This window comes from Afipia dichlorophenoxyacetatis (genome assembly GCF_055386385.1).
The window spans coordinates 3,280,585-3,394,666 of sequence record NZ_AP029250.1; the positions used below are offsets into that span (position 1 = coordinate 3,280,585).

Annotated in this window: 102 protein-coding genes, 2 tRNA genes and 1 riboswitch (2 of these 105 running past the window's edge); of the genes, 62 read left to right on the forward strand and 42 right to left on the reverse strand. The window is 59.6% G+C overall.

Annotation, left to right across the window (positions count from 1 at the left end):
* From ACZ5C3_RS15490 to ACZ5C3_RS15540, 11 genes are all read left to right on the forward strand, one after another.
* Window positions 1-1,181, forward strand: partial view of an ABC transporter substrate-binding protein gene (locus tag ACZ5C3_RS15490; protein ID WP_464031035.1) — the 3' portion only. The gene continues 97 nt to the left of window position 1, outside the view; only the last 1,181 of its 1,278 coding nucleotides appear in the window; its start codon lies beyond the left edge, outside the window; the stop codon is at window positions 1,179-1,181.
* Window positions 1,182-1,231: 50 nt separating this feature from the next.
* Window positions 1,232-2,152, forward strand: a complete 921-nt coding sequence (locus ACZ5C3_RS15495; protein WP_464031037.1) for a carbohydrate ABC transporter permease — start codon at window positions 1,232-1,234, stop codon at window positions 2,150-2,152.
* Window positions 2,149-2,958, forward strand: coding sequence for a carbohydrate ABC transporter permease (locus ACZ5C3_RS15500; RefSeq protein ID WP_464031039.1), 810 nt, complete (start codon window positions 2,149-2,151; stop codon window positions 2,956-2,958). Before ACZ5C3_RS15495 ends, ACZ5C3_RS15500 begins: the two co-directional genes overlap by 4 nt.
* Window positions 2,958-3,797: an endonuclease/exonuclease/phosphatase family protein gene (locus ACZ5C3_RS15505; RefSeq protein WP_464031041.1), complete on the forward strand. Its 840-nt coding sequence runs from the start codon at window positions 2,958-2,960 to the stop codon at window positions 3,795-3,797. Before ACZ5C3_RS15500 ends, ACZ5C3_RS15505 begins: the two co-directional genes overlap by 1 nt.
* A 163-nt stretch (window positions 3,798-3,960) precedes the next feature.
* A complete protein-coding gene (locus tag ACZ5C3_RS15510; RefSeq protein WP_464031042.1) occupies window positions 3,961-5,226 on the forward strand; it encodes a hypothetical protein in 1,266 nt (421 codons plus the stop codon).
* 6 nt (window positions 5,227-5,232) lie between these two features.
* Window positions 5,233-5,487 (forward strand): hypothetical protein, encoded by a 255-nt coding sequence (locus tag ACZ5C3_RS15515; protein WP_464044137.1) that lies wholly within the window; start codon window positions 5,233-5,235, stop codon window positions 5,485-5,487.
* On the forward strand, window positions 5,484-6,074 hold the full coding sequence (locus ACZ5C3_RS15520; RefSeq protein ID WP_464044138.1) for a hypothetical protein: 591 nt from the start codon (window positions 5,484-5,486) through the stop codon (window positions 6,072-6,074). The genes ACZ5C3_RS15515 and ACZ5C3_RS15520 overlap by 4 nt, the downstream gene beginning before the upstream one ends.
* Window positions 6,071-6,265: a hypothetical protein gene (locus ACZ5C3_RS15525; protein ID WP_464044139.1), complete on the forward strand. Its 195-nt coding sequence runs from the start codon at window positions 6,071-6,073 to the stop codon at window positions 6,263-6,265. Before ACZ5C3_RS15520 ends, ACZ5C3_RS15525 begins: the two co-directional genes overlap by 4 nt.
* Before the next feature lie 241 nt (window positions 6,266-6,506).
* Complete coding sequence (locus ACZ5C3_RS15530) at window positions 6,507-6,695, forward strand: hypothetical protein (protein ID WP_464038349.1); 189 nt, start codon at window positions 6,507-6,509, stop codon at window positions 6,693-6,695.
* Window positions 6,696-6,968: 273 nt separating this feature from the next.
* On the forward strand, window positions 6,969-7,388 hold the full coding sequence (locus ACZ5C3_RS15535; RefSeq protein ID WP_464031045.1) for a DUF5413 family protein: 420 nt from the start codon (window positions 6,969-6,971) through the stop codon (window positions 7,386-7,388).
* 140 nt (window positions 7,389-7,528) lie between these two features.
* Window positions 7,529-7,834: a hypothetical protein gene (locus ACZ5C3_RS15540; protein WP_464044140.1), complete on the forward strand. Its 306-nt coding sequence runs from the start codon at window positions 7,529-7,531 to the stop codon at window positions 7,832-7,834.
* Window positions 7,835-8,144: 310 nt separating this feature from the next.
* Here ACZ5C3_RS15540 and ACZ5C3_RS15545 read toward each other — a convergent pair.
* A tRNA-Lys gene (locus tag ACZ5C3_RS15545) sits at window positions 8,145-8,220 on the reverse strand.
* 119 nt (window positions 8,221-8,339) lie between these two features.
* Window positions 8,340-8,738, reverse strand: coding sequence for a hypothetical protein (locus tag ACZ5C3_RS15550; RefSeq protein ID WP_464044141.1), 399 nt, complete (start codon window positions 8,736-8,738; stop codon window positions 8,340-8,342).
* A gap of 221 nt (window positions 8,739-8,959) precedes the next feature.
* Between ACZ5C3_RS15550 and ACZ5C3_RS15555 the strand changes: the two genes are divergently transcribed.
* Window positions 8,960-9,256, forward strand: coding sequence for a hypothetical protein (locus tag ACZ5C3_RS15555; RefSeq protein ID WP_464044142.1), 297 nt, complete (start codon window positions 8,960-8,962; stop codon window positions 9,254-9,256).
* A gap of 431 nt (window positions 9,257-9,687) precedes the next feature.
* Complete coding sequence (locus ACZ5C3_RS15560) at window positions 9,688-10,116, forward strand: hypothetical protein (RefSeq protein WP_464031050.1); 429 nt, start codon at window positions 9,688-9,690, stop codon at window positions 10,114-10,116.
* Between the two features lie 188 nt (window positions 10,117-10,304).
* Here the strand turns inward: ACZ5C3_RS15560 and ACZ5C3_RS15565 are convergent, their stop codons facing one another.
* Together ACZ5C3_RS15565 and ACZ5C3_RS15570 are read right to left on the reverse strand one after the other, a co-directional pair.
* Window positions 10,305-12,986, reverse strand: coding sequence for a glycosyltransferase (locus tag ACZ5C3_RS15565; RefSeq protein ID WP_464031051.1), 2,682 nt, complete (start codon window positions 12,984-12,986; stop codon window positions 10,305-10,307).
* 194 nt (window positions 12,987-13,180) lie between these two features.
* Window positions 13,181-13,738 carry a beta-1-3, beta-1-6-glucan biosynthesis protein gene (locus tag ACZ5C3_RS15570; RefSeq protein ID WP_464031053.1) on the reverse strand — a complete coding sequence of 186 codons (558 nt, stop codon included), beginning with the start codon at window positions 13,736-13,738 and terminating at the stop codon, window positions 13,181-13,183.
* A 452-nt stretch (window positions 13,739-14,190) separates the two neighbouring features.
* On the opposite strand from ACZ5C3_RS15570, the gene ACZ5C3_RS15575 reads away from it, so the two are divergent.
* Window positions 14,191-15,684, forward strand: coding sequence for a glycoside hydrolase family 17 protein (locus ACZ5C3_RS15575; RefSeq protein ID WP_464038350.1), 1,494 nt, complete (start codon window positions 14,191-14,193; stop codon window positions 15,682-15,684).
* On the opposite strand, the gene ACZ5C3_RS15580 is transcribed toward ACZ5C3_RS15575, so the two are convergent.
* Together ACZ5C3_RS15580 and ACZ5C3_RS15585 are read right to left on the reverse strand one after the other, a co-directional pair.
* Window positions 15,644-16,024 (reverse strand): hypothetical protein, encoded by a 381-nt coding sequence (locus tag ACZ5C3_RS15580; RefSeq protein ID WP_464031055.1) that lies wholly within the window; start codon window positions 16,022-16,024, stop codon window positions 15,644-15,646. The two genes, ACZ5C3_RS15575 and ACZ5C3_RS15580, sit on opposite strands and share 41 nt — an antisense overlap.
* 53 nt (window positions 16,025-16,077) lie before the next feature.
* Entirely contained in the window at window positions 16,078-17,550 is a 1,473-nt protein-coding gene (locus ACZ5C3_RS15585) for a hypothetical protein (RefSeq protein WP_464031057.1), read from the reverse strand.
* A 333-nt stretch (window positions 17,551-17,883) separates the two neighbouring features.
* On the opposite strand from ACZ5C3_RS15585, the gene glmU reads away from it, so the two are divergent.
* From glmU to ACZ5C3_RS15600, 3 genes are all read left to right on the forward strand, one after another.
* A complete protein-coding gene (glmU, locus tag ACZ5C3_RS15590; protein WP_464044143.1) occupies window positions 17,884-19,239 on the forward strand; it encodes a bifunctional UDP-N-acetylglucosamine diphosphorylase/glucosamine-1-phosphate N-acetyltransferase GlmU in 1,356 nt (451 codons plus the stop codon).
* A gap of 136 nt (window positions 19,240-19,375) precedes the next feature.
* Window positions 19,376-21,202: a glutamine--fructose-6-phosphate transaminase (isomerizing) gene (glmS, locus tag ACZ5C3_RS15595; protein WP_464031059.1), complete on the forward strand. Its 1,827-nt coding sequence runs from the start codon at window positions 19,376-19,378 to the stop codon at window positions 21,200-21,202.
* Between the two features lie 112 nt (window positions 21,203-21,314).
* On the forward strand, window positions 21,315-22,094 hold the full coding sequence (locus ACZ5C3_RS15600) for a DUF502 domain-containing protein (protein WP_464031060.1): 780 nt from the start codon (window positions 21,315-21,317) through the stop codon (window positions 22,092-22,094).
* 2 nt (window positions 22,095-22,096) lie between these two features.
* Here the strand turns inward: ACZ5C3_RS15600 and recG are convergent, their stop codons facing one another.
* Window positions 22,097-24,205, reverse strand: coding sequence for an ATP-dependent DNA helicase RecG (gene recG / locus ACZ5C3_RS15605; protein WP_464031062.1), 2,109 nt, complete (start codon window positions 24,203-24,205; stop codon window positions 22,097-22,099).
* Window positions 24,206-24,338: 133 nt separating this feature from the next.
* On the opposite strand from recG, the gene ACZ5C3_RS15610 reads away from it, so the two are divergent.
* Both ACZ5C3_RS15610 and mfd read left to right on the forward strand, forming a co-directional pair.
* Window positions 24,339-24,629 carry an FAD assembly factor SdhE gene (locus ACZ5C3_RS15610; protein ID WP_464038351.1) on the forward strand — a complete coding sequence of 97 codons (291 nt, stop codon included), beginning with the start codon at window positions 24,339-24,341 and terminating at the stop codon, window positions 24,627-24,629.
* The gene (mfd, locus tag ACZ5C3_RS15615) at window positions 24,626-28,144 is read left to right on the forward strand and encodes a transcription-repair coupling factor (RefSeq protein ID WP_464031064.1); all 3,519 of its coding nucleotides are present in this window, start codon (window positions 24,626-24,628) and stop codon (window positions 28,142-28,144) included. The genes ACZ5C3_RS15610 and mfd overlap by 4 nt, the downstream gene beginning before the upstream one ends.
* A gap of 73 nt (window positions 28,145-28,217) precedes the next feature.
* Here the strand turns inward: mfd and ACZ5C3_RS15620 are convergent, their stop codons facing one another.
* From ACZ5C3_RS15620 to ACZ5C3_RS15630, 3 genes are all read right to left on the reverse strand, one after another.
* Window positions 28,218-29,465 (reverse strand): GGDEF domain-containing protein, encoded by a 1,248-nt coding sequence (locus ACZ5C3_RS15620; RefSeq protein ID WP_464031065.1) that lies wholly within the window; start codon window positions 29,463-29,465, stop codon window positions 28,218-28,220.
* Between the two features lie 101 nt (window positions 29,466-29,566).
* Window positions 29,567-31,087, reverse strand: a complete 1,521-nt coding sequence (locus tag ACZ5C3_RS15625; protein WP_464031067.1) for an AMP-binding protein — start codon at window positions 31,085-31,087, stop codon at window positions 29,567-29,569.
* A 2-nt stretch (window positions 31,088-31,089) separates the two neighbouring features.
* Window positions 31,090-32,805, reverse strand: a complete 1,716-nt coding sequence (locus ACZ5C3_RS15630; protein WP_464044787.1) for an extracellular solute-binding protein — start codon at window positions 32,803-32,805, stop codon at window positions 31,090-31,092.
* Between the two features lie 393 nt (window positions 32,806-33,198).
* On the opposite strand from ACZ5C3_RS15630, the gene ACZ5C3_RS15635 reads away from it, so the two are divergent.
* Window positions 33,199-33,975 (forward strand): invasion associated locus B family protein, encoded by a 777-nt coding sequence (locus ACZ5C3_RS15635; protein WP_464031069.1) that lies wholly within the window; start codon window positions 33,199-33,201, stop codon window positions 33,973-33,975.
* 101 nt (window positions 33,976-34,076) lie between these two features.
* Here ACZ5C3_RS15635 and hspQ read toward each other — a convergent pair whose 3' ends face one another.
* Window positions 34,077-34,409 (reverse strand): heat shock protein HspQ, encoded by a 333-nt coding sequence (gene hspQ, locus ACZ5C3_RS15640; protein ID WP_458760979.1) that lies wholly within the window; start codon window positions 34,407-34,409, stop codon window positions 34,077-34,079.
* 120 nt (window positions 34,410-34,529) lie between these two features.
* On the opposite strand from hspQ, the gene ACZ5C3_RS15645 reads away from it, so the two are divergent.
* A complete protein-coding gene (locus tag ACZ5C3_RS15645; RefSeq protein WP_464031071.1) occupies window positions 34,530-35,483 on the forward strand; it encodes an AEC family transporter in 954 nt (317 codons plus the stop codon).
* 41 nt (window positions 35,484-35,524) lie between these two features.
* Here the strand turns inward: ACZ5C3_RS15645 and ACZ5C3_RS15650 are convergent, their stop codons facing one another.
* The gene (locus ACZ5C3_RS15650; RefSeq protein ID WP_464031073.1) at window positions 35,525-36,721 is read right to left on the reverse strand and encodes a UbiH/UbiF family hydroxylase; all 1,197 of its coding nucleotides are present in this window, start codon (window positions 36,719-36,721) and stop codon (window positions 35,525-35,527) included.
* Between the two features lie 189 nt (window positions 36,722-36,910).
* Here ACZ5C3_RS15650 and ACZ5C3_RS15655 point away from each other — a divergent pair, with 189 nt between their 5' ends.
* From ACZ5C3_RS15655 to ACZ5C3_RS15665, 3 genes are all read left to right on the forward strand, one after another.
* Window positions 36,911-37,645, forward strand: coding sequence for a CDP-alcohol phosphatidyltransferase family protein (locus ACZ5C3_RS15655; protein ID WP_464031074.1), 735 nt, complete (start codon window positions 36,911-36,913; stop codon window positions 37,643-37,645).
* Window positions 37,642-38,385 carry a TerC family protein gene (locus tag ACZ5C3_RS15660; protein ID WP_464031076.1) on the forward strand — a complete coding sequence of 248 codons (744 nt, stop codon included), beginning with the start codon at window positions 37,642-37,644 and terminating at the stop codon, window positions 38,383-38,385. Before ACZ5C3_RS15655 ends, ACZ5C3_RS15660 begins: the two co-directional genes overlap by 4 nt.
* Window positions 38,386-38,473: 88 nt before the next feature.
* Entirely contained in the window at window positions 38,474-39,448 is a 975-nt protein-coding gene (locus tag ACZ5C3_RS15665; RefSeq protein ID WP_464031077.1) for a quinone oxidoreductase family protein, read from the forward strand.
* 92 nt (window positions 39,449-39,540) lie between these two features.
* On the opposite strand, the gene rimO is transcribed toward ACZ5C3_RS15665, so the two are convergent.
* Window positions 39,541-40,866, reverse strand: a complete 1,326-nt coding sequence (gene rimO / locus ACZ5C3_RS15670) for a 30S ribosomal protein S12 methylthiotransferase RimO (RefSeq protein WP_464031079.1) — start codon at window positions 40,864-40,866, stop codon at window positions 39,541-39,543.
* A gap of 399 nt (window positions 40,867-41,265) precedes the next feature.
* Between rimO and ACZ5C3_RS15675 the strand changes: the two genes are divergently transcribed.
* From ACZ5C3_RS15675 to ACZ5C3_RS15730, 12 genes are all read left to right on the forward strand, one after another.
* A complete protein-coding gene (locus ACZ5C3_RS15675) occupies window positions 41,266-41,829 on the forward strand; it encodes a hypothetical protein (RefSeq protein ID WP_464031081.1) in 564 nt (187 codons plus the stop codon).
* Window positions 41,830-42,194: 365 nt separating this feature from the next.
* On the forward strand, window positions 42,195-42,785 hold the full coding sequence (locus ACZ5C3_RS15680; RefSeq protein ID WP_464044144.1) for an ANTAR domain-containing response regulator: 591 nt from the start codon (window positions 42,195-42,197) through the stop codon (window positions 42,783-42,785).
* On the forward strand, window positions 42,782-43,954 hold the full coding sequence (locus tag ACZ5C3_RS15685; RefSeq protein WP_464044145.1) for a CmpA/NrtA family ABC transporter substrate-binding protein: 1,173 nt from the start codon (window positions 42,782-42,784) through the stop codon (window positions 43,952-43,954). The genes ACZ5C3_RS15680 and ACZ5C3_RS15685 overlap by 4 nt, the downstream gene beginning before the upstream one ends.
* Before the next feature lie 341 nt (window positions 43,955-44,295).
* Complete coding sequence (locus ACZ5C3_RS15690; RefSeq protein ID WP_464031086.1) at window positions 44,296-45,615, forward strand: CmpA/NrtA family ABC transporter substrate-binding protein; 1,320 nt, start codon at window positions 44,296-44,298, stop codon at window positions 45,613-45,615.
* Window positions 45,616-45,672: 57 nt separating this feature from the next.
* A complete protein-coding gene (gene ntrB / locus ACZ5C3_RS15695) occupies window positions 45,673-46,575 on the forward strand; it encodes a nitrate ABC transporter permease (protein WP_464031088.1) in 903 nt (300 codons plus the stop codon).
* A 13-nt stretch (window positions 46,576-46,588) separates the two neighbouring features.
* Window positions 46,589-47,380, forward strand: a complete 792-nt coding sequence (locus ACZ5C3_RS15700) for an ABC transporter ATP-binding protein (RefSeq protein ID WP_464031090.1) — start codon at window positions 46,589-46,591, stop codon at window positions 47,378-47,380.
* Window positions 47,381-47,391: 11 nt separating this feature from the next.
* The gene (locus tag ACZ5C3_RS15705; RefSeq protein WP_464031092.1) at window positions 47,392-48,606 is read left to right on the forward strand and encodes an NAD(P)/FAD-dependent oxidoreductase; all 1,215 of its coding nucleotides are present in this window, start codon (window positions 47,392-47,394) and stop codon (window positions 48,604-48,606) included.
* 1 nt (window position 48,607) lies between these two features.
* Window positions 48,608-50,368 carry a NirA family protein gene (locus ACZ5C3_RS15710; RefSeq protein WP_464031094.1) on the forward strand — a complete coding sequence of 587 codons (1,761 nt, stop codon included), beginning with the start codon at window positions 48,608-48,610 and terminating at the stop codon, window positions 50,366-50,368.
* On the forward strand, window positions 50,365-51,972 hold the full coding sequence (locus ACZ5C3_RS15715; RefSeq protein WP_464031096.1) for a sulfite reductase subunit alpha: 1,608 nt from the start codon (window positions 50,365-50,367) through the stop codon (window positions 51,970-51,972). Before ACZ5C3_RS15710 ends, ACZ5C3_RS15715 begins: the two co-directional genes overlap by 4 nt.
* A gap of 177 nt (window positions 51,973-52,149) precedes the next feature.
* On the forward strand, window positions 52,150-52,299 hold the full coding sequence (locus tag ACZ5C3_RS15720; RefSeq protein WP_464031098.1) for a hypothetical protein: 150 nt from the start codon (window positions 52,150-52,152) through the stop codon (window positions 52,297-52,299).
* A 31-nt stretch (window positions 52,300-52,330) separates the two neighbouring features.
* Entirely contained in the window at window positions 52,331-55,045 is a 2,715-nt protein-coding gene (locus ACZ5C3_RS15725; RefSeq protein WP_464031100.1) for a nitrate reductase, read from the forward strand.
* A gap of 125 nt (window positions 55,046-55,170) precedes the next feature.
* A complete protein-coding gene (locus ACZ5C3_RS15730; protein WP_464031101.1) occupies window positions 55,171-55,875 on the forward strand; it encodes a ribonuclease activity regulator RraA in 705 nt (234 codons plus the stop codon).
* 16 nt (window positions 55,876-55,891) lie between these two features.
* Here ACZ5C3_RS15730 and ACZ5C3_RS15735 read toward each other — a convergent pair whose 3' ends face one another.
* Window positions 55,892-56,098 carry a hypothetical protein gene (locus ACZ5C3_RS15735; protein ID WP_424631378.1) on the reverse strand — a complete coding sequence of 69 codons (207 nt, stop codon included), beginning with the start codon at window positions 56,096-56,098 and terminating at the stop codon, window positions 55,892-55,894.
* A 233-nt stretch (window positions 56,099-56,331) separates the two neighbouring features.
* On the opposite strand from ACZ5C3_RS15735, the gene ACZ5C3_RS15740 reads away from it, so the two are divergent.
* Window positions 56,332-56,529 (forward strand): hypothetical protein, encoded by a 198-nt coding sequence (locus tag ACZ5C3_RS15740; protein WP_464031105.1) that lies wholly within the window; start codon window positions 56,332-56,334, stop codon window positions 56,527-56,529.
* A 33-nt stretch (window positions 56,530-56,562) separates the two neighbouring features.
* On the opposite strand, the gene ACZ5C3_RS15745 is transcribed toward ACZ5C3_RS15740, so the two are convergent.
* Complete coding sequence (locus tag ACZ5C3_RS15745; protein ID WP_464031107.1) at window positions 56,563-57,420, reverse strand: transglutaminase-like cysteine peptidase; 858 nt, start codon at window positions 57,418-57,420, stop codon at window positions 56,563-56,565.
* Between the two features lie 552 nt (window positions 57,421-57,972).
* On the opposite strand from ACZ5C3_RS15745, the gene ACZ5C3_RS15750 reads away from it, so the two are divergent.
* The 5 genes from ACZ5C3_RS15750 (at window position 57,973) to ACZ5C3_RS15770 (ending at window position 69,102) form a co-directional block, all read left to right on the forward strand.
* Window positions 57,973-62,580, forward strand: a complete 4,608-nt coding sequence (locus tag ACZ5C3_RS15750; protein WP_464044146.1) for a VCBS domain-containing protein — start codon at window positions 57,973-57,975, stop codon at window positions 62,578-62,580.
* Window positions 62,581-62,727: 147 nt separating this feature from the next.
* Window positions 62,728-64,491: a type I secretion system permease/ATPase gene (locus ACZ5C3_RS15755; RefSeq protein ID WP_464031112.1), complete on the forward strand. Its 1,764-nt coding sequence runs from the start codon at window positions 62,728-62,730 to the stop codon at window positions 64,489-64,491.
* A complete protein-coding gene (locus ACZ5C3_RS15760) occupies window positions 64,488-65,885 on the forward strand; it encodes an HlyD family type I secretion periplasmic adaptor subunit (protein WP_464031114.1) in 1,398 nt (465 codons plus the stop codon). The genes ACZ5C3_RS15755 and ACZ5C3_RS15760 overlap by 4 nt, the downstream gene beginning before the upstream one ends.
* A gap of 35 nt (window positions 65,886-65,920) precedes the next feature.
* Window positions 65,921-68,137 (forward strand): CHASE2 domain-containing protein, encoded by a 2,217-nt coding sequence (locus tag ACZ5C3_RS15765; protein WP_464031116.1) that lies wholly within the window; start codon window positions 65,921-65,923, stop codon window positions 68,135-68,137.
* 134 nt (window positions 68,138-68,271) lie between these two features.
* Window positions 68,272-69,102: an MBL fold metallo-hydrolase gene (locus ACZ5C3_RS15770; RefSeq protein ID WP_464031118.1), complete on the forward strand. Its 831-nt coding sequence runs from the start codon at window positions 68,272-68,274 to the stop codon at window positions 69,100-69,102.
* Between the two features lie 67 nt (window positions 69,103-69,169).
* Here the strand turns inward: ACZ5C3_RS15770 and ACZ5C3_RS15775 are convergent, their stop codons facing one another.
* On the reverse strand, window positions 69,170-69,982 hold the full coding sequence (locus tag ACZ5C3_RS15775) for an MBL fold metallo-hydrolase (protein WP_464031120.1): 813 nt from the start codon (window positions 69,980-69,982) through the stop codon (window positions 69,170-69,172).
* Between the two features lie 7 nt (window positions 69,983-69,989).
* On the reverse strand, window positions 69,990-70,364 hold the full coding sequence (locus ACZ5C3_RS15780; protein ID WP_464031121.1) for a Crp/Fnr family transcriptional regulator: 375 nt from the start codon (window positions 70,362-70,364) through the stop codon (window positions 69,990-69,992).
* A 551-nt stretch (window positions 70,365-70,915) separates the two neighbouring features.
* Here ACZ5C3_RS15780 and ACZ5C3_RS15785 point away from each other — a divergent pair.
* The 3 genes from ACZ5C3_RS15785 to ACZ5C3_RS15795 all read left to right on the forward strand — a co-directional run bounded on the left by ACZ5C3_RS15785 (window position 70,916) and on the right by ACZ5C3_RS15795 (window position 73,098).
* The gene (locus ACZ5C3_RS15785) at window positions 70,916-71,560 is read left to right on the forward strand and encodes a Crp/Fnr family transcriptional regulator (protein ID WP_464031123.1); all 645 of its coding nucleotides are present in this window, start codon (window positions 70,916-70,918) and stop codon (window positions 71,558-71,560) included.
* On the forward strand, window positions 71,557-72,474 hold the full coding sequence (locus ACZ5C3_RS15790; RefSeq protein ID WP_464044147.1) for a DUF6537 domain-containing protein: 918 nt from the start codon (window positions 71,557-71,559) through the stop codon (window positions 72,472-72,474). Before ACZ5C3_RS15785 ends, ACZ5C3_RS15790 begins: the two co-directional genes overlap by 4 nt.
* A 138-nt stretch (window positions 72,475-72,612) precedes the next feature.
* Window positions 72,613-73,098 carry a hypothetical protein gene (locus tag ACZ5C3_RS15795; RefSeq protein ID WP_464031125.1) on the forward strand — a complete coding sequence of 162 codons (486 nt, stop codon included), beginning with the start codon at window positions 72,613-72,615 and terminating at the stop codon, window positions 73,096-73,098.
* A gap of 39 nt (window positions 73,099-73,137) precedes the next feature.
* Here ACZ5C3_RS15795 and ACZ5C3_RS15800 read toward each other — a convergent pair whose 3' ends face one another.
* Complete coding sequence (locus tag ACZ5C3_RS15800) at window positions 73,138-73,299, reverse strand: hypothetical protein (protein WP_464031127.1); 162 nt, start codon at window positions 73,297-73,299, stop codon at window positions 73,138-73,140.
* A gap of 329 nt (window positions 73,300-73,628) precedes the next feature.
* Between ACZ5C3_RS15800 and ACZ5C3_RS15805 the strand changes: the two genes are divergently transcribed.
* Window positions 73,629-73,913 (forward strand): DUF3551 domain-containing protein, encoded by a 285-nt coding sequence (locus ACZ5C3_RS15805; protein WP_464031129.1) that lies wholly within the window; start codon window positions 73,629-73,631, stop codon window positions 73,911-73,913.
* Window positions 73,914-74,093: 180 nt separating this feature from the next.
* Here ACZ5C3_RS15805 and ACZ5C3_RS15810 read toward each other — a convergent pair whose 3' ends face one another.
* Window positions 74,094-74,360 (reverse strand): PilZ domain-containing protein, encoded by a 267-nt coding sequence (locus ACZ5C3_RS15810; RefSeq protein WP_464031131.1) that lies wholly within the window; start codon window positions 74,358-74,360, stop codon window positions 74,094-74,096.
* 355 nt (window positions 74,361-74,715) lie between these two features.
* On the opposite strand from ACZ5C3_RS15810, the gene ACZ5C3_RS15815 reads away from it, so the two are divergent.
* Window positions 74,716-75,732, forward strand: coding sequence for a hypothetical protein (locus ACZ5C3_RS15815; RefSeq protein ID WP_464031133.1), 1,017 nt, complete (start codon window positions 74,716-74,718; stop codon window positions 75,730-75,732).
* Window positions 75,733-75,895: 163 nt separating this feature from the next.
* Window positions 75,896-75,985, forward strand: a tRNA-Ser gene (locus ACZ5C3_RS15820).
* A 69-nt stretch (window positions 75,986-76,054) separates the two neighbouring features.
* On the opposite strand, the gene ACZ5C3_RS15825 is transcribed toward ACZ5C3_RS15820, so the two are convergent.
* Window positions 76,055-76,258: a cold-shock protein gene (locus tag ACZ5C3_RS15825; protein WP_464031135.1), complete on the reverse strand. Its 204-nt coding sequence runs from the start codon at window positions 76,256-76,258 to the stop codon at window positions 76,055-76,057.
* 278 nt (window positions 76,259-76,536) lie between these two features.
* Between ACZ5C3_RS15825 and ACZ5C3_RS15830 the strand changes: the two genes are divergently transcribed.
* Window positions 76,537-77,103 carry a hypothetical protein gene (locus ACZ5C3_RS15830; RefSeq protein WP_464031137.1) on the forward strand — a complete coding sequence of 189 codons (567 nt, stop codon included), beginning with the start codon at window positions 76,537-76,539 and terminating at the stop codon, window positions 77,101-77,103.
* A gap of 385 nt (window positions 77,104-77,488) precedes the next feature.
* On the opposite strand, the gene ACZ5C3_RS15835 is transcribed toward ACZ5C3_RS15830, so the two are convergent.
* Complete coding sequence (locus ACZ5C3_RS15835; protein WP_464031139.1) at window positions 77,489-77,713, reverse strand: hypothetical protein; 225 nt, start codon at window positions 77,711-77,713, stop codon at window positions 77,489-77,491.
* 118 nt (window positions 77,714-77,831) lie between these two features.
* Window positions 77,832-78,056, reverse strand: coding sequence for a hypothetical protein (locus ACZ5C3_RS15840; protein WP_464044148.1), 225 nt, complete (start codon window positions 78,054-78,056; stop codon window positions 77,832-77,834).
* Between the two features lie 468 nt (window positions 78,057-78,524).
* Here ACZ5C3_RS15840 and ACZ5C3_RS15845 point away from each other — a divergent pair, with 468 nt between their 5' ends.
* Window positions 78,525-79,466, forward strand: a complete 942-nt coding sequence (locus ACZ5C3_RS15845) for a septal ring lytic transglycosylase RlpA family protein (RefSeq protein WP_464031143.1) — start codon at window positions 78,525-78,527, stop codon at window positions 79,464-79,466.
* Window positions 79,467-79,498: 32 nt separating this feature from the next.
* Here ACZ5C3_RS15845 and ACZ5C3_RS15850 read toward each other — a convergent pair whose 3' ends face one another.
* On the reverse strand, window positions 79,499-80,434 hold the full coding sequence (locus ACZ5C3_RS15850) for an alpha/beta fold hydrolase (RefSeq protein ID WP_464031145.1): 936 nt from the start codon (window positions 80,432-80,434) through the stop codon (window positions 79,499-79,501).
* Between the two features lie 128 nt (window positions 80,435-80,562).
* Here ACZ5C3_RS15850 and ACZ5C3_RS15855 point away from each other — a divergent pair, with 128 nt between their 5' ends.
* The 6 genes from ACZ5C3_RS15855 to ACZ5C3_RS15880 all read left to right on the forward strand — a co-directional run bounded on the left by ACZ5C3_RS15855 (window position 80,563) and on the right by ACZ5C3_RS15880 (window position 87,239).
* Window positions 80,563-81,819 carry a D-alanyl-D-alanine carboxypeptidase family protein gene (locus ACZ5C3_RS15855; RefSeq protein ID WP_464031147.1) on the forward strand — a complete coding sequence of 419 codons (1,257 nt, stop codon included), beginning with the start codon at window positions 80,563-80,565 and terminating at the stop codon, window positions 81,817-81,819.
* A 2-nt stretch (window positions 81,820-81,821) separates the two neighbouring features.
* Entirely contained in the window at window positions 81,822-82,511 is a 690-nt protein-coding gene (gene tmk / locus ACZ5C3_RS15860; RefSeq protein WP_464031149.1) for a dTMP kinase, read from the forward strand.
* On the forward strand, window positions 82,508-83,569 hold the full coding sequence (locus tag ACZ5C3_RS15865; RefSeq protein WP_464031151.1) for a DNA polymerase III subunit delta': 1,062 nt from the start codon (window positions 82,508-82,510) through the stop codon (window positions 83,567-83,569). Before tmk ends, ACZ5C3_RS15865 begins: the two co-directional genes overlap by 4 nt.
* 81 nt (window positions 83,570-83,650) lie before the next feature.
* Window positions 83,651-85,636 (forward strand): methionine--tRNA ligase, encoded by a 1,986-nt coding sequence (gene metG / locus ACZ5C3_RS15870; protein WP_464031152.1) that lies wholly within the window; start codon window positions 83,651-83,653, stop codon window positions 85,634-85,636.
* Window positions 85,636-86,430 (forward strand): TatD family hydrolase, encoded by a 795-nt coding sequence (locus ACZ5C3_RS15875; RefSeq protein WP_464031154.1) that lies wholly within the window; start codon window positions 85,636-85,638, stop codon window positions 86,428-86,430. The genes metG and ACZ5C3_RS15875 overlap by 1 nt, the downstream gene beginning before the upstream one ends.
* Window positions 86,427-87,239, forward strand: coding sequence for an MBL fold metallo-hydrolase (locus ACZ5C3_RS15880; protein ID WP_464031156.1), 813 nt, complete (start codon window positions 86,427-86,429; stop codon window positions 87,237-87,239). Before ACZ5C3_RS15875 ends, ACZ5C3_RS15880 begins: the two co-directional genes overlap by 4 nt.
* On the opposite strand, the gene ACZ5C3_RS15885 is transcribed toward ACZ5C3_RS15880, so the two are convergent.
* Window positions 87,231-88,880, reverse strand: coding sequence for an acyl-CoA synthetase (locus tag ACZ5C3_RS15885; protein WP_464031157.1), 1,650 nt, complete (start codon window positions 88,878-88,880; stop codon window positions 87,231-87,233). The two genes, ACZ5C3_RS15880 and ACZ5C3_RS15885, sit on opposite strands and share 9 nt — an antisense overlap.
* 416 nt (window positions 88,881-89,296) lie before the next feature.
* Between ACZ5C3_RS15885 and ACZ5C3_RS15890 the strand changes: the two genes are divergently transcribed.
* On the forward strand, window positions 89,297-90,073 hold the full coding sequence (locus ACZ5C3_RS15890) for an MOSC domain-containing protein (RefSeq protein ID WP_464031159.1): 777 nt from the start codon (window positions 89,297-89,299) through the stop codon (window positions 90,071-90,073).
* Window positions 90,074-90,195: 122 nt separating this feature from the next.
* Here ACZ5C3_RS15890 and ACZ5C3_RS15895 read toward each other — a convergent pair whose 3' ends face one another.
* The 4 genes from ACZ5C3_RS15895 to ACZ5C3_RS15910 all read right to left on the reverse strand — a co-directional run bounded on the left by ACZ5C3_RS15895 (window position 90,196) and on the right by ACZ5C3_RS15910 (window position 93,930).
* On the reverse strand, window positions 90,196-90,969 hold the full coding sequence (locus ACZ5C3_RS15895) for an SDR family NAD(P)-dependent oxidoreductase (protein WP_464031161.1): 774 nt from the start codon (window positions 90,967-90,969) through the stop codon (window positions 90,196-90,198).
* Window positions 90,970-91,043: 74 nt separating this feature from the next.
* Window positions 91,044-92,495 (reverse strand): MFS transporter, encoded by a 1,452-nt coding sequence (locus ACZ5C3_RS15900; RefSeq protein WP_464031162.1) that lies wholly within the window; start codon window positions 92,493-92,495, stop codon window positions 91,044-91,046.
* A gap of 232 nt (window positions 92,496-92,727) precedes the next feature.
* The gene (locus ACZ5C3_RS15905; protein WP_464031164.1) at window positions 92,728-92,817 is read right to left on the reverse strand and encodes a DUF1330 domain-containing protein; all 90 of its coding nucleotides are present in this window, start codon (window positions 92,815-92,817) and stop codon (window positions 92,728-92,730) included.
* 57 nt (window positions 92,818-92,874) lie between these two features.
* Complete coding sequence (locus ACZ5C3_RS15910) at window positions 92,875-93,930, reverse strand: ABC transporter substrate-binding protein (protein WP_464031166.1); 1,056 nt, start codon at window positions 93,928-93,930, stop codon at window positions 92,875-92,877.
* A gap of 895 nt (window positions 93,931-94,825) precedes the next feature.
* Here ACZ5C3_RS15910 and ACZ5C3_RS15915 point away from each other — a divergent pair.
* On the forward strand, window positions 94,826-96,091 hold the full coding sequence (locus tag ACZ5C3_RS15915) for an aminopeptidase (RefSeq protein ID WP_464031167.1): 1,266 nt from the start codon (window positions 94,826-94,828) through the stop codon (window positions 96,089-96,091).
* Between the two features lie 114 nt (window positions 96,092-96,205).
* On the forward strand, window positions 96,206-96,778 hold the full coding sequence (locus ACZ5C3_RS15920) for a histidine phosphatase family protein (RefSeq protein WP_464031169.1): 573 nt from the start codon (window positions 96,206-96,208) through the stop codon (window positions 96,776-96,778).
* A 6-nt stretch (window positions 96,779-96,784) separates the two neighbouring features.
* Here ACZ5C3_RS15920 and cobT read toward each other — a convergent pair whose 3' ends face one another.
* From cobT to cbiE, 7 genes are read right to left on the reverse strand one after another with little or no spacing between them, the layout of a single operon-like run.
* The gene (cobT, locus tag ACZ5C3_RS15925; protein WP_464031170.1) at window positions 96,785-97,846 is read right to left on the reverse strand and encodes a nicotinate-nucleotide--dimethylbenzimidazole phosphoribosyltransferase; all 1,062 of its coding nucleotides are present in this window, start codon (window positions 97,844-97,846) and stop codon (window positions 96,785-96,787) included.
* 36 nt (window positions 97,847-97,882) lie between these two features.
* Complete coding sequence (gene cobF / locus ACZ5C3_RS15930) at window positions 97,883-98,632, reverse strand: precorrin-6A synthase (deacetylating) (protein ID WP_464038353.1); 750 nt, start codon at window positions 98,630-98,632, stop codon at window positions 97,883-97,885.
* Window positions 98,633-98,664: 32 nt separating this feature from the next.
* Complete coding sequence (gene cobA / locus ACZ5C3_RS15935) at window positions 98,665-99,390, reverse strand: uroporphyrinogen-III C-methyltransferase (RefSeq protein ID WP_464031171.1); 726 nt, start codon at window positions 99,388-99,390, stop codon at window positions 98,665-98,667.
* Entirely contained in the window at window positions 99,387-100,697 is a 1,311-nt protein-coding gene (locus tag ACZ5C3_RS15940) for a cobyrinate a,c-diamide synthase (RefSeq protein WP_464031173.1), read from the reverse strand. The genes cobA and ACZ5C3_RS15940 overlap by 4 nt, the downstream gene beginning before the upstream one ends.
* Window positions 100,697-101,479 (reverse strand): precorrin-4 C(11)-methyltransferase, encoded by a 783-nt coding sequence (gene cobM, locus ACZ5C3_RS15945; protein WP_464031175.1) that lies wholly within the window; start codon window positions 101,477-101,479, stop codon window positions 100,697-100,699. The genes ACZ5C3_RS15940 and cobM overlap by 1 nt, the downstream gene beginning before the upstream one ends.
* Window positions 101,476-101,841 (reverse strand): cobalamin biosynthesis protein, encoded by a 366-nt coding sequence (locus tag ACZ5C3_RS15950; protein WP_464031177.1) that lies wholly within the window; start codon window positions 101,839-101,841, stop codon window positions 101,476-101,478. The genes cobM and ACZ5C3_RS15950 overlap by 4 nt, the downstream gene beginning before the upstream one ends.
* Window positions 101,838-103,019: a precorrin-6y C5,15-methyltransferase (decarboxylating) subunit CbiE gene (gene cbiE, locus ACZ5C3_RS15955; RefSeq protein ID WP_464031178.1), complete on the reverse strand. Its 1,182-nt coding sequence runs from the start codon at window positions 103,017-103,019 to the stop codon at window positions 101,838-101,840. Before cbiE ends, ACZ5C3_RS15950 begins: the two co-directional genes overlap by 4 nt.
* A gap of 1 nt (window position 103,020) precedes the next feature.
* Between cbiE and ACZ5C3_RS15960 the strand changes: the two genes are divergently transcribed.
* Window positions 103,021-103,746: a cobalt-precorrin-6A reductase gene (locus tag ACZ5C3_RS15960; protein ID WP_464031180.1), complete on the forward strand. Its 726-nt coding sequence runs from the start codon at window positions 103,021-103,023 to the stop codon at window positions 103,744-103,746.
* Here the strand turns inward: ACZ5C3_RS15960 and cobJ are convergent.
* The 7 genes from cobJ to ACZ5C3_RS15995 are packed head-to-tail and all read right to left on the reverse strand — an operon-like array spanning window position 103,740 to window position 111,659.
* Complete coding sequence (gene cobJ / locus ACZ5C3_RS15965) at window positions 103,740-104,474, reverse strand: precorrin-3B C(17)-methyltransferase (protein ID WP_464031182.1); 735 nt, start codon at window positions 104,472-104,474, stop codon at window positions 103,740-103,742. The genes ACZ5C3_RS15960 and cobJ overlap by 7 nt on opposite strands.
* Window positions 104,471-105,202, reverse strand: coding sequence for a precorrin-2 C(20)-methyltransferase (locus ACZ5C3_RS15970; protein ID WP_464031184.1), 732 nt, complete (start codon window positions 105,200-105,202; stop codon window positions 104,471-104,473). The genes cobJ and ACZ5C3_RS15970 overlap by 4 nt, the downstream gene beginning before the upstream one ends.
* Window positions 105,203-105,204: 2 nt before the next feature.
* Window positions 105,205-105,834: a precorrin-8X methylmutase gene (locus tag ACZ5C3_RS15975; RefSeq protein WP_464031185.1), complete on the reverse strand. Its 630-nt coding sequence runs from the start codon at window positions 105,832-105,834 to the stop codon at window positions 105,205-105,207.
* Window positions 105,834-107,000, reverse strand: a complete 1,167-nt coding sequence (gene cobG / locus ACZ5C3_RS15980; RefSeq protein WP_464031187.1) for a precorrin-3B synthase — start codon at window positions 106,998-107,000, stop codon at window positions 105,834-105,836. Before cobG ends, ACZ5C3_RS15975 begins: the two co-directional genes overlap by 1 nt.
* A complete protein-coding gene (gene cobN / locus ACZ5C3_RS15985) occupies window positions 106,997-110,239 on the reverse strand; it encodes a cobaltochelatase subunit CobN (RefSeq protein ID WP_464044150.1) in 3,243 nt (1,080 codons plus the stop codon). The genes cobG and cobN overlap by 4 nt, the downstream gene beginning before the upstream one ends.
* Window positions 110,239-111,288: a cobalamin biosynthesis protein CobW gene (gene cobW / locus ACZ5C3_RS15990; RefSeq protein WP_464031189.1), complete on the reverse strand. Its 1,050-nt coding sequence runs from the start codon at window positions 111,286-111,288 to the stop codon at window positions 110,239-110,241. The genes cobN and cobW overlap by 1 nt, the downstream gene beginning before the upstream one ends.
* Window positions 111,285-111,659 carry a DUF1636 family protein gene (locus ACZ5C3_RS15995; protein ID WP_464031191.1) on the reverse strand — a complete coding sequence of 125 codons (375 nt, stop codon included), beginning with the start codon at window positions 111,657-111,659 and terminating at the stop codon, window positions 111,285-111,287. Before ACZ5C3_RS15995 ends, cobW begins: the two co-directional genes overlap by 4 nt.
* A 96-nt stretch (window positions 111,660-111,755) precedes the next feature.
* Window positions 111,756-111,972: riboswitch (cobalamin riboswitch) on the reverse strand.
* Between the two features lie 42 nt (window positions 111,973-112,014).
* Here ACZ5C3_RS15995 and cobO point away from each other — a divergent pair.
* Both cobO and ACZ5C3_RS16005 read left to right on the forward strand, forming a co-directional pair.
* The gene (cobO, locus tag ACZ5C3_RS16000; RefSeq protein WP_464031193.1) at window positions 112,015-112,665 is read left to right on the forward strand and encodes a cob(I)yrinic acid a,c-diamide adenosyltransferase; all 651 of its coding nucleotides are present in this window, start codon (window positions 112,015-112,017) and stop codon (window positions 112,663-112,665) included.
* Window positions 112,666-112,675: 10 nt separating this feature from the next.
* On the forward strand, window positions 112,676-114,082 hold the 5' portion of the coding sequence (locus ACZ5C3_RS16005; RefSeq protein WP_464031194.1) for a cobyric acid synthase. It continues 42 nt past the right edge of the window; the window shows 1,407 of its 1,449 coding nt (coding positions 1-1,407); the start codon lies at window positions 112,676-112,678; its stop codon lies off the right edge, out of view.

Genomic DNA, 114,082 nt, shown 5'->3' on the forward strand with positions numbered 1-114,082 from the left:
ATCCCGTGGCCGTTGGCGGCCCGGTGACGAAGATCATCGACGACATGGTGGCGCGGTTTGAAAAGGAAAACGCGGACATCAAGGTAACCGCGGTCTATGCCGGCAACTACACCGACACCATGACCAAGGCGATGACAGCGATGAAGGGCGGCCAGCCGCCGCAGCTGTCTGTGCTGCTGTCCACTGACGTCTTCACGCTGATGGACGAAAACGCCATCGTGCCGATGGATGATCTCGTCGCCGACAAGTCGTGGTTCAAGGAATTCTACCCGGCGTTCATGGCGAACGGACAGATCGACGGCAAGACCTGGAGCATTCCGTTCCAGCGCTCGACCATCGTGCTGTACTGGAACAAGGATGCGTTCAAGGAAGCCGGTCTTGATCCGGAGAAAGCACCTGCGAACTGGGACGAAATGGCCGAGATGGGCAAGAAGCTCATCAAGAAGGATGCATCCGGCAACACGACGCGCTGGGGCGTTGAAATCCCGACCACTGGCTACGGCTATTGGATGCTTCAGGCGCTCGCCATCGAGAATGGCCAGAAGCTGATGAACGAGGCGGGCAATGAGCTTTACCTCACCGCGCCGAAGACGGTGGCTTCGCTCGACTACTGGGTCGATCTCTCGCGCAAGTACAACGTCATGCCGACCGGCAGCATCGACTGGGCCACGCTGCGCACCGACTTCCTCGAAGGCAAGACTGCGATGATGTGGCACACCACGGGCAATCTCACCGCGGTGAAGGACGGCGCCAAGTTCAATTTCGGCGTAGCCATGCTGCCTGCCAAGGAGCGTCGTGGTTCGCCGACCGGCGGCGGCAGCTTCTACATCTTCAAGAGCGCATCGCCTGAGCAGCAGAAGGCCGCAGTGAAGTTCATCCAGTGGATGACCGCACCGGAGCGCGCAGCCGAATGGAGCATCAAGACAGGTTACGTCGCAGTGTCGCCTGCGGCTTACAAGACCCCTGTCATGGAAGAGTACGCCAAGGGCTTCCCTCAGGCGATCGTCGCACGCGACCAGCTTGAACATGCCGTGCCGGAACTCTCGGTTCACGAGAATGGCCGCATCTACAAGTTCGTCAATGACGCTGTTCAGGCAGCGGTCACTGGAACGCAGAAGCCGCAGGAAGCTCTGACGGCTGCTCAGCAACAGGCTGACCGTGTTCTGAAGGCTTACAAGTAAAAGAAAGGGGCCGGACGGCGGTTCGCCGCCGTCCGGCTTGCTTTTGACGAATGACTGATCAAGCCGCCACATTCACTGAAGCCAAACGCCGACCACGGTCGCATGCGTGGTGGAATGCCGTGAATGCGTGGCTGCTTCTGCTACCCGCCGCAATTCTGCTCGTCGCCTTTACGCATTATCCGATCCTGGCGACCATCCGGCACACCTTCTTCCTCACGCGCCGCAACGGCACGGAAGTCTTCGTCGGTCTCGACAGCTACCAGTCGATGATGTCAGACCCGATCTTCTGGAAGGCGCTGGTCAACAATTTCTGGTTCGCACTCGGCACAATTCCCACATCGATCGCGTTGGCGCTGCTGATGGCGCTATGGGTCAATCGCAACATGCGCGGCCGCACGTTCCTGCGCCTGGCGTTTTTCACGCCGACGGTTCTCCCGATGATCGCGGTGGCGAACATCTGGCTGTTCTTCTACACGCCGGACTACGGGCTGTTGGACCAGTTGCGCGGACTGTTCGGCCTCGGCAGCTGGAACTGGCTCGGCTCTCCATCCACCGTGATGGGATGCCTGATCGTGATGGTGATCTGGAAGGAAGCCGGTTTCTTCATGATCTTCTATCTTGCGGCGCTTCAGCAGTTGTCGCCCGATCTTGAAGAAGCTGCTGCGGTGGAGGGCGCAAGCCGCTGGTACACCTTCCGGCGCATTACATTTCCATTATTAATGCCGACCACGTTGTTCGTGGCAATCAACGCGGTGATCAATTCGTTCAAGCTGGTCGATCATCTGGTGATCATGACCAAGGGTGGCCCGAACAACGCCAGCACGCTTCTCCTTTACTACATCTATGAAGTCGCCTTCACGTTCCAGGACTCGGCTTACGCCGCGACGCTGACTGTCGTGCTGATTGCGCTCCTGAGCGCTTTGGCGCTGATTAAATTCGGCTATCTCGATCGTAGGGTGCATTATCAATGAACGGCCGCACGCACCCACTTGAAGTCGTCGTGGCCTGGGCACTCGCGCTGCTTTGGCTCGTGCCATTGGCGTATTCGTTCTGGAGTGCGTTGCATCCGGCGGCCTATGCCACGTCGTTCAGCCTGTCCGCACCGTGGACGCTGGAAAACTTCGCGCGCGCCTGGCATCAAGCACCATTCGGCCGCTATTACCTCAACACGATCGTACTCGTCGTCCTGATCCTGATTGGGCAGCTCGTCCTATCGACATTGGCCGCTTACGCCTTCGCGCGTTTCAAGTTCAAGGGCAGCGGCATCGCGTTCGCGCTTGTGCTTCTTCAGTTGATGATCATGCCTGACGTTCTGATCGTCGAGAATTACCGCATGATCGGCAAGCTTGGCTTGTTGGACACGATCCCGGCAATTGCGTTGCCTTATCTCGCGAGCGCCTTCGGCATCTTTCTGTTGCGGCAAACCTTCAAGAGCGTCCCGAACGAGTTGGTGGAAGCTGCGCGGGTCGAAGGGGCAGGGCCGTTGCAGATCCTCTGGCGGGTTTACGTGCCGTTGGCGCGGCCGACTTACATTGCCTTCGGCCTCGTCTCGGTCAGCTATCACTGGAACAACTTCCTCTGGCCGCTTATCGTCACCAACTCAGTGGAGAGCCGACCGTTGACCGTCGGGCTTGCGGTATTCGGCGCGCCTGAGACCGGCGTAGACTGGTCTGTCATTACCGCCGCCACGGTGATGACGATGGCACCGTTGCTGATTGCGTTCCTGCTGTTCCAGCGGCAGTTTGTTCAGTCCTTTATGCGCGCGGGTATCCGGTAATGCGGCTCATCACGTGGAACATCCAGCACGGCAAGGGCTGCGACGGCAAGACCGATCTGGCGCGCATCGTCAGTGAAGCAAAGGCGATGGGCGATGCCGATGTCTATTGCTTTCAGGAAGTGTCGAGCAACTTTATGAAGCTCGACGATGGCGCAGGGCAGGACGCCATTCTGGCAGCGCTTCTGCCAGGCCACACGCCGATTTTCAGGCCTGCGATCGAGACGGTCGACAGGACTGGGCAGGTCCACGGATTTGGCAACATGACATTGTCGCGTCTGCCGATCATGCAAGTTGCCAATCATTTGCTGCCCTGGCCCGAAGCCGGAGCAACGCGCAGCATGCGGCGGCATGCACTGGATGTGACCGTTCATGCCACCTTCGGCTCTTTGCGCGTGGTGAACACACATCTCGAATTTCATTCGGTCGCCCAGCGCGAAGCACAGATCCTGCGCTTGCTTGATTTACAAGAAGAGGCATCGACAGGCGCCATGACGGCGAAGTCCGTCCATGAAGAGCCCTATACAAGCCAGACACTGGCGGGATCGAGCTTGCTGTGCGGCGACTTCAACCTGGACGTCTCCGATCCGCAGCATGCGCTCATTCATGAGTCCAAACGATCCGGGCTGAACTATCGCGATGCGTGGATGCTTCGTTATCCTAAGGGGCCGCGGGCGCCAACGTGCGGAATCCACGACCACGTGCAGTGGCCAGATGGAGCGGACTGCCGTGACTTTATCTTTGCGACGGAAGACTTGTCCGAACGCATCCTGCGTGTCGAAGTCAACGAAACGACCGACGCATCGGATCATCAGCCTGTGCTGATCGAACTGGCCGATTGAGAGATTGCGCCGCGCACATCCGCGCTCGTTTCGTACATCGCGTCTCCAAAGTCTCTCAATAGCGGGAATACCGTGAAAACGCGCGACGCATTCATTGCGGCGTGCGTGCTGCGCACTAGGTTCGTTGCCGTGATTTGCATCATGCAACGAAAGAAGAGCGCACATGAACGACACACCTGCAGACGCAGCGAGCGCGACAGCGGCGCTTGAACCGCTGACTGGCCGCGCGGCCGAATGGGCCGCCGCCGGGTTCAAGGAAATGCCAGAGACGGAGAGACCGCAGGATAATGATGAGACCGGTAGCGACGTTGCTTCGCTTCGCGAAGCGGGCCAGCGGATTGCACAGCCATCCCCGCAACCGATCAAACGCGCTTACGTCGACTCTGACGGGAAACCAGTGGACGCCAACGAGGCCATAACGCTCGAGCGAGCGGCACGTGACTACAGCAACGCGATCAAAGCAGACAACCTCATCGGTGAAGCTCATGCGTCCGATGTGGTGGCAGCGGAGGTGGACGCCGCGCGTTATATGGCGCTCTCGGCGAATGCCAACAACGCACAGGTTTACGGCCTTGATCTCCCCGAACTGACCCAGCGCGTGGAGAGCGCGCTGGCGCAACAAGGTGAGGTATCACCCGATGCAAGCCCGCCCGAAGCAAAAACTGCTGATGCGGCCCGCGAGACGTCAGCCAACGGCGAGCTCGATCCCCAGCTTGAGAAAGCCTTGCAGCACCCGCAGGTGCGCCAGGCCATTGAGCAGCAGTTGGGCGAAGCCGACCGCACGCGACGATCTTATGCGGATGCCCTTGGCGCGACGATGGATGTCGCCAAAACGGCCTTCTTCAACCAGTTTCCGGAACTCGCGGGTCTGACCGAAGCGCAAATCCCGGCGGCGCTGCAATATTTGTCGCAGACGGCGCCGGAGAAGTTTTTGCGCATTCGCAACACGCTGGTTCAGCTCGAACAGCTTGGCGCCGCGCAACAACACGAGAAACAGATTCAGACGATGCAGGCCCGCGAAAGCTTCAAAGCTTACGCCAAAGCCGAAGACGCGCGTTTCGATGCGCTGGTCGCAGGACAGTCGAAACAGAGCCTACGCGAGGCGGCGGGCGAGATTGTTGCAGCAGCAGGGGAATACGGCATCGATCGGGCCCAGTTGATGCACCTGTTCGAAAACGAGCCGATCATGCGCAATGCGGCCTTCCAGAAAATGATGCACGACGCCGCGAGATATCGCCTTGCGCAGAAAGCAATACCGAAGGCTGCAGCAAAAGCAGTTCCACACGTGCAGAAGCCCGGCGTCTCGCGGCCTGCGGAACCGCGCGGCAGTGAGGATGTCCGCGCGCTCGCGGCGAAGTTCGCCAGCAATCCGAGCGTGAAGAATGCCGCGGCGCTTTACGCCGCCAAACAGCGCATCAATGAGAGGTGATGGATCATGACAGACGAACGAGACTATCTGGAGCGCACGGACTCGATTTGGCAGAAGGCTAACGGCGAGACGGCAAGCCTCGATGACTTGGCCGATGCCTTCTCCCTCTACGGACCCGAAAAGCGCATCGCCGCGCTCGATCAGTTCGACGCCGAGCTGTCAGGGGCACAATCTGGCAGTCTGCGGCGGCATCATGAGCTTCATTCGCTGCGCCGGAAGATGGGTGGCATCCACAGCACATTGATGAAGGCAAACCGGTGAACAATTCGAGCAATCCCGTGGTGAAAGCGCTGGCAAACGCCCAGCAAGAAACCTGGAATCAGAATGAGGCGGCGATCGAGCGCACCGTCATGGAATGTCTGCATCCGGCATTTCCGCCCGCACAGTCGGACGAAGACGGCGTCAAGCCCGTGATCAGCGCGTTCGCAGCTTGGTGCGAGATGATGAATGTTCGCTCCTGTCCCGCACGGCCGGCGGTGCTGGCCGGATTCATTGTCGAATTGTCTCAAGCCATACCGGCAGCGGATCTGATCAAGGCCGCGGCAGACATCGCCGATTGGCATTTGCTGTTTGGTCTTGCCAATCCTGCCGCGACGCCGATCGTGCAAGCGGCGTTGGATGACATCGCAGCGGTTGAGCCACCGCGTTCGTGGCCGAAGGAGCAGAAGCATCGCTTCCGCGCGCTGCCGCACGATCTGCAGGTCTACGTCGCGAAGCGGGAGAAGGAGCGCGATCGTGTGCTGCGCCGTGCCCAGAACGCAGCGGCGAGAGACAAACAAAGACACACCGCAGCCGAGGAAACAGCTGCGGATAAGACAATCAGCACAGCCTCAACGGAGACAGCATGAAACAATCACTGCAGAACCGTATCAATGCCATTCGCGCCGAAATCGATGCATTGATCGACAAGAAGGTGACGGAAGCAACCAAGGTTTCACCGGGTATCCCTGCGGGCGTGCTGCGCAATCTGATCACGAACCGAGCCCCGGAATGCCAGTGCCGGCAATATGCGGTTCTGGAGGAGGGCGACGTGATTTGAGACGTCGATCCCTTACGGCGGCCCCGGTTCAACCGGGGTCTTTCATCTGCCCAGCTGTCCGCGGACACGGCCAGGAGCAGAGCGCGCTCATGGCCCACTGGACGCTGCAGCGCACAACAATTGCGTGACCGCGAGTTGACGGAATCGTAACGCTGTGGATGTTTGCTTGCGCCGAGGAGCGCAGATGCTGTCTTTGAAGACCTACTTTGAGAAGCACTTTGACAACGTCCGGCTGGTCCGGATGAGCGATGGAAGCTACCGGGTGATTCGCGACCTCGGCCTGGTCAAGGGCGGGAAGGGACTTCGTTGCCACGAGCCTTTGCTCACCTTCAAGCTTCACTTCAAGCCGGTCAAAATCCACGTGCCGCTGTCAGAGCTTGTCAGTGAGTTTTGGGCGCAGATCAAATCCCAACCTGCCGTGGCGCGTTGAGTTAACAGCTGCCTGCAGAAGGTTCCCTTCGTTCCCCCTTTGACAATCCGTCAGGACCACTTACCTTACTTTTATCGTCAACAACGAAAGGAGGTGGTCCAGTGTCTAATTCCAAGCGCTGTCACCTCGCTGAGGCCGCCCGCTAAGCTGTCAAAGCTTCGGACAGGGCGGTCTTTCCGCCTGGTTCAGCGAGATTAAGGGAAGGGCGCGTTTGGGTTTTCCAGACGCGCCCTTTTCTTTAAAGTTCAGCCAAGATCTAGCTCGGGAGGCATGATGCGGCGGTATGTGATTTTCATTTTGCTGGGTCCGTTTATCGGCGGATTTCTCTTGCTGATCGCATCTTCGATCTCGTCCGGCTTCTGGCAGCCCCCGATCACGGAAGAACTGGGCAAGCTGTTCAAGGTCTTCTTTCTGGCGCTGCCGTACTCTTATCTGTTTGGCTTCATTCCGGCGGCCATGACGGGAGCTGTCGACGACATCTTGTTTCACATCAAGTCGATTGGCCCGAACCTGCGGCTTCTTCTGACCGGCGCATTTGCTTTCGTGGCGACGCTTATTCTCTACGGCACCATGGAAGGTGGCAGCGGCATCCTGCTGTCCGTGCTCTATGGGCTTGTAGGGTTCGTGCCGGCGACGTTGTCGTCCTGGTTGTCGCGTTCGAAATCGCAGGAGACACCGCTGGCCACGACCTAGTGGTCCCATCAACGCCACCTGCAGCTTGTTGAAAGCTCTTTCACTGCGCGTTTTTACTGTTCGTCGACCGTAATCCTGCCTCAAGTTCCGACTGGAGTGGTCCCTGTGGAACAGCAGCGGGTAAGGGGCGTTGCTTGCCGATGCAAAAACAGCGAGCTGATCAAACTATCGGTGCAATCAGGCCGAAGCGCGGTCACAAAAAGAGCTATACCGGGCGGATGATCGTTGCGGTGATGGTCGTTGCTCTCGCCGTCCTGGCGATTGCCTTCTATGTCGTCCTCCCGGAGGAGGCGCCGCTCTCCAAGGAAATGCAGGCGTGTGCTGCTAAACTCTACACGCCCTACAATCCCAAGAACCTGGAGCAGTGCATTGCCGTCTGCCAAGCATGCAGCAATGGCGGTAAAAGAACATGCGCCACATCGTGTACGATGAAAGGCGCTCGCTGAGCCGCATTGTCCCCGACGAGCCCCGGGAGGTTGGCGAGCCGGTCGCTGACCGAGACGCCCTCTAACAGTGGCTGCTTCGAGGATTTTCCAGGCCGTCCGCGAAAGGGGCCGGGGCCGGCTTTGAAGGCGCGCTCTCCGGTCGCTTCGGCGGGGTGTTCGAAGCAGGGATCTTCGGGGCGTCACTCATCGCAAAACTCCATTCATGCTGCAAAGCAACATATAAGGAGTCGATTCGTTCCTGCTACCCGACTTAGGGCGTACACATCTTTGAGAAAAGTCGCGTAAACTATTGTTCTGTCGGAACTTTACATGGTGAGCGCGGAGGGACTCGAACCCTCGACCCCATGATTAAAAGTCACGTGCTCTACCGCCTGAGCTACGCGCTCACATGTTGGCGTGTGTGTAGGGGCCACGTCCGCTGGGGTCAAGTCTATGCTTGAGCTAGCGGATTTTGTACCCAGAACAAAAGGCCCGGCACCTAGGCCGAGCCTCCCTTGTCCAATTGTCAGCGGTGATGATGGCCGCCGCCACCGCCGTGACCACCACCAGGGCGACCGCCACCGGGACGTCCGACGCCTGGGCGTCCACCGGGACGGCCGGGGCGCATGCCAGGACGGCCAGGGCGCCCGAATCCGGGGCGTCCTACGCCATGATTCCAGCCGCGCCATCCCGCTCCGCCACCCCAGCCGAAGCCGCGCCGCGTAGCATAGCCGCACCAGTAGAAGCCTGGACCGTGCCAGCCGAAGTCATACCAGCAGTAGTTCCGGCCACCGAAGATGAACTGCGTCTGTTCGACAGCGGACGGGGCCGCCAGGCGATCAGCCGGCAGTGCGCTCGCTGATCCGGTGGAAAGACAGCAAATTGCCGCAAGTGCAGCGGCGGTCGAATAGATCCAATTGCGCATTCACATATCCTTTTCAGCCGACTCAACAGCGGACGGCGCGGGACGTTATCGTGCGCATCATGATTGCAGAATGAACAAAGCGGATTGACTGACGAGCGCGATCTGCAGTCTCTCGCTGCAAAGAAAACACATTCGGCGATGTAGCGGGCGTATGAGTCGTCTTGTGGCAGCGAGAGGTCGATCGCGTGAATACAATTGGACTACACAGAATATTGCGTCGTGTGTGCCTGCTTGTCCTCGCGACCGCCTCTCTCATCGTACCCGCCGCACACTTGCGCGCGGATGAAACCGAGGACGGGGCGATCGAGGTCATGACCGCCACGGCGGGAGAAGTCCTCGCGTTGGGTGACCTCTGTGGCTGGGATTTCGCAGCGAAGGTCGACAAGCTCTATCAAAACGGCAAAAAAGCACTGAATTTGACGGCTGCGCAGGTGAAAACCATTCGCACCAAGGTGGCGGCGGCTCGCAGCGCCACATTCGGTCACCTGTCGGCAGATGGACTAGTGGTCCGATTCTAACATTCGCATCCCGTTTCAGGAGGCACCTCCTGCGAATGTTAGAATCAAAGGACCACTAGCAAATATAAGTTTCTAGTGGAGTTTCGGATTTGACATTCGCTTGACGAACTCGCAGCCGGCTAGGTAGCGAATGTCAAATCCACTCCACTAGCACGTGTTCGGGCCGACGTCTGCAAAGACGAGCAACGCGCACGGCTGGAGGGAATCCTCGCCGGGATATCTTTCGACTGAGCAGATATCTTTTGGCTGATGTTTAATCACGCCCCTGCGCACCAAATGAATCCACGCATCACAAGCACGGCAATGTCGGCAAAAAAATCCTGAGCGCTAGGAACTGCGAAACCACCGACGCGTTCAACGCCAACACACAGATAGAAAGTCCGCCTCCGTTGCGGATGCGGATCGGCTATCTCGGCAAGAGGAGCAATCTCATGTGTGACTACAGCCTGCATGCAACTGCGTCCCGTCCCGCCAAGGTTGGTGACATCCTTGTCTCGACAAGCTTCCCCGGTACTTCGACTCATGGTTTCGCCGCTGTTGGCGAACCCGGCGTCGCAGTATGCCTGCTTCCGGGAACCGAGCTCGCGTTCGAGCAAGAGGTCAAATACAACCGCAACTGGATCATGACGAAGAGCGCCGGCACTCAGGTCGCGCGTTTCTGCCAGATTGCACCGGAGAGCGAGCACCAGCACCATGATGCGCTGATGTTCCCCGACGGCACGACGGTCTTGGTGACGTTGCTGTCTGAAGGGCAGCGCGCACGGGTCCTGCAGCTGCCTGTGACGGCTCAGGAACGCGAAGCCGCAGCGAAGGCGGAAACAGCGGCTCCGTCAGAACCGCGCAGGGAGATCGTCCTCTAGCACTGAACTAGGGGCCGACTGGCAATAGCGTACGAAGTGCCACGTAAGCCCGCCGGAGGAACCGGCGGGCAGGTCAGGGGTCTTTGCGTCTCGCCTGCGACGACTGATGCGGCGAGTGTGAAGCACGAAAAAGCGACGCGCCAAAATTGCGGCCGACAGCAGCGCGTCGGCCGCTTAATTTCCGACGCTCAATTGATTTCCTGCCGGACTTCCGATGGCGGCTTCGAACCAACGGAAGCAGGAATTGCTTCGCGGCGAAGTCCGATCAGTTCCGCGGCACGGATGCCTGAACTGTGCCAGAACTCGAAGGCGTTGATGCGCGAGTTCTCGAGGATCGCAATGGCGACAGCCGAGAGGAACGGCAGGCTTTGGAGGACTAGCACGCCTGCAAAGATGTTGATCTCGCGGACTTCCTTTGTGTTGAAAGCAACCAGCACGATCGCGCCGATGATCAACAGCACACCGATCACAGCTTCCCAGAACGCTTGAAACTCGACCGACATGCGCGACAAGCCGCCCTTCGAGGTGCGGGCAAACGGCAAGTGATCCGTGATCAGCCCGTTAGCGACAGCGCGCGACACCGTCCATTGCACCGACATCGCTGCAATCATGGCCCCGAGCATCTGGCCAACCTTCACCTGTACGCGCAGACGATAGAGCGAAAGGAAATGGGCCATCGACACCACGAATGACGCAATGATCGGCAGCGTCAAAATCTTGTCGGGAATTGCGATGTCGGCAAACGACACGACAGGGACCCAGATCAGATTGAGGATCGCCACCACCACGCCAAGGCTTTCGGCGCCGAGCCAGTTGAGCCAGCCAAGGGAGAATTCGCGCTTCTGATCCGGTGACAGCCGGCTCGCGCCCGGGAGGAACCGGCGCCAATGCTTCTTGACGATCTGGAAGCCGCCATAGGCCCAACGATGACGCTGCTTCTTGAATGCCTCGTAGGTATCCGGCAGCAAACCAAAACCGTAGCGGCGGTTGGTGTAGTGCGTGAGCCAGCCGTGCTCAATAATAGCGAGGCCAAGATCCGTGTCCTCGCAGATCGTATCGCCGGCCCAGCCACCCGCCATGTCCATGGCAGCGCGGCGAATGAGGCACATGGTGCCGTGGACGATGATCGAGTTGGTCTCGTTCCGCTGCACCATGCCGATGTCAAAGAAACCGGCATACTCACCATTCATGGCATGGTGCATCAGCGATCGGTTGCCATCGCGGTGATCCTGTGGCGCCTGGACCAGACCCACGCGCGGGTCCGCGAACGCCGGAACAAGATCCTTCAGCCAGTCCGGCGTCACTGCGTAATCGGCGTCGATCACACCGATGATTTCGGCATCCGGCGCGGTGCGGGCCATCGCGATCTTCAACGCGCCCGCTTTGAAGCCTTGCACCTTCTCAGCATTGATGAAGATGAAGCGCTCACCGAGCGCGCGGCAATGATCCTGGATCGGCTGCCAGAACGTCGGATCCGGCGTGTTGTTGATGATCACCACGCATTCAAAGTTCGGGTAATCGAGGCGAGCCACCGCATCAAGGGTCTGCTTGAGCATTTCCGGCGGCTCGAAATAGGCCGGAATGTGGATGGAGACCTTCGGGTGGAAGCCGTCAGCAGGTGCGGGCAGCCCCGATGAGATCAGGCGGGCGGGCGGGCGGCCGAAGGCGATGGTGGCGATTTCCTCGATCCGGGCCATGGCGATCAGCACCAGCGGGACCAGCAGGATCAGACCCAGGGTCAGGGCGAAGGCCGAGCCGAAAACAAAGTAGTGCGTATTCCAATAGGCGAAGACGGTGGCAACCCAGGCGCCAACGCCACTGGCCGCAGCGGCGAGAACGACCGACTGCATGACGGTCGGATTGGGAAGCCGGAAGATCGGAAACGACATCAGGAAGCCGACGAGCACGGCAATCGTGGCAATCTTCCAATAGTCCGGATCAACGATTGGGCCGGTCCACGCGAACTTAGGTTCGCGTGCGGCATTCAAAACACCCCAGTAAGGTCCAACGCCGCCTTCAAAAAACTTCCAGGGCTGATCGATGGCTTCGACGATGTTGTATTCCATGCCGACGGCTTCAGCGCGTGCAACGAAGTTCCGCAGAACCGAGGCCTGCTGGAACGGGCCCGGGACCGCGTTCTTCAGATTGTAGCCCGCGCTTGGCCAGCCGAACTCGGCGATCATGATCCGCTTGCCGGGAAAGATCTCCCGGAGCAGGCCGTAGATGTACATGGCCTGATCGACCGCCTGCTTGTCGGTGAAGTTCTCCCAGTAAGGCAGGACGTGCGCGGCGATGAAATCCACCGACGAGGCCAATGTCGGCCGGCCTTCCTTGGCGGCGTCCGGCAGATCGTCACGCCAGATGTTCCAGATTTCACCTGTTGTTACAGGAACATTGGTTTGTCTTTTAACGCGCTGGATCAGCTCGATAAGGTCCGCAGCCTTCTGTTCACCGCGGTAGATGGTCTCGTTACCGACGACAATGCCGATGACGTTGCTGTTGTGCTTGGCGAGATCAATGGCGGCGGCGATCTCGCGCTCATTGCGGTCGGCATTCTTGTCGATCCAGGCACCCAGCATGACCTTGAGACCGAATTCGGCAGCGATCGGCGGCACGAGCTCAACGCCACCCGTCGATGAGTAAAGGCGGATCGCCTTGGTCATCGTGGAGAGCTTCTTCAGGTCGGCGCGTATCTTCTCGACCCGTGGAATGTTGTCGACGTCCGGATGCGCGGCGCCTTCAAACGGCGCATAGGACATGCTCGGCAGCATTCCATTGAAATCTGGAGCTTGCTGTTCATCCCGGAACACGGCCCAGAGGGCTGCATGGAGGAGGGTGACACAAAGGAGGGCAGCTACGACGGCACGCATCGTGAAAACCATACGGGGCCAACGTGGCAGGATCACGAACCTGTCCCCTAGGTTCGTCCAAAGGAATGATGAAGCCAGCTTATATAGCCATCACGATTTAACAACTCGTATGGCGTCATGGCGTTTTCAGGGCGCTAAACATCATCCAAACCAGAATAATTCCGGTTCGTTCCACGCTTTGTCCAGCCTTGCTGCTATTTCGCTGGAGCTGCCGCCGGCGGTGGTGAAGCGGGTGCAGCTGGTGCCGCGGCCGCCGGTGTCGCGGGCGCAGGGGCTGCAGGAGCGGACGCCGCAGCCTGTGGCTGTGCGCTTGGGTTGATCCAGCAGGCATGAACGCGGCCGTTCAGCGTTTCAGGCACCTTCGGATCGATCGATGCGCCAAATCGGGTCAGACAGCGGAATGCAGCCTGGACGTGGCCGCCGGGGCAGCCGAACCGGTCATAGAGATCAAGATGACGGAAAGCGGTATCGAGGTCGTCAAGCCACATCAGGCGCACGACACGGCGGCCAAGCCAAACGCATTCCGGGTTACCGGCGGGACCATTGATGGCCTGCGCGGCTTCGGCGAATTCATCGGTCTTGCGCTGGCTGTCCTTGGCGGCGTCAGCGGCTGCCGGCTGCTTCGCCTGATCTTGGGCTCGCGAATCTCCGCTCTGGGCAATGGCGCCTCCAAGCCCGACAAGAAGGGCCAAGCCTGACGCGGCAACGCGTTGAAGAAGTGCCGAACGATACCCGTTAAGAACGCGACGCATGAAGTCCCCAATCGATTGCGTGCCGCCTGGCGGCTTATCCGGTGTAAATCTGTCATCTGAAGCTTCTTTAGGGAAGCCTCTGGGAAAGCCAGGTGACCCGCAGTTCGAGACTGCCAGATGCCTTCCCATTGCGGCGGAAGATTGCCCTCCAGCGCGTCTGTTCCCATGACGGACATTTGCGTTTTTGTCCAGTAAAGCCGAAACTTAAACTTACTTGGTTGAAGCGATGCGACGAGAAGACCGGTGGGTGGAAGCAATCCGGGTCTTGGCAGAGCGACCATGACCGGTTAATCGACGGGACTTCTTGGAGGACGGAACCAATTTCTTCCCTTCGCGCGCCGCTGGCACTTCTCATCATAGCTCTAGGTATTATTGCCGCAGTGTGGTGGTGGCTCGCCACACCGGTCGTATTGGCGCGCGCGCCGATCGATCCGTCGGCCAAACTGGAATGCGTGTCCTACGCGCCGTTCCGTGGCGACCAAAACCCCCTTCAGCCCGGGCTGGTGATTCCGCCGGCGCAGATGGAACAGGACCTCGCGCAACTCGCCAAGGTCACCGACTGCGTGCGGACCTATTCGGTCGGCAATGGCCTCGACAAGATTCCGGAGCTGGCCCGCAAGGCCGGCCTCAAGGTGATGCTGGGAATCTGGATCGGCACCAACCGCATCGACAACCGGGCCCAAATGGAAACCGGCATCGCGCTCGCCAAACAATATCCCGACACCATCAAGGCCGTGATTGTCGGTAACGAGGTGCTGTTGCGTGGCGAAATGACCGCGGCCGATCTCGTCTCCAACATCCGCTATGTGAAGTCCAAGGTGGGCGACATTCAAGTCACCTACGCCGATGTGTGGGAGTTCTGGCTCAAGAACCGCGACGTGTATGACGCGGTGGACTTCGTCACCATACACATCCTGCCGTACTGGGAGGACTTCCCGATCCGTGCCCGCTACGCCGCAGGTCACGTCGATTCGATTCGGAAGCGGATGGCGGTGGCGTTCCCGAACAAGGAAATCCTGATCGGCGAAACCGGCTGGCCGAGCGCCGGACGGATGCGGGAAGGGGCTCTGCCGTCACGCGCCAATCAGGCGCGGATCGTGTCTGAAATTCTCGAACTTGCACGGCAGGAGAAGTTCCGGGTCAACCTCATCGAGGCTTATGACCAGCCGTGGAAGCGCATGTGGGAAGGCACTGTCGGCGGCCACTGGGGCTTGTTCGGCGCCGGTGGGGACAGGGCTCTGAAGTACCCGGCCGGCGTGCCGATCTCGAATTTCCCGGACGCCAAGCTTTACGCCATCGCGGGAATGATCTTTGCGGTTCTTGTATTCGGCGTTGCCTTGCTGACCTTACGGCATCGTCCTTGGTCACCACGTTTGAGCTCGTGGATCGTGGTCGGGATCTCTGCTGCGACAGGCGGCTCGCTTCTGGGATTGGCGTTCGACAAGTTGGTCGTGGAAAGCCTTGGCTTCGGTGGATGGCTGCGCGGTGGCTTGCTGTTTGCGATGGCTGTTCTATCGCCGCTGATTGTCGCGAACACTGTGATGTATGGGCGTAGCCTGCCGACCTTCCTGGATATTTTGGGTCCGCGTGACACCCGCACCACCTCGCGGATGCAGACCATTCTCGGCATTGCGGTGCTGATCACGACCGTTCTGGCAACGGAGACCGCGCTGGGGCTGGTATTCGATCCACGCTATCGGGATTTCCAGTTCGCAACGCTGACGATGGCGATCGTGCCGTTCCTGTTGCTGACCGCACTCAACCGCCCGATGGGCGGAACGCGGCCGATCGCGGAAACTGTGTTCGCGGGGACGCTCGCGCTTTCGGCAGCGTATATCGGCTTCAATGAAGGCCCGGCGAACTGGCAGTCGCTCTGGACCTGCGGTCTGTATCTGCTGTTTGCGCTTACGCTGTCTCGGGCGCGGGTCGGGCAAAGCCCAAAATAAGCAATCCGATTGCGACGCCGGCCAGCCCAATATTGTAGAGCACAATACCGAAACATGCGGCGATCAGCCCGCCCGTAAGGGTGACGATCGATGGCCGGATCACGTGCAGGATCGCAATGATCACCGCCGCGGCGCCAAACACATAGTGTTTGAAGAGGTACGTCATGAGGAGGCGTGTCTTGCAGAGCATAGTCTGCAAGCCGGCATCGCACTCCAGCCTCACTTGCGCGAATTCAATGGCCATATAGCGCAGGTAGAGGGCGTAGCCGATCGTAAGAAATCCCACGATCAAAATCCATTGGACCTGGTACGGCGTCAGTCTGAACGGCTCTTTTTTCATGGGCCGAATATGGTTCGGATTGCGCAGCGACACAACCCGGTGTTTGAAACCGATTACTGCTGCCTATTGAAAATCGAGCTCAACGACCAGTGTTGCGCTGGAGCTGCCGGCGGAGGAGCGGCGGCCTGCGGAGGCGGCGCAACGATGCGAACATGACCATGCCGCCGGTAGTTCGATGCCTCACGCTTCTTCTGAGCCTCAGGCTTCGCCGCATCGGCATTGGCTGCATCTGTTTTGGCGGCTTCCGGGTTAGCTGGAGCGTCCGTCTTGCCAGCGTCGCTGGTTCGATAAGCGCTCACCGGCAAACGCTGGCCATCGTAAACGGAGGGTTCGCAGGCGCGTTTGCTTCTCTCAGTCAAAGTCGCACAGAGCTTTGCGGCAGCAGCCGCATCGGTCAGCGGACCCGCAACGAGCCGAAGCTGCATGCCGTAGCCTGTCGTGCGTTCCTTGACGACAATGAGCGGCTGCATCTGCGCGAACAGTTCCCTGTGCGGACCACGCAGACCGCGCCATAGTGCGCGCAGGCCTTCCACGGAGTTCGCTCCACCCAGGTCCACACCGAACTTCGTTCGCTCGACGGGTTTCTCGGTCGTGTCGGCCATCTCTGCGCTTGCAACGCTGCCGGTCACGGCTGGTGCCTGATCTGGCGCTGCTGCTTGATCCACAGGCTTGTCGGCTGGTTTCTGTTCAGCCTTGGCCTCTGGCTTGGTTGCTGCTTCCGGCTTCGGTTCGTTCTTTTGCTCGCTCTTTGCAGGAGGTGGTGTCGGCGAAGAAACCGTCGCGACGGATGCAATTTTAGGCGGAGCAACTGGTGCTGCTGCGACCTGCGCTTCCTTGGCCTGTGCTTCCTTTTCCTTTTTGACGTCCGCAGCGCGTTGTTTCGTATCCGCTGACTTCTGCTGATCCGATGATTTCGCTTCAGGCGCCGGATGCGCATTGGCCGTCGGCACTTCAGCAGAGGACGTCGTGACAGGTTCCAACGCTGCAACCTGCTGCGGAGACATTGGTGAGGGCGACGATGCGGGAGTGGACGGTGCGGCTGCAGCAACCACGACCGGCGGCGGCGCACTCAACTTTGCAATCGATCCGTTGACGGAGTCCACGGCCTGCTCAAGCACGGTCACGCGATTGTACAGACGATCGCGATCCTTGTTGAGTGTGTCCATCGCCGCAGACAACTGATGTGTCTGGTTCTGACTTTCCCTTGCGATCCGCTGCAGCTGTTGAGTCTGCTGAGTGACGTCTGCGCTCGGCTGATCGCGACGGGCGGAGGCAGGAGACTGCACGGCAATGATCGCAAGCACGAGCGCGGCGATCGAGCCGATGCCCCACGCACCAAGCCGCAACATCATGCGGCCGTCGAGTTCATCTTCCTTGGCGATGAAACGCTTCAAGCCGGTGAGATGCTTGATTCCGACGATCACGTGAGCCGCAGTCGCCTCGAGAAAGGATAAAAGACGCTCCAGAAAGCCGCTGCCAACCTTACGCGCCACGTTACCAGCGGGGTGCTTGGGATTCTTGGTCATAACGTTTGTGCAGTCCTGCTTCCGGAAAAGACGAATCAATAATCAAACCTTAACAGGAACTTCGCCTGGATGCGCCGGTCGAAGCAGGCGGAAGATACTTTTGTCTCTCCCGCCACGAGTGTCCCGATTCCGAAGTTCGCACACACTTGCGGCTTGCCCGGACGCGAACTTCGAAATCAAAGGGACACTCGCAGAATCAAAGCGCTAGTGTGGCTTTTGTCTCGCAATTGCCGATAAGGGCCAGCTGCAGGAGACGTCGGCAATTGCGAGACGCCACACTAGTCGGGTAAGACGATTCCTAGAAAAGTGAATTGCAACACAGGGAATCATCAGATGACCGGCACAACAACCCTTACCGTCGTGCTTGCGGCCGGCGAGGGAACACGGATGCGCTCCAGCCTGCCGAAGGTCCTGCATCCTGTGGCTGGCCTGTCGCTGGTTGGTCACGTGCTCACTGCTGCTCCGAGCGGCAAGGATGATTCGGTGGCCGTGGTTGTCGGACCGGATCACCAGGCAGTGGTGGACGAGATCAAGCGTGTACGGCCCAACGCGGCAATCTTCACGCAGAAGGAACGGCTTGGTACGGCACACGCCGTGCTCGCTGCACGCGAGGCCATCGCGAAAGGCGCGGATGATCTCCTCATCGCGTTCGGAGATACGCCGCTTATCAGTGCCATCACGTTCGAGCGCCTGCGAACAGCGCTGAAAGATGGCGCCGCGCTTGCCGTGCTCGGTTTTCGCGCGGCAGATCCGACCGGCTATGGACGCTTGCTGGTGCAAGGCGATCAACTGGTTGCCATCCGGGAACAGGCAGACGCGAGTGACGCCGAGAAGGCGATCACGCTGTGCAATGCCGGTGTCATGGCGTTTGCAGGCAAGACTGCGCTGAAGATTCTCGATCAGATCGGCAACAGCAACAGCAAGCGCGAGTACTATCTCACGGATGCGGTGGGCATCGTCCGTGACCTCGGCTTGCGTGCGACTGTGATCGAAACGGACGAAGACGAAGTGCGCGGGATCAATACGAAGTCCCAGCTCGCCGAAGCCGAGCAGGTGATGCAGCGCCGGCTGCGGCAGGCCGCGCTCGATGCCGGTGTGACGCTGATCGCGCCCGACACCGTCTATCTCGCAGCCGACACGACTTACGGCCGCGACGTGACGATCGAGCCGTTCGTGGTGATCGGTCCGGGCGTGAGCATCGCTGACGGCGCAGTCATTCACGCGTTCTCCAACATTGTCGGCGCAAGCATCGGGAAGAAGGCCTCAGTCGGCCCCTATGCGCGGCTGCGTCCGGGGACAGTTCTGGGCGAGGGCGTGCGGATCGGCAATTTCGTCGAGACCAAAGCGGCAGCGATCGATGCCGGCGCAAAAGCCAATCACCTTGCCTATATCGGCGACTCCCACATCGGTGAAAACGCCAACATCGGCGCCGGTACCATCACCTGCAATTACGACGGCTTCGATAAGCACCGGACGGTGGTTGGCCCCGGAGCTTTCGTGGGTACGAATTCATCGCTGGTGGCACCGGTGAAGATCGGGGCCGGCGCCTTTATCGGTTCGGGGTCGGTGGTGACCCGCGATGTCCCGGACGATGCGCTGATGATTGAGCGTAACCAGCAAACTGTGCGCGAAGGCTGGGCGAAGCGCTTCCGGGACATGAAACTGCTGAACAGAAAACCCAAGCACTGACAATGTATTAAGACAGCGTCTGGCGTCCGTTAACGGTTTACCCTGTCTCAATTCGCAACAATTATTGAGTCCGGAATGTGGTAATCCTTTGTAAGAGGAAGTCCATGTTTTGGGCGATTTGGAGATATCAAACCGCATGTGCGGCATTGTAGGTATTTTGGGGCGCGGTCCGGTCGCGGACCAATTGGTTGATTCCCTCAAACGTCTTGAATATCGCGGCTACGACTCGGCGGGCGTGGCGACGCTGGAAGGCGTACAGCTCGACCGCCGCCGCGCCAAGGGTAAGTTGAAAAACTTGGAAGCCGTGCTGAAGTCCTCGCCGCTGGCGGGGCATATCGGTATCGGCCACACCCGTTGGGCGACCCACGGCAAGCCCACGGAGAACAACGCGCATCCGCATGCGACTGACAATGTCGCAGTCGTTCATAACGGCATCATCGAGAATTTCCGCGAACTGCGCGGCCGGCTCGAAAAGGACGGCGCGAAATTTTCCAGCGAGACCGACACCGAGGTCGTCGCGCATCTCGTCAATTCATATCTGATGAAGGGAATGTCGCCGGTCGAAGCCGTCAAGGCGACGCTTCCTCAGTTGCACGGCGCTTTCGCGCTGGCTTTCATTTTCAAGAATGAAGACAACCTGATGATCGGCGCCCGCAAGGGATCACCGCTCGCGGTCGGATTTGGCGAAGGCGAAATGTATCTCGGCTCCGATGCCATCGCGCTCGGTCCGTTTACTGACACCATCAGCTATCTCGAAGACGGCGACTGGGTCGTGCTGTCCCGCACTGGCGCCACCATTTTCGACGACACCAATGCTGCTGTTGAGCGCGATGTCGTGCGTCACAACACCGCGACGGCGCTGGTCGACAAGGCCAACTACCGTCACTTCATGGCGAAGGAAATTCACGAGCAGCCGGAAGTCGTCGGTCATACGATGGCGCACTATATCGACCTGGCCTCCGAGCGGGTGGCAATTCCCGGCAAATTGCCGTTCGATTTCGCTTCGATCCAGCGCATATCGATTACGGCCTGCGGCACCGCGAGTTACGCGGGCTTTGTCGCAAAATACTGGTTCGAGCGTTTTGCGCGCCTGCCGGTCGAACTCGATGTGGCATCTGAGTTTCGTTATCGCGAGGCGCCGCTGCGCAAGGGAGACCTTGCGCTGTTTATTTCGCAATCTGGAGAAACCGCCGACACGCTGGCCGCGCTGCGCTATGCGAAGTCTCAGGGGCTTCACACTGTCTCCGTTGTGAACGTTCCGACCTCGACGATCGCGAGAGAGAGCGAGACCGTGTTGCCGACCCTGGCTGGTCCCGAGATCGGGGTTGCCTCAACCAAAGCCTTCACATGCCAGCTGATGGCCTTGGCAGCGTTTGCGATTGCCGCCGGAAAAGCTCGCGGTGAGCTGTCCGACGAGGACGAAGCCAAGCTGGTGCATGGGCTTGTCGAAGTGCCGCGTCTGATGACGGAGGCCCTCGCACTTGAGCCACAGATCGAGAAACTGGCGCGTGACATCGCCAAGAGCCAGGACGTGCTCTATCTCGGCCGCGGGACGAGCTATCCGCTGGCGCTGGAGGGCGCGCTGAAGCTCAAGGAAATCTCCTACATCCACGCCGAGGGGTATGCGGCGGGCGAATTGAAGCACGGTCCGATCGCGCTGATCGACGAAAAGATGCCGGTGGTCGTCATCGCCCCGTTTGACCGGGTGTTCGACAAGACAGTTTCGAACATGCAGGAGGTCGCCGCGCGGGGCGGGAGGATCATTCTCATGACCGACGCAAAGGGGGCTGAGGACGCCACCGTCGAGTCCCTCGTCACCATCGTCCTGCCGGACATGCCCGCAACCGTGACGCCGCTCGTTTATGCGATTCCGGTTCAGTTGCTGGCCTATCACACGGCCGTCGTAATGGGCACGGATGTCGACCAGCCACGGAACCTCGCGAAGTCGGTCACTGTGGAGTAGACAAACAGTCGCAGATCAAGGGGGTGGACGACCCGAAAACCTGATAAAGTGGTGTCGCAACGATTTGCGATCTTGTCCGAATACTTTGAAATAAGGATGGTTCGGTTCCACGATGAATAATCCCACCCCCACGTTGGGTCCCGGCGATTTGCAGCCTGGGCATTCGCCGGATGCACCGCGTGGTTTCGTGGCACGGCTGCGGAACTACTTTCTCACCGGTCTGATCGTCGCGGGTCCCATTGCGATTACGTTCTATCTGACGTGGTGGTTCGTGACGTGGGTGGACGGCATCGTTCGTCCATTCGTCCCTGTCGCGTATCGTCCTGAAACCTATTTGCCGTTCGGACTTCCGGGGTCAGGGCTCATCGTCGCGGTCTTCGCGCTGACGTTCCTCGGTTTCCTGACTGCAAACCTGATCGGCCGGACGCTGGTCGAGCTTGGCGAAGCGATCCTGGGGCGGATGCCCGTGGTTCGCGCGATCTATCGCGGCCTTAAGCAGGTTTTCGAAACCTTGTTCTCAAGCACCGGATCGAGCTTTCGCCGCGTCGGTTTGGTGGAATTTCCGTCCCCCGGGATGTGGTCGATCGTGCTGATTTCGCAGCCGCCGGGTATGGAAGTCTCGACCAAGCTACCAGGCAGAGAAGAGTTCATCTCGGTGTTCCTACCGTGTGCGCCGAACCCGACGACGGGTTTCTTCTTCTATGTGCCGAAGAGCAAGATCATCGAAGTCGAGATGAACGCGGAAGAAGCGGCCACGCTGATTATGTCGGCTGGTGTGGTGCAGCCCAACGGCGACGCGCAGAAGAAGGTCAACGCATTGGCGGAAATGGCCAACGCTGCGCGGATCGCCACAGCGTCACAAACGCCGCCGACTCCCGAGAAGGTCGATTAAAATCATCCTGCGCCGATTAGGGGCAGGGCTTCATCTCGCTCGTAAAGGTAGAGCAGACAGCGAAGCGCTTCGCCGCGCTCGCCGGTGAGCTTCGGATTGTCCTGCATGATGCGCAACGCCTCATCGCGCGCCTGCGCAATGAGCTGAGCGTGAATCTCTGGCCGTGCAATGCGATAGCCCGGCAAGCCGCTTTGACGAGTGCCGAGCACTTCGCCTTCACCGCGCAAACGCAGGTCTTCTTCCGCGATCCGAAAGCCGTCGGTGGTTTCGCGGATCACCTTCAACCTGGCGGCTGACATCTGACTCAACGGCTCGTGATAGAGCAGGATGCAGTTCGACGCTTCCGATCCGCGCCCGACGCGCCCACGCAACTGATGCAACTGCGCGAGCCCGAAACGCTCGGCGTTTTCGATCACCATGATGGTCGCAGCCGGAACGTCGACGCCGACCTCGACCACGGTGGTCGCCACCAGAACCTGAATCTCGGCGGCGGCGAACTGCGCCATCACGCGATCCTTTTCGGCGCCCTTCATCTGCCCGTGAACCAGGCCCACCCGGTCACCAAAACGCTTCTGCAAGATCTCGAACCGCTTGGTCGCATTGGTCAGGTGTTCGATGCCCTCGGCCTCGGTCTCCTCGACCAACGGGCAGATCCAGTAGATCTGCTTCCCGCTTTCGATGGCGCGGCCAACACCGTCGATGATCTCCTTGAGTCGACTGTTGGCGACGGCGCGGGTATCGATCGGCTGGCGCCCGGCAGGTTTCTCCCGCAATTCGGAAATGTCCATGTCGCCGAAATACGTCAGCACCAGCGTGCGCGGGATAGGGGTCGCGCTCAGCACCAGCACGTCGACAGCTTCGCCTTTCTCGGTCAGCGCAAGCCGCTCACGCACGCCGAAACGATGCTGCTCATCAACGATAGCCAGCGCCAGTGACTTGAAGATCACGTCGTCCTGGATCAGCGCATGGGTGCCGACCAGCAGATCGATCTCACCGTCCGCGAGACGCGAGATGATGTCGCGACGCTCCTTGCCTTTCTCGCGGCCGGTCAGGATCGCGACGCGCAGGCCCGCCCGCTCGGCCAGCGGCGCGATGGTCTTGATGTGCTGGCGTGCAAGAATTTCCGTGGGCGCCATCAGCGCGGATTGCTTCCCGGCTTCGGCGACCGCGGCGGCCGCGAGCAACGCCACAACCGTTTTTCCCGAACCGACATCACCCTGCAAAAGGCGCAGCATGCGCAACGGTTGGCCAAGGTCATTGGTGATGGCGCGAACGGCCTCTTGCTGGGAATTCGTCAGCGCGTAGGGCAGTCCGTCGATGACTTTTCTGCGCAGATGGCCGTCGCCCGCATGGCGCGTACCGGCAGGACGGCGGAGCTGCGCGCGCACGAGAGCCAAAGCCAGTTGTCCCGCAAGCAGTTCATCGAACGCCAGCCGCGACCAGAACGGATTTTGCGGCAGGATATCGGCCAGCTCAACGGGTTCATGAACGCGATGGAGAGCCTGCTCGAATGACGGAAAGCTGCAGCGGCGCATGACCTCTGGACTGATCCATTCCGGAAGCTTGGGCAGCTTTTGCAGCGCCTGTACCATGGCGCGGCGCATCGAGCCGATCGCCAATCCTTCCGTCAGCGGGTAGACCGTATCGATGCTGGGAAGCTTGGCGAGACCTTCCTCATCCACCACGCGGTCGGGATGTACAATCTGCAGCGTGCCATCGAACAACTGTGCCGTACCTGAGACGTAGCGTTTCTCGCCGACCGGCAGCAGCTTTTCGATGTATTCGCGCTTGGCGCGAAAGTAGGTCAACACAACATCGCCGGTCGCGTCGCTCGCGTAGACAAGATGAGGCGCACGGGAGCGGCCCGGTGGGGCTGGACGATGACGATCGACAGTGACCTCAAGCGTCACGACGGTTCCCGGAACCGCGTCACGGATGTGGGGCCGCGTACGCCGATCGATCACGCTCGTCGGCAAATGCAACAACAGGTCGACGAGCCGCGGCGTTTCGCTGCGGTCAAGCAGATAGCGCAACAGCTTGTCCTGCTTTGGGCCAACGCCGGACAGGCTCGTCACGGGGGCGAACAGCGGATTGAGCAGTGCAGGGCGCATCAAGGCGACTCGGTTGGCTCGCTTTTGCATAACCCGGATGCAGCGCGAGAGAAATGCTGACATCTCCGATTACGGCAGTTATATCAACCTCGCCCGGCATGTCCGGGCTTTTGGCGTTGGAGACAATTTGGCTATGACCGGATCGACACGTTCGAGCGAAGGGCTTGATCATCGGCGCAAGCGCCTGCTGTTTCGTTGCTGGCACCGGGGCACCCGCGAGATGGACATCATCCTTGGCCGCTTTGCCGACGACAATATCGCCAGCCTGTCCGATGACGAGATTGTCGATCTCGAGCGCCTCATCGAGTTACCCGACCCGGATCTGTACGCTGCGTTCAGCGGTGGGCAGCCGCTTAGCCCTGAATACGCGAATGGCATCTTCGTGCGCATCAAGGCGTTTTCGGTCCCAGGGCATCAGGCATGAAGGCGCCCGCTCGCTCTCCGGCACAACTGCTTCGTCCCGGTCACGCGCTGACGTTGTCCAACGTGGCCGAAGGGGCGGAGGGCCTGATCGTTTCCGATCTCGCCCGCGCTGTTGCAGCGAAGGCCAATGCACCGGCCGTCAGCCTTGCGGTGGTTTGCCGCGATGGCCCGCGGATGGCCCAGCTTGCCCGCGCGCTGGAGTTCTTCGCGCCTGATCTTGCGGTGATGCAATTCCCGGCATGGGACTGTCAGCCTTATGACCGTGTCTCTCCCCACGGCGGAATTCTAGCGCAACGCCTGACAACGATGGCGCGGCTGTCCCGCCTGAAGGGCAGCGAGAAGCCTCTCATTGTGCTGACCACGGTCAACGCCATTGTCCAACGCGTTCCGGCCCGTGACGTGGTGGCCGCTCAGGCGCTGTCTGTTGCCCCGGGACACCGCGTGCCGATGGATTCCATCGCGGCCTGGCTTGAGCACAACGGCTACAACCGCGTCTCCACTGTCCGCGAGCCCGGCGAATATGCGGTGCGCGGTGGTATCCTCGATCTATTCCCGGCAGGTCTCGAGCAGCCGGTCCGGTTCGACTTCTTCGGCGACACGCTGGAATCGATCAGGACGTTCGATGCAGAGTCGCAGCGCACGCTGCTCGATATGCGCGGCCTTGATCTCGTCCCGGTGTCCGAATTCCAGCTTGTGACCGAAACAATCCGCCGTTTCCGCATGGGCTATGTCGCGCAATTCGGCGCGCCAGAACGCGATGACATGCTCTATGAGGCCGTCACCGAAGGGCGCCGCCATCCAGGCATGGAGCACTGGCTGCCGCTGTTCCAGGAGCGGATGGACACGCTGTTCGAGTATCTCGATCAAGCGCCGCTCGTGCTGGAGTCCCAGGTCGAAGACGCGACACATGAGCGCTTCACGCAGATCAACGACTATTACGAAGCGCGCCGGGAAGCGATGGGAACGCCAGGTGGTGGGGCGATCTACAAGCCGTTGCCGCCCGACAAGCTGTATCTGACCGAGGACGAGTGGAAGGCAAAACTTCAGGACAACGCGATCGCGCGCCTGACGCCATTCGCACTCCCGCCGGATGATGCGAGCATCGTCGACGTCAATGCGCGGCAGGGCCGCAACTTTGCGCCGGAGCGCGCCGACACCACGGTCAACGTCTTCGAGAGCGTGGTGGCGCACGTCCACGGTCTGCAGGCTGCGCGTAAGAAGGTTATCGTCGCGCTGTGGAGTGAAGGCTCGCGCGATCGCATGACGAGCATGCTGAAGGACCACAAGCTCCTCAACACCACCAACGTCAATACCTGGCGCATGGTACAGGCCACGCCGCGCAACGAAACGATGCTTGCAGTGGTTGGTTTGGAGTCCGGCTTCGAGACAGACAACGTCGCGTTCATCACCGAACAGGACATTCTCGGCGACCGTCTGGTCCGCCCACGCAAGACGAGCCGCAAGCTTGAAAACTTCATCTCGGAAGTCACCAGTCTCGCGACCGGCGATATCGTCGTCCACGTCGAACACGGCATCGGACGCTTCGTCGGCCTGCAAACGCTGGACGTCGGCGGCGCGCCGCATGACTGTCTCGAACTGCACTATGCGAACGAGACCAAGCTGTTCCTTCCGGTCGAGAACATCGAGCTGCTGTCGCGCTATGGCTCTGACCAGACCAACGTCGAACTCGATCGCCTTGGCGGTGGTGGCTGGCAGGCACGCAAGGCCAAGCTGAAGAACCGCATTCGCGAGATCGCCGGCGAGCTGATCAAGATTGCCGCCGAACGCCAGATCCACGTCGCGCCGAAATTTCCCTTGCATCAGGGCACTTACGACGAGTTCTGCGCGCGCTTTCCTTACGAGGAAACCGAAGACCAGCTCGGCGCCATCAATGCCACGCTGCATGATCTCGATGCCGGACGTCCGATGGATCGCCTGATCTGCGGCGACGTTGGCTTCGGCAAGACTGAGGTGGCCTTGCGAGCAGCATTTGCCGTGGCGCTCGATGGCAAGCAGGTGGCTGTGGTGGTGCCGACCACGTTGCTGGCGCGTCAGCATTTCAAGAATTTCACCGAACGCTTCCGTGGTTTCCCCGTCAACGTCGCTCAGGCGTCGCGGCTGGTTCCGACCAAGCAGCTTAATCAGGTCAAAAAGGATCTCGCGGACGGTAAGGTCGACATCATCGTCGGCACCCATGCGCTGCTCAGCAAGAGCATCAAGTTCAAGGACCTCGGTCTGGTGATCGTCGACGAAGAGCAGCACTTTGGCGTCGCGCACAAAGAGCGGCTCAAGCAGTTGCGCTCGGAAATCCATGTGCTGACGCTCAGCGCGACGCCGATTCCACGCACGCTGCAGCTGGCACTCACCGGTGTACGCGAGCTGTCGATTATCGCATCACCGCCGGTCGATCGCCTCGCCGTGCGCACCTTCGTTGCACCATCCGATCCGCTGATGATCCGCGAAGCACTGCTGCGCGAACGGTATCGCGGCGGGCAGGCGTTCTACGTGTGTCCACGCATCGAGTATCTCGCCGAGGCCAAGGATTTCCTCGACAAGCACGTGCCCGAGATGAAGGTCGCGGTAGCGCACGGACAAATGCCGCCAGCGGTGATCGAGGACATCATCTCGGCATTCTACGACGGCAAATACGACATCTTGCTCTCCACCACGATCGTCGAGTCGGGACTGGATATTCCGGCCGCGAACACGCTGATCGTGCATCGCGCAGACATGTTCGGTCTTGCCCAGCTCTATCAGTTGCGTGGCCGCGTCGGGCGCTCGAAGCTGCGCGCCTATGCGCTGTTCACGCTGCCGGCGCAGCAGAAGATCACTGCACAGGCCGAACGCCGCCTGAAGGTTCTGCAGTCGCTGGAAAACCTCGGCGCGGGCTTCCAACTGGCCTCGCACGATCTGGATATTCGTGGTTCGGGCAATCTGCTCGGCGAAGAACAGTCCGGCCATATCAAGGAAGTCGGCTTCGAGCTTTACCAATCCATGCTGGAGGAGGCGATCCTTAGCCTCAAGGCGGGCATTTCCGAGCCGGTTGCCGATCGCTGGTCGCCGCAGATTACGCTCGGCATGCCGGTGCTCATTCCTGAGGACTATGTCGCAGACCTGTCGATCAGGTTGTCGCTCTATCGCCGCCTTGCCGATCTCGACACCGACGACGAGATCGAAAACTTCGGGGCGGAGTTGCGCGATCGCTTCGGTCCGCTGCCGGACGAAGTCCGTTACCTGTTCAAGATTGCTGCGATCAAGTCGTACTGTCGCCGCGCCAATATCGAGAAGGTCGATGCAGGTCCGAAGGGGGCTGTGATCAGCTTCCGCGACAACAGCTTCGCGCATCCGGAGAAGCTGGTTTATTTCATTCGCCAGCACGGCCAGGCCGCGAAGGTCCGTCCCGATATGAAGGTGGTGTTCCTGCAGGAATGGGACACGCCGGATGAGCGGATCGAGGGCACCACAACCATTCTGCGCGATCTCGCCAATCTGGCAGAGGGACGGAAGGCTGCCTAGAGATTCTTGTTTTGACGCGTTTTCTTCACGCGAACCGGCAGCCACTTCGCTCGAAAACGCTTTGGAGCCACAATCAGGAGGCCGCTGCGCGGCGGCCTTCTTCGTGGATGCGTGCCAGGATCGTCGACGTTGTGTCGTAGGGCAGCAGGGTTGTCAGCGTGACTTGCGGATCGAGCCGCTGATCGCGGTTGGGGCTGTGCATCGTGTGTTTCAACACGCTGCCGAGCCTCCGTGCGATGGTCTGTGCGTTGCGCAGATCGGTTTCCGGGAATACGAGAAGAATTGCATCGTTGCCATCGAGGGTCGCGAAGTCCATCCGCCGCATCAGGCGGCTGAGGATGCGCGCAGCATCGAGCCGCGCACGTTCAGGCGCCGCACCCGCCATGAACGAAATCCGCGCGACTGAAAGACCGGCTCCGCGCGCCTGAGTATCCGCGACGGCACCGTCGAAATCGCGATCAAAAGCTTCCGTGGTGAGAAGGCCGGTTCGTGGATCAAGCAGGCCGCCGGCGTCGATTGATTTGAGGGCCCGGTCGATGCGTGCTTCGAACGCGTGCTGGCGGATCAGCGGGACCGCGCTGGCCGCGACCGCGCGCGGCTCGCCAATCGTGATCTCGAGGTTCGGCAGGTCGTAGCCAGCAATCAAACCTGTCGCGCCAGATACCACCACGGGCAGGTTGCGGAAGCGCGTGTCCTCGGAAAGAACTGTGAGAAAAGCATCGACAACACGACCGGAGAAACCCTCGCCGACGATGATCCCGTCCAGCTCACGCGCATTGAGATGCTTGGCCGCAGCTTCGATGCTGAGCGCGCCAACCACGCCCATCTGCTCGCCCAGCGCAACCGACAATGCCGGATATGACGACCCGCGGCCGATCAGCAGAACTGTTGCGTCCTCGATCGGATCATTATCGGGCAGGCGAGTGCGCGCGGCTGCCTTGTCGGTCATGCGACGCAACATGGTCGCGTGAAGGGTTCTGACACGCAGCGCCGCATTCAGGCGGCTCACTAGGCGCTCTGGACTACGGCCGGACTGCGTGAAGGAGATGACATTCGCTGGCAATGCCGCCGCCGGATCAATCGCGATCATCGGAACGTAGGGCTGCATACGGTCGAGCTGCTGCGCTACGCGTCGCAAGGCGATGTCGTCGGACACGGTGTCCGTGACGAGGACCGCAGCGGGCTTTAGTCGCGTGATGGCGTCGATGGCATCCGACCAGACCACATCGACAAGAGGAAACGATTTGATCTGGTTGATCGCGCTTGCAAGCGCTTCATCCTCTCGTTTTGAAACAACGACAATCGGTCCTTGCTGCGACATGATCTCGCCAATTTCATCAATGCAGGAACAGGCAGCATTCTTCCACCGTCCGCAAACATTAGGTCCCGGCTGTTAATGAGGGGTCAACATGGTTGATGAATTCATGGCCGGTTCGTCCGGTCTCGAAATGCTTCGACCATGAGTGGATTGAGGCCAAGTTCGCCAAGCGCCTCGCGTGCGCGGCGATTGTCGCTCGCGCGGCCCGCCAAACGATAACCGTTGAGTTGGTCAGGTAACGCGGTGAGCATAGCGCCTGGGGTGAGCCGTCTGGCCCATTCATCGAGATCCTGCGAGAGAAAACGATAACCACCGACACCGACGATCCCCGAAGGCGGAGCCGTAATGCTGATCGTCCCGCGAGCCTTGTCGAGGCGCGCGGCATAGCCTGTATCGACGTAATCAGGTGGCGGTGCTTCAGACAGCAGATTCTCGGACGACGACGGAGGCCGATAGGCGGCGACAGGTACCATTGACCCGCGCAGAGCGAGCGTGCCTTTCATCGTCATCACAAACTCGCCAACGGTGTTGCGCGACCCGCCATATGGTCCCGGTGTGATTGGAGCAGGCGAACCATCCGGCAACCGCCGCGCGCCATAAAGCCCGATCTCGCCGAAGAGATAGACGTCAGTGAGCGCTGCATCCGCGCCCTGCCAATTCTCGCTAGAGGCGATGCGATCCGGCGTACGCCACAGACCGATCACGCGCTGCATCGCAGACGGGCGTGACAAGGCACTGCCATCCGCCAGACGCAAAGCCAGCAGCGCTGGCACAATCAGCGTATCGCTTCCGTCTTCCTCAATTTGCTTTTCAAGTAGCTGCAAATCCGAAGGATGATGGAAGGCAAGCGAACCAGCACTCAGAAGCCATGTGACGAGCGAAGCCGCGAGGCCTCCGAACGACGACGGGATGATGGCGGACAAGAGCTTTGCCCCCTGCGGCACTTCGCTTTCCAAAAAGACCGCAAGTCCTCCCGATATGAGTTGGGCATGGCTGCGCGGGATCGCGCGAAAGCCGTCAGCGATCACATCGAACGACACAATGACCGGTTTCCGGGCATCGAGTGGATAGAACGATGCGAAGTCGGCGGGACCTTCTGTCACAATCTCCAGCGGAAACATGCCTTCCGGAAGATCCAGCCCGAAGCCAAAGACATGGCGAATGGAGAACGCCTCGGCGGCGGCGTTCAACGCCAGTTCGGCGTGATCGACAAGCTCGATCCGGTCGATGCCTACGATGGCCCGCGCGCCAATTCGATTCAGGGCGGTCGTGAGGTCCGATTGCCGCCAAAGCTGCGGCAGCAGCGCCACGATCATTCCAGCCCGAATGGCGCCCAGCACGGTAATCGCGAATTCGACTGTATTCGGCAGCTGAACGGCAACAATCGAGCCTTGTGGCAAGCCGGCTTCAATGAAACTGGTGGCGATCCAGGAGATCGCGTGGTCAGCCTGTGCGAATGTCAGCCGCATCGGCGGACGCCCGGTCACGCGATGCTTGTTCGGCGGATCGATCAAAGCCATTGCGTCCGGTTGACGCGCGGCGGTACGGCGAAACAGGTCGTCCAGCGTCGGAGAGCCGCCGGGCTGTGTCTGAGAGGCCTCGGAGGCCTGCAGGTCATCGCTCATCGTCATTGCGCCTTGGGGGCCGGCTTGTACCACCACGTCTCCGGCAAATACCCGGTCAACGCAGTCACTCTTGGCCGTTCTATCCGATTCCATCGAGCGATCCATTGCTCCTGGGCGCTATAGACCGGAATTGCGTAAAAGCCGGACATCAGCACCCGGTCGAGTGCGCGGACCGCCGGGACGAAATCCGATTGTTCACGGGCTTCCAGTATGGCCGTGATCATCGCGTCGATGGCGGGGTCTTTTGCGCCCATGTAGTTGCGGGTGCCATGGCTGTCCGCAGCCGAACTGCCGAAATAGAACGCCTGTTCGTTACCGGGAGACAGTGATTGATCTAAGCGATACTGGATCATGTCGAAATCGAAACTGAGCCGGCGTTGATCGAATTGAACCCCATCCACAGCGCGGATGGTCACATTGATGCCCGCACGTTTCAGATCGCGGGAATAGGCCAGGGCGATACGTTCCTGATCGCGGGTGGTAACAAGAATTTCAAAGGTCAAAGGCGAACGGTCGTCACGGTGTCGCAATACGGCTCCATCAAGGTCGTAGCCGGCTTCGGACAACAGAGCGAGGGCTGCGCGCAGCGTTGTACGGTCCCGCCCGGAGCCATCCGTCACCGGCAGGCGATACGTCCCGTCAAGAACTTCCGACCTGACGCTGGTCGAATAGGGGGCGAGAAGCACTTTTTCCCGTGCATCTGCCGGGCGGGTATAGGCGGAGAGCTCGGAGCCCGCGAAAAAACCAGCCGAACGGCCATAGAGACCGAAAAAGTAATTCCGGTTGATCCATTGGAAGTCGAACAGAAGGGTCAGTGCCTCGCGCACCCGGACATCGGCAAAGACCGGGCGGCGGGTGTTGAAGGCCAGAAACTCTGATGGTTGCGGTGTACCGGGCTTTATAACTTCGCGCACGACATCGCCATTGCGCATGGCCGCGAAATCATAGCCTTCGTGCCAGCGCAGCGGCTCGGTCTCCGTACGGAAATCGTAAAGGCCGCGCTTGAAGGCTTCAAAAGCGCCATTCGCCTCCCGATAAAAATCCACCCGAACCTCGTCGAAATTCCACAGGCCTCGATTCACGGGGAGTTCGCGGCCCCAATAGTCTGGATTGCGACTGAGCGTGACGCTGACGCCGGGACGCACGCTGGTAACCTTGTAAGGCCCCGATCCAATGGGCGCCGTCAACGATGTCTCTTCGAACGTCGCGACATCGACCGCGTGCTCGGGAAATACCGGCATCAAACCCATGATGAGTGGCAGTTCCCGGTCGTTGGCATTACCGAAGTCGAAGCGCACTGTGCGCTCGTCGAGAGCCTCTGCCTTTTCGACCTTGGCATAGTACAGCCGGTGGTTGGGACGGCCTTTGTCCCGCATCAAAGCCCAAGAAAACAGCACGTCACTGGCGCGAACCGGCTTCCCGTCAGAGAAACGGGCAAGGGGGTTGAGGCGAAATGTAACATAGCTGCGCTCGGCATCCGTTTCGACGCTTTGCGCAAGCAGCCCATACAGCGTGAATGGCTCGTCATTGCTCCGCGCCATTAAACTTTCGACGACGTATCCCCGGACTTGCTGAACCGCAATGCCTTTAACGATGAATGGGTTAAGGCTGTCGAACGTACCCAACAGGCCATGCACGATCCGGCCCCCCTTGGGGGCATCGGGATTCGCATAGGGCAGGTGGTGGAAATCGGCGGAGAGAGCGGGGGCGCCGTGCATCGCAATGCCGTGGACCGGGCGACCACTTGCCGGTGGTGGCGATTGGTTGGGGGGTTCTGCCCTCGCAATTCCGGTGAAAGTCAGCGTAATGGTTGCCAAAATCCAGCACCGCCAGATCAGGCCCTGGCGGCCGCAGCGCAAGCTCCATGACGGGCGGTTTGATTCGGCCGATCGCACATCGAAACCTACCACGGAAAGTGTGAGGTACGGCGGATTGCGATTGTGAAATACTCTTGTTGGCATTGATCTTTTCGCCCGCCGATGTATTGAAGGCGGGCAATTTGGGTACGATTGCGGGTCCCGTCACGCAACCGCCTCAATTGCCTCAGAGACAGCCGCCGATCAGTCGTGCCCTTGTGGTGGGGTGCTAAGGTCCAGAAAGGGTTTTCCACAATGAATTTCCGTATCTTGGCCGCGCAAACCTTGCCGCGCGGTCGGGTGTTCGCCGCCGTAGCAGCAGGCGCCCTTTTTGCCGTGGCGACCGTTTCCAGCGTGCAGGCCCAAACCCCGGCTCCAGCACCGAAAGCGCCCGCTCCAAAGGCGGCGCCCAAGGCTGCTCCGAAGGCAGCACCAGCGGCGCCTGCCGCCGGTGCACAGGCTCAGCAGGCTCCGGCAGCTCAGCCTCCCGCCCAGGACCAGATCCAGCTGATTTACCAGCCCTGGACCAAGTTCTGCATGAAGGGCCAGGACGCGAACGCCAAGCAAGTTTGTTTCACTGGCAAGGACGGCCGTATCGAGTCGGGTCAGCCGGTGGTTGCAGCCGTTATCATCGAGCCGGAAGGTGAACCGAAGAAGCTTCTTCGCGTGACCTTGCCGCTCGGCATGCAGCTCGTTCATGGCACGCGCCTCATCGTCGACCAGAATCAGCCGCAGCAAAGCCCTTACGTGATCTGCTTCGCCAACGGCTGCATGTCGGACTACGAAGCGACGCCAGAGCTGATTGCCAACATGAAGAAGGGTCAAAACCTGATCGTGCAGGCGATCAACGCCAATGGCGCGCCATTGACGCTGGCTCTGCCGCTCGGGGAGTTTGCGAAGGCCTACGATGGTCCGCCAACCGATCCGAAGGTGTTCGAAGAAAGCCAGAAGAAATTGCAGGAAGAGCTTCAGAAGCGTGCTGCAGAAGCACGACAGAAGCTTGAGAATGCTGCTCCGGCGGCGAAGCAATAAGCGTCGTCAACCGAACGAATGCAAAGGGCGCGCAGCAATGCGCGCCCTTTTTGCTGGGCTACCGTGACGCAACAGCGATGTTGAGGCTGATGGGAGGCGCGTTAGTTCAGTGAAGGATTTCGCGGCCGGTAACCGCCGGACTTGTCCTTGACGAAAATCTCGGCAACCTGCGAGTGACGGATCGGCTCCCCGGAGTCGTCAGGCAAAAGGTTCTGTTCTGAGACGTAAGCAACGTACTCAGATTCAGAGTTCTCGGCGAGGAGATGATAGAACGGCTGATCCTTGTGCGGCCGCATCTCTTCAGGGATGGACAGCCACCATTCCTCGGTGTTGTTGAATTCCGGATCAATATCGTAAATCACGCCGCGGAACGAAAATATCCTGTGGCGAACAATCTGACCGATCTGAAATTTTGCGGTACGCGCTTTAATCATAACTCGTCGAATAGACCATGATTGTGGCCGATGCTAGAGGCAAACCCATGAATCGGGCAGTTAAGCGTCCGCTTACCATTTGTCCACCGGTCTCCCGGATTAATCCCAAAGCGTACCCTAATGATCGAAATCCTGAATCTTGCACTGCCGTATTTCGGGTTGATCTTCATCGGTTACGCCTGCGGCAAATACAAACGCCTGCCGGAAGCAGGATTGGCTTGGATGAACTTTTTCCTGCTTTATGTATCCCTGCCGGCACTGTTTTTTAGAATACTCGCAAAGACCCCATTCGAGGAACTTAACAATCCTCCATTTGTGATCGCGACCACGCTGGCGACGGCCAGTGCGTTCTTTTTGTCGATGTTTGGAGCGCGGTTGTTTGGGCGATTATCCTTGCGCGAGTCCGCGATGGCGGGACTCGGAGGAGGGTATGGGAACATTGGTTACATGGGCCCGGGACTCGCGCTCTCGATGCTCGGTGCGCAGGCTGCCGCGCCTGTTGCGCTGATCTTCTGCTTCGACACGATCTTTTTGTTTTCGATCGTTCCACTGTTGATGGTGCTGACTGACGGTCAGAAGAGACCGCTGCTGCCGACAATCGGCCTGATCACCAAGCGCATCCTATTACACCCTTTGATTGTCGCTTCTTATTGCGGCGCACTCGTTGCGGCGTTCCACATTCACCCGCCGGTCGCGATCGACGGCATGCTGCAGTTCCTGCAGAGTTCTGCCGCACCGGTTGCTCTGTTTGCCTTGGGTGTTACGGTCGCGCTGCGCCCATTCTATCGCGTGCCATGGGAAGTTCCCGGCATCGTGCTGGTGAAACTCATCGTTCACCCGCTCATTGTATCCGGTCTTCTGATCCTGCTTGGACCTTTTCCACCGCAATGGGCCGCGGCGGCATTGCTGCTCGCGTCGCTGCCGCCAGCGCTGAACGTTTTCGTGATCGCACGGCAGTATGATACCTGGATCGAGCAGGCATCAGCGGCCGTTCTGGTTGGAACGTTCGTGTCGGTGGTAACGCTCACGACAGTGATGTGGCTGATCAAAACCGGCGCAGTCACGTTTCCTTGATAACCCGCGGATGCGCGGATCTGCAGTACCCGCACGGTGGTTTATTGGCGCGAACGCCACGAGGGTGAGAGGCCTTCGCGCATGGCGAGCTTGCGGAGCGGACCGACTGACGCCAGCAAATGCATGCCCGCGGCACGCAGCGACTGCAGCGGCAGGAAGTCATTGAGCAGCGTGCGGTTGGCCATGTCGACCATGAATGTCCGGCTGAACACGTCCGCGCGTCGAGTCTGCTCATAGCGCTGGAGCGTATGATTGGAGCCAGGATCTTCGCCGTGGGCAAGTGCCTTGCGAACAGCATCGGCAAGATCGGCGGCGTCGCGCAGTCCCATATTCAGGCCCTGCGCGCCGATCGGCGGCAGCACATGCGCGGCCTCGCCGACAAGCGCGATCCGCCTGGCCGCGAGCCGCTCGGGCTGTTCGATTGCCAATGGGAAGACGTGGCGCCCTGGTGCAACGCTCATACGGCCCAGAATCGAATGGCACCGACGCTCCACAGCCTCGCTGAGAGCCTCATCGTTCATCGCTTTCAAGCGTTCCGCTTCAGTCGGGCTGAGCACCCAAACTACGCTTGAATGGTTTCCAGGCAGCGGCACAAACACGCAAGGCCCGGTTTCCGTGTGGAATTCCGTCGATATGTTGAGGTGTGGGCGCGTGTGCGCGACATTCAACGTCAATGCCGATTGATTGAGGTCGCGTCGTCTGACGTTGATGCCGGCGGCTTCTCTGCAAAGCGAATGGCGGCCATCGGCGCCGACGACAAGTGCTGCTGAGAGGATGCCTTCTTTGGTCCGCACCTCGACACCGGTTTCGCGCGTCACGACGGTCTCTGCGTCATCGTCGATACGGGTCAAGCTGGAGAGTTCTGCTGCGCGCTCTTCCATCGCCGCCAGAAGCACGCGGTTTTCGATGTTGTAGCCGAACGCGTCCATCCCGATCTCGTCCGACGAAAACTTGACTTCAGGCGCGCGGATCAGGCGGCGCGTGTCGTCGACCAGACGCATCACGCGCAATGCGGCCGCCTTATCCTGACAACGCGACCAAATGTCCAAGGACTGAAGAAAGTCGACCGATCCGCCGAGCAGGGCAGTGGTACGGTTGTCCGCGTAAGGGGACCGCCTTGCAACAAGGGCGGTTTTGACGCCCGCGCTGGCCAAGGCAATCGCGGTTGCCAGCCCTGCGGGGCCGCCGCCGACAACAACGGCTTGATAGTCATGCGAGACAGGAGAAGATGCACTCATGAGCTATCTATGATCTCGTTTTTCCGGTGTCACAATCGATTTTAGACAACGTCTTTACGTGTGTGATGGTTCAGACTTCGTATTCGGAACACTAGCATTTCGGTTCAAATCAGGACACCGTTTCGCTGGCGCTTCGAGTCGCAGGTCACGTGTGTAAATTGGACGGATTCCTGATAGGGACGGCCACAGATGGATAAGTCCGGTCCGCAAATCGAGCCAAAGTTACCGGTGACGACGCGTTTGCGTGCTTTCGGCGTGCATATCTTTACGGCTCTTGGCGGCGCCATTGCACTGATCGCGATGCTTGAAGCGGTGAGGGAGCATTGGGCCGCAATGTTCGCCTGGCTTGGCGTGGCGCTCATCATCGACGGCCTTGATGGACCGCTAGCACGCCGGTTCAAGGTGGAAGAAACCCTGCCGAACTGGTCCGGCGATACGCTCGATCTGGTGATCGATTTCCTCACTTACGTTTTCGTCCCGGCCTACGCCATCACCGCCAGCGGATTGCTTATGCCGGTGGCGGCGCCGCTGCTCGGCGCGGCCATTGTCATTTCCGGCGCGCTCTACTTCGCCGATCGTCGGATGAAAACCAGTGACAACCACTTTCGCGGCTTTCCCGCGTTGTGGAATGCCGCGGCATTTTATCTGTTTTTGCTAAAGCCTCCGCCCGTTGTCGGCAGCGTTTTCCTTGCCGTGCTGGTTATTCTGACATTCGTGCCGTTCAACGTGCTGCATCCGGTGCGGACGACCCGGTTTCGCAAACTGAACTTGGCGCTGATTGTGCTGTGGGCGATACTCGCCATCATGACTGTCGCTGCAAACTTCGTGGTGCCATGGTGGCTGACGGCAGCCCTTGTCATCATCGGAGTCTACATTCTCGTCATTGATACCGTCATTCGAATGACTGGGTGGAATCGCGCATGATGCACTTGTTGACGAGCCCCGAAGCCTGGGCCGCACTGCTGACGTTGACCGCACTTGAGATCGTACTCGGCATCGACAACGTGATTTTCCTGTCGGTGATCGTATCGCGGATTCCGCCTGCGCAGGCAGAGCGAGCGCGCAAGATTGGTCTCGCGCTGGCGCTGATCTTCCGCATCGTGCTGCTGAGCGCACTGGTCTGGCTGATTGGACTGACCGAGCCGGTCTTCAGCGTCGGCAAACTCGGATTTTCATGGCGCGATATCATCTTGATCGGCGGCGGCTTGTTCCTCATTGCCAAGGCGACCCATGAGATTCACGCCGAGGTCGAGGCAAAGGACGTCGAGGCCGATGACAAGCCGAAGGCCAGTGCATTCTTCTGGGTGATTGTCCAGATCATCATCATCGACCTGGTGTTTTCCCTGGACTCAATCATCACCGCGATCGGCATGGCGCAGGATCTCGAGATCATGATCGCTGCTGTCATCATCGCGGTCGCGGTGATGTACATTTCGTCGGGGCCGGTTGCTACGTTCGTGGCCGAACATCCCACCACGAAGATGCTGGCGCTGGCTTTTCTCGTGCTGATCGGCGTTGCTCTGGTGGCTGATGGCTTCGCGTATCACATCCCCCGCGGCTTTATTTACGTCGCCATTACGTTCTCGGCGGCGGTGGAAGCCTTCAACATCATGGCCAAGCGCAACCGCAAGAAGCGGGCGGTTGCCTCCAAGCAAACCGGATAGATCGCTCTGTCGCGTTGACAATTTTCCGGCTATAGCCTTCTTAATTCGATGAAATTGATTTCGCCAAAGAGACTGAGGGAGTGAGAAAATGACCAAGGCGGTGCGCGTGCATCAGGTCGGCGGACCGGAAGTGCTGACCTATGAGGATGTGGACGTTCCAGCGCCGGGCGCCGGAGAAGTCCGGATCCGCCAGCACGCGATCGGGCTGAACTTCATCGATACCTACTACCGCACTGGCCTTTACAAGGCGCCGACCATGCCGTTTGTCGCCGGAAACGAAGGATCGGGCGAGGTGGTAGCAGTCGGTCCAGGCGTGACCAATTTTCATCCCGGCGATCGGGTCGCCTATTACGTCAATCTCGGCGCCTACGCGACCGAGCGGAATGTCCCGGCAGACAAGCTGGTCAAGCTTCCGGATCACATCTCCCACGAGCAGGCCGCAGTGTTGATGCTCAAGGGCCTGACCGTGTTCTACCTGCTGCATAAGACCTTCAAGGTCGAGCCCGGACACCGCGTGCTCATTCATGCGGCAGCGGGCGGCATTGGCCTGCTGGCGTGCCAATGGGCGAAAGCGATGGGCGCACATGTGATCGGCACTGTCGGCACGGAAGACAAAGCCAAGCTCGCGCTCTCCAACGGCTGCGATCACGTCATTCTCTACAAGAGCGAGAACTTCGTCGAACGCGTGAAGCAGATCAGCCGGAATGAACTGTGCGATGTGGTCTATGACGGCGTCGGCAAGGACACGTTCCCGGGCTCGCTGTCATGCCTGAAGCCGCGCGGATTGTTCGTGTCGTTCGGCAACGCGTCCGGTCCGGTGCCGCCATTCGCGCTGGCCGAACTCAACAACCACGGCTCGCTCTTTGCGACGCGTCCAAAGCTGAACGACTATGTCGGCACGCGCCGTGAGCTGATCGAGGGCGCTGATGCGCTGTTTGCTGCGGTTCTGAGCGGCACTTTGCATGTGCCAATCAACCACGCCTATGCGCTGAAGGACGCGCAAAAGGCGCATCGTGATCTCGAAGGTCGCGTGACCACAGGCGCTGCGATTTTGAAGCCCTGATCCGATCGGGCTCTGTGATGCCCCGCACGATAAAGCCTCGGTTCTGATTAACTCAGAACCGAGGCTTTTTCTTTTTGTCTAGACGTGATGGATCAGAAACCGGCGGCGCTGCCGTGCAGATCGTACTGGTCTGCGCTCTCGATCTTCACAGTGACGATGTCGCCGACCTTCAATGGCCGGCGGCTTGAAACGTAAACCGCGCCATCGATCTGCGGCGCATCGGCCTTCGAGCGTCCCTTGGCGACGGTGGGACCAACTTCATCGATGATCACCTGCTGGCGGCTGCCGACCTTGCGCTTGAGGCGCTGGGCGGAAATCTTCTGCTGACGCGCCATCAAGGCATTCCAGCGCGCGGTCTTGATCTCTTCCGAGACCGGGTTCTCGATGGCGTTCGAGGTCGCGCCCGCCACAGGCTCATATTTGAAACAGCCGACGCGATCGATCTGCGCTTCGTCCAGCCAGTCGAGCAAATACTGGAAATCAGAATCCGTCTCGCCGGGGAAGCCGACGATGAAAGTCGAGCGCAATGTCAGCTCGGGGCATTGCTCGCGCCACGCCTTGATGCGCGCCAGCGTCTTGTCCTGCGCGGCGGGCCGGCGCATCTGCTTCAGCACTTCGGGGCTCGCGTGCTGGAACGGGATATCGAGATAGGGCAGCACCTTGCCCTCAGTCATCAGACCGATGACCTCGTCGACGTGCGGGTAGGGGTAGACGTATTGCAGGCGGACCCATGCACCGAGTTCACCGAGTTCGCGCGACAGGTCGAAAAATTTCGCGCGGACCTCGCGATCCTTCCACGGGCTCGTGGCGTATTTTATATCGATGCCATAGGCCGACGTGTCCTGCGACACGACCAGCAATTCCTTGACGCCGGCAGCGACCAGCTTCTCGGCCTCGCGCAACACGTCATTGGCCGGACGCGAGACGAGATCGCCGCGCAGCTTCGGAATGATGCAGAAGGTGCAGCGGTTGTTGCAGCCTTCGGAAATCTTCAAGTAAGCGTAGTGCCGTGGCGTCAGCTTGATGCCTTGCGGCGGCACGAGATCGAGGTGCGGATTGTGCAGCGGCGGCAGCGCGCGGTGCACGGCCTCCAGCACGCTTTCATATTGCTGCGGTCCGGTGATCGACAGCACGTTAGGATAGGCCTTTTCGATCTGCTCAGGTTCCGCGCCCATGCAGCCGGTCACGATGACCTTGCCGTTCTCGGCCATGGCCTCGCCAATGGCACCGAGTGACTCCTGCTTGGCGCTGTCGAGGAAGCCGCAGGTGTTGACGATGACCAGGTCGGCCCCATCATGCTTCCGGGCAAGTTCATAGCCCTCGGCTCGGAGCCGGGTGATGATGCGCTCGGAATCCACCAGTGCTTTGGGGCATCCGAGGGACACGAAACTGACTTTTGGGGCGACGCCCTGATCCATAGCTGCCAACCAGTTTGGGAAACGCTGGAGCTATCCCCAATCCCTCATAAATACAAGGGTTCAAGCCTGAGGGAGGGGTATACGGAGAGAAGGTTCCGGATGGGCGGAGATCGTTCCGGTCGAACACCGAAGCGATGAAGGATGTGCTTTACCGCCATGCTGGTTGAACGTCCGCATAACCTACAACGACACAAGAGGGACATCTGCCAGCCAACGCGATAGGCCGGACTCGGACATCAAAGCTTAGCAGGCTTGCCCTTGTGATCTTTTAGAGATTCTGACCTGTGGATAAGGCTTTAAACCGAGAGGCAAGTCAGTTAGGCGGCTTCAAATGAAATGAGATGCTCCATCTTATACGATTATTTTGTTTCTTGCTTGTTTCCACGGAGCTTCACCGCAATGCGCCTTTTGATCTTCGGCATGGCGTTCATTACCGTTTCCTACGGCGCGATGTTTCAGGCGCGGGCCGAAGTCGACAAGATCATCCATGCCTGCGATCGACAAGAAGGATTGTGTCCGGAATTCAGGCCACGCGTGAAGGCACCTGATGGGTGGGCGAGGGACGAGGCCGCGAGTCTCAAGTACGGCGTCTCGATGTTCGTGCCCAACGGAAAGAGTTTCGGTAAAGCCGAAGCAATCATCTATGCCGAAGGCCGCTACAACAAGGCTCGGATGGAATTGGTTCAATGGGTCGCATCCAGCGATCGAGATTGGGCGACGACATCCGGCAAGAATGCCAAGATCACCACGCTTCCCGCGGTGAACCCCAAGGTCATTATCAACCGCTATGACAATCCGTCCCTGAAGGACCAACCGATCGAAGTGATCGCGCATTACGCCGATCTCGACAAGGACGGTAATTCCTACGTCGTGCGGCTCGCGGTCTCCGGCCTCAACGAGACGGCGGTGATGGCTGCCGTGCCACTTCTCGACAAGATGATCGTTGGCGCGAAGATTCCGTGAGAGCATAAGCCCAGATGTTCGCTCCGGGTCACGACCGGTTAGGGACCACATAAGTTCTGCTTCGTATCCGAAAGCCGACAGCTCACGCTAATGAGTACACGCCCCAATTGACGAGTTGATGATCCAGATGACAGCCGCCTTCGGGCGGCATTTTTCTTTGGGGGTGGACGGCTTGAAAAGTTTACATTCGTTGTCTCAGGAGCACCCCGAGGGACATGAAACTGACTTTTTGGGGCGACGCCCTGATCCATAACCATCAACCAATTTTGGGGAACGCTGGAGCTATCCTAAATCCCTCATAAATACGGGCTTCAAGCCGAACGGCAGCGCGTGTTAGGGTTGTTTTGCCGGAATGCGAGTGGTGAATGGCTGCGGATTCGTCGTTTAAGATCGTTATCGTCGACGAAAGCCCCATCAGGGCCGCGATCCTCAAGGAAGGATTGCAGGAGGCGGGGTTCACCAGCGTCGAACACATCAGCGAGATGCACAGTTTGCTGGCGCGGATTTACGCGCTCGATCCCGATGTCATCCTAATCGATCTGGAAAATCCCAGCCGCGACGTCCTGGAACAAATGTTCCAGGTCAGTCGCGCCGTGCGCCGGCCCATCGCCATGTTCGTGGACCAGAGCGATGCCACCTCCATCCAGGAGGCCGTTGAGGCGGGGGTGTCCGCCTACATTGTCGACGGCCTGAAGAAGGAGCGCATCAAGCCGATCCTCGATCTTTGCATCTCACGCTTCAATGCCTTCGCCAAACTTCAGGATGAACTCGACCGCACCAAATCGGCCCTCGAGGAGCGAAAGATCCTCGACCGGGCGAAGGGCATCCTCATGAAGATGAAGGGCCTGACTGAGGACGAGGCGTATGTGCTGATGCGATCGACCGCCATGCGCGAGAAGAAGAAAATCGGCGAGATCGCTCAATCCATCATCACGGCGGCGGAGTTGTTGAAATGACCGATAAACCGCTCAGGATCGGCTTCATCCCGCTGGTCGACGCGTCCGCCTTGATCGTCGCAGTCGACAAGGGATTTGCCGCCGCCGAAGGCCTCGATGTGAGCCTGGTGCGCGAAGTGTCGTGGTCGAATGTGCGCGACAAACTCAACATCGGTTTGTTCGATGCCGCGCACCTGCTGGCTCCCGTCGCGATCGCATCGAGCCTCGGGCTGGCGCAGGTCAAGGTCCCGATCGTCGCGCCGTTCAATCTGGGGCTGAACGGCAACGCTATCACTGTATCTCCGGCTCTGCATGCAGCGATCATGAGAGAGGCGGACGGCGATCCCGCCAATCCGCTGGTCACCGCGAATGCGCTGGCCCGTGTGGTTGCTACGCGGCGCAAGTCGGGCGCCGAGCCGTTGACGTTCGGCATGACGTTTCCGTTTTCGACGCACAATTATCAGCTGCGCTTCTGGCTCGCGGCCGGTGGTATCGATCCCGACGAAGATGTGCGGCTTGTGGTGCTGCCGCCGCCCTACATGGTGGACAGCCTCGCCAATGGGCACGTGGATGCGTTCTGCGTCGGAGCGCCATGGAATTCGATCGCGGTGGATTTCGGCGTCGGGCACATCCTCCATTTCGTATCGGATATCCTGGCCCGCGCCGCCGAGAAGGTTCTGGCCGTTCGGGAAAGGTGGGCGCAGGAAAACCCGCTGGTCCTCGCCAAACTCACGCGGGCGCACGGACGGGCGGCCGACTTCATTGAGCGGCCGGAGAACCGTGCTGAAGTCGCACGTATTCTCGCCAGGCCCGAACGGATCGGCGTGGATGCAGAGGTCATCCAGCGAACCCTGGATGGTCGCTTGAAGGTGTCGCCGGACGGCACGTTCCGGGAGAGCGACCGGTACTTGCTCGTAGGGCGCGAAGGAGCAGGCCGCCCGGATCCCGTTCAGGCCGCATGGCTTTACGCGCAGATGGTTCGGTGGGGGCAGGCGAGCTACTCAGCCGACGCGCTGGCTGCGGCTAAGAGCGTCTTCAGACCCGATCTCTATGATGCCGCCCTGGGAAGCCCGGCGGCAGCTTCGGGCGATATCTCTGACGGAATAGGCGCCTTTACCGGCGGCAATTTCGACGCCGGCGACATTGCCGCTTACCTGTCCTCGCTGGCAATCAAGCGACGCCCAACCTAAAACCTTCCACCGCCCGCCCAATTATTGTGCAGCGCCGAATTTTTGGGCGATTGCCTCCGCGCGTGGCGATGCCGCGGGCAGCCGAACTTTTAATCATCCCCATAAACCACTGAAATTATTGATGTTGGTGCGTCGCACAAGACTGGCACGGTCCTTGAATAGATAGGGGTGAGCCGAGACGAAGGCCCACCGGTCCATTGAGGGACCACGCAGCAAAGCCGCTGTCCTGAGGAGTTCGCACCTGTGCGCCCCTCGGGGGCGGCTTTTGCTTTCGGAGAACGGATTTCGGTGTGGCGTAGCGATGATCGCAACAGGACATGGTCGAAAGGACGGCAGATACGATGACCAGGACCACCAAGCAGGGAACTAAAGGCCGCGTCATGAGCCGGCGCGCATTGCTGAAAGCCGGCGCGGGCACGGCGGCACTCCTCGCCGCGGCACGGCTGAACTTTCCAGCGGGAGCCTTCGCGCAGGGATCGGGCCCCGAAGTGACGAAGGCGGTCTTCGGCTACATCGCACTGATGGACGCGTCACCGCTGGTGATCGCGAAGGAGAAGGGGTTCTTCGCAAAGCACGGCGTTCCTGACGTCGAGGTCAGCAAGCAGGCGTCCTGGGGCGCGACCCGTGACAACCTGGTGCTCGGTGGCGAGAAGAACGGCATCGACGGCGCTCACATTCTGACGCCGATGCCGTATCTGATTTCGGCGGGCAAGGTGACGCAGAACAACGTTCCGACGCCGATGTACATCCTTGCTCGCCTCAATCTCGATGCACAGGCGATCTCGGTTTCCAACGATTACAAGGCACTCAAGATCACTGCCGACGCGACGGCGCTGAAGGAAGCCTTCGCGAAGAAGAAGGCAGAAGGCAAGGAAGTGAAGGTCGCGATGACCTTCCCGGGTGGCACCCACGACCTCTGGATTCGCTATTGGCTGGCTGCCGGCGGCGTCGATCCTGACAAGGATGTGTCGACCATCGTTGTTCCGCCACCCCAGATGGTGGCGAACATGAAGGTCGGCAACATGGATGCGTTCTGTGTTGGCGAGCCTTGGGGCGAGCAGCTCGTCAATCAGGGCATCGGCTTCACCGCCTGCTCAACCGGTGAGATCTGGTCCAAGCATCCGGAAAAGGCGCTCGGCATTCGCGCCGAGTATGCCGACAAATATCCCAAAGCGACCCAGGCCATCCTGATGGCGGTGATGGAAGCCCAGCAGTGGTGCGACAAGCCGGAAAGCCGCAAGGAGATGTCTGAGATCGTGGGGCGTCGTCAGTGGTTCAACGTTCCGGTTGCAGACATCATCGGCCGCGCCAATGGCGACATTAATTACGGCAATGGTCGCCTCGAGAAGGGCACGCCGCAGTTCATGAAGTTCTGGCAGGACCACGCGTCCTATCCGTTCAAGAGCCACGATGCATGGTTCATTACGGAGGATATGCGCTGGGGCAAGTTCGAACCGACCACTGACGTGAAGGCGTTGGTCGACAAGGTGAACCGCGAGGATCTCTGGAAGACGGCGGCGAAGACCCTCGGCGTTGCCGATTCCGATATTCCGACCAGCACATCGCGCGGCAAGGAGACCTTCTTCGATGGTAAGGTCTTCGATCCCGAAAATCCGTCGGCGTATCTGAAGAGTTTGTCCATCAAGCGTATCGAAGCCTGATCACGCGGGGCCGCCCCGCACGGGCGGCCTCGCACCCCAGCTCCACGAGGCGAATTTATGAACATGCCGCTCGTTAAAACCACCAATTCGGTCGCAGCTTCTGCAGCCGCTACGACAGCCGAAGTTGTCGCGTTGCCAAAACCACCTCGCAGCTTCGTGGCGAATACACTGTTGCCGAACCTGCGGGCTCTTGCTGAGCGCGTGATCCCGCCGCTTGTCATGCTCGTGCTGATCTTCGGTGTCTGGCAGATCCTCTGCATGAAGCCGGGCGCGACACTGCCGTCACCGTCTCGAATCTGGGCTGAGGCCAAAGATCTCATCGTCGACCCGTTCTTTGTGACCGGTCCACAGGACATCGGCCTTGGCTGGCGCGTTCTGACATCGCTGCAGCGCGTTGCGGTCGGCTTCGGTCTCGCGAGCGTCGTGGGCATCCTGGTCGGAGCGATCATCGGTCAGTCGATCTGGGCGATGCGCGGTCTTGATCCGATCTTCCAGGTGATGCGGACCGTGCCGCCGCTTGCGTGGCTGCCGATCTCGCTGGCTGCGTTTCGCGACAGCAATCCGTCCGCGATCTTCGTGATCTTCATCACGTCGATCTGGCCGATCATCATCAACACCGCTGTCGGCATCCGCAACATTCCGCAGGACTATCGCAACGTCGCGGCGGTGGTTCAGCTCAACCCGATCGAGTTCTTCTGGAAAATCATGATTCCGTCCGCAGCGCCGTACATCTTCACGGGCCTGCGCATTGGCATCGGCCTCGCATGGCTCGCCATCGTCGCTGCCGAAATGCTCACCGGCGGCGTGGGGATCGGCTTCTTCATCTGGGATGCGTGGAATTCGTCCCGGTTACCCGACATCTTTGTCGCGCTCGCCTACATCGGCGGCGTCGGCTTCATCCTCGATCGCATCGTTGCCTTTGTCGGAAACATCGCCACGCGCGGTGCACAGGCGAACTAACGGGAGAACGACAATGACTTATCTCAAGCTCGATCACATCGACAAAGTCTTCACCCGCGGTTCGACCACAAGCGAAGTGTTGAAGGACATCAACCTGACCGTGGAGCAGGGCGATTATGTCTCCATCATCGGCCACTCCGGCTGCGGCAAGTCCACGCTGTTGAACATCATCGCCGGCCTGACCAATGTCACGCGAGGCGGCGTGTTGCTGGAAGGACGCGAGGTGAATGCGCCCGGTCCGGATCGCGCGGTAGTGTTTCAAAATCACTCGCTGCTGCCATGGCTGTCGACCTACGACAATGTGCGTCTCGGTGTCGACAAGGTCTTCGGTTCGACCAAGACCCGCGCCGAGCGGCACGACTGGGTGATGCACAATCTGGACCTCGTCCAGATGGGACACGCCAAGGACAAGCGTCCGTCGGAAATTTCCGGCGGCATGAAGCAGCGCGTCGGCATCGCGCGCGCGCTGGCGATGGAGCCGAAGGTCCTGCTGCTTGACGAGCCGTTTGGTGCGCTCGACGCATTGACCCGTGCGCATCTGCAGGACTCGGTCATGGCGCTGCATCAGAAGCTCAACAACACCGTGATCATGATCACCCACGACGTCGATGAGGCTGTTCTGCTGTCGGATCGCATCGTGATGATGACCAACGGGCCGAGCGCGCGGATCGGCGAGGTGCTTGAAGTGCCGCTGCCTCATCCACGCAAGCGTCTCGAGTTGGCGACCAACCCGATCTACCTCAAGTGCCGACAGCGCGTGCTCGAATTTCTCTACGAGCGCCATCGTTTTGTGGAAGCCGCTTAAGGACGCGTTCTATGAGCGAACCTCTCGTCATCATCGGCAACGGAATGGCAGCGGCTCGCTTCGTCGAAGAAATGGCGAAGCGATCGCTGGGACGCTATGCGATTGCCGTGATCGGCGACGAGCCGCGGCTCGCCTACAACCGCGTGCTTCTCTCGTCGGTGCTTGCAGGCGAGGCGACATCACAGGAGATCGAGCTAAAGTCCGCGGCCTGGTGGCGGGATCGCGGCGTCACCGTCACCTATGGCTGCGCCGCCACGGGCATCGATCCAGTGGAGCGGACCGTCAAACTCGCCAATGGCATGAGCGTGTCATACGCGAAGCTGGTCCTTGCGACAGGCTCCAGCGCATTGCGTCTCAACGTCCCGGGCGCGGATTTGCCCGAGGTCCACACGTTTCGCGACAGCCGCGATGTCGATTGCCTTCTCACGCTTGCCGATGAGAAGAAACGCGTGGTCGTCGTCGGCGGCGGGTTGCTTGGCCTGGAGGCCGCCTATGGCCTCGCCAAGGCCGGCGCAAAGGTCACGCTGCTCCACCTGATGGATCGGTTGATGGAGCGGCAGCTCGACAGCGCTGCTGCGGCTCTCCTGAAAGAACTCGTCGAGCGCAAAGGGATCGAGATCATCCTCGGCGCCAACACAAAACAGATCACCGGCGAGGGAAGCGTTCAGGGCGTCGAACTGGCCAATGGACGAACAATCAGCACGGACGCCGTGATCTTTGCGGCCGGTATTCGCCCCAACGTTCAGCTTGCGAAGAATGCCGGCATCGAGATTAACCGCGGCATTCTCGTCGATGATCTGATGCGTACAGGACATCAGGATATCTACGCTCTCGGCGAATGCGCCGAGCATCGCGGCGTCTGCTACGGGCTGGTTGAACCCGCTTACGAACAGGCGCGCGTGCTGGCCGATCATCTGGCGGACCGGCCTGCTCAATACACGGGAAGCGTAACAGCCACGAACCTCAAGGTGTCGGGCGTGAATGTGTTCTCCGCCGGAGACTTTCTGGCGGAGGGCGACTGCGAAACGATCTTATTCAGCGATGTGCAACGAGGCACATACAAAAAGCTGGTGGTGGCTGACAGCCGCCTGAAGGGAGCGGTCCTGGTCGGCGATACCCAGGATGCGCTCTGGTACTTGGAACTGATCCGGACAACGGCGTCCATCGAAGCGGTGCGTGGCGACATGATGTTTGGCCGCGCCCTCGCACAACCGAAGGCGGCATGACATGTCTGGTGATTTTTCTCCCGATCAAAAGCGATATCTCGAAGGCTTTGTCTCTGGTCTCAGCGCGTCGCGGCTTGCACGCACGCAAGCCCCCGCGAAGTCGGAACCAGTTGGGCCTGACGCCATCCACCTGAAGGCGCAGGACCGTACGATCGCTGCCGGCGGAAAGCTTAACGATCAGGAGAAGATCAAGCGCGACGAGCATCCGTTCGATGCCTATCCGCGGCTGGTCGCGCAGGCACGTAACAACGAGGCGCCGAAGCCGGCCGACAATTTCCGCTGGCGCTATTACGGAATTTTCTACGTCGCGCCGACACAGTCGTCCTACATGTGTCGCCTGCGGATTCCGAACGGCATTCTCAAGCATTGGCAGTTCGCGGGCGTTGCCGATATCGCCGAGCAGTTCGGTGGGCCGTATGCCCATGTGACGACGCGGGCAAACCTGCAGCTCCGCGAGATCGAGCCGAAGAACACCGTCAACGTCATTGAGGCGATCCAGGATCTCGGCCTTTGTTCGCGGGGCTCGGGTGCGGACAATATCCGCAACGTCACGGGTACACCGACAGCCGGGATCGATCCGCAGGAATTGCTGGATACAAGGCCGCACGCACGCGAGTGGCACTATCACATCCTCAACGACCGGACACTTTACGGACTGCCGCGCAAGTTCAACGTGGCGTTCGACGGAGCAGGACGCATCGCGGTTCTGGAGGACACCAACGACATCGCTTTCCAGGCCGTCGAGGTGCTCGATGGCCATGGCGTCGAGCCCGGCATCTACTATCGTCTGGCGCTCGGCGGTATCACAGGACACCGCGACTTTGCCCGCGATACCGGCGTTATTCTGAAGCCCGAAGAAGCGACGTCGATTGCCGACGCGATCGTCAAGGTCTTCATCGAACACGGCGACAGAACCAACCGCAACAAGGCACGACTAAAATACGTGCTCGACGCGTGGGGCTTCGAGAAATTCCTGACCGCTGTCGAAGAGAAGCTCGGCCGGAAGCTGATGCATGTGCCCGCCGAGGCGATCGCGCCGCGCCCTGTCTATGATCGTCTCGCCCATATCGGCGTCCATCCGCAGAGGCAGACGGGTCTGAACTGGATTGGCGTTGCACTCAAGCTCGGTCGCCTGTCACCGGACCAGATCCGCGGACTGGCCAAGCTCGCCGCGGATTTCGGTGACGGCGATATTCGCCTGACGGTCTGGCAAAACCTGCTGCTCTCGGGAATCCGGGATGCAGACGTTCCGACCGTGACTGCTGCCATCGAGGCGATTGGACTCGCTACGACGGCCTCCGCCATTCGCGCCGGCCTGATCTCGTGCACCGGCGCGACCGGTTGCCGCTTCGCTGCTGCCCACACCAAGGAGAACGCCGACGAGATTGCCACATGGTGCGAGGAGCGCGTCCAGCTCGAGACGCCGGTCAACATTCATCTCACCGGCTGTCATCATACCTGTGCGCAGCACTACATCGGCGACATCGGTTTGATCGGTGCGCGGGTGCCGGTGAACGACGAAGGCGACACGGTCGACGGCTACCACATCCTCGTCGGCGGCGGGTATGGCGTGGATGGCGCGATTGCACGCGAGCTCTATCAAAACGTCAAAGCCGATGAAGCGCCGCAAGTCGTCGAGCAGATCCTGAAGACGTTCATCGCCAATCGATCCTCTGAAAACGAAACGTTTGTCGAGTTCGCCCGCCGCTACGAGATCGACGCCCTGAAACGGCTGATGACGAATGAGGAGTTGGCCGCATGAACCAGATATCTCCACCTCCCGTGTTCGAAATCATCCCCGAGACCGCACCGTTTTCGCCGGAGCAACGCTCGTGGCTGAATGGCTTCTTTGCCGGTCTCGTGTCGCTCGACAATGCCGTGACACCACTGTCGCCCGAGCAGGGTGCTGCGGTGATGAAAAGCGCGGGCGACGGCGACGATGGCGAAGCGCCATGGCATGACCAGACCATGCCGATCGACGAGCGCATGAAGCTCGCCGAAGGCCGGCCGTTGCGGCGCCGGATGATGGCGGCCATGGCGCAACAGGATTGCGGGCAGTGCGGCTATAACTGTCATGACTATTCCGAAGCCATCGCCGGCAAAGCGGAGGCGCGCCTCAATCTGTGCGTTCCAGGCGGAAAAGAAACCGCACGGATGCTCAAGAGCCTCTATGAAGAACTCGACAAGGCACCGGCTGCCACGCCGTCTGCAACTCCGTCGGCGGCGCCGGTAGCTGCAGCTCCAGCTACTGCGCCAGGACGTTCGCGCGACAATCCGGTCGAAGCCGTGTTTCTGTCGCGCAAACGTCTCAATAAGCCGGGCTCCGAGAAAGATACCTGGCATCTGGAGTTCGACCTGTCGGGTTCGGATCTCGACTATGTCGTAGGCGACTCCTTCGGCATCTTCCCGGTCAATGATCCCGCATTGGCGGACGCCGTGCTGGCTCGGCTCAAGGCTGATCCCGGTCACATGATCGGAGAACGATCGCTACGCGACATCCTGATCAACGATGTGTCTCTCGCGCCCGCGCCGGATTCCCTGTTCCAGTTGCTCTCCTACATCACTGGCGGCGAACGGCGGCAGAAGGCGAAAGCGCTATCATCGGGAGACGATCCGGATGGCGATGCGGTGACGCTGGACGTGTTGGCGGCACTTGAGAAGTTTCCGGACGTCAGGCCCGACCCTGAAGCATTCATCGAGGCGCTCGAACCGCTGCAGCCAAGGCTCTACTCCATCTCCTCGTCGTTCAATTCAACACCGGGAAAGATCTCGCTTTCAGTGGACGCTGTCCGCTACTCGATAAAGAACCGCAAGCGCACCGGCGTTGCCTCGACTTTCCTCGCGGACCGCATCAAGCCCGGCGACGTGCTGAAGGTCTATGTCCAGAAGGCCCATGCCTTCGGACTGCCGCAGGATTCCAGTGTGCCGATCATCATGGTCGGCCCAGGGACGGGCGTCGCGCCATTCCGCGCTTTCCTACACGATCGTCAGGCAACAAAGGCGAAGGGCCGCAACTGGCTGTTCTTCGGTCACCAGCGCAGCGACTTCGATTTCTTCTATGCCGACGAACTGAATGCGATGAAGTCGTCGGGGCTGCTGACGCGCCTGTCGCTCGCGTGGTCTCGCGACGGAGCCGAGAAGTTCTACGTGCAGGACCGTATGCGGGAAGTTGGCCGAGAACTGTGGGCGTGGCTCGCGGACGGCGCCCACGTTTACGTGTGTGGCGATGCCAAGCGAATGGCCAAGGACGTTGAGCGGGCGCTGGTGGATATCGTGGCGCAGTTCGGCGCACGGTCGACCGATGAAGCGGTCAGCTTCGTCGCCGACCTGAAAAAGAAGGGCCGTTATCAGCAGGATGTCTACTAATGGCAGGCATCGCGCGCATCTCTGGTGAGAAATTTCGTTTGTGTGGGAGCCGGGCAGGAGGGGATTTCTCTCTCCGGCAATGGCAAGCTGCAAGAATATCGTCTTTTTTCGCGCCGCCTTGTAACCCGCTCCGTCAGGCCTTCATTTATGGGCATGATGATACAGCGGAGTTCCACGATGCGAGGCCTTCAGTCGCCCGCCAGCGCTCAGGCAGAGGCGCAGCCAGTTTCGGAACGACAGCAAGATCGCTTCCATACCCTTGCCGTTTATGGTGCGTTCGCAATTATCGCCGCGATCGCGTTTGGCACGTTGCCCATTCCGTTCTAACCACTGACGACTGTGTCATGCGGGGTACCGCATGACAGCCCTCGATCCATCCCTTAAAACAACGCGCACGACGTGCCCTTATTGCGGTGTGGGATGTGGTGTGCTTGCGACGCCCAACGGAGAGGGTGCGGCGGCGATCGCAGGCGATCCCGATCATCCAGCAAACTTTGGCCGTCTCTGTTCCAAGGGCTCAGCGCTCGGGGAGACCATCGCGCTTGAGGGTCGCCTGCTGCATCCGATGATCCGGGTATCCAGCGGCAAATTCGAGCGCGTGGCATGGAGCGATGCGCTCGATCATGTCGCGCATCGGCTGCAACATATCATTGCCAAGCATGGACCGGATTCGGTTGCGTTCTATCTCTCCGGACAATTGCTGACGGAGGACTACTACGTCGCCAACAAGCTGATGAAGGGCTTCATCGGCACGGCTAACGTTGACACCAATTCGCGGCTCTGCATGGCGTCGTCCGTTGCAGGGCATCGCCGCGCATTCGGCGCGGATACCGTTCCGGGATGTTACGAGGATCTGGATCAGGCTGATCTTCTTGTGCTGGTGGGTTCGAACGCTGCCTGGTGTCATCCCATCCTGTTTCAGCGCATGATCGCCAACAAGCAAACACGCGGCGCACGGATTGTCGTGATCGATCCACGGCAGACGGAAACGTCAGGCGATGCCGATCTCTTCCTCGGCTTGAAGCCCGGAACGGATACCGCGCTGTTCGCCGGATTGCTGGTTTATCTTGCAGACAGTGGCGGGCTCGATGAAGCCTACATCACTCAACACACATCTGGCTTTGCGGAAGCTCTCGAACGCGCCCGGACGATTGCAGGAAGTGTTGCCGCGACAGCTTTGGCCACAGGCCTTTCTGAAGCTGATGTCTCAACGTTCTTCCAGCTGTTCCTGAACACGCCGCGCGCCGTCACGCTGTACTCGCAGGGTGTCAATCAGTCGGCACAAGGCACCGACAAGGTCAACGCGATCATCAACTGCCACTTTGCTACCGGCCGCATCGGCAAGGCAGGCATGGGTCCGTTCTCGTTGACCGGTCAACCCAATGCCATGGGCGGACGCGAGGTTGGGGGACTTGCCAACCAGCTCGCCGCGCACATGGGTTTCACGCCGAAAGACATTGATCGGGTCCGGCGGTTCTGGCACGCCCCGCGCATCGCCACGCACGAAGGCCTCAAGGCCGTCCAGATGTTTCAGGCCATAGGCCGTGGCGACATCAAGGCGCTGTGGGTGATGGGGACCAATCCCGCGGTATCGTTGCCGAATGCGGATGCCGTCCGCACCGCGATGAAGAAGCTCGATCTTCTGGTGATCTCCGAGAACGTGCTATCCAACGACAGCGTCAACTCCGGCGCTCATGTTCTGCTTCCCGCATTGGCCTGGGGCGAGAAGTCAGGCACCGTCACCAATTCTGAGCGCAGGATTTCGCGCCAGCGGGCCTTCTTGCCTGCACCAGGCGAAGCCAAACCCGATTGGTGGATCGTCAGCGAAGTTGCCAATCGCCTCGGCCATGGCGAGGCTTTTGATTACAGATCCGCAGCCGACATTTTCCGCGAGCACGCAAGTCTTTCGGAATTTGAAAACAGCGGAAGCCGCGATTTCGATATCGGCGCACGCACTGACATCAGCGATGCCGATTTCGATAAGATGGCGCCGTTCATGTGGCCCGAACGTCGTGACGGTGATACCCAGACGCGTTTCTTCGCCGAAGGCGGCTTCTTCTCGTTCGACCGGAAAGGGCACTTCATCGCGCCGGAGACACCGATGTTGCGCGGAGCGACATCGCCAGCCTATCCGCTGCGTCTGAACACCGGCCGTATCCGCGATCAATGGCACACGATGACTCGAACAGGCAGCAGTCCGCGCCTGGGACAGCATTTGCCCGAACCGTTTGTCGAAATTCACCCGGAGGATGCAGCGCAGGCGGGCATTGCCGACGGTGATTTTGCTCGCGTTGTAACCGGGCTTGGCCAGTGCGTGCTGAAGGCGGTGGTTACCGAGCGGCAGCAGCGCGGCATGTTGTTCGCTCCGATACACTGGAGCGATGAAACGGCATCCTTCGCGCGGGTCGGTTCGCTGGTCGCGCCGGTCACAGACCCGTTCTCAGGACAACCCGAGAACAAGGCGACGCCGGCGGCGATCGAACCCGTCCCGTTCGCGCAGCGCGGGTTTGTGTTGTCGCGTCAACCACTCACATTTCCTAACCATGTCTGGTGGGCGCGGGTCGCTGTTCCGGCTGGCGTCGGCTATCTGCTGGCAGCCAATGGTTCGATGGAGAACTGGCCGTCATGGTTCGGTGGCTCTGGTGCAGGTGGCGACGTTGTCGAATACGCGGATGCCGGGAAGGGCGTTTATCGCGCTGCGCGGTTCGATGGCGGGGCGTTAGAGACTTGCCTCTTCATCGGTCCGGCGGACACCGCCATCGATTGGGACGCGATCAAGCCGTTACTTTCCGCCGGCCCCCTTAGCGATGACCAACGGCGCCTTGTGTTGTCCGGAAAGTCTGCGGACGGCGTCGGTGGGGCGGGCCCCGTTGTCTGTGCCTGCTTCGGTGTCGGAAGAACCACGATCTGCAACGCGATCGCATCGGGTCAGACCACAGTCGCCGGCCTTGGCTCCGAGCTGCGCGCCGGGACAAATTGCGGATCATGCATCCCAGAGCTGAAGCGATTGATTGCTCAGAATGCCCCGGATGAAGCCGCTGAACTCACACGGGTGACTGCAGCGGCGAGCTAGCTTCTCAACGTCCCAAATGCTGCAAAGCGAAAAGACGAACAACCCTCAAGCGTGCCTTGACGTGCTGCCTCGCTTTGGCAAGAAGAGCCCCGATCAATCGCCGATAATTCCTTGGAGTTTACGATATGCCGCTGACGCCCCAAGCCATCGAGATCCTGAAGCAAATCTCGACGGCCACCATCACAACCGTTCTCCTCAAAAAAGGCCTTCGCAACATCTGGATGCGCGGCACGCGTCCGCTGGTGGCGGGGCAAGAACGGCTTGTCGGTCCAGCCTTCACCTTGCGTTTTGTGCCGGCCCGCGAGGATCTGGCGACGCCGGAATCCTGGTCGAAGCCAATTTCGACCCGCACGGCCATTGAGGCGATGCCGGCCGGTTGCATCGCGGTGATCGATGCCATGGGCATCACGGATGCAGGCGTCTTCGGTGACATCCTTTGCGCCCGCATGGTCAAGCGGGGCGTCACGGCCCTCGTGACCGATGGCGTCGTGCGCGACGTGGAAGGCGTTCTGGGAACGGGACTACCGGTATGGTGCGACGGCGCTGCTGCGCCGCCGTCAGTGGCTGGCCTGACCTTCGTCAATTGGGGCGAGCCGATCGGCTGCGGCGGCGTCGCGGTCTTCCCAGACGACGTGGTTGTTGCCGACAAGGACGGTGCCGTCCTGATCCCGCAGGCGTTCCTGGATCACGTGCTCACAGAGGGCCCGGAGCAGGAAGCATCCGAGGCCTGGATCGTCAACGAGGTCAATAACGGCGCTGAACTGCCAGGTCTGTATCCAATGAACGCGGAAACCAAAGCCCGCTACGCAGCCTCAAAGGGCAAAAAATAAACGACCGAAGGCGGGCTCAAAACTGGGCCCGCCGCCATCCTACGACGGCGGCTTCGACGCGGCTTCCGGATTCGCTGTTACGCCATTCGCCATCCACCCAGCGGCAGGGGAATGGCAGCTGATAGGTGCCGCTTTTGTCCTCGCACAACAATTGGACGGACTCATTCGGCGGCGGCTCACCGTGTCCGTTGAATTCCGCGAGCCGTTGCATGCGTGTCGCCATGGGCAATCCTCCCGGGCACAGAACGCGCAGTCGCGAAGCGCGTTCCTGATCTGAATTGAACTTAGTGATTGGAGAGGTTTGCGTTTTTCGTATGGCGCTGCCCGACCAGTACAAAATGGAACTCACAACACATTTTGTTTTTTCGGCGTTGGGCCGGAGTTTCTGAGATCGAGAAAAGTATTGGTTTACGTCTGAGGGTCGAATGTTGGCGCGCACGGAAAGGAGTAAGACCGATGCAGCCAATCATTCTCGTGTTAGTTGGCGTGGCCGGCGTTTTCCTGCTCGCTGGTGTTACAAAAAACCAGGGTTGGTATTTGTCTGACCAACTCTGTCAGCAGGGTGCAATTCTCTGTGATAATCCAGGCCTGATATTTATTTGTGTTTGCGTAATAGCCTTGATTGTGTCGATCCGAGCGGTCGTCAAAACCTGAGCCTGAAATACATCTCGTTCTGAACAGACACGTTCACATCGCGTGCGCGTGCCAGGAGTCGTCCGCTTCCATCACAGCGGAGGCGGGCGCAATTGTTGATGTGGTTATGTCTGCTTGAGGGCTGGCTGGCTTCGTTTCGAAGCTAGTCGCCCCGAGCATAGCAACTGCAATTTCCGGTTGCTGAACGCGCTTGATGCCTTCCGCATCGATCGCGAAAACCGGTTTGTATTTGTTGATCTCGGTGTCCTCGACCATCGCGAAAAACCGGTTGTCGAGAATGTGCCAACGGCCATCGACGCGTGCGGCAACCACGGCATGATCCTCACCGGTTGCATTCTCGCGCATGATGATGAGACGGAGGTCTTCGCGAGGGACGCCGGCCTCGTGCAACGCGATGAGCTTTGCAATCGCATAGTCCTCGCAATCGCCGGCGCCGGCAGCGAGCGTTGCAAGAGGTGAGGTCCAGTGATCGTCGACGCCATATTGGACGCGGTCGCTGACCGGCCGGACGGCCAGATTAATCGCCCGGTTGATCTCGCCCAATCGGGCCAATCCATCGCGTGATGCAGCGGCTTTGACGATTTGAAGAAACCGGAGTGCTGGGGGAGAGATGCAATTCGAAGCATCAGCACGGCAATCCGCGATGATGTTCATGTCGCTATGGATGGCACGCTCGGCATCGCGCCACTTCGCAACCAGAGGACCTTCGGGAAGCGCAACGGTCAGCAGACCGAACGGTTCGCCCTGAAAATTGCCGGGACTGATAGCGGACCGTTCTGCTCCAAAGCCGCGTTCTGCACGGGCGACAGTTTGATCTGCCCCGACAGAAGCCACAACAGCAAACGCAACAGCCCAAGCGCGCGCGCGCAAGGCAAACAACAAAACCGACATGTGACGCCCCGTGTCCAGACATCGGCTTGCAGTTGCTGCTCGCTCGTGACCGGATCATTTCGTCACACGGGTTTACGCGGGAGTTTTTTCAGGCCGTTTAACGAAGCGAGAATCACGCTGATTTGCTTCAAATAGCGCGAAAGATTACCGACCGCTTTCGCTAAACTTTTAGATACGGCTAGTACGGCGCGGAAGCCGACCGAACAGCCTGAACTCCGAATAAAAGCGACCGCCGACAAGGCCATCATGCAGATTTTTAAGTATAGCAAAGTAATTGCTGGCCCAGGAACGTCGTTCGAAGGGCGATTCTAGCCTCAAACGCCCGAAATTTTCCTTGGACGAGGCTCGCCACGCGAAAAAACTCACGGCGAAATCACGGAATTTACGCTGACCTCACCGAAGGTTAACAAATCTAGTGCGGTGCCTTTACGCAACAGAGCGGGTTGACGTCGTGGAATACTGCAATTCACTGTTAAAGTTCTGATGCGGGATGCTATAAATCGTTCATCTTATAAATTTTTAAAGTATTAACTCTTTGGACTGGCAGGCGCCGTGAATTTTTCAGGAAACGTTGATGCGAGGCTCTCGCACAGTGTGCCGGCATCGGCTGATGGCGAGACGTTCAATTTCGATTCCAAGCCGGGCTTTGTGCTCAATCACGATTCATCGAGCGCTGTCGTCATTCCGGACGCGCATCTGCTGTTCTCCGGCGACTACAAGCGCATCGGCAACGACCTGATCATCTCGAACTCCGATCAGAAATTCGTCGTTGGAAACTATTTCAAGGGAGAAAGCCGTCCTTCGCTCGCAACGAAAGACGGCGCGACACTCTCCGGCAGCATCGTGGATGCGATGACCGGGCACGTCATGTACGCGCAGGCGGCGGCTCCAGCTGGGGCCGCGGTGTGTGGGCACGTGATGAAAATGACCGGCAGCGCCTCGGTGATCCGCAACGGCGTCTCGGTCGAGCTTCACATTGGCGATGCCATCCAGAAGGGCGATGTCGTTCAAACTGGATCGGATTCGTCCATCGGCATGACGCTTGTTGATGGCAGCGCATTCGGCATGACGTCGAATGCGCGCATGGTGATCAACGAGATGATCTACGACCCCAATGGGTCGTCGAATTCTTCGCTGATCAGCCTTGTCCAGGGTACGATCACATTCGTTGCCGGACAGACCGCCAAGAACGGCAACATGCGCGTCGATACGCCTGTCGCGACGATGGGTATTCGTGGCACGGCGGTTCTCGTTGAAATTTCAGCGAACGATGGGCCAACCAAGTTTTCTGTTTTGGTCGAACCGGATGGACACACCGGCTCATACAATCTCTACGACAAAAGCACCGGGCAACTCCTCGGGACGGTGTCACAATCCGGGCAGGTGACCTTCGTCACCTCTACGGGGCTTGGCCTACCCGCGATGGCGACGGAGCAACCCAAGACCCTGCAAGATCAGCAGCATGAGAAGGCTCTCATCCAGCAGGTCTTCCAGCTGTTCTTCCCGAACTACAATCCGGACGATTCAAAGCCGAACTCAACCAAGACAGGACCGCGAACCGATATCGGCGTCCCGGATAATTCGATCCCCAAATATGCGTTCGATCCGACGACCGGGCGTCCGACGCTCACGTTGACCCAACAGATCACCAATCCGGACACCGGCAAGACAAGCATCGTTGCCGTCACCTACACGAATACACCTCCGATCTTCGTGGTGACAAATGCAGCGGACGTGCAGGCGTCGCCGACGGACGTTCTTGGTCCCCACAGCTTCAAACTCGGCGACCACGTCAAGGTCATTGATCCCGATATCGGCATCGCGGTGTTCTACGACCAGGCAGTGCCATACGTTGCGAATAGCGGCCTCATCATCCAGACTGTCGGACCTGCATCGATTTCATCTAACACTGCCTATCTGCTTAGTCCGAACCTGATCACGCTCGACCGCACCACAGGCATCGTCACCTACGATCCGGAGGCCTTCAGATTTCTCGGTGAAGGTGAGACCGCGGTCTACAAATTCACATTCGTCAGCGCGTCGGGACAGGATTCTGCTCCCCAAACGCTGATCTTTACGGTCACGGGGCACAACGATGCGCCGGTATTCGCGGTCAACGACACGCCGCTGTCATTCAGCGAGACCGCGCATCAAACCGGCCAATCGACGTCCCATCTTGTTCCAATCCAGCTGAACTTCACAGACGAAGATTACAGCGACGTCGCCAACAGCTTTACGCTGTCCGCCAGCGTCAGCACGAAGGTCGCAGGGACGCATTCGACCACGCCAGATCTGTCCAAGCTGCCTGACAGCAACGCGCTTAAATCATATTTGAAGATCGTTGCAGACGGCGCCGATACAAATCTCGGCGTCTCGCGAACAGTGTTGTCTGACGCCGGTCAAGTCACCGCGAAGTTTTCGGCACCCGACAATGTGTTCGATTTCCTCTCCGAAGGTGAGCAAGTCCAGATCATCTACACGATTGTGGTGACCGATGCGCACGGGGCATCCGCTTCCCAGACCATCACCATCACAGTGACCGGCACGAACGACGCGCCTGTGCTCACTGCGGATGACTGCGTTCACGTGTTGAAAGAAACCAGGGGCGCAACGTCCGACGAAGGCGTACTGACGCTGAAGACTGCGGGAACGCTCGACTTTACAGATGTCGACCTCAACGATGTGCACTCCACGACATCGCCCACGACGACCGCGAGCGTCGCATGGCAAAAGTCGAACGGCGAGGGCGGCTCTTCCTCCGCCGGAACAGTACCAAGCGCGACATTGGCCGCATTGGCAACGGCGCTTACCACCACGCTTCTGACCGATAGCGCGCATGGCGCGACCGGACACGTTGGCTGGTCATTCGCATTGCCGGACGGTTTTGCCGACTTCCTGGCGAAGGGCGAAACGCTAACCGTCACCTACAATGTGGAAGTCGATGACGGCCACGGCGGCAGTTCGACACAACCCGTCACGGTCGTGATTACCGGTACAAATGACGGCCCGAAAGCGGTTGCGGATGTCAACCAAGGCGCGGCCGTAGTTGAGGCCGGCAACAACGTCGATGGCAGTCCTTTCACCGGCAATTCTTTGGCCACCGGAAACGTTCTCGCCAACGATACCGATGTCGACATCAATGATACGCATTGCGTGATCGGCGTCGGAGCGGGAGAGGCCACGGGCGCGCTCCACAATGGTGCAGGGACGATCACCGGTAAATACGGCACACTAGTGTTGAACGCCGACGGCAGTTGGACTTACACGCTCGACAATAAAAATCCGCTCACAAACGCGCTGGCGCAAGATGAGCGTGTCAACGACGTGTTCAGCTACACCGTTTCCGACAACCACGGGGCGACGTCGACAACGACCCTGACGATTGCCATCACAGGCAGTAACGACGCTCCGGAAGCCAATGCCTCGCCGGTCGCCGCTACCGACACTAACGTCGGTCCTGCGATCGTTGAAGCCGGCGTGGATGCACATGGGCAGCCCGTTTTTGGCGTAAGCCAGGCCACCGGCAATGTGCTCACCAATGATTTTGACGTCGATAACGGTGACACCAAGGCGGTGCAGGGCGTCGCGGCCGGGACAGCGGCGGAGCCACTTTCCGGTGGCGTGGATACCGTCATCGTCGGCACCTACGGCTCTGTGACCATTGCCGCTGATGGAAGCTGGACCTATTTGCTCGATAATAAAAATCCGGCGACCCAGGCTCTTGCGGAAGGTGAGCACGGCTGTGACGTGTTCACATACACGATGCGTGATGCCGCGGGCGCAACATCGTCCGCGACGCTGACGATCGATGTGACCGGCACGAACGATGCCCCCGTCGCCACAAGTTCGGTTGAGAACCTCTTTGGGGACGTCACCGAGGACGTGACATTGAAGGCCGTCGGTCAATTGACGGCGAACGACGTTGATCACGATGCGGCGCTGGCATGGAGTATCGTCGGGTCGAACGCCGGAACGTATGGTTCTCTTGCGATCGACGCGAGCAGTGGCCAATGGACCTATACACTGGCCAATGGCACTGACGGTGTCGCCGGACTGGTTCAATCGCTGGGGGCAGGTGAGCACTACGACGAGACATTCACAGTCCGCGTGACCGATAATCATGGCGCCTGGACCGAGCAAACTGTGACGGTAACGGTGCATGGGACGAATGACGCCCCCGTTGTCACGGTCACGAATCCAGACACCGTCCATGAGAGCGATACCGCGGCACCCGTGACGGTGACGATCGCAGACCATGTATCGATCACGGATGTCGATACCAGCGACGCGCACGTGCCCTACGTCGCCGACACCCTCGCGTTTGGTTCCGCGACCGGTCCGGTCCCAGGCCATGGCACGCTGGCCGATCTTTTTACGATCGATGCAGTGCACGGCACGGTGACTTACGACCGCGCGGCGTTTGACTTTCTTACTGCCGGGCAGCAGGTCACCGCGACGTTTAACTTCGACGTTTCTTCGGGATCTGACACCGTTCACCAGTCGATCACGGTAACGGTGGACGGCGTCAACGATGCTCCGAAGATCAATACGGACAACGTGCATATCAGCACCAGCCACGGACATACGACGGTCTCAGGCCTGTCGGTTTCAGACGTGGACGGCGATCATTTCACGGTCACGACAATCTCCGGGCATGGAAGCGTTTCGTTACCGAACGGAGATTATGACACGGCTTCCATTAACTCTGCGCTCGAGGATGGTGTCGATTATACGCGGACTGATCATTCTCCGGTCGGCGTCGTGGCTTTCAAGGTTACGGACGACCAAGGTGGATCCGACTCCGTCAATTTCATCTTCCGGCAGGGTAATTATGACGGGCCCCTTGCTCTTGCCGGCACAACCCAGAACGACGTTCTCATCGGCGGCGCTGGGCGCGACTACTTTATTTTCTCATCCGGATCGGGACACGACGTCGTTACGAATTTCAACACGGCTCAAGACAAGATTGTGCTCAACGGGCTGACGAGCGTGCCGTCCAACGAGCCTCATTGGTTCAATGAATGGGTCGCAAGCGGCGCCATCGAACAGCAGGGCGCTGACACGCTCATTCACCTGGATGGAACGGACACCGTTCTCCTGAAGAATGTGAACGCAGCGCATCTTCACGCCAACGATTTCATTATTCCTCATACCGTGTGACGTGGACGCCACCCGGCATTAACTATTCTGGTAGTCTCGGCCGTCGCAGGGTAAGAGTGGTGGCATAGTGGCTGTCGGTAAATCCATTTTTTAAGCCACAGCGTTCCGCGAGCAGGATGCCGACGGCATGGTCTCAGGTATTCGTCGATGAAAGCTGCGCAATCCACGCTTCCAGGTCATACGCCACGCTCCGAGCTTGGCGGCGCATTGCGTGCGTGCCGCGCGGCATTCATCGGCGTGGGCGTGATGAGCCTGGTCATCAACGTCCTCTATCTCACCGGCTCGTTCTTCATGCTCGAAGTCTATGATCGGGTGTTGCCGAGCCGGAGTATTCCGACGCTGGTCGGGCTGATCGTTCTCGCCGGCGGTCTCTACGTCGTCCAAGGCGTGCTCGACCTTCTTCGCAGCCGCATTCTGATCCGGATCGGGTCGACCCTCGACGAAATGGTGAGCCAACGCGTTTACGACGTTGTGGTGCGCTTGCCATTGATCGCCGGCAATCGCGGCGAAGGTCTGCAGCCTCTGCGAGACTTGGATAACATCCGCTCCTTCCTGTCGGGAATGGGGCCGGGGGCACTGTTCGATCTGCCATGGCTGCCGCTTTACCTGGCGATCTGCTTTGCCTTTCATCCACTCATCGGCATCACCGCGCTGGTCGGCGCCGTGCTGCTGGTTTCTCTGACGGTGTTGACCGAGTACCTCAGTCACGATCCCATGAAGCGGTCCGCAGGCTTGGCCATGCGGCGACAGGAACTCGCGCTTGGCAGCCGGAGAAATGCCGAAGTGCTGGTTGCCATGGGAATGACGGACCGCGTCGGTCGGCATTGGGATGAATCCAATCGTAACTACCTCGCCAGCAATCAACGGGCAAGCGACGTGGCAGGCGGCCTAGGTTCCATCGCCAAGGTGATGCGGATGACATTGCAATCCGCCGTCCTCGGCGTCGGCGCGTACCTTGTGATCAACCAGCAGGCAACGGCAGGCATCATCATCGCGGGCTCTATTCTCAGCGCCCGCGCGCTGGCCCCCGTGGATCTCGCCATCGCGCACTGGAAAGGTTTCGTTGCGGCTCGACAGAGTTGGCACCGGCTCAACGGCCTGCTGAGCAAGATGCCTGAACAGACTGTTCCAACCTTGCTCGAGCCACCACACGCCAAGCTCTCTGTCGAAGGACTCACCATTGCACCTCCCGGCGATCAACGCGTAGTCGTCCAGGATGTGACATTCACCGTCGAAGCCGGGCAGGGCGTCGGTGTCATCGGTCCCAGCGGCTCCGGAAAATCTTCTCTGGTTCGTGCACTGGTCGGCGTATGGCAGCCCGCGCGCGGGAAGGTTCGACTGGATGGCGCCGCCCTCGACCAATGGTCCTCGGAGGTCCTTGGTTCCCACATTGGCTATCTGCCGCAGGACGTCGAACTCTTTGCGGGCACGATCGCGCAGAACATCTCGCGCTTTGAAGACAATCCCGATTCCGAGACGGTTATCGCCGCGGCAAGAGAAGCCGGCGTGCACGATCTGATCATCAGCATGCGGGACGGTTACGATACCCAGATCGGTGACCAAGGCAGCGTCCTTTCGGCGGGCCAGGCCCAACGCGTGGCGCTCGCCCGCGCGCTTTACGGCAATCCGTTTCTGCTTGTGCTCGATGAACCTAATTCAAATCTCGACAGCGACGGCGACATTGCCCTGAACCGCGCCATTTCATCCGTGCGTGCGCGGGGCGGGGTTGTGGTTGTGGTTGCCCATCGCCCTGTCGGTATCGAGAGCGTCGATCTCGTTCTGGTGCTCAAAGAAGGCCGGGCTCAAGCCTTTGGGCCGAAGGAAGCCATTCTCGGTCAGGTTCTGCAGCGACCGGTGGGGGTGCCGCCTCCCATCAAGATCGTCTCTGAAGCGGGAGGATCCAAGTCATGACGCGATCCAGCTTGGTGACAACGGAAGCTAAAGTCCGCAGCTTTTGGGGCAAGTTATTTGCGCCTTTAGAGCACACCCCGATCTTCAAGAGCCTTGATCAGCCTGGCTCACGAAAATCGATCCGTCTGCATCTCATTGCAGGCCTCACTGTCGTGGCGTTGCTGACCTTTGGACTCGGCGGTTGGGCTTCGACCGCGCAGATCTCGGGTGCTTTGATTGCGCCAGGTTCGATCGTCGTCGATTCCAACGTCAAGAAAGTGCAGCATCCGACCGGTGGGGTGGTCGGCGAAGTCCGCGCGCGCGACGGTGATCGCGTCAAGGCCGGCGATATTCTCGTCCGCCTCGACGACACCATTACAAGATCAAGCCTTGCGATCGTGACGAAGAGCTTGAACGGTCTTTGGGCGCGCAGCGCGCGGCTTCTGGCCGAACAAGATGGCGCAGAGCGGATCACGTTTCCTCCACAGCTCATGGAATCTTTCGCCGACCCGGAGGTTCAGAACCTAATCGGAAACGAAATCAAATTATTTCAGGTCCGCTCATCGAGCAGGGTCGGTCAAAAGAACCAACTCAAGGAGCGTATCAGCCAGCTCAAGGAAGAGATCGCCGGGCTAGACGCGCAGGAAAACGCCAAATCCCGCGAGATCGATCTCATTCAAAAAGAGCTCGTCGGCGTCCGCGATTTGTACTCCAAAAATCTTGTCCAGCTTTCGCGGTTGACCACCCTTGAACGTGACGCGGCGCGGCTCGACGGCGATCGCGCGCAATTCATCGCGCAGAAAGCTCAGACGAAAGGCAAAATCACAGAAACCGAATTGCAGATCATCCAGATCGACAAGGATCTCTCCAGTGAGGTGTCCAAGGAGATGCGGGAGATTAACGACAAAATCGGTGAATTTGTCGAACGAAAGGTCGCGGCCGAGGATCAATTGCGGCGCGTCGACATTCGCGCTCCACAGGATGGCATGGTGCTACAATCGACCGTTCACACGGTGGGTGGCGTCATCACTGCGGGCGACGCCATCATGATGATCGTGCCAGACACGGACAATCTGTCCGTGGAAGCCAAGGTCAATCCGCAGGACATCGACCAATTGAAGATCGGGCAGAAGACCCTGCTGCGGCTATCTGCCTTCAATCAGCGCACGACTCCTGAATTGAACGGGACAGTCAGCCGCATTTCCCCTGATACAACGACTGATCAGCGGACAGGGCAGAGCTATTACACCATCAGGGTGTCTATGCCGCCCGAAGAAGTCGCCCGGCTGGGCGATGTTAAACTCATTCCGGGAATGCCGGTGGAAGCGTTCGTGCAGACCGGCGAACGTACCATGATATCCTATCTGGCGAAGCCGCTAAGCGATCAGCTCATGCGCGCCTTCCGCGAGAAGTGACAGGACAGGTCCCTGGCTGACATGGTTCGAACGCAATGAAGCGGCTTAAGCGATACGCGCGGCGTTTTGGCTACGCGCGGCTTCTGTGCATTCTCCTGTTGTTCGTGTTTCTGGGCTTGCGTGGGGCAGACCCGCTGCCGCTGGAGGAATTGCGTGTCCGTACCTTTGACATGTACCAGATCCTCCAGCCGCGCGTAACGACGCAGCGTCCGGTTGTCATCATCGATATCGACGAGAAAAGCCTTGGCAAGCTCGGGCAATGGCCATGGCCACGGACGCGCGTGGCCGATCTCGTCAAACAATTGACGGACCTCGGCGCAGCCGCCATCGCGTTCGATATCGTGTTTGCCGAACCGGACCGCCTGTCGCCAGCGCTTGCAGCGGACACGTTCACGAATCTTGATGAACCCACGCGCGCGAGGCTGCGCACATTGCCAAACAACGATCAGGTCCTCGCCGACGTGTTACGCACGTCGCCGGTTGTCCTTGGTGAGACGGGCCTTCCGAAGGCGAAGCCCCAGGTTGAACTCAAACTTCCTGCGACGGGCCTTGCGTGGGTCGGCAATAATCCGCGTCCTTACTTGTTCGAGTTCCTGGGCTTGTTACGAAATATCCCAGTACTTGAAGAAGCCGCCCCTGGCCGGGGATTGTTCACTATCTTGCCCGAGCGCGATGGCATTGTTCGCCGCGTCCCGATGGTCATGCAAGCTCAGGGGGAATTGATGTCCTCCTTGACCTTCGAAATGCTGCGCGTGGTCACGAAGTCGGACACGATCCTCATCAAATCTGACGAATTGGGCGTGAAGAGCATTTCCGTTCCAGGATTCGAACTCCCGACTGATCGAAATGGCCGACTCTGGGTTCACTTCAATCGTCACGATCCCGCACGATACGTCTCCGCAGTGGACGTTCTGGAAGGGCGGATCGGCCCGGATGTCATTTCCCGCAAGCTGATCCTCATTGGTACGTCGGCGGTGGGATTGCTTGACATCAAGACGACCCCGATCGACCCGGCGATGCCAGGCGTCGAAGTGCACGCACAGATCCTTGAGAGTGCGCTGACTCGATCAGTGTTATCCCAGCCAAACAAAGCGATTGGCGCTGAGGTTGTCGCAGCCATTCTATTTGGTATTGCGATTATCTGGCTCGCACCGGTCTTGAGTGCTTTCGCGCTGCTCGCCTTCGGCGCAGTTATCGTCTGTATCATGGTCGCGACATCGTGGTATTTTTATACCCAGCACCGAATTCTGCTCGACTTCACGTTTCCGCTGCTGTCGAGCACGGCAATTTATCTCGTTCTAGTTTTTGGCAGCTATTTTAGAGAGCAGGCGCAACGCCGCCGAATCCGTTCGGCATTTGGCCAATACTTGTCGCCCGCGCTTGTGGAGCAGTTGGCGCAAAATCCGGAAAAGCTTGTTCTGGGCGGCGAGGAGCGGGACATGACCATCATGTTCAGCGATGTTCGCGGCTTCACCAGCATCTCGGAATCCTTCAAGAGCGATCCTCAGGGCCTGACGTCGTTGATGAATCGGTTTCTCACGCCGCTCACCAACGCCATTCTTGATCGGAAGGGGACCATCGACAAATACATGGGCGACGCCATTATGGCTTTCTGGAACGCCCCGCTGAACGACAAAGCGCATCAGATTAATGCGTGCGAGGCCGCGCTCGACATGATCGAGCGTATCGAGGCGCTGAATGTCGAGCGTGAGCAGGAAGCCAAGGCAGCCGGGAAACCGTTCATTCCCATGAACGTCGGCATTGGTCTGAATACAGGCACGTGCGTTGTCGGCAACATGGGATCCGACCTGCGCTTCGACTATTCGGTGCTGGGTGACGCCGTCAACCTGGCGTCACGCCTGGAAGGGCAGTCCAAGTCCTATGGCGTCCCCATCATTGCCGGATCGAAAACCGCATTGGTCGCCAAGGATAAATTTGCCATCCTCGAGCTCGATTTCATCACGGTGAAAGGCAAGAAGGAGCCTGAGGTGATTTACGCGATCGCGGGGCGGGAAGACGTGGCAAAGTCCCCGGGCTTCCAGCGGCTGCGAAATCTGACCATCGAAATGTTGTCGTGCTACCGCAGCCGGAATTGGGACGGAGCGCTTGAGGCTATTGCGAAAGGCCGGACTGCCGATGAAACGAACAGTCTAAAAGCTTTGTTTGATCTCTATTCCGAGCGGATCGCGGCGTTCCGGGAAACGCCTCCGCCCGACGATTGGGATGGCGTATTTGCACTGACCACAAAGTAAGACCAAGGCTGCCGCCGCTATCTCCAGAAACGACCACACGCAAGGCGTTTTTTTGGTGAATGACAGGCTGCATCATGCTGGTGAACGTGACGGACACGTGCAATTCTCGTGACGGGTTCTTTTGAGTTGTTTTGATGCCGATGACAATGTCCGTACATTTCTGGGGAGTCCGCGGGAGTATCCCGTGTCCCGGCCCGAATACCCAGCGTTATGGCGGCAACACGTCATGCGTCGAGATCCAATGCGGTGACCATCACCTTGTTTTCGATGCCGGTTCAGGATTGCGGATGCTTGGCAACGCGATGGACCGGGAGGACAGAATTGCTGACATCGATCTGTTTCTCAGCCATTGCCACATCGACCATCTCATCGGCCTGCCGTTTTTCGTTCCGGTCTTCGAGAAGGGCAGCCGTGTTCGCCTGTGGGCGGGCAACCTGAAGCCGGCCGGCGGGGTCAGGCAAACGGTGCGAAAGCTGATGAGCTATCCGCTGTTTCCAATTGAAATCGAAATGGCGCAGGGAAAAATCGAGTACACGGATTTTGAGCCTGGCGAGAGCTTAAAACCGCGACCCGGTGTCGTGGTGCACACGGCGCCGCTCAAACATCCCGGCGGAGCGACCGGGTATCGCGTCGAATACGGTGGGCGGGCAGTCGCCTACATCACCGACACCGAGCTTAGCGACGATACAATCGATCCCGGCGTGCTGGCGCTCGCCAAGGATGTTTCGCTTCTGATCATAGATGCGGCATACACAAACGCAGAACTGCCCGATCATGTAGGATGGGGACATGCGAGCTGGCAGCAGACGGTGAAGCTGGCGGACGCCGCCGGCGTCGAGAAACTCTGCCTGTTTCACCATGATCCGGAGCATGACGACGCTGAAATGGATCGAATTGCCGCCGCCTCCGATCAGGCGCGTCCCGGAACGATCGTTGCCAAGGAAGGCCTGTCGATCGAGGTTTAGGCACGCTCTGGAGCGATAGCACAGGTTCTTGTTTTGCGAACCGGTAGCCACCTCGCTCGAAAACACTCTAGCTGTCGTCCAGTTTGTTCAAATCCCGCACCGATTGCATCAACGGTTCAAAATTCTCTCGGGCATCGAGAGCGTCGAATAGTTGACCGGTGTCAGACAGCAGCGCACGGGAGCGGGCGATGGCCAGATCGATGTCGTCATGAGGCGTAGCCGATAGGCGGCCGTGGCCCGGCAACAAGAGCTTTGCATCAAGACCGCGCAGCTTCTCCAACGACCCGATGTAGTCGCTGATGCTGCCCGAACCAAAGATCCCGCCCATGACGCCGCCCGCCATCAAAGCATCAGCGGCAAAAAGTAACCCGCGGTTTTGATCGAATAGGCTGATGCACGCCGATGTATGGCCAGGCGTATAGAGAACTCTGAGCTGGAAATTGCCGAGATCGATGACGTTGCCTTCTTCCAGCCAGATGTCGATGTGAATCGGCTCGTTGGGCTCGTTGAACATCTTTCGCAGCATCGCGAAATCATCACGAAGCGCGATCTTGTTGGCCGCGAGACGATGCGTGGCGATGATCGTGCGCCCCGTAAAAAGGTGCGCCGCACCGATATGATCCAGGTGTTCATGGGTCAGAATGACCATGTCCAGGTCTTTGGGCTTGCAGGCGAGGTGAGCAAGGCCTTGTTCGAGGTAGGGGTAGGTCGAGGCCAGCCCGACATCGAGCAGGACGGTCCGCGATGCCCCTCGGACGAGATAAGCGTTGGCCGAGCGGCTTTTGAAGCGGAATTGATAAACATCCTCCGCTGCTCTGGTCAGGGAAAAGAATTCTTCGTTGAGTAATGTCTCGAATTCGACTCTCTGATGAGTGTTCATTTCGCGATTACTCAAGAGCAACTGGCTTGAAATTGGCGTTGTTGGAGGCTCGCAGGCGCTTGCTGAGAGCATCCATAATCATCAATGCAAAGGCTGGTTGCTGACTGACAAGGAAGACGAAGCGGGCATGATTGATCCGCATCACCCGCGTGTGGTCTTCGGCTGAAATGGCGGTGGCAGAGCGGGGAGAGGCGTCGATAACAGCCATCTCCCCGAAAAACTCACCCTTGCCGAGGGTGGCTATGACGTTCGGCCTGCCGCCAGTCGTTTTGACAATATTGACGCTGCCGGCCAGCACCACAAACAGCTCACGCCCAACTGAGCCCTCCTCGAAGATGACTTGCGAGGCTGCATACTCATTGATGCACTTTTCAATGGCCATGGAACTCGTCCCGGGCTTTGCCTAATCGTAAAGCACCCGGCCGAATTCCGCTATGATTTCACATGCTGCAGAGGCTAACTGGCCTGCGGGACGCCGTCCTGACTTGTAGCGGAGTAGGTCCAAACAGCCACCTTATCCGTATATGAGGGGCATGCCCGGGCATGCGGGGTGGCGAACAAACGGCTCAAAGTACTCCGGCCCCGGCGGGGTCCATTTGATAGGCCCTTTCGACCGGACGCGTACCCCCCGGGGGGAGCCCACCTTGAGCTCACGCAAGGCTCTGCATTGCCGAAAATTCACTGGCTGTCCGATGATTCCAGGAGACGGCATTCATACGAATTATGACAATTCCAATAGCCAGAATGAAATACCGGCGTTTAGCCGGGCACCGAGGTGAGGTACGGCGCTATTCGCTCACGGTCATAAATTTTCCGTCAGGGCCTCTCGCCTTTAAATAATCCCCCTGATGCAAGGGACCGTTGTTCGGAAACGCGCGGACCGGCATAATAGGATTATTCGATTATCCCTTATCTATCATCAGGTTGATTCCCATGGACGTATCAGGTCTCGTCTCCGGTGCGGGTGGCTTTATCGCATCCGCATTCGTTGTCGCCGGATATACGATGCGGACGATGATCCCGCTTCGCATCTTTGGGATCCTTACCAACGTCTTCCTGATCGCGTATTCGCTCCCGCATCACCACTACGCCATCATGGCGCTTCATCTCATTCTGCTGCCGCTAAACATCTATCGGCTGCGCGAAATGCTGTTGCTGGTCCGCGAGGTCAAGAAGTCGGTCAACAGCGATCTGTCGATGGCCTGGTTGAAGCCATTCATGACCGAGCGGAAGTGCAGAGCGGGTGAGGTCCTGTTCTACAAGCACGAAAAGGCGGAGGAGATGTTCTACATCGTCAACGGCCGGTTTCGTCTTGTGGAATCGGGGATCGAACTGCCGAACGGCGCCATCGTCGGTGAACTTGGCATGCTTTCGCCGTCAAATAAAAGAACGCAGACGCTCGAATGTATCGAGAGCGGACTGGTGCTGAGCGTGACCTATCAGAAAGTGGAAGAGCTCTACGTCCAGAATCCAGAGTTCGGATTCTACTTTCTGAAGCTGGTCAGTGCCCGATTGTTTCAGAATGTGGGGCGGCTTGAAGCTCAACTTGCAGAGAGCAGCGCACAGGCAACATCGTGAAGGTCAGAGTCAAAGTTCCACAGTCTCCCTTCAGGCTTCTAAAAGAGCGCTATTTTGGAGAAGAGACGAGAAATCCGTGGGTAGCCCGCAACGCGTTGACTGCGCTGTCTGCCCGGTTGCCGGCGGATGTTGTGCCAATCGTGTCTCAGGCCGTCCATTCCTTGATTGATTACCAGGACCCTGATTACGCGTTGCTCTACCTCGATCGCATTGAACGCTATATCGGACCGCGAGGTCCGCTTCTGCCGACCCTCGGGGAGCTCGCAAGTGTTTTATTCCAACGAATGCAATTTGAAGATCCGATTTGCATCGCACAATTGAAGTTGACAGAGGCAGGGGGCGCAACAGCGAGGCCGGATCGCAACTCGTCGATCCGGGTGGAGAGATTCCGCTGGGATGAGATTATCCATATGCTCCCCTCAAAGGCGGCGGCGAAAGCACAGAATCTTTTTGCGCGATTGCGGCTGGCACGTCTGTCCCACCGGACTGTGACGATGCGTTTCCGCGCGACCGGCTATTTCTCTCTCCTTCGGCTGCGCGGGCTTTCGGCGCTACGTATCAGCCGGCCTTTTTCACAGCGCTTCAAGACTGAGAGGACCTGGGTCGAGCGTTGGCTGCATATGGTTGATCGCTGTCTGGTGAAACAGCCAGCCGCTGCGCCTGAAGTCGTCAGAACCGCGATGCTCATCAAAGGGCACGGTGACCAGTACCACCACGGTCTGTCGACATGGAACGTGATTATCGACAGCCTTGTAAAGCCGACCTGCGACGGCACGCTGCCACTGCAAAACCTGACGGATGCGGTAAGGGACGCACGACAGGCCGCAATGGAAGAGCCGGGGAATAACCGCCTTTTGAATGTCATCGAACATATCAGAGCGGAGGCAAGGCGGGAGAGCAGGGCGGAGACCTAAGGATTGGGTGAAAATACACAACGACGTGTTTTCCGATGCGACCGCGGCCAGATGGCTTGTCGTTCATATTTGTTCTAGGGTTTACTGCCCGAGGGACAGAGTCGTGATGCGACTGCGGGCGTGGTGGAGACAGCTAGGATGACCAGATTTTTTGGATTTATTTTTGTTTTGACACTTATTGGTCTGGGTGGTCTCGCGAGTGCGAATGCGGCGGATGACATCAAACTCAGCAACAATCAACGCATTGCCTGTGGACGCGGTCTGACGGCTGGCAAGCTGCAGAACATCAACTGCAAGTCCTTCGCCTATATCTTCAATTCCCGCACATCGGAATTCTATCGTTGTCAGCTCAACGTTGCGGTCACGCGTGACAACAAAGAGGTTTTGAAGGTCGATACGGACGGCGGATGTACCCTCAAGGCGCGGATATTCGCCGAGGATTCGTCCTACGCATTTGATGCGACCGAAACGGAACCACCGAACACCAATGCCTTCTTCGGCTCAGGAGGGACGGCCATCTGGGTCAGCGACACGACCACCTTGAAGGCCAAAGGATGTATGATCATCAACGTCGGGATAGCTCCAGACGTATTAAAATGCGTCGACATGACGTTTGGAAAGTAGCGCTCATCCAGGATCATCCTCAGGGAAGGGCAATCCACTTCACTTCAGCATGAGTGCCAAGACCAACACAGCCAGCCCTAGGACAACCGCGATACCGATCGCCCACGTTGAAACGCGAACGCTGCTGGCCTGTTCACGCGAGGCCTCGTTCCGGGCAATCTTCAGGTCCCGCGCTTTGTTCTCGTGCTCCTGATCAGTCACGACCCCTCCTGACCTTGACCATCGAAACCCATCTATCCGCGATCCGGATTGCCCAGACCAGCAGGGTCCCCAACGCGACAATCAATCCGCAAAGAATAAACGAAAGATCTGCAGCACTTATAGAAGGGTCCATCAAAAATTCTCCTTCAGCGCCAACCCAGCTCCGTCCTTCAACAGATAGTCATCGCGCCAAATATTGGCAGGGCTGCGCGGAAAATTCGGAATATTTCCCGTTCTCCGGGTTTTGATCGAAGAACTCCAAGTGTTGGTTGAGTATGCTGCAGGGGTACGTAGTTTTACGACAGCCGCTTCTCTGAAATGAGGTCATCATGCGCAATGTAACTCTGGCCCTTCTGACGCTGACAGGACTACTGGTCTTCAGTCAGCAGAAGGCGCAGGCGACGGAATATCCGTACTGCAACCACCACGTTATAGGTTGGGGGGGTATGCTCGAAGATTGTCTGTACACGACCATGGATCAGTGCCGCGCGGCCGCAAGCGGATTGAATGGGTGGTGTGAGCCCAATTGGCGGCTTCAGTTTAAAAACCCCGATCCGGAGCCGGTGAAGCGCAATCGCACTCGTCGCCAGACCCGCCGAGGCGAACCAGCATAAACTAACGGGATCGCGATCTTTAGAGGAATGCGGCGGCACGTGGTTGTGCCGCTGGCAGGTCATTGTTCGTCCGTCCATCCAAGGATCTGCCTGACCAGCAGCGGGCCGGCCACAAGCAGCAAGAGAACGATGGCAATGATGTCGAGCGCTGTGCTTTCCATCGCGCGATCGCCGTTAGATTTAAGTGCGCGTGAGGAATTCGACGCCGACGATCGACCCCTTACGCCAAACTACCCGGCATCGGGTCGTCTTTCTGACGTCCTTTGAGAAGGCGAGATCGAGCTTGCTTTCGTTCAAGCTCGAATCCGAGAGCTGAATGCGAGCTCCACCAGCCGAGAGATCGAGGATGGTGCAACTGCGCTTTGCAAAGCCGCCGTCGAGCGCGACCCACGCGTCGTGTTTGGTCCTGTGACGAGCCTTTCGATTTTCACGTTTGAAAACAGCCATGAGATGCCTCCGTTTCTGATTGCACCTCGATACGCCGCAGAACTTTCGGAAAATTTGAATCAAAGCTCCAGATAAGGGGCCCCGCCGCAAGAAATCATTAACCAAAGCAAGTACTGAGACCCAGTCTGGGCACCCGCCACCTCAGCCAATCATCCCCGTGTCAAATTGCATGCCAGCGACTCGTTTCTCTGGGAAGGGCGGGAGAACATGTGCAATGGCGAAGGAAAACGCCGGAGAAAAAGTGGTTGCACATTCCACCCCTTCCGTCGTTGATTAGCTCTCAAATGTAACACTATCCGGTCCGCCATTGGTCACGACGCGTCTCTCACACATGCAGCGCCGCCAAGTGCGGTTCTTGGCAATCACAACTCTGATCGTTGCGATTGGTCTGGTTCTCTTTGTCGCATTGAGAACGTCCAATCCGGCCATTTCCACGGATGCAGGCGTAAGTGACAGCGCAACATATCTTCAGATCGTAGAGCGCATTCGCGCCGGCGCCGGCTACTACACCGCCGCGCATCAAATCCTATTGGCAAACAACTACGGCACGGCTTCGGTCTTCAACTGGCGAACACCTGCATGGGCGGAGTTGCTTGCGCACTTGCCGTCGCTTCGGTGGGCCCAAGGCTTACTCGCCGGCTTGGCAATGGTCTCGGTGCTGCTGATCTATCGGATGGTCCGGCACGATGGCGGCCCGATCATTGCGGCCGCAACTTTCGTTGCGCTGGCAACAAATCTTGTCGGCCTTGGCGCCTCCGAGAGTGTCGTCTTTACCGAGGTATCCGCTGGCATCCTCATCCTTTTCTCGGTGAGCGCTTATGGCAACGGCTCGCGCATACTGGGTGCAATTGCCGCGATTGCGGCGCTTTTCATACGAGAATTGGCAGGCCCTTATTTGCTGATCTGCATGTGGCTCGCGCTGCGTGAGAAGCAGTGGAAAGAACTCAAATTCCTGGTTGTCGGTCTCGTCATTTATGCTGCGTACTTCGCTTGGCACTGGATCATGGTGAAGCAGCAGCTCGGGGAGGCGGATCGCGCCTACAACGCGGGCTGGGTCCAATTCGGCGGCCTGAAATTCGTACTAGAAACGGCGCAGTTCAATGGGTTGTTCAGCATCATCTCTCTGAACTGGACGGCGTTGCTGTTACCGATTGCGATGCTTGGCTTCATCGCTTGGCCTAATGGGACACGATCGGGCCTTTTCGTTGCGACCTATCTTGTGCTTTTCGCCGTGATTGGCAAACCGTTCAACACCTACTGGGGCGCGCTCTTTACGCCGGTATTGATGCTGGGGCCCGCCTGGGGTTGTTTTGCACTCTACGATGGCCTGTTCGCAAAAGGGGCCGTCACCGCACACACCAAACCCGGCTGAGGGCGCAGATCGTAGCCACAGGAGATCTTTGGTTAGAACGTGACGCGCGTTGACGAAGCTCCGCATGCTGCAATAAAGAAGCACGTCGGAATGTTGGTTAGCAAAGACGACAGCTCAAGCTGCCGGCCCCTTCTCAGGGTTTAGCTATACAATTCAACGACTTGGAAGGGTGTCCGAGTGGTTTAAGGAACCGGTCTTGAAAACCGGCGATGTCGAAAGGCATCCGTGGGTTCGAATCCCACCCCTTCCGCCAGAAAACTAGCGAAATCAATGTCTTGGACGAATTTCTAAAGGATGTGCGCAAGTTTGCGCACAATCCTTATCAACCTACGCGCAGGTTCTCTGCTGACTCTTTGCCCCGGTTCGCAACGATCTCGTAGCTCACCTTGGCGCCTTCGTTGAGATTCGAAAGGCCGGCCTTTTCGACTGCGGAAATATGGACGAAGACGTCCTTGCCGCCCTGGTCAGGCTGAATAAAACCGAAGCCTTTTGTCGGGTTGAACCACTTCACAGTTCCTGTAGCCACTTTTGAAATCTCCAGAAATTTAAGAACGCTCAGCAAACCCGAGATTATCACCCGTGACAATAGTGATTCGCGGGGAAAGGAGGACGGTTGGATTTTCAGCCGTCCTCAGATGTTAGTTAGGCAGCGAGCCGCGGCAGGCTTTCACTCAGGCTTTGATGCTGGAAGTCCGCCCAGTTGCGCCGTCGCGTGCTGGCGAGAGTGGACCGCCCTGGTAGCAGTGTTTTCCGGACTCATTGGTATAGGCACAGCCAGTCTCTTCGCTTGAAGACCGCAGTCCTTTGCTGGCATACTTCGCCCGGGTCATATCGGTCCACATGTGCTTCTCGTCGATGCTTCAACACCGACTGAATCACAAGCCTCTGATTTCACCCAACTTCTTTTTGGGGCAGACACTTTTAGATATGACGCGTTTTATTTTCCTGGCCATCACGCTGACCAACGCTGTCGCCGCCGCGCCGGCCTTCGCGGATAATTATCAATACGACTTCACTCTCATCCATCGCCCGCCGCATATGACGAACGAGCAAATCGACGTCGGCGTGCAAGCGATGACGAAAGTCTGCGATCCGTCTAGCGAGCTCAGCTATGGGTCGAAGCAATTTCTCGATTGCATGCGCGCCCACGGATACAAGCTCTTGCGCGTCGAACGCCAGAAGAGTCCGTCCAGTCAAAAACCCAGCAGCACTGTCAAGCTCGCGCCGGGTCATTTCATCAACGAGTACGGCATGGATTGTGTCTCGGGGGACAATTGCGACTATCCCAAGGGGACCGTGCATTATTGGGATCCATATCAGCTATTGTCGTGTACGCGCACGGGCGCGATGTCTATATGCAAAAACTTTTAGTCTCGGCGAGGCCGCCTCAATGGATGCCGTGGCCAAACGCAACGCTCTTGTTTCGGCGACGAGCAGGAGCGGACACCACCTCCGCCAGAAAATCGAGACGGGAAGCCGCCGATATCGTCTAGCAGGCGAAGGAGACGCACTTGTCCACACGCACAGGCGCGGTCGGCCCGGCCGGGCGGTGTGGGTAGGGGGATAACGCCCAGCCGGGCCTCGCCGCTGTGACCTCGAAAGCGGCACAGGACAAACTCTGCGCGGGCTCTCCGTTCCGTCACTCAAAGGGGTTAGACGATTTGGCGAGCTCGCAGCCAGCCATATCCGCCGCATTTGTCAGCTCGAGAATCACGAGCCACAAGTAGAGACCCCACGCGGCCGACGACACGCTTATTTATTCGCCCCGTTGTTTGGCTTTTTGCTCAAGCGTCCGAAGCGCGGCTGCGGCTTCATTGGCAGCCGCTTGAAGATCGCTCGCCGATACAATCTTGAGCCCGGCGATATCCAACGCATCCAGGATGGATCTTGCCGCTTCCACTCCCATCACCGGACCGTCCTCTTCCATGACAGGCTCGACGGCAGGCAGATGTGCAATAATAACCTTGGCTGTCTCGTTCATCGACACGCCTCGCATTATGAAATTGGAGAACAATGAATTTCGGCACGACAAAGCGCCGTAATGAAAAGTATGGAAATCAACTGTCGCTGTAATCGCGTCGTCGGGCCGTTTTTGTTGTCTAACTCAGAAGCAAAAGAGCGCTGCCTAACGCCATCAGCGTCAAGCCAAACCAATTCTCTTTGGCGTTAAAACCAGCACCAGGTTTAGGAGGCTCCAGGGTTGGTTCTTGCATCGCTGTAGGAGTTCGCCTGACATCGCTCAAGCGGCCGCGCCAAATCGGCAGAGCAACCAGGACGAGGAATCCTCCAAACACGAACAGCGCGCCCAGCAAAGTGAGTGCCATTCGGTCCTCCCACGCGACGAACAACGAGATTTAAGTACGAGGACATCGAAAAGTTCCGCACCGGGTTGTTTGAGGATTAGTTACTGGTGCGAAATCGTTGGCTCTTCCCGCAACCGGAAGGTGCGAGCCGAGTGCATCCGCCGCTCTGCGATTCTGTCATGGAAAAGATCTTTGTCAGCCCGATGCCCAAAGCCACGTTGGTCAATCAGTGGTCTCGCATTCCCACCTGCTGTGTCAGATCTGCTCCTTAAACTTCGGATGCAGCTGGCTTTTTGGTCGTATCCCACACAACAACCACCGGCAGGGACGGGCGTAGATATCCCCAAAATCAACTCTTGGTTTACCACGTCCACCGGCGCGCCATTTCCCAAGCCCGCGGGATAGGTTAGTTCTTAACGAGGGAAGAAGTGATCTCTTAGCCATCGCCTCGCGGTAGGCGAACGGGCTTTGGGATGTTATTGGTGTTTTATGGGGAATAGCGCCAACGGGTCGGGCAGAGGTGTCGCGCGTGCCGTGACGGCAAGCGTCGTGTGCCTGCTTGTCGCGAACTGCGCATCATCGAATAAGTTCGCCAGCCGCGTCGATCCAAAATACGGCGTCTCATCCAGCCCGCGAGTGGTGGAATTCGGCGAGCCCGTCCCCAAGGGGGGCGGCACGTATCGCGTTGGCAAGCCTTACGTCGTCGGCGGGCGAACCTACGTCCCTGAAGAAAACGTCAACTATCGCGCCGAAGGACTGGCATCCTGGTATGGCGACGATTTCCACGGACGCCTGACAGCCAACGGCGAGGTGTTCGACATGACCTCGCTGACCGCGGCGCATCCGACCATGCCGCTGCCGAGTTACGCGCGCGTCACCAATCTCGCCAATGGCAAGTCCGTCATCGTTCGCGTCAATGATCGCGGCCCATACCATGGCAATCGCCTCATTGACGTCTCGAATACCGCCGCCCGGCTGCTCGAATTCCGCGACAACGGCATCGGTCGTGTCCGCGTTGAATATGTCGGCCGCGCGCCCCTTGAAGGATCCGATGATCGTCAGTTGATGGCGACCCTTCGGACCGGCGAGCCAGCGCCTGCGCCATCCAACGTCCGCATCGCATCGGCGCGTCCATTCATTCCGGAAGCCGTATCGGCAACCCGTGGCGTAGCCGCAGGGGATGTTCCGCTTCCGCAAGGACGTCCTTACAGCCTCGGAAATACGGCTGAAGACGTCTCGGCGTCCAACCGCATGTCGGAAGTCTCTGCCTCGTCCCGCGTTCGAGGCCGGCGTCTCACCCCGGCTGTCGTCGCGGAGAGCAGCGAGGATGAGGCGGCCGAAGCCGCGCCATCGGCCAAGCCGGTTGCAGCTTATGCACCGGCGTCGCGTGACGGAAGCTCGAGCCTGATGTCTGCCCGGGGCCTGTACTAAGAGACCGGACAAGACGCCGATCTTCTCCGCGTTTAAGCGGAGACCTCCTTCAAGAACGCAATCAGCGCATCATTCACCTCGGCCGGGCGTTCCTGCTGGATCCAATGCCCGGCGCCCTCGATGATCAGCTTGCGCTTCAGGTTCGGCAGCACGCGCTCCATTTCAGTCACGCGCTTGCCGCCGATAATACCCGTAATGACGGCATCCTTGGCACCGGCGATAAAGATCGAGGGCTGCTCAATCTTCGCGTCCTGCCAGGGCGCGGTCAGGTCCCAATTCCGATCGAGGTTACGATACCAGTTCAAGCCGCCGCGGAAGCCGGATCGCGTGTAGTTTTCGACGACGTGGGTCTGATCTTCCGGCGTGAGCCATCTGGCCAATTTGCGCTCGATCGACGTATCACCGAGAAAGCCGAAGCCATCTTTGAGAAAGAGGGTATCTACACCGTAGGCAATGGCGCGCATGGTGTAGTCGATATCGCGTTCGAACTCTTTTTCCGCGACGCCCGGTGTCTGGAAATACTGCCAGTAGAAATTGGTGACGCCGTTCTTGGCGAGCGCCTCCATCGGACGCTCGCGCCCACGAAAAGGTGGGGGTACGCTGAGACCACCGACCGCCTTGAAGATATCGGGCCGGAACAGAGCCGCGTGCCACGCCACCGGAGCGCCCCAGTCGTGGCCGATAATAATCGCCTCTCTCTCACCGAGGGCGGTCACCAGCGCAACCATGTCGCCGACCAGGTTGAAAATCGAGTAAGCTTCGATGTCCTGTGGCGCTGACGTGCGGCCGAACCCGCGCATGTCGGGAGCCACGACACGGAAACCCGCCGCGGCAAGGGCAGGGAGTTGGTGTCGCCACGAATGGGACAATTCCGGCCAGCCATGGCAAAGCAAAACCAGCGGACCAGAGCCCTGTTCGGTGACGAACATGTCGATACCGTTGGCCGAGATCATCCTCGATGTGGACATCTAGTCTCCGTCGCTAAAGGATTGGCTTGGAACGCCTAAAAGGCCAGCTAGGCCGGCGGGATAGCCGAAAACACTGCGTTGTTTGCCATTATGCCAACTGTTACAACGCCGTCCTTAGGAATCGACGCATGGCAGCCATTTCGTTCCTCTCCCGGATCTGCAAGCGCCCCTCAGGGCGCACCTGGCGCGTGGTTGCCGTCAGTCTGCTGGCGGGCGCGGTCATATTCGGCGGCGCAGTCAAGGCAGCGAACAATAGCGTTCAGGGCGCCAAGAAGGACGAAGGCGGCTTTGATAGCGGCGCGCCGACCGCCATTCTGATCGAGGCGAAGTCCGGCAGCATTCTGTTTGAAAAGAACGCAGACGAGCTGCGCGCTCCGTCGAGCATGATGAAGCTGATGACTGTCGAGGTGGCCTTCAACGCCTTGACCAAGGGCGAGATCAAGCTCGAGGACGAATACAAGATCAGTGAGAATGCCTGGCGGAAAGGCGGAGCGCCCTCCGGCGGCTCGACGATGTTCGCGGCCATCAACAGCCGCGTGAAGGTCGATGACCTGCTGCACGGAGCCATCATCCAGAGCGGCAATGACGCCTGCATCGCACTTGCCGAGGGCATCTCCGGCAACGAGCGCGATTTCGTGGAGCGCATGACCAACCGCGCACGCGAACTTGGCTTGAGCAAATCGACCTTCGGCAATGTCAACGGCCTGCCGGATCCCGGAAACAAGATGACCGTCCGCGAACTCGGCATGCTCGCGCGCCACATCATTCTGACTTATCCGGATTTCTACAAGCTGTTCGGCGAACGTGAATTCACCTGGAATAAGATCCGGCAGCAAAACCGCAATCCGCTTCTGAACTCGCTCGAAGGCGCTGACGGCCTGAAAACGGGCTACACCAAAGAAGGCGGCTACGGCATGGTCGGCTCGGCCGTGCAGAACGGTATCCGGCTCGTCGTTGTCGTGAATGGCCTGGAAGATTCCGATGACCGGGCGGCGGAGGCCAAGCGATTGCTGGAGTGGGGCTTCCGCAGCTTCGAGATCCGGACGCTGTTCGCGCAGGATCAGACGGTCGGTTACGCCAAGGTGTTCGGCGGCGACAGCGGCTCGGTCAAGCTGACGACGTCAGAGCCTGTGAAGGTGATGATCCAGCGCAACGGCAACGACAAGTTGCTCGCGCGCATTGTCTACAATGGTCCGGTCAAGGCACCGATCCAGACGGGGCAGCAAATCGGCACGTTGAAGGTATGGCGCGGCACCAACCTCGCGCTTGAAACCCCGCTTCTCGCGGGTGAATCCATCGAAAAAGGCTCGACCACACGCCGTGCACTCGATGGAGCGAGCGAACTTGTCATTGGACTTTTTCGGGCCGGCGTCGAGAAGCTCTAACCATGGCCAATCTCGCGAAAAGATTGAGAGCAGCACGCGGCCGCTTCATCACGTTTGAAGGCGGCGAGGGCGCCGGCAAATCGACGCAAATCAAGCTGCTGGCCGAGCGCCTCGACGATGGGAAAATCCCCTCGATCACCACGCGGGAGCCCGGCGGATCGCCTGGGGCTGAGATTATCCGCCATCTGCTGTTGTCCGGCCTCGGCAAGTTGCTGGGACCCGATGCAGAAGCCCTGTTGTTTGCAGCCGCGCGCGACGATCACGTCGCGACGGTTATCAAACCGGCGTTAGAGCAAGGGAAGTGGGTGTTGTGCGATCGCTTCACCGACTCGACCCGCGTCTATCAGGGTGAACTCGGCCACGTCGATCCGCAGCTCATCCGCGCGATGGAGCGGGTCACGATCGGCAATCTCAAGCCTGATTTGACGTTCATCCTCGATGTGCCCGTCGCCGTTGGCCTGAAGAGGGCCATCGAACGGCGCGGGACAGCCGTGGCCGATCGCTTCGAAGGCGAGGGTCTCGAGTTTCATGAAACGCTCCGCAAGGCTTATCTGGAGATCGCTAAGAACGAACCGCAGCGTTGCGTCTTGATCGATGCGAATACTGATGCCGCAACTGTTGCATTCCGTATTTGGACCGCGTTACGGGATCATCTTTTTTCTGCGGCAATCGCAGGCCAGAACAAGGCATGAGTTCGAAGTCCGCTGAAAGAGAAATATCCGTGCTCGCTCCGCGCGAGACGAATGTGCTGTTCGGTCATCGCGAGGCGGAAGCAACGCTGCTCAACGCCTATCGCAGCGGGCGGATTCCTCATGCTTGGCTAATCGGCGGCGCGCAGGGGATCGGCAAAGCCACGCTGGCCTATCGCATGGCGAAGTTCGTGCTTGCGCACCCCAATCCGTCATCCCCACGCGTACAGAGCGCCGAGACGCTTGCAGTCGATCCGGATCATCCGGTGGTGCGGCAGGTCGTGGCCGGTAGTCATGGCGGCCTGCTGACGCTGGAGCGAACCGCAAACGAGAAGGGCGCGTTGCGGAGCGTCATCACAGTTGACGAGTCCCGAGAAACCATCGGCTTCTTCGGCTCGACGGCAGCCGTCGATGGCTGGCGCATCTGTGTGGTCGACACCGTCGATGAGCTGAACGCCAACGCCTCAAACGCGCTCCTGAAAATCCTCGAAGAACCACCGGCGCGTGCGCTGTTTCTCTTGCTCAGTCATGCCCCGGCTCGCGTCATGGCGACGATACAGTCACGTTGCCGCAAGCTGCCGTTGCGTCCGCTGAACACAGACGATGTCGTCCGGGCAGCGTCCGAAGCGGCAGGCCTGAGCAGCAGTGACCCAGCACTGCGAGAAGCAGCCGCTGAGTCTGACGGCAGCGTCTTGCGGGCGCTCACATTGCTCGGCGGCGGTGCATTGGGACTTCAACAACGGACACTTGAACTCTTGAACGCCTTGCCACGCGTCGATCCGCGCGCACTTCACGCGCTGGGCGACGCACTGGGCCTCAACGACCGCGTCGGCCTCAGGGCATTCGTCGACACCATCGACCGCTGGCTGACAGGACATCTGCATGCGCCGGATGCCGGCGCAAATCTGCCACGCCTTGCACGGCTTGCCGAGGTATGGGAAAAGATCAACGGTGCCGCGCGCGAGACCGAAGCCTTCAATCTTGAGCGAAAACCTTTGGTTTTCTCGGTATTTAGCATGCTCGCTGAAGCAACCGCAGGTTATCCGTCGCAGGTTCGATAACTGAACAATTGCCGGCTTTGCAGCGCCGCTTCGAGTGAAAGCGATGTCGTCGGCATTGGTATGAAATTCTAAGGAAGCGTGATGGCCAAAAAGAAAAAGACCGCGAAGAAAACGACAGCGAAAAAGCAAAAAAAGGCTGTCAAGAAAGCCCGCAAGGCGACGGCTACACGTGCGTCGAAAAAGAGCGCGCGCAAATCTTCGGTGAAAAAAGCTGCCAAGAAGGCGACGGCAAAAAAAGCTTCACCGAAGAAGGCCGCTGCAAAAAAGACCGTAACCAAAAAGGCCGGTACCAAAAAGACGGCGGCCAAAAAGACCGCGACGAAAAAAACAACGGTCAAGAAAGCAGCTGCCGAGAAGCGGCCGTCCAAAAAGCCCGCTGAAGCTCCGACGACGGTGAAGAAAGCCGCAACGAAGCCGGTTGAAAAATCAGGGAAGACCGCACGCAAAGCGATCAAGAAATCCGTCGCGAATCCGGCAGTGGTCGCCCAACCAATTGTGAAGGGCACTGAGGATCGCGCGCAAAATACATTCTACATCACCACCGCGATTGCCTACCCGAATGGCGCCCCGCACATCGGACACGCCTATGAGGCGATCGCGACCGATGCCCTGGCGCGCTTTCAGCGCCTCGATGGCAAGGATGTGTTTTTCCTGACGGGAACGGACGAGCACGGCCTGAAGATGGTTCAGACCGCGCAGAAGGAAGGCCTGACTCCCGCTGAGCTTGCGACGCGTAACGCTGCGCGTTTCAAAGAGATGGATCAGCGGCTGAACATTTCGTTCGATCGCTTCATCCGAACGTCGGAGCAGCAGCATCACGAATCCAGTCAGGAAATCTGGCGCCGCATGGCTGCCAACGGCGACATCTATTCCGACACCTATTCCGGCTGGTATTCGGTCCGCGACGAAGCCTACTACGCTGAAGAAGAAACCACTGTGGGCGAGGACAACGTGCGCCGCGGACCGCAGGGAACGCCGGTCGAGTGGGTTGAGGAGAAGAGCTATTTCTTCGAGCTCTCCGCTTATGAGGACAAGCTGCTCGCGCTCTATGAAAGCCAGCCCGATTTCATCGGCCCGGACGTCCGCAAGAACGAGGTCATCAGCTTCGTCAAAGGCGGGCTAAAGGACCTGTCGATTTCGCGAACCACCTTCGACTGGGGCGTGAAGGTGCCCGGCGACGAAGAACACGTGATGTATGTCTGGGTCGACGCGTTGACCAACTATATCACCGGCGTCGGTTTCCCCGATGAATCCGACAAGAACTGGCGATATTGGCCGGCTGACGTCCACATCATCGGCAAAGACATTATCCGTTTCCATGCCGTGTATTGGCCCGCGTTTTTGATGTCGGCCGGCATCCCGATTCAGAAGCGCGTCTATGCCCACGGATTCCTGTTCAACCGCGGCGAGAAAATGTCGAAGTCCGTCGGCAACGTCGTGGATCCGTTCAATCTGGCGGACCAATACGGCGTCGATCAGCTTCGTTACTTCCTGCTGCGCGAAGTGCCGTTCGGCCAGGACGGTAACTACAATCACGAAGCCATCGTTGCGCGCACCAACGCGGACCTTGCCAACGACCTGGGCAACCTGGCGCAACGCTCGCTGTCCATGATCGGCAAGCAATTTGGCGGCGTACTGCCGGAGCCAGGAGCCTTCACCGACAATGACAAGGCAATCCTTGCCATGGCCGACGGTATGCTCGCGCCCGCGCGCGAGGCCATGAGCACGCAGCAGATCCATCAGGCTTTGAACACGATCTGGGCCGTTGTTGCGGAGGCCAACCGCTACTTTGCGGGAGAGGCACCGTGGGCGCTCGCCAAGACCGATCCAGCGCGGCAGAAGACGGTTCTTTATGTGACGGCGGAAGTTGTCCGCCAGATCGCCATCATGGCGCAGCCCGCGATCCCGGAAGCCGCCGGCAAGCTGCTGGATATTCTCGGGATCGGCGAGGGCGAACGGGACTTCGCCTCGCTCGCAACTCGCATCAAGGCCGGCAGTCAACTGCCTCCACCGGCACCGGTTTTTCCGCGCTACGTGGAGCCCACGGACGACAAGGGCAAGGCCTGATGCTCGTCGATAGTCACTGCCATCTCGACTTCCCTGATTTCGCCGACGACCTCGACGGGATTGTCTCGCGCGCCGAGGCCGCTGGTGTCGGGCGCATCGTGACGATCTCGACCCGTGTCCGCCGCATCGACACGTTGCTGGCGCTCGCGCAGCGATATCCCAATGTTTACTGCTCGGTGGGAACACATCCGCATCAGGCAGATGAGGAAGACGGCATCACGGCCGACGAACTCATCGCACTGACCAGGCATCCCAAGGTGGTGGCGCTCGGTGAGGCAGGACTGGACAACTTCTACAAGGACGGCTCGCCGGAGGCGCAGGAGCGGGGCTTCCGCGCCCACATCGCGGCGGCCCGGGCCACTGGCCTGCCGCTCGTCATCCACACGCGCGAGGCGGACGAGGCTTGCGGTCGTATCCTCGATGAGGAGATGGCCAAGGGTCCATTCAAGGCCGTCCTGCATTGCTACACAGGCGGCCGGGATCTCGCGATGAAAGCGATCGCCCACGGGCTGTCGATCTCGTTCACCGGCATTCTGACGTTCAAGAACTCCCAGGCCATCCGCGACATCGCCGCCGAATTGCCGGCCGATCGCATCATGGTCGAGACCGACGCGCCCTACCTCGCGCCGGGCAAGTATCGCGGAAAGCGCAACGAGCCGTCGTTCGTAGTGGAAACCGCGCGCGTGTTGGCTGAAACACGCGGCGTCTCGCTTGAAGAAATTTCACAACACACGACGGAGAACTTCTTCCGTTTGTTCAACAAAGTGCCGCGCCCGGACGCAAAGGCTGCATGACGGTAACGCTCACCATTCTGGGCTCCGGATCCTCAGCCGGTGTGCCACGCCCAGCACTCGGGTGGGGAGCTTGCGACCCGAACAATCCCAAGAATCGCCGCCGCCGCTGCTCACTGCTGGCCGAGAAAGCGAGCGCAGAGGGCATCACCAGGGTTCTGATCGACACATCTCCAGACCTGCGCGAGCAGCTGATCGACGCGAATGTGGATCATCTTGAGGCCGTCTTCCTGACGCACGAGCATGCCGACCAGACCCATGGCATCGACGACCTGCGCTCGGTGGTGCTCCATCAGCGCAGCCGCATTCCTGTCTTCCTGAATGCGTCGACCGCGAAGGACGTCCTGGTCCGCTTTTCATACTGCTTCCAGCAAGCGCCAGGCAGCGACTACCCGGCGATCCTGACCAATCACTGGATCGAGGCGAGCGAAACCAAGACAATCGACGGGAAGGGCGGCTCCCTCGCCCTGACCGCATTCCTGGTTCAGCACGGTAACATTCCGGCGCTCGGCTATCGGATTGGCGACGCCGCTTACACGCCGGACGTCAACGATATTCCCGAGAAAAGCTGGCCGACGCTGGAGAACCTGGATCTCTGGATCATCGATGCCTTGCGCTACACTCAGCACCCAAGCCATTTCAGCCTCAAGGATGCGCTGTCATGGATCGAGAAGTTCAAGCCGCGCCGGGCAGTGCTGACGAACCTGCATTCCGATCTGGACTACGATGAGCTGCGCGCCAAGCTGCCGCCGCACATCGTGCCGGGATACGACGGAATGCGGCTCACGCTCGACGCTCAAGACTTAGGCTGAAATCGCTTTCGCGGAATCAAGCTGCGCCCGCAGCGTGAATTTCTGAATCTTACCGGTCGAGGTCTTGGGAATAGGGCCGAACACCACGGCTTTCGGTGACTTGAATCCCGGGAGCTTTGCTTTGCAGTAGCTCAGGATTTCAGCCTCGGTCGCCTCGGCACCTGATTTAAGCTCGATGAAAGCGCAAGGCACCTCGCCCCATTTGGCGTCAGGCTTCGCCACCACGGCCGCAAACAATACGGCCGGATGCTTGTACAGCACGTCCTCGACCTCCACGGACGAGATATTCTCGCCGCCGGAAATGATGATGTCCTTCGAACGATCCTTGATGATGACGTAGCCGTCCTTGTCGAGCACGCCGAGATCGCCGGTATGAAACCAGCCGCCGGCAAACGCTTCCTGCGTCGCCTTCTCGTTCTTCAGATAGCCCTTCATGACGATGTTGCCGCGAAACATGACTTCGCCGATGGTTTCTCCATCGCGCGGCACTTCCTGCATGGTCTCGGGATCGAGCACTGTCACTGCTTCCTGAAGCGGATAGGGCACGCCCTGCCGACGCTTGAGCTGCGCGCGCTCCTCGGCGGGAAGCTCGTCCCAACCTGGCTGCTCAGCACAGACGGAGGCGGGGCCGTAGACCTCGGTCAGCCCATACACGTGGGTGATCTTGATGCCGATGTTTTCCGCGCCCTCCAGGACCGCAACAGGCGGCGCGGCGCCCGCGATCAGCCCAATCACATGTTTGGACGCTTGTCCCTTTGGCGCGTCCGGTGCGTTGATCAGCGTGTTGTAGACGATCGGCGCGCCGCACATGTGGGTCACGCCATGGTCTGCAATGAGCTGAAAGATCTTGGTTGGATCGACCTTGCGTAGGCAGACATTCACACCGGCCGTTGCGGCGATCGTCCAGGGAAAGCACCAGCCGTTGCAGTGAAACATCGGCAAGGTCCAGAGGTAGATCGGATGGGTGCCGAGATTGCCTGCAAGGATGTTGCTGACCGCATTGAGATAGGCGCCCCGGTGATGCGTCACGACACCCTTGGGATTACCCGTGGTGCCGGACGTATAGCCGAGCGCAATCGCATCCCATTCGTCCTGCGGTGTCATCCAAGCGAAGTCCGGACCGCCCGATCCGACGGCCTCTTCGTACTCGAGTTCGCCGATCCGGTGCCCACCAGCGAACGCAGCATCGTCGACATCGATCACCAGTGGCTTTGGACCGGTCATCAGACTCAGGGCTTCGGAAATCACGCCAGCGAACTCGGGATCAACGAGAATGATCTTGGCGCCACCGTGATCGAGCTGGAAGGCAATGGAAGCCGCGTCCAGGCGGATATTGAGAGCATTGAGCACAGCGCCGGCCATGGGCACGGCAAAATGGGCTTCGTTCATTGCTGGGAGGTTCGGCAGCATCGCAGCGACGGTGTCGCCACGGCCAATCCCACGGCGTGCCAGGAACGACGCAAAGCGCTTGCAGCGCTCGAACGTTTCAGCCCAGGTAAAGACCCGGCCTTCATAGACGGCGCTTGGGAGCTGCGGATAAACGCTTGCGCTGCGAACCAGGAAGCTCAATGGCGACAGCGGCACATAGTTGGCCGGGGTCTTGTCCAGCCCAACGCTGTAGTGACCCTGATCGATGCTCATTGGCGTTCCTCGAAAATGTTTTTTGGCCGCAGCTTCTGGTTCGTCGTGACGTTCTACAGTGGGCGCGCACACGGTCAATTACACGCTGTGGCAGGCCAGTATTGTGATCTCGATCAAACCAAATTTCGAGAGCATTTTATCGAATGTTTCGTCGATCTATCTGATATTGCTATGGTAATTTATATTCCATAATATACCTTATGCGAATTATGGATATAGGATCGCGCGGCTGTGCCCCTGTGTCGTGCTCGCTAGATTCCTGCACTGCCCGTGCCCAACGCGCTCAATTTTTTGTTGGCTGGACCCAACTTTGGCACTGGGCGGTTTTCCTGAGTAAGGTAAGCCGCCAGACGCTTCGGGTTCTCCGCGGACCACCGGGATGCGTACCGCGCAAAGAACTACGAAAAGGACTTTCGATGGCCAGACTTGAAGGAATTCGTCGTTTCCCCATAAAGGGATTATCCTCAGAAGATCTCGATGAAATCAACCTTGTCGTCGGCCGCGGTATCCCCCAAGACCGAGAGTATGCACTCGCGCTGGCGGATACAGAATTCGACGAAAACAATCCTCGCCCATTACCTAAGACGAAATTTGCCGTCCTCGCCCGGTTCGCTCGATTGGCCGCGCTGCAGAGCCAACTCGACTCTCAAACCTCGACGCTCTCGCTGTCCCGAGCCGGATCACTAGTCGCGTCCGGCAACCTCGAAACTCAAGACGGTCGCAATACGCTAGAACGGGCGCTACATGACTTCGTCGGAGCTGAGCTCGGGGGCAAGCCCCGCATTGTTAAAGGCAACAACCATCGCTTTACGGACATCAGCGTTCACTCTCCGCTCCTCATGGAATCTATCTCCGTCATCAACCTGGCAACCGTACGCGCGTTCGAAGAAAAACTCGGAAAACCTGTGGATCCGAGACGCTTCCGCGGCAACCTTCTCGTCGATGGCATTGAGCCATGGAGCGAGTTCGATCTGCTAGATCAAACCTTTCGTATCGGAGATATCATTGTGCGGGGTGTGCGTCGCACGAAACGCTGCCCGGCGACCGAAGTAAACCCCGATACCGCGGAGCGCGATATCCGCGTCCCGCTCGAATTGCTTGAGCGTTACGGACACGGCGATCTTGGCATATACGTGACGGTCTTAGAGGGCGGGATATTGAGAGTGGGCGATCGCATCACACTCCCCGTCTAGCGGCACAATCCGCGCGTCACTACCCCTGAGCGCCGTCCAGTCATCAGTCGCGCATCGTGTGTACCGGCGAAACTCGATCGGCTTGTTGAAGACGATCATCATTCTGCGCTGACCTGAACATCTCAGTTTCGTATGCTTGTATAGCCGCCATCTACAAGGATGGTATGACCCGTCACCATTCGCGCAGCATCGCTTGCAAGATAAAGAACGGCGGAGGCAATCTCATCAGGTTCTGCTGGCCGACCCAGTGGCACGCGCTCGACCATCGCCCGGAAGGCAGGATTTAGCATCGCCTGCTCTAGCATATCCGAGCGGGTAAACGTTGGTGAGACGCCATTGACAGTGATGTCGTACGGAGCCCACTCGCCAGCTAACGTCTTGGTCAATTGATTGAGCGCGCCCTTGCTGCCCGCATAGACTGCGCGGAGCGGTGCACCCACATGACCGACTTGAGAGCTGATATTGATAACCGCGCCCCTCACCTTCCTCTCAATCATCGAACGGGCGACTGCAGTCGCGGTGAAAAAAGCGCCTTTAAAATTGATATCTGACACTGCGTCGAATTCGTCCTCGGTGAACTCGACAGCCGGCTTGACGATAGTGATGCCGGCATTATTGACCAGGACGTCGATACGGCCCATCTCAGCAACGGCCTCGGCAACGAAACTATTGATACCGGCGACCTCGGTTAGTTCGAGCGCCATGGCGTGGGCGCGATGTCCAAAGTTTCGGCATTCTTCTGCGACCTTCGCCGCGTCGGCCTGGTTGCGCGCACCGAGAACGACGTCCGCCCCGGAGGCCGCGCAAGCTTGCGCGATAACGCGCCCAAGTCCCCGGTTAGCGCCAGTTATCATAACCACCTTGCCTTCAAGGCCGAAGCGCGCAGAACCCAACATTGAGTGAACTCCAGGTCGAGAGAGAGGAAGCCGCCGGCGAATTTCGTCGGCGGCAAATTGTTGAAGTTTCGGCTTTAAGCTTTCTGCGAAGCCGGTACGAAGGCGGCCGTCTGTGCGGCGCGTCCTTCGATATTTACTTGATGGTCGCGTGCGTAGAGGCTGCGAGGCAGGCACCATGCGACTAGTACGCCGGAGAATCCACATACCGCCGCGATGCCGTAAAGGGCCATATCAGCACTTCCAGTAGCGTCCTTCACCAACCCCACTGCGTAGGGGCCAATGATCCCTCCGATCTGACCGATGGAATTGATGAGCGCGATGCCAGCCGCCGCGGCTACGCCGCTGAGCATTCGAGATGGCAGCAACCAGAACAGACCGAAGGAGCCAATGATACCGGTCGCAGCCACTGAGAGGCCGATCAAGAGCGCTAATAGACTATTGCCGAACGCGCCGCAGATCACATAGCCCATCATGCCCGCAATCGCGCAACCCACTAGGTGCCAACGTCGCTCGCCCATTCGGTCAGAACTGCGGGCGATCATGGGAATCAGAACCAAGGCCACCAGATAAGGGATCATCGTGATAAGGCCGATGATGAAGGTGTCAGTGGTGCCTGCGGTTTTCACGAGCTGGGGCATCCAGAAGATGATGCCGTAAATACCCATGGCAAGACCGAGATAGATAATCGAGAAAATGTAGGTGGATGGTTCCTTAAGCGCCGCACCAAACGAATGAGTGTTGCTCACCTTGGGGTCTTGAGCAAGACGGGCCTTCAGCAGAGCCTTTTCATCCGAGGTCAGCCACTTGGCGTCGTCGATGTGATCATCAAGGACAATCAAGACCAGCAGCCCGAGCAACACCGAGGGAATTCCCTCGAGAAGAAACAGCCACTGCCACCCGGCCAAGCCACCAATGGCATCCATGTATTTCATGATGGCGCCTGAAATTGGACCGCCGATTAACCCGCAGAGCGCGATAGACATGAAGAAGAAGGAGTTTATACGGCCGCGCAAGCTGGCTGGAAACCAGTGCATGAAACAATAAACCACGCCCGGCACGAATCCAGCCTCCAGCACGCCGAGCAGAAAGCGCAACAGATAGAAAACCGTTTCCGAACGCACGAACATCATGGCCGCCGAAGCGATGCCCCAACTGATCATGATGCGAGCAATCCAGCGCCTGGATCCCACCTTAGCAAGGATGATGTTGCTCGGCACCTCGAACAGCAGATAGCCGACGAAGAAGATGCTCGCGCCAAAGCCATACGCAGCTTCGGAGAGACCCAACTCGCCCTGCATCTGCAGCTTGGCAAAGCTAACATTCACGCGATCGAGATAGGACATGACGAAACAGGCCACGAAGAGCGGCACGATGCGCCAAGATGCCTTACGGAGCACCGCCTTTGTCGCCTCCGACATCAACGGTTGCGGTATGGAATTTTCTATTGTCATGAAAGACTCTCCCCAAGTTGTTTTTTGCTCGACTGGACGCCAAGTTGTTTCTTTTCTTTTGCGCCGTCTCTCCACTACGATCGATAGGCGCGGCAGATGGACTATTTCACTGGATCAGCAAAGCATGTGCGCTTAATCGTCCTGTGAAGCTTCTCGTGGACCGGTCTGGTGGTAGCGACCCGTGAGCGCACCATGACGATGAGCATGAACAGGTGCTCATTCTCCGCAAGACTGTAGAGCCATGCGGACAATCCGAGCTGTTAGGAATTCTTTGGAATAGTCGTGCTAGATTTGCTTGTGAGCTTTCTCAACCCGCAGGACCATTCCGCGCGACGTACTCTTGATAGCCATCGTTGTCATGCACGTCGACGCGTCCGATCCAGTAGCCCTTTGCCATAACTTCTTCCTTTCAGCGTAACGACGATGGTGGAAAATCTGTGCCTGCCTTCTGCATCTATGGCTTGAAAACAAAGCCTGGCCCAATCGCGGCATCGGCTGGAATAGGTGGAAGATCGGCGAACAGTTCTGGATGTGCTTTCATCACGTTCAGGATGGGCTTTGGCTCGATATGTTTGTTGACATCAAATGTCGACTTGAGGATGCCAAGTCGCGACAGCCGGTCTTGCGCGCTCCAGAGTGCGCGATAGTTATTGGCCGATAGTCGTCGATCGAGTTGCTGGACATTGAACTGCATCGCGGTTTCAGCGACGTCCAGCTTCAAGCCTGGAATCCATCGGGTTGCGATAGCTGCGGCCTGCTTGGGATTCTTGCGCATCCATTGATCTGCTTCGGACGTCGCAGCGAGGAACTTCTCTACAATCGCCTCATTCTTACTAACCCAGGGACGCAGAGCGACCGCAAAGCCGAGATAGGCGATCACGTTCCCTCCGCGGATGACTTCAAACGCACCAGGAACATCTTTTTGCGCAACGATTGGCCAAGGATCCCATCCGGAAAAAGCATCAATCCCCTTCGCCAACAGCGCAACCGTCATATCCGGCGGCGGCGTGTTCACCAGCGTCACATCGCTCGGCGTCAAACCCGCCTTGTCGAGTAGCCCGAGAATGTACAGGTGGTTGATGGTCCCAAAGGACGTCGCGATCTTCTTTCCCTTCAGGCTTTTCAAGTCCCCCTTAACGATCCCGGATCCTTCACGCGCGACGACAGCCATTGTCGCGTCGGAACCTGTTTTAGTAGGGTTTCCACTGAAATTTCCGAGCGCGACAAGGTCCATGCCCTTTAGCACGGCTCCGATCATGGGCACGCCCACCTGAACAATGTTAGTTTCGCCGGCTTGAAGCGCATTTAACGCATCCACACCAGTCGCGTAAGGTCGCGCGATCGTAACATCGAGGCCCTGCTTTTCAAAAAATCCGCGCTCCGTAGCGACGGGCAATGCCAGCATGTCGATGGCGCTGACCATCCCGACGTTCAGTTTGATCAAATCTTGCGCCTGCGCCGCGAAATTGATCAACATCAACGCTGCCCCCAGCAGAAGCGATCTTCTCATGTTTATCCTCCCTCTTTCGTTGGCCGGATGCGGATCACTAAAACGGCTGGCGACCGCAAATTCGGTTCCTTTGACTCCCACATTTTTATTCGAGATCTCCGACGTCACCGAGGATCTCTTTGTCTTCGCCCGCACGGACCAGCGAGCAATTTGCCGGCTAAACGATTAAGCCGATTTTTCGAATTGCAAGGCTTTAGCAACGACAAAGGCTAACATGACAAATGTCGAGCTGACAATCATCCGATGTTAAACATCGGACTAATGAGACAAATTGCGCATTGCACAAATCGATCGTTTTTGCAGCGCGACAAACTACTGCCGGTCGGGTTTGATATAACGAGGAGCGCGATTTTTTGGCAGGAGACTTTCCTGAGATTTCGATTTAGACGGCCATGTAAGCTTCAGTCGCTTCGACAACTGTACGTTCGTTAAATGCACGTTGATCATCAACAAACTGACCGAACAATAGCGATTGCCCGGAGACGCATCTGTGCGCAATGAATGCGACAGCGATCGAGCTGTGGCTTCGATTTGCTGGCCGACCATAAGGCCAGCAATCTCAAACTTGCCTCGACCGTCCGCCGAAGATGCCCAGACCCACACGATGATAATACGGAAAGCGGACACCCCTCGCCCCCTAAGATCGCTTCGCGAAATGCAAATGTCTCTGCACCCAGCCCAAGCCGCGAACCTACTACGACCGCGCTATCCAACCGGCGATCGTTCGCCCGGTGCGAACTATCTACCTTGGGAAGATTCGATTCCCATATTTGGACTACAAAAAGCCTATGAAATGTCGGATGACATATAGGCGAAATCACGCGTAATCAGATGCCAGAAACTATTGTAAAGCTGTTCTTCAGACGTAACATCCCAAGCTAGGCCCTGCTCCATCATGCACACTCAAGACGGCAAGATTATCGCTCCAATCGATCCCGTTAAGCTGGATCGTCTCGCTGAAGTCGCGATCAAAGTGGGTCTTCGACTCCAGCCGGGACAGGATTTGTTGGTCACGGCGCCAAACGCAGCACTGCCGTTTGTGCGAAAAGTCGTTGAACATGCCTACAAAGCCGGCGCCGGTCTGGTGACACCCTTTTTCTCTGATGATGAAATCACATTGGCGCGTTATCGGTTCGGATCGGACATCAGCTTCGATCGGGCTGCTGGCTGGTTATACGAAGGCATGGCTAAAGCGTTTGCCGGCAACACGGCGAGGCTTGCGATCGTCGGAGACAATCCGATGTTGCTGTCGGGGCAAGATCCCGCCAATGTTGCGCGCGCCAGCAAGGCCAATTCAATGGCCTACAAGCCTGCTCTCGAGAAAATTGTCAGCTTCGACATTAACTGGAACATCGTGGCTTATCCCAGTGCGGCATGGGCAAAGCAGGTCTTCCCCAACGAGAGCGAAGACGGAGCGCTGGCCAAACTCGCGGAAGCGATTTTCAGTGCTTCGCGGGTAGATAACGAAGACGCCGTCGCATCCTGGGAAAAGCACAACGCCAATCTGCGTGAACGGACCGAATGGCTCAATGGGCAGCGCTTCGACTCTCTTCATTACACAGGCCCCGGCACAGATCTGACGATTGGCCTTGCCGATGGCCACGAATGGCAGGGCGGCGCTTCGACGGCCAAGAACGGCATTACTTGCAACGCGAACATTCCCACCGAGGAGGTCTTTACGACGCCCCACGCGCGGCGCGTTGTCGGCCATGTCGTGAGCTCCAAGCCCCTTTCCTATCAGGGCACATTGATCGACAATATCGCCGTTCAATTCGAAGATGGGCGCATTGTGGAGGCCAAGGCATCGCGCGGCGCGGAAGTTCTGAATAAGGTGCTCGATACCGACGAAGGCGCACGGCGCCTGGGCGAAGTGGCGTTGGTGCCGCATTCGTCGCCGATCTCGAAAAGTGGATTATTGTTCTACAATACTCTGTTCGACGAAAATGCCGCCTCTCACATCGCGCTCGGTCAGTGCTATTCGAAATGTTTCGTCAATGGCGACAAACTCTCGCCTGAACAGATCGCTGCGCAAGGCGGCAACAAGAGCTTGATCCACATTGACTGGATGATCGGCACAAACGAGACCGATATCGACGGCGTTTATGCCGATGGGCGTCGGGTGCCAGTGTTCCGTAAGGGCGAATGGGCTACGGGTGGATAGCCAACTCCAAAGCATCATCAAGTGCTGGAGGACTGCGGACCTCTCGCGATTGACAATCGCGCAGTTGGTGGTGCCTATCGCAGGTAGCTCGCACTACTCTGGAGATATAACGACATGGAGGAAGACCTCTCCCTTTGGTTGATCCGGCATGCGGTCGTCGACGGCGTCGCGGGGACGATCCATGCCTCAGACGCGCCAGCCGATCTCGGTGACCAGCCGCAACTGGACGCGCTGCGACGGTTCCTTCCTCCGGGTGCCATGAGCTACGCAAGCCCGGCGCGGCGCACTGTCGATACGGCACGTGCGCTAGGGCTTGATCCGGTCCCCGTCCCTGAATTCCGGGAGCAAGATTTTGGCGACTGGACCGGGCATCGCCACGACGATCTTGCTGCCGCTGGCGGCGACGATTACGGAGCGTTCTGGAGCGATGCCGCCCGCGCACGACCGCCGGGCGGTGAAAGCTTTGAGGATCAAGTCGCTCGGGTTCGGCGCGGCCTCGACCAGATCGCGCAGGGTTCGGCAAACCTTGTGGTCCATTCCGGCACCATTCGCGCCGCGCTGTGCATTGCGCTGGACCTCACCCCGGAGGCCGCGCTGCGCTTCGTCATCAACCCGCTCTCCCTCACTCGCATCGACCGGCTGTCGAATGGCTGGCGGATCGTGTCGGTCAATCAGAGACTGACGTAACCCCCATCATCCGACGGGGCGATCCGGCACGTTGGCCTGCGCAAAGGTCGCCATACCGTTGTGCAGGGCGCATGCGAGCCGCACGAGCGGCAAAGCGATCGCCGCACCAGACCCCTCGCCAAGCCTCAGGTCCAAACTCACCAGCGGGTGAACATTCAGGGCGCGAAGAACCATATGGTGCCCCTGCTCCGCCGATTGATGCGAAGGCAGCAGAAACGGCTGACAGGACGGATTGATACGGACTGCAGCCAACGCAGCCACCGAGACGATAAAACCATCGACAAGGATCGGGATACGACGCTGTGCTGCCGCAATGATCGCACCGCAAATGGCCGCGATTTCAAGACCACCAACCGCGCACAAAATCTTCTCAGCAGCGACGCCCTGAGCTGTAAGACTGTGGCGCGCCAACGCGGCATCGATCAGGCGTGCCTTGCGAGCGCGGCCCGCGGCATCGACGCCCGTGCCACTGCCCGCGATCTCTTCAGCGGTGACTCCGAGCAAAGCCGAGGCAATGGCCGCGGATGCCGTTGTATTGCCGATGCCCATCTCACCGAGAATAAGCATATCTGGTTGTCCGGCTTCAGCGCGCAACACCGCCCGCTTTCCGCAATCGAAAGCAAAGGCCAATTCCGCAGGCTCGAGCGCCGCCTCGAGGCTGAAATCGCGGCTGCCGCAACGCGGCTTGTCTGTGACGATGCCTGGCAGTGGCGATTGCGCTAGCGTGCCCGCGTCAACGACTTCGAGACTTGCCCCCAACTCGCGCGCCAACACCGAGATCGCAGCTCCGCCCGAGGCGAAGTTGGCCATCATGGCGATCGTCACCTCCTGCGGATAGGCCGAGACGCCTTGCGCAACGATGCCGTGATCGCCGGCAAAGATGATGATCGGCACGCGCGCGGCGCGCGGTTGCTCTGCTCGTTGCAGACCGGCGAGATGGACCGCAACCTGCTCGAGCCGGCCAAGCGCGCCGGTCGGTTTCGTGAGTTGGGCCTGTCTCGACAGCGCCGCCTCGCGATGGACGGCCGAGACATCGGGGCATTCCTGGTAAACCCATTCGGGGAGCATGTTATTCCGCCTCTCGACGATGCTGTGGCTAGCTCGTCACGATTTCCGCTTGAGGATGTAGCTGTCCATGATCCAGCCATGCTGTTCACGCGCCGTGTGCCGTGCAGCGACGATGCGCGGCCCCACTTCGGCAAGCGCCCCCGACAGGATGATTTCATCGGACATGCCGAGATAGGCGCCCCACCAGATGTGCAGCCCCTTCGGCTCCAGTGCCTGAAAGGCCGTCCCACCATCAAGCATCACGACCACAGTATCCGTACCCGCCGGCCAGCCGCCCTCACGCAGCCGCCGTCCGGTCGTGACGAGAAACGGCTCGCCAATATCGTTCAGCGGCAGTGCATGCGCCGCGCACAGCGCCTGGATCGAGGTGATACCTGGGATCACTTCGATGGTCGGCAACGGATTAAGCCGGCGCGCGATGCGCAGGGAGGAGTCGTAGAGCGATGGATCGCCCCAGATCAGGAGCGCCACACGCCCTTCGCTTCCGAGATTGTTCGCAATCTCTTGCGACCAGGTTGCGGCAATCGTGTCATGCCAGTCGTCGACACCCTTGCGATAGTTTGCCTCGCCAGCATCGCGCACAGGCAGATCAAATTCCACAATGCGCGTCCGGGCATTGGTCAATACGTCAGTGCAAATGGCCCGCCGCAATTCGGCAAGGTCCGACTTCCCCGCTCCCTTGCGCGGGATGAGGATGAGATCGGCGGCGTTGATCGCGCGGATCGCAGCGAGTGTGAGCTGGCCGGGATCACCGCACCCAATGCCTATCAGGGAGAGTGTCAGCATCTTCTGTGCGAGAGGCAACGACTCCGGCGCCATCACGGATCTCCCGCAAGCGCGCCGAACAGGATAACGGCAGCAGCGGTCGCTGCGTCGTCTCGCGGAAGCTGTTCAGCGAGCTCGGCGACGGTAGTGCGGATGAGGCGTTCGTCAGTGCGGCCTAAGGATTCAGCAAACAGCGCGGGCGTACCTGGCGCGAGGCCATGTTCGATCAGCTTCGCGGCCAAAGCCGGAAACGTGCGGCGGCCCATATAGACCACGGTCGTCGCATCGGGATCGGCCAGGGCCGCCCAATTCAGGTTCGCGGGCAATTCACCGGTGACGTCGGCGCCCGTCACGAACTGAACCCGGCGCGAGGTGTTTCGTCTCGTCAGGGGAATGCCAGCTTGTGCAGCCGCGACGCAGGCTGAAGTCACACCTGGCACGATCTCATAATTGATACCGGCCGCGCGAAGAGTCTCGATCTCCTCTTCCAGACGGCCGAAAACACCCGCATCGCCTGATTTCAGGCGGACCACGCGCGCGCCCGTTCCGGCATAGTCGATGAGCAACTGATTGACATGCTGTTGCTTGGTTGAGAGGCGACCAGCGCGCTTACCAACCGCGACGAGATTGGCGCCGGGGCGCGCCAGATCGAGGATCGCGCCGGAGGCCAGATCGTCATAGAGCACGATGTCGGCCTCGCGCAGCCGCGCGGCTCCCTTCAGTGTCAGGAGCTCGGGATCGCCGGGACCAGCCGAGATGAAGGAGACGAAACCGCTCACCGGTCCTCCGCGATCAGATGGAAGAACGTACCGGTGGTGTTGTCACGCCGCGAGCCGGTTTCCGTAACGGTGGCGCCATTCGCATCGCGCACAATCGCCAGCGGTGTATCGGGTTGCGAGATAATCGTGGAATAGTGAAACTCATGCCCACGCAGCCGTGCGCCGATCTTGTGTCCCGGCATTGGCGCGGCCAGTTCCGCAAGCCGATAGCCGAGGTGCATGCGACGCTTGGCAAAACTCGTCTCCAGACCAAGAAGTCCGACCATCTCATGCCGCGTCCCTTCGGCATCGGTCAGAGCCGTGCCCAGCGCCATATAGCCCCCACATTCGCCGTGCACCGGGCGTGTTTCAGCAAAGGCACGCAACGCACTGCGAAACCGCGTATTGGCCGCGAGCCGGCCGGCGTGCAGTTCCGGATAGCCGCCCGGTAGCCAGCAGACGTCCGCGCTTGGGTCCGGCGCCTCATCGGCAAGCGGTGAGAACGTCGAGATTTCCGCGCCAGAGGCGTGCCAGGCCTCGAGCATGTGCGGATAGACGAAAGAGAACGCAGCATCACGGGCGAGCGCAATACGCTGGCCGGGAGGCTTAGCAGCGAGATCGCAGGGAACAGACTGCGGCGACCAAGCGCAGGCCGATTGGAGCACCGCGTCGAGATCGACATGCTTGGCGACGAAGCGCGCGGCAGCGGCGATCAGCTCGCCGACCTCCGCCTGCTCTTCGGCCTGTACCAGACCAAGATGCCGCTTGGGCAAGGATATTTCGGCATGGCGAGGCAACGCGCCGAACATCGCAATGCCGACATCCGCCAGAGCGCGCCGCACGAGATCCTCATGTCTTGGGCTGGCGATGCGGTTAAGCACGACGCCTGCAAGACGCACGCCCGATCGATAATCGCGCAGTCCGGTAGCAATCGCCGCGGCCGTCTGCGCCTGACCGGATGGATCGAGTACGAGCAGCACCGGCCACCCCATCATCTCAGCAATATCGGCGGTCGCACCCGTTCCGGTGACGCCGCGTGCGGCAACGCCGTCGAACAGCCCCATCGAGCCCTCGGCAAGCACAAGATCGGCCTCGACGCCTCGGCCGACGAGGCTTGAGATGGTGTCACGATCCATGGCCCAGCTATCGAGATTGACCGAGGCGCGCCCGGTAGCCACTGCGTGAAAGGCAGGGTCGATATAATCCGGACCGCTCTTGAAGCACTGCACCGTCAGCCCGCGCTCGCGATAGGCGTGCGCGAGGGCGAGCGTCAGCGTGGTCTTGCCGACGCCGGATGCGGGCGCCGAGATGAGAAGGCCGACTGCCATCACGATGCCTCCGGGAAGCGCGGTGAAGACCCGACCGGCCGGTAACGACGGTCGTAGTCGGCGGCATAAAGGCGGCTCTCGGCGAACTCCTCCGACCCCAGCGTTTTTCCGACGAGAATGAGCGCCGTGCGCTCAAGCTCGGCGCCGACCGCGACGTCGAGCGTGGCAAGTGTCGCGCGGACAATGCGCTGATCGGGCCAGCTCGCACGCCAGACGATCGCGACCGGACAATCTCCGCCGTAATGCGGCGTCAACTCGGCAATCACTTTGTCCAAGAGATGGATCGACAGATGGATACCGAGCACTGCACCAGTCGCGGCGAAGGCGGCGAGCTTCTCCCCTTCCGGCATTGCGCTTGCCCGGCCCGGCGTGCGCGTCAGCACCACGGACTGCACAAGACCCGGCAGCGTCAGTTCGGCTTCAAGCGCCGCAGCAGCTGCCGAAAAGGCCGGCACACCCGGTGTGATTGAATACGGAATGTTGAGCCCGCGCAGACGGCGCAACTGTTCACCCATCGCCGACCAGATCGAGAGATCACCGGAATGCAGCCTTGCAACGTCCTTGCCATCCGCATGCGCGGCCGCGATTTCGGCAACGATCTCATCAAGCGACAGCAGCGCAGTGTTGACGATCCGCGCGCCGGGCGGGCAATGGGCAAGCACGCCTTCCGGCACGAGCGAGCCGGCATAGAGACACACCGGACAAGCAGCGATCAGGTCGCGGCCGCGCAGGGTCAGCAGATCGGCAGCACCCGGCCCAGCGCCTATGAAATGCACGGTCATGCGCCCTCTCCTTCTGCGATCGCTGCAGTGGCAGTTCGATCCTGCGAGACCACCCGCGTCGCGACGAGCCGCGCGTGGCGCCCGGCGGCGGCGAGCGCTGCGGCTTCGGCAACCGAACCGGTCCCGAATTTTTCTTGAATAAGCTCGGACTGGGTCAACGTCGCAATGCCCGCAAGCACGTTGGCTGGCATGGCTTTGATCGGTACATTGAGCTCACGCGCCAACTGTTGCAGAGCATCCGAATCTGCCTTGTCACTCACCGTGGCAATGGCCGTGACGCCTTCGGCACCGGCAGCCATGAGCACCTCGCGAAGCGAGACAACCGTGACGTCGCGCCTGAATCCCAAACCTACGACCCTCATTTGATCGCACTCCATTGCACGACCGAGCGCGACGCCTCCCAGGATCGGTATCGACCCAACGGAGCGGCATGCGCGATCTCGACGCGCATCAACTCGCCGCCATAGCGCTGATGCAGCTCCGCGAGAAGCGCCTCTGTCTCCAGTGTCACACTGTGTGCGACCAGCCGTGTGCCCACCGCGATGCGCGACCAGACAGCGTCGAACAGCGCAACGTTGAGACCGCCGCCAATGAATACGGCGTCGGGCGTCTCGAGGTCCGCGAGGATGTCCGGTGCGGCCCCTTGTATGACTGTCATCCGATGCGCCAATCCGAAGGCTGCAGCATTGCGATGAATGTTCGCGACACGATCTTCGCGAGCCTCAATCGCGATCGCGCTTCCCCCACACAACGCCCATTCGACAGAGATCGAGCCCGAGCCTGCTCCAATGTCCCAGAGCCTTTCGCCGGGCCGCGGTGAAAGTGCGGAGAGCGCCAACGCACGGATCGGCCGCTTGGTGATCTGGCCATCGTGGACGAAGAGATCGTCTGAAAGACCTGAACTGCGCGCGAGCCCCTGCGATCCCCTCGCCTCCAGCGCAATCGTCATGAGACTGTCGCCTGGCTCCGCCGTATAGCTATCGGCGCGGTGCTGCCTGACGCGTTCGCGCGCACCGCCAAGCGCGGACAGCGCCCATAGCGGTGATGCGCCCCAACCGCGTTCTGTGAGCCAGGCGGCGAGCTCACCACCTGCCTTGCCGTCGCGGACCAGGCAAATGATCCGCGCACCGCGCACCAGATGCGGCAATAGACGCTCGAAAGGCACGGCATGGAGACCGAGACACACGACGGACTCGATGCGCCAACCCAACCGCGCCGCCGCAAGCGAGAACGTCGAAGGTGCAGAGTGAGAGATCCATTCGCCGGCATGAAGCTGTTTGGCAAGCGTGCCGCCGACGCCGTGCCAGAACGGGTCGCCTGAAGCGAGCACGGCCGTCGGCCGGCCGCGATGGCTCAATACGCAATCCACGTCGAACGGCATCGGCCATGGACGGCCTCGGTCGGCAACGCCAGCGAGTGCGAGATGACGTTCGCCGCCGAGAACGATTTCAGCCCCGGCAAGCGCCTTTCGGCTTGCTTCCGACAGGCCGGCAAGGCCATCTTCGCCGATACCGATAATGGTCAACCAGGGATCAGCCACGATGCGCGCCCTCATTTTGGGCGGAATAGCCGACGCCAATCAACTTGCAGAGGCGCTCGCGCACGGCGGGCTCGATGCAATCTATTCGTACGGAGGCCGCACGCGTGCGCCCGCAGGACAGCCGGTGCCGACCCGCATCGGCGGCTTCGGCGGTGCAATTGGTCTTGCCGCGTACATTCGGCAGGAGAGCATCACGCATGTGATCGATGCGACGCATCCCTTTGCCGCCGAGATGAGTCGAAACGCTGTTGCGGCATGCACGGAAACCGCGACGCCGCTGATCGCGCTCGAACGTGCGCCCTGGGTGAAAACGCCCGGAGACACCTGGATCGAGGTCGCTGACATCCCAGGCGCCGTTGCGGCCTTGCAGGAGAAACCCACCCGGGTCTTTCTCGCCATCGGGCGGCAGCACATCGCGCCCTTCGGCGCGAAGCCGCAGCACACCTACACCTTGCGCTTTGTCGATCCACCCGAGCGCGAACTGCCGTTCGATGCCGACGTCATCGTGTCGCGCGGACCGTTCACTCTCAAGAGCGAACTGGAGATGATGCAGGCACGCGGCATAGAATGGATCGTCGCGCGTAATTCCGGAGGTGACGGCGCGCGCGCCAAGATCGACGCCGCGCGTGCGCTCGGTCTTCCCGTCATCATGCTCTCGCGTCCGCAATTGCCCGAAAGGTTGCGAGCGAACAATGTGGCTGAAGTGTTGCAGTGGCTCGGTCATTGAGCATGCCTTGGCGCATAAACCCAGCGGCCGACGCGGCGCGTCGCTGAATTGCTCATGATCACGAGCGTCCGCATGTCGGCCATCTCCGGCCTCGCCTCGCAGACCCTGGCCGTTTCGATCCGCTCATCACGTGTACTGACCGCGCGGGCGAAGATAAGGATGTGATCGCCGCACCCTGCCTCATTCAGAATATCCAGCACACGCTCAAACCCCTCGGGCCGGCTCGCCGAGCGCGGATTGTACATCGCGATTGCGAAGTCGGCTTCAGCAGCAAGCCGCAAGCGCTTCTCGATGACGGCCCACGGCTTGAGATTGTCCGAGAGATTGACCACGCAAAAATCATGGCCGAGCGGCGCGCCAACGCGTGCGGCTGCCGCGAGCATCGCGGTCACACCGGGGAGAACACGAATAGGAAGGTCCTGCCATTGCGGCTTGTCTTCAAGCGCTTCGAACACGGCGGACGCCATGGCAAAGACGCCGGGGTCGCCGGAAGATACCACGACAACCTGATGACCTTCAGATGCGAGCCGCAAAGCTTCGCTCGCTCGCTGTAATTCGACGCGATTGTCGGACGGATGCAACGTCAGCCCAACGCGAGGTGGCACGCGCGCGACATAGGGCGCATAGCCTACGATGTCGGTCGCAGCTGCAAGCGCAGCAGTGACTTCCGGCGTGACCAGCGCGTCGTCACCGGGCCCGAGTCCCGCGATGGTGAGTGTCCCCGTCATTCGGCCGATCCCATCTGCCGCCCCTGTCCGTGCACAAGCACGATCGCAAAGTACGGGCAGTCAGCCTCGTCAACATCGACCAGTCGTGTGATGCGTTCACTTGGCATCGTGCCTCGCTCGACCAGCCAGGCGTCGGCCAATCGGCCGGCGGACGTGAGCGCGCTACGCACCTTGGTCAGGTTGCGTCCGGTCTTCATGATGACGAGCGCATCGGAATTGCGCATGCGGCTTGCGAGTTCATCTTCCGCGAGCGTCCCCATCAGCACGGTCGTCACGTCGTCCCCAAGCGCGATTGGCTGGCCGACCGAATTCCAGCAGCCAACCATTCCGGGAATACCTGCGATCACCTCGATCTCGGCGCGTCCCTGCAGACGCATGTGAAGGTGCATGAAGGAGCCGTAAAAATAAGGATCGCCCTCGCAAAGCACGATGACGTCGACCTCGCGTGCAAGCCGCGCGAGACGTTCCGCCCATTCGTCGTAGAACACTGATAGCAGACGGACATACTCCGGACTGTCGAAGGCGATCTCCGTCGTCACCGGATATTCCATCGGATATTCGGAGACATCAGCCGCCAGCATTCCCTCGACGATGCGCCGTGCCTGGCCTGGTCGTCCCTTCTTACGGAAATAGGCGACGTGCTTTGCCGCACGCACTTCACGATCAGCGCGCACGCTCATCAAATCCGGATCGCCTGGCCCGAGGCCGCAACAGATAATACGGCCCATGGCTATTCGCTCCGACTCGCCAACGCATTCACGGCAGCCACAGTGATCGCCGAGCCGCCAAGGCGCCCCTCGACCGTCAGTGCCGGCGCGGGAGGCGCAGCCATCAACGCGGCCTTGGATTCGGCAGCCCCCACAAAGCCGACGGGGCAACCGATGATCGCTGCTGGTCTCGGACAGTCGCGGTCCTCCAGCATGTTGAGAAGATGAAACAGCGCTGTCGGCGCGTTGCCGATGGCAACGATTGCACCTTCGAGATGCGGCCGCCAAAGCTCCAACGCCGCGGCTGAGCGCGTGTTCTGCATCGATTGCGCAAGCCCGGGAACGGCAGGATCGGCGAGCGTACAGATCACCGCGTTGCCGGCAGGCAGGCGAGCGCGCGTAATGCCTTCAGACACCATGCGCGCATCGCACAAAATGGGCGCGCCGTTCTGCAAGGCCGCACGCGCTGCGGTGGCCATGCCGGGCGTAAAGCGGATATGCGCTTCAAGACCGACCATGCCGGCAGCATGGATCATGCGCACGGCTACGGGCTCCTCATCCGCCGTGAAGCGGCCAAGCTCCGCCTCGGCGCGAATGGTGGCGAAGGATTGGCGATAGATCGCTGCACCGTCGGTTTCGTAAGTGTGCGGCATCAGCAAGCCTCCATCAGGATGGAGGGATCCGCGACGAGGCTCGCTCCACGGAGAGCCCGCATGACAGGCATATTCCGCGTCGAGCCGTCACGGATGAGATCAAATCCATCGCTGGTCGCAACCAATGTGACCGACGTCGGTCCAGCATGGGCGCAGCCCTTCGCGCAACCGGAGACGTGGAGTTGGGCGTCGGGTGCAATGTGCGGCGCGAGTGCAGATGCAAGTGCGCGCGTATCGGCATGTGCTTCACGGCAGCGTGGCGCCCCGCTACACGCGATGACGCGGAGCGCGGGCTCATCGGGCTGTGTGATAAGATCCGGCGACTGGGGCATCTCATTAAGCCCTTCCGCCAGCATCATGCGCCATGGTGTCATGCGCAGCGCTTGTGCGCAGCCAGCAAGATAGCTGAGTGTCGAACACGGGACCTGTCCAAACGCTGCGCCCACCATCGCGCCTTGCGCGAAGAGGCCCGGACGCCGGGCGGCGGCCATAACGCGTGCAGGTTCGGCATCTCCCCGCAGGGCTTCAGGTAGCCTCGCGCCGGTGCGCAGATGAGCTGCCATCCGTCCTCGTCCGCCTGCAGCGCCGCCCGATGCGACGAACCATTCAGCAAGCGCGAGTGCAAGCTTCACGGCCTCGCCCCGAGAGATCGAGCGACCGAATTCCGCACCATCGGCGCGGACGATGAGGCCACCTGTCAGATCGCGCTCGATCCGGATATCAGCTGACGCGGCAGCGAGCACGCGCTCTTTCCCGTCATCGATCGCAAAACCAAACTTGGTGGGAAGATCGAGAGCGCTATCGGCCAGAGCCTGCTCGAGCGTCGCAGCAAGCGAGCATGTGTCATCGCCAGTGCTCCAGAACGGCGTCACCAGAATGTTGCGCCGGGACTCAGTTTCTGGATCCGGATCGAGCAAACCCAACTGAGCCAACCCGTCGAGCAGCGCTGGATGCCCGCGCTCGTCCACGCCCCGGATCTGAAGATTGGCGCGGCTGGTCAGGTCGATCAGGCCGTTGCCATGACGCTCCGCCAGATCAGCTATTCCCGCCGCTTGCTTCGCATCGAGCCTGCCGCCATAGGGGCGCACGCGCACGACCAACCCATCGCCCGAAAGCATCGGCCGCAGAGCTCCCGGGCACCAGCCCTTGATTGCGACGGCGCTCATGACGCCTCCTGCAGCGCAGCCGCAATCGAATTGCGTCGCGTCTTCCAGAGCCCCGCGTCATGCAGGCGGGTGAAGCAGTTTTCCATCGCGGTCAACGCCGCGGGATTTCCGCGGGCCATGAAAGCCCGGACATCGTCGTTGCCGAGTGTCGCGTCGTAATAGAGATCGAAAAGATGTGGCGGCACCGCATCGGCGAGACGCGCGAAGGCAGCCATATGCTCAAGCGTCGCGGTGATTTCGGCGGCGCCGCGAAAGCCGTGACGCATCATGCCCGCGATCCAGTTCGGGTTGGCGGCACGGGCGCGCACCACGCGCGAAATCTCCTCGGTCAATGCGCGCGCGCGCGGCTGATCGGGGTGCGTTGTATCGAGGTGATAGAGTTTCACGGTCGTGCCGAGCCGTGCCGCTGCGGCCGCGATGCCTGCCTCATGGGCGGCGTAGTCAGCGGCGAGCAGCAGATCCGTTTCTGGCAGGTCTTGGGTATGAACAAAGGTATCAGCGGCAGTGAGCCGTGCCTCGATGCCCGCGCGATCAGGATGCATCTCGCCATCAGAGGAGAACGCCCAGGACGATGCCGACAACCAAGCCTCGCCGGCATCTTCCCGCGTTTCCTGCGTGAAGACATCAGGGATCGACGATAGTCCGACACCATATTGCCCCGGACGTGGCCCGAACACGCGCGATGCGCGATGACGATAGGGATTTTCTTCGATCTCTTCTTCGCGCTCCGAGAGTGCCTCAGTCGCCGCCTCGAACAATTGCGCGAGGTTCGAGAAAACATCGCGGAACAATCCGGACATCCGCAGCGTGACATCAATGCGAGGACGGCCGAGTTCGGCGGGCGCAATGATCTCATAGCCGGTCACCCGGCCCGATCCGTGATCCCAGCGCGGCACAATGCCCGCAAGATGCAGGGCCATCGCAAAGTCTTCGCCAGCGGTGCGCATGGTCGCGGAGCCCCAGAGATCCACGACCAGCCCTTTCGGCCAGTCGCCGTGATCCTGCAAGTGACGGCGCATCAACTCCTCGGCGAGCTTGATGCCTTGCGCATGAGCCGATGGCGTCGGCACAGCGCGAGGATCAACCGCAAACAGATTGCGTCCTGTGGGCAGCACGTCCTGGCGTCCACGATAGGGTGAACCCGCTGGCCCCGGCGCAACGCGCCGGCCGGCCAGTGCATCAAGCACTGCGCCCCTCTCCGCTTCACCACAGGCTCCGCGGCCGAACACATGCAAACCATCGCCGAACTGGCTTTCCTTGAGATCGCAGACAAAACGATCGATCTGCGGAATGGCCTCGGCCGGCGCGACCGATGCAGCAAGACCCAAATCGTCTTCCAACCCGGAGGCGCGCGCCTCGTCGCGGATCGCTGAAATCAGACGCTGACGTCGTGCAGGGTCAAGGCCATCGGCGGTTGAATATTCGTCGAGCAACTGCTCGAGCCGACGCAAGCTGTCCGGCACAGCGGCCTTTGCCAATGCCGGCGGCAAATGACCGATCGTGACCGCACCGATCCGTCGCTTGGCCTGCGCGGCTTCGCCGGGATCGTTGACGATAAAAGGATAGATCATCGGCACGTCGCCGATCAGTGCGTCCGGCCAGCAGGACGAGGACAGCGCGACGGACTTGCCCGGCAGCCATTCGAGCGTGCCGTGCGCCCCCATGTGGATGACGGCGTCGATCCCCTGGCGTTGGAGCCACAGATAGAACGCGACATAGGCGTGGCGTGGGATACGCGAGAGATCATGGTAGTCGGCATCACGCTCGCCGACCTCGCCACGCTCTGGCTGAAGGGCGATGATGGCCTTGCCACGCCGGATCGCTGCAAAGTGAAACGCGCCGGCGCGGCAATTCGGATCGTTCTCCGGTGCGCCCCAGGCGCGCGCGAGGTCATCCTGCAACGGGCGTGACATGCCCGCGAGCGCCGCACGATACTCGGCAACACTCCAGGTCAATTCCTCCCGCAACAGAATGTTGCCAAGCGTCTCCGCCGTCTCCAAATCGAAGCCGGCTTCATTCAGATCGGAGAGCAGTGCTTCAATCGAAGCCAGCGCATCAAGCCCAACCGCATGCGCGATCTGATGTGGACGACCTGGATAATTCGAGAGCACGATCGCGAGTTGCTTCTCGCCAGCCGGCTTGCTTGCGAGCCGATGCCAGGCGGCCACCCGTGCAGCAACGGCGTTCACACGTTCATCGTCGGCCCCGTGCGCGAGACGAGCGAATTGCAGATCGGGATCGCGCTCACTAACCGACTTGAAGCTCACGACGCCCGAGAACAGTCGGCCGTCGACCTCCGGTAACACCACATGCATCGCGAGATCTCCCGGTGAGAGACCGCGAAGCGACCCGGCCCAATCCTCGCGCCGTGCCGTTGACAGTGCGACCTGGAAGACCGGACACGATGCAACATCGAATGGAGTGCTGCCGTCGTCACCGACCGCCGAGAACGCCGTCGCATTGACGACGGCAGCTGGTGGTGTTTGCACAAGATGCGCACGCAGCCAGTCAGCGACGCCCGGCGCCTTCAAAGAAGTGACGAAGACGCCATAGGCATCAAAGCCCCTGTGCCGCAACGCTTCGATCAGCGCGTCAACCGGATTTGTGTCGGCAGCGGCGAGATAGGAACGATAGAACGTGACGAGCGCGCGCGGCCGCCCATCGGATGTCGGCGCCGCCACAACGCCACGAACGGGGTCGTAGAAACCGATCTCGGGAATATCCTGGTCCCCGACCACAGGTCCCGCATAAAGTCCCGACGCCAGCGCAAGCTGTGCGATCGCCGCCTGCGCCGCCACGGGGCCGCCCTTGTCGCAGAGCGCCTTGAGCCGCCTCAGTGTTGACACCGGCAGAGTCGAGAATGCATCCAGTCGCACATCGTCGCGGCCATCTGCCGGCAGCACGGCCAACGCAATGTCGCGTGTCTTCGCCAGTTGATGCAGAGCTGCGAGCCCATACGGCCAATAGGACTCCCCGCCAATCAACCGCACAAGAATGCCGCGCGCATGCGACAACGTTCGCTCGATATAGGTATCGACCGACAGCGGGTGACGCAGCTCAGCCAGATTTGCGAGCCTCAGCGACGGCAGGCTGGCCTGCCCGCGTCGCCAGCCCGACGCGAATGCCGCAAGATCACTGTCGGAAAACGAGAGTACCACGAGATCGGCCGGATCCTGGCCGATGTCTCTTGGCGTCGCGGTCTCCTCAAGCCCGCGGCTCTCGCGAAAGACGACGTGCATCAGATGCCGGATCCCTCAAGACCAAGTCCTACCTTGATTGCAGCTTCGTCGATATCGCCGTGCTCGCCGATCACAACCAGTTTCGACTGCCGCGGACGCGCACCCCAGGGCTGATCGAACTGATGGCGCACCCGCTCTCCGACCGATTGCAGCAGCAAACGCATCGGCTTGCCTTCAACGGCGAGGTAGCCCTTGGCGCGCAGCACGTTCTGTTCGCGCGCCAGCCGCTGGATCGATGCGACCAGCGCGTCGATGTCGGCGACCTCCGGGAGATCGATGACGACGGACGCGAAGTCATTGTGCTCGTGCTCATCCTCGCCGTCATGATGCGAAGGGCGCGCGGCAAGATCGTCCTCTGCGGCTGCTTCGAGGCCGAGGATCACGCGCAGGTCAACGGCACCGTCGACGACCGGCAGCATCGGGACGCGGCGCGGCATCTCGGCTTCGATCGCTGCCTTCGCCGCTTCAAGCCCTGCCGAGCCTGCCAGATCGGCCTTGGTGAGCAGCACGATATCGGCGCAAGCGATCTGGTCTTCAAACACTTCCGAGAGCGGCGTTTCGTGATCAAGATTGTCGTCGGCTGCGCGCTGCGCTTCCACAGCGACCGGATCCGGCGCAAAGCGGCCCGCCGCCACCGCTTCCGCATCAGCAAGCGCAATCACGCCGTCGACAGTGATCCGTGACCGGATTTCCGGCCAGTCGAACGCCTTGAGCAGCGGCTTCGGCAGCGCCAAGCCCGACGTCTCAATCAGGATATGATCGGGCCTCACGGGGCGCGCGAGCAATTGCTCCATCGCCGGAATGAAATCATCGGCAACCGTGCAGCAGATGCAGCCATTCGCAAGTTCGACGATGTTTTCTTCCGGGCAATTGGCATCAGCGCAGGATTTCAAAATCTCGCCATCGACGCCCTCGCTGCCGAACTCATTGACGAGCACTGCGAGCTTCTTGCCGTTGGCATTGGTGATCAAATGGCGGATCAGCGTGGTCTTGCCCGAGCCGAGAAAGCCGGTGACGACGGTGACAGGGACTTTTGCGAGCGAATTCATTCGGCGGCCTCCGGCACAGGCGCAATGGGGGGAATACGAGCGAGCGATTGTTTGCGGAAAATTTCCGGGCGGCTGCGCCACGGCACGAGGCCGTCGGGCGCGGCTGCATAGGCCGATGCGCCGGCGATCACATCGCGCGCATTGGCATCCGACAGGCGGCCATAGACGTAAGACCAACGCCCTGGTGCGCTAAGCGCAACCGAGCAACCCTGGCTGCACGCGGACAGGCATTCGACCGGAACCACGCTCACGCCTTCGGGTACACCGGCGTCGAGGATCGCTGCATGCAGGCGCTTGCCGGGCGAGATCTCGCCCTCGCCGACCGTCTGGCCGGCCCGGCAGGTAATACAGACGTGAAGTATGACGGTCATCGCCCCTTCCAAGGATAGACAGCGGGAGGGCGATGAGGAGCGCGAATCCACCCGAAGGAAGGCTCGCTTCCCCGTCGCGGAACACCCCGTCCGCCGGTCTCAAACGTTGCGTTGGCAGGTCTCCCGGCTTGCGGAGCAGGATTTTATCCTTCGATCCCCACCTTCCCACCCCCGTTTGGGGCAGTGGCTTTGGGCATCTCTCCGGTCACGGTCGCGGGGGCGGCTGTTTTCGAACCCAAATCTTCCGATTTGAGCCCTATCGCATTCCCTCTTCGCCTGTCGTAGGACAGGAACCAACGCAGGTGCACCATTTGCCGATGCCCGCAACTTGTCAAGCCGAAGGACCACCTCAGATATGTCTGAACAAGATGCCGCTGCGAACGAGGACGCCGCCTCCAAAACCGCTGTCGATACCCGCCACGCCGAGAAAATGGCGAAGATCAAGGTTGCCCGCGACAAGATCATGGCAACCAAGAGTGGCGAGAAAGGACTGATCATCGTTCATACCGGCGCGGGAAAGGGAAAATCATCCTCCGCCTTCGGAATGATCGTGCGCTGTGTCGCGCATGGCTTTCCCTGCGCGGTGGTGCAGTTCATCAAGGGAGCCTGGGACACAGGCGAGCGCCGCCTGCTCACCGGCCATTTCAGCGATCTCTGCCAGTTTCATGCGATGGGCGAAGGCTTCACCTGGGAAACGCAGGACCGCGAACGCGATATCGCCGCAGCAAGAGCGGGCTGGGAGAAAGCGAAGCAACTGATCCTCGATCCAAACTTACGCATGGTCGTGCTTGATGAGATCAACATCGCTCTCCGCTACGACTATCTCGAGATTTCCGAAGTCGTCGACTTCCTGAAAACCTCGAAGCCACCGATGACGCATGTCGTTCTCACCGGGCGCAACGCCAAAGACGAGTTGATCGAGATTGCCGACCTCGTCACCGAGATGACGCTGGTCAAACATCCCTTCCGGTCCGGCATCAAGGCCCAGCCGGGCGTCGAATTCTGAAGACGGTTCGATGGCGCGCGCATTGATGATCCAAGGAGCGGGTTCGGACGTGGGCAAGTCGCTCATCGTCGCGGGCCTCGTGCGCGCTGCAAGGCGCCGCGGGTTGCGTGTGCTCCCCTTCAAGCCACAAAACATGTCGAACAATGCGGCTGTGACGGTGGACGGCGGCGAGATCGGCCGGGCGCAGGCCTTGCAAGCACTGGCCGCTGGCGTTGAACCGCACACAGATATGAACCCGATCCTCCTAAAACCCGAGACGGATGTCGGCGCGCAGGTCATCGTGCATGGCAAGCGCTTTGCCACGGTGCGCGCGCGCGAATATGCGGCTATGAAACCATCGCTGATGGGCGCCGTGATCGAGAGCTTTGCGCGGCTGAAGGATCGCGCCGATCTTGTGCTCGTCGAAGGCGCCGGCAGCCCGGCCGAAGTTAATCTGCGCAAGTCCGACATCGCCAATATGGGCTTTGCGCGCAAGGCCGACGTACCGGTGGTGCTGATCGGCGACATCGACCGCGGCGGCGTCATTGCGCAGCTCGTCGGCATCAAGACCGTCATCGATCCGGAAGATGCTGCGATGATCCAGGGTTTTGTTATCAACAAATTCCGTGGCGATCCCTCACTCTTCGATGACGGCTATCGGCTCATCGAAGCCAGCACATCCTGGCGCGGCTTTGGGGTCCTGCCCTGGTTCAGCCGCGCGGGCGAACTGCCGGCCGAAGACGCGCTGGGGCTCGGCGAAGCGCGCAAGCCTGGGAAGTGCAAGATCGCGTTTCTTGCTCTGTCACGGATTGCCAATTTTGATGATCTCGACCCGCTGAAGCTTGAGCCCGATGTCGACCTCGTGATGGTTCGCCCCGGAGAAGCCATTCCCGGCGACGTCAAGCTCGTCATCATTCCCGGCTCAAAATCGACACGCGGCGATCTCGCCTTCCTGCGCGCGCAAGGCTGGGACATCGATCTGCTCGCACATTACCGTCGCGGCGGTCACGTGCTCGGTGTCTGCGGCGGCTACCAGATGCTCGGGCACAGCGTGGCTGATCCAGAAGGAATCGAGGGATCAGCGGGCGAAACTCCAGGCCTCGCGCTTCTCGATGTGACCACGGTCATGACCGAGCAGAAAACGCTCACCCGCGTTGCCGCGCAACATGCGGTGACCGAAAAGCTGATTGATGCTTATGAGATCCATATCGGCTGCACCGATGGGCCTGACCGTGCACGACCATTTGCCATGCTCAATGGTGCGCCGGAAGGCGCCATCTCGCGCGACGGACGTGTCACTGGCAGCTATCTGCACGGCCTGTTTGCTTCCGATGATTTCCGCAGCTCATTTCTCGCACAGCTCGATATTCCAGCTGCGGACCACCCGTATCATGCAAGTGTAGAAAGTGCGCTTGATGCACTTGCGGATCACATCGAA

Bases quoted from the DNA above. Each gene is read 5' to 3' on its own strand.
- ACZ5C3_RS15495 (WP_464031037.1), top strand. From the start codon at position 1,232: ATGACTGATCAAGCCGCCACATTCACTGAAGCCAAACGCCGACCACGG.
- ACZ5C3_RS15500 (WP_464031039.1), top strand. From the start codon at position 2,149: ATGAACGGCCGCACGCACCCACTTGAAGTCGTCGTGGCCTGGGCACTC.
- ACZ5C3_RS15505 (WP_464031041.1), top strand. From the start codon at position 2,958: ATGCGGCTCATCACGTGGAACATCCAGCACGGCAAGGGCTGCGACGGC.
- ACZ5C3_RS15510 (WP_464031042.1), top strand. From the start codon at position 3,961: ATGAACGACACACCTGCAGACGCAGCGAGCGCGACAGCGGCGCTTGAA.
- ACZ5C3_RS15515 (WP_464044137.1), top strand. From the start codon at position 5,233: ATGACAGACGAACGAGACTATCTGGAGCGCACGGACTCGATTTGGCAG.
- ACZ5C3_RS15525 (WP_464044139.1), top strand. From the start codon at position 6,071: ATGAAACAATCACTGCAGAACCGTATCAATGCCATTCGCGCCGAAATC.
- ACZ5C3_RS15530 (WP_464038349.1), top strand. From the start codon at position 6,507: ATGAGCGATGGAAGCTACCGGGTGATTCGCGACCTCGGCCTGGTCAAG.
- ACZ5C3_RS15535 (WP_464031045.1), top strand. From the start codon at position 6,969: ATGCGGCGGTATGTGATTTTCATTTTGCTGGGTCCGTTTATCGGCGGA.
- ACZ5C3_RS15540 (WP_464044140.1), top strand. From the start codon at position 7,529: ATGCAAAAACAGCGAGCTGATCAAACTATCGGTGCAATCAGGCCGAAG.
- ACZ5C3_RS15550 (WP_464044141.1), bottom strand. From the start codon at position 8,738: ATGCGCAATTGGATCTATTCGACCGCCGCTGCACTTGCGGCAATTTGC.
- ACZ5C3_RS15560 (WP_464031050.1), top strand. From the start codon at position 9,688: ATGTGTGACTACAGCCTGCATGCAACTGCGTCCCGTCCCGCCAAGGTT.
- ACZ5C3_RS15565 (WP_464031051.1), bottom strand. From the start codon at position 12,986: ATGCGTGCCGTCGTAGCTGCCCTCCTTTGTGTCACCCTCCTCCATGCA.
- ACZ5C3_RS15570 (WP_464031053.1), bottom strand. From the start codon at position 13,738: ATGCGTCGCGTTCTTAACGGGTATCGTTCGGCACTTCTTCAACGCGTT.
- ACZ5C3_RS15580 (WP_464031055.1), bottom strand. From the start codon at position 16,024: ATGAAAAAAGAGCCGTTCAGACTGACGCCGTACCAGGTCCAATGGATT.
- ACZ5C3_RS15585 (WP_464031057.1), bottom strand. From the start codon at position 17,550: ATGACCAAGAATCCCAAGCACCCCGCTGGTAACGTGGCGCGTAAGGTT.
- glmU (WP_464044143.1), top strand. From the start codon at position 17,884: ATGACCGGCACAACAACCCTTACCGTCGTGCTTGCGGCCGGCGAGGGA.
- glmS (WP_464031059.1), top strand. From the start codon at position 19,376: ATGTGCGGCATTGTAGGTATTTTGGGGCGCGGTCCGGTCGCGGACCAA.
- ACZ5C3_RS15600 (WP_464031060.1), top strand. From the start codon at position 21,315: ATGAATAATCCCACCCCCACGTTGGGTCCCGGCGATTTGCAGCCTGGG.
- recG (WP_464031062.1), bottom strand. From the start codon at position 24,205: ATGCGCCCTGCACTGCTCAATCCGCTGTTCGCCCCCGTGACGAGCCTG.
- ACZ5C3_RS15610 (WP_464038351.1), top strand. From the start codon at position 24,339: ATGACCGGATCGACACGTTCGAGCGAAGGGCTTGATCATCGGCGCAAG.
- mfd (WP_464031064.1), top strand. From the start codon at position 24,626: ATGAAGGCGCCCGCTCGCTCTCCGGCACAACTGCTTCGTCCCGGTCAC.
- ACZ5C3_RS15620 (WP_464031065.1), bottom strand. From the start codon at position 29,465: ATGTCGCAGCAAGGACCGATTGTCGTTGTTTCAAAACGAGAGGATGAA.
- ACZ5C3_RS15625 (WP_464031067.1), bottom strand. From the start codon at position 31,087: ATGAGCGATGACCTGCAGGCCTCCGAGGCCTCTCAGACACAGCCCGGC.
- ACZ5C3_RS15630 (WP_464044787.1), bottom strand. From the start codon at position 32,805: ATGCACGGCGCCCCCGCTCTCTCCGCCGATTTCCACCACCTGCCCTAT.
- ACZ5C3_RS15635 (WP_464031069.1), top strand. From the start codon at position 33,199: ATGAATTTCCGTATCTTGGCCGCGCAAACCTTGCCGCGCGGTCGGGTG.
- hspQ (WP_458760979.1), bottom strand. From the start codon at position 34,409: ATGATTAAAGCGCGTACCGCAAAATTTCAGATCGGTCAGATTGTTCGC.
- ACZ5C3_RS15645 (WP_464031071.1), top strand. From the start codon at position 34,530: ATGATCGAAATCCTGAATCTTGCACTGCCGTATTTCGGGTTGATCTTC.
- ACZ5C3_RS15650 (WP_464031073.1), bottom strand. From the start codon at position 36,721: ATGAGTGCATCTTCTCCTGTCTCGCATGACTATCAAGCCGTTGTTGTC.
- ACZ5C3_RS15655 (WP_464031074.1), top strand. From the start codon at position 36,911: ATGGATAAGTCCGGTCCGCAAATCGAGCCAAAGTTACCGGTGACGACG.
- ACZ5C3_RS15660 (WP_464031076.1), top strand. From the start codon at position 37,642: ATGATGCACTTGTTGACGAGCCCCGAAGCCTGGGCCGCACTGCTGACG.
- ACZ5C3_RS15665 (WP_464031077.1), top strand. From the start codon at position 38,474: ATGACCAAGGCGGTGCGCGTGCATCAGGTCGGCGGACCGGAAGTGCTG.
- rimO (WP_464031079.1), bottom strand. From the start codon at position 40,866: ATGGATCAGGGCGTCGCCCCAAAAGTCAGTTTCGTGTCCCTCGGATGC.
- ACZ5C3_RS15675 (WP_464031081.1), top strand. From the start codon at position 41,266: ATGCGCCTTTTGATCTTCGGCATGGCGTTCATTACCGTTTCCTACGGC.
- ACZ5C3_RS15680 (WP_464044144.1), top strand. From the start codon at position 42,195: ATGGCTGCGGATTCGTCGTTTAAGATCGTTATCGTCGACGAAAGCCCC.
- ACZ5C3_RS15685 (WP_464044145.1), top strand. From the start codon at position 42,782: ATGACCGATAAACCGCTCAGGATCGGCTTCATCCCGCTGGTCGACGCG.
- ACZ5C3_RS15690 (WP_464031086.1), top strand. From the start codon at position 44,296: ATGACCAGGACCACCAAGCAGGGAACTAAAGGCCGCGTCATGAGCCGG.
- ntrB (WP_464031088.1), top strand. From the start codon at position 45,673: ATGAACATGCCGCTCGTTAAAACCACCAATTCGGTCGCAGCTTCTGCA.
- ACZ5C3_RS15700 (WP_464031090.1), top strand. From the start codon at position 46,589: ATGACTTATCTCAAGCTCGATCACATCGACAAAGTCTTCACCCGCGGT.
- ACZ5C3_RS15705 (WP_464031092.1), top strand. From the start codon at position 47,392: ATGAGCGAACCTCTCGTCATCATCGGCAACGGAATGGCAGCGGCTCGC.
- ACZ5C3_RS15710 (WP_464031094.1), top strand. From the start codon at position 48,608: ATGTCTGGTGATTTTTCTCCCGATCAAAAGCGATATCTCGAAGGCTTT.
- ACZ5C3_RS15715 (WP_464031096.1), top strand. From the start codon at position 50,365: ATGAACCAGATATCTCCACCTCCCGTGTTCGAAATCATCCCCGAGACC.
- ACZ5C3_RS15720 (WP_464031098.1), top strand. From the start codon at position 52,150: ATGCGAGGCCTTCAGTCGCCCGCCAGCGCTCAGGCAGAGGCGCAGCCA.
- ACZ5C3_RS15725 (WP_464031100.1), top strand. From the start codon at position 52,331: ATGACAGCCCTCGATCCATCCCTTAAAACAACGCGCACGACGTGCCCT.
- ACZ5C3_RS15730 (WP_464031101.1), top strand. From the start codon at position 55,171: ATGCCGCTGACGCCCCAAGCCATCGAGATCCTGAAGCAAATCTCGACG.
- ACZ5C3_RS15735 (WP_424631378.1), bottom strand. From the start codon at position 56,098: ATGGCGACACGCATGCAACGGCTCGCGGAATTCAACGGACACGGTGAG.
- ACZ5C3_RS15740 (WP_464031105.1), top strand. From the start codon at position 56,332: ATGCAGCCAATCATTCTCGTGTTAGTTGGCGTGGCCGGCGTTTTCCTG.
- ACZ5C3_RS15745 (WP_464031107.1), bottom strand. From the start codon at position 57,420: ATGTCGGTTTTGTTGTTTGCCTTGCGCGCGCGCGCTTGGGCTGTTGCG.
- ACZ5C3_RS15755 (WP_464031112.1), top strand. From the start codon at position 62,728: ATGAAAGCTGCGCAATCCACGCTTCCAGGTCATACGCCACGCTCCGAG.
- ACZ5C3_RS15760 (WP_464031114.1), top strand. From the start codon at position 64,488: ATGACGCGATCCAGCTTGGTGACAACGGAAGCTAAAGTCCGCAGCTTT.
- ACZ5C3_RS15765 (WP_464031116.1), top strand. From the start codon at position 65,921: ATGAAGCGGCTTAAGCGATACGCGCGGCGTTTTGGCTACGCGCGGCTT.
- ACZ5C3_RS15770 (WP_464031118.1), top strand. From the start codon at position 68,272: ATGCCGATGACAATGTCCGTACATTTCTGGGGAGTCCGCGGGAGTATC.
- ACZ5C3_RS15775 (WP_464031120.1), bottom strand. From the start codon at position 69,982: ATGAACACTCATCAGAGAGTCGAATTCGAGACATTACTCAACGAAGAA.
- ACZ5C3_RS15780 (WP_464031121.1), bottom strand. From the start codon at position 70,364: ATGGCCATTGAAAAGTGCATCAATGAGTATGCAGCCTCGCAAGTCATC.
- ACZ5C3_RS15785 (WP_464031123.1), top strand. From the start codon at position 70,916: ATGGACGTATCAGGTCTCGTCTCCGGTGCGGGTGGCTTTATCGCATCC.
- ACZ5C3_RS15795 (WP_464031125.1), top strand. From the start codon at position 72,613: ATGACCAGATTTTTTGGATTTATTTTTGTTTTGACACTTATTGGTCTG.
- ACZ5C3_RS15805 (WP_464031129.1), top strand. From the start codon at position 73,629: ATGCGCAATGTAACTCTGGCCCTTCTGACGCTGACAGGACTACTGGTC.
- ACZ5C3_RS15810 (WP_464031131.1), bottom strand. From the start codon at position 74,360: ATGGCTGTTTTCAAACGTGAAAATCGAAAGGCTCGTCACAGGACCAAA.
- ACZ5C3_RS15835 (WP_464031139.1), bottom strand. From the start codon at position 77,713: ATGAACGAGACAGCCAAGGTTATTATTGCACATCTGCCTGCCGTCGAG.
- ACZ5C3_RS15840 (WP_464044148.1), bottom strand. From the start codon at position 78,056: ATGGCACTCACTTTGCTGGGCGCGCTGTTCGTGTTTGGAGGATTCCTC.
- ACZ5C3_RS15845 (WP_464031143.1), top strand. From the start codon at position 78,525: ATGGGGAATAGCGCCAACGGGTCGGGCAGAGGTGTCGCGCGTGCCGTG.
- ACZ5C3_RS15850 (WP_464031145.1), bottom strand. From the start codon at position 80,434: ATGTCCACATCGAGGATGATCTCGGCCAACGGTATCGACATGTTCGTC.
- ACZ5C3_RS15855 (WP_464031147.1), top strand. From the start codon at position 80,563: ATGGCAGCCATTTCGTTCCTCTCCCGGATCTGCAAGCGCCCCTCAGGG.
- tmk (WP_464031149.1), top strand. From the start codon at position 81,822: ATGGCCAATCTCGCGAAAAGATTGAGAGCAGCACGCGGCCGCTTCATC.
- ACZ5C3_RS15865 (WP_464031151.1), top strand. From the start codon at position 82,508: ATGAGTTCGAAGTCCGCTGAAAGAGAAATATCCGTGCTCGCTCCGCGC.
- metG (WP_464031152.1), top strand. From the start codon at position 83,651: ATGGCCAAAAAGAAAAAGACCGCGAAGAAAACGACAGCGAAAAAGCAA.
- ACZ5C3_RS15875 (WP_464031154.1), top strand. From the start codon at position 85,636: ATGCTCGTCGATAGTCACTGCCATCTCGACTTCCCTGATTTCGCCGAC.
- ACZ5C3_RS15880 (WP_464031156.1), top strand. From the start codon at position 86,427: ATGACGGTAACGCTCACCATTCTGGGCTCCGGATCCTCAGCCGGTGTG.
- ACZ5C3_RS15885 (WP_464031157.1), bottom strand. From the start codon at position 88,880: ATGAGCATCGATCAGGGTCACTACAGCGTTGGGCTGGACAAGACCCCG.
- ACZ5C3_RS15890 (WP_464031159.1), top strand. From the start codon at position 89,297: ATGGCCAGACTTGAAGGAATTCGTCGTTTCCCCATAAAGGGATTATCC.
- ACZ5C3_RS15895 (WP_464031161.1), bottom strand. From the start codon at position 90,969: ATGTTGGGTTCTGCGCGCTTCGGCCTTGAAGGCAAGGTGGTTATGATA.
- ACZ5C3_RS15905 (WP_464031164.1), bottom strand. From the start codon at position 92,817: ATGGCAAAGGGCTACTGGATCGGACGCGTCGACGTGCATGACAACGAT.
- ACZ5C3_RS15910 (WP_464031166.1), bottom strand. From the start codon at position 93,930: ATGAGAAGATCGCTTCTGCTGGGGGCAGCGTTGATGTTGATCAATTTC.
- ACZ5C3_RS15915 (WP_464031167.1), top strand. From the start codon at position 94,826: ATGCACACTCAAGACGGCAAGATTATCGCTCCAATCGATCCCGTTAAG.
- ACZ5C3_RS15920 (WP_464031169.1), top strand. From the start codon at position 96,206: ATGGAGGAAGACCTCTCCCTTTGGTTGATCCGGCATGCGGTCGTCGAC.
- cobT (WP_464031170.1), bottom strand. From the start codon at position 97,846: ATGCTCCCCGAATGGGTTTACCAGGAATGCCCCGATGTCTCGGCCGTC.
- cobF (WP_464038353.1), bottom strand. From the start codon at position 98,632: ATGCTGACACTCTCCCTGATAGGCATTGGGTGCGGTGATCCCGGCCAG.
- ACZ5C3_RS15940 (WP_464031173.1), bottom strand. From the start codon at position 100,697: ATGGCAGTCGGCCTTCTCATCTCGGCGCCCGCATCCGGCGTCGGCAAG.
- cobM (WP_464031175.1), bottom strand. From the start codon at position 101,479: ATGACCGTGCATTTCATAGGCGCTGGGCCGGGTGCTGCCGATCTGCTG.
- ACZ5C3_RS15950 (WP_464031177.1), bottom strand. From the start codon at position 101,841: ATGAGGGTCGTAGGTTTGGGATTCAGGCGCGACGTCACGGTTGTCTCG.
- ACZ5C3_RS15960 (WP_464031180.1), top strand. From the start codon at position 103,021: ATGCGCGCCCTCATTTTGGGCGGAATAGCCGACGCCAATCAACTTGCA.
- cobJ (WP_464031182.1), bottom strand. From the start codon at position 104,474: ATGACGGGGACACTCACCATCGCGGGACTCGGGCCCGGTGACGACGCG.
- ACZ5C3_RS15970 (WP_464031184.1), bottom strand. From the start codon at position 105,202: ATGGGCCGTATTATCTGTTGCGGCCTCGGGCCAGGCGATCCGGATTTG.
- ACZ5C3_RS15975 (WP_464031185.1), bottom strand. From the start codon at position 105,834: ATGCCGCACACTTACGAAACCGACGGTGCAGCGATCTATCGCCAATCC.
- cobG (WP_464031187.1), bottom strand. From the start codon at position 107,000: ATGAGCGCCGTCGCAATCAAGGGCTGGTGCCCGGGAGCTCTGCGGCCG.
- cobN (WP_464044150.1), bottom strand. From the start codon at position 110,239: ATGCACGTCGTCTTTCGCGAGAGCCGCGGGCTTGAGGAGACCGCGACG.
- cobW (WP_464031189.1), bottom strand. From the start codon at position 111,288: ATGAATTCGCTCGCAAAAGTCCCTGTCACCGTCGTCACCGGCTTTCTC.
- ACZ5C3_RS15995 (WP_464031191.1), bottom strand. From the start codon at position 111,659: ATGACCGTCATACTTCACGTCTGTATTACCTGCCGGGCCGGCCAGACG.
- cobO (WP_464031193.1), top strand. From the start codon at position 112,015: ATGTCTGAACAAGATGCCGCTGCGAACGAGGACGCCGCCTCCAAAACC.